Source organism: Pedobacter sp. PACM 27299, assembly GCF_001412655.1.
GTDB lineage: Bacteria > Bacteroidota > Bacteroidia > Sphingobacteriales > Sphingobacteriaceae > Pedobacter.
Genome location: NZ_CP012996.1, coordinates 4,383,032 through 4,498,374 on the forward strand (window position 1 = coordinate 4,383,032; position 115,343 = coordinate 4,498,374).

Sequence of the window (115,343 nt, forward strand, 5' to 3'; positions counted from 1 at the left end):
CACATTTAGCTCTGCAAGCCCCAGGGTATTCACGGTAAAAGCGAGCATAAAACCCATTAAACCACCCATAATTAAGCTGGGGGCAAAGATTCCACCGTTTCCTCCAGCACTTAAAGTGATGAGCGTTGCTGCAGATTTAGCAAAAAGTGTGGCTAAAGTAAAGATCAGCACCAGCCATGGCAGATGTCTATATTCAGAAAAAATGCTGTTGTTGATTACGGTAGAATAGTTTCCACCCAATAGATTTTTGATCGTGATGTAGCCCTCTCCATACAAAGTAGGGAATAGAAACACCAATAAACCTAACATTAATCCGCCTACCAGAACTTTCTTATAAGGATGCTTAATCTTATAAAAAGAACCCTTTATATAGGCACTGACTTTGGTAAAATAGATCGAAAAGAAACCGATAAATACGGCAAGAATCACATAATAAATCAAGGCCTCTATTTTCCAGCCTTCGGTGACTAAAAAGAACAGCTGTTCATTGTAAAATAGCCTGGCCACTACCGCTGCTGTGGCTGAAGCCAGCAGCAAAGGAATAAAGGCGGGAATGCTGAATTCTGGGAGCAGGATTTCTACCGCGAACACAATCCCTGCAATCGGGCTATTAAAGGCACCTGCAATACCCGCAGCGGCTCCACAAGCCAAAAGCATGGTCGTTTCCTTATAGGACAAGCCCAGAAAACGGCCTACTACAGATCCGATTCCAGCGCCACTGGTTACAATGGGTGCCTCTAGCCCCGTAGAACCACCAAAGCCTACCGTTAAGGCGGCTGTGATGATCTGGGAATAAATATTATGGGGTTCTACCTTACTGGATTTTCTGGAAATCGTGTATAGCAAAGGGGTCAATCCGGTTTCAAATTTCCCTTTTCTAATAAAACGCCGGACATACATGACCGACAACAAGATTCCGATAAATGGAAAAAAAAAGAAGAGGTAATACTTGTACTCCCAATGAAAGCCTGTTTGCAGGAAATCCTCAATGTGGTGTGTAATGGTTTTCAGCAAGGAAGCAGCAAGTCCGGCAAGGACCCCAACGATCAATGCCGCAATTACCAAAAAGTTCCTGTTTGAGATTTTAGTCTTCCGGTACTGGTTAATTCTGTCTACATAATTTACCATCCGTACATACATATCTTACCGTTTAAGCGTCAAATTTATCAAGTAGTTTTATCAGTGTTGCAAAATCCTTAGGATATGGTGCATCAATTACGATATCAGCGCCGTCTAATCCTTTAAATACCAAATGTCTGGCATGTAAAGCAAAACGTTTCATAATCGGAAGTTCTTCATCATCTTTTGCAATGCGGTAACCTTTTTTCATGGTCGATAAGAATACCGGCTTTCCACGATACATATCATCACCAGCAATTGCTGCGCGCTGTGTCGCCAGGTGAATCCTGATCTGGTGCATACGACCGGTAATCGGCTTACATTCTACCAGGGTATAATGACGGTAATGTTTTATGGAATTAAAAATGGTTTCTGCACGTTTACCCTCTTTTCTGTCGATGGTAACGCTCTTATTCCCGTCATTAAGGATGGGAAGGTCGATAAACAGCTCGTTAAAAGTAAACTGTCCGTCTACCACTGCGTGGTATACTTTGTTTACTCTACGCTTTTCAAATTGTATCGCAACGTTGCGATAGGCATCAGGAGTTTTCGCAATGATAATCGCGCCTGAAGTTTCTTTGTCTAAACGATGACATACCTGTGCATCAGCAGAATACTGCTTTGCCAAACGTAATATATTGACCTCGCCTGATCCGCCGCGCTCATCCAGCGAGGCTACAAAAGGAGGTTTATTTACGACGATATAATCATCGTTTTCGAATAGGATAAGATCTTTAAAAGAAGGATATTTCAATACAGTGGATTTAATACTGCACAAAAATACTAAGAAAGTTCGAATTTATAGCCTACACCCTTCACTGTTGCTACATAAGTCTCGCCTAATTTCTCACGAAGCTTGCGGATATGCACATCAATTGTACGGTTGGTGACCACTACAGAATCTTCCCAAATATTTTTAAGAATAGATTCTCTGGTGTATACTTTTCCTGGTTTAGAGGCTAATAAGTACAATAATTCGAATTCTTTTTTGGCTAATACTACCTTTTGTCCGCCTTGAAATACCAGGTAAGCTTCCCTGTCAATGACCAAATCTCCGATTTCTACTTTATTATCAGAAACCTCATCAGCACTTGAATTTCTTCTTAATATGGCATTAATTCTACTCACCAATGCACGAGGTTTAATCGGTTTGGCGATATAATCATCTGCACCTACATTAAAACCAGCAATTTCTGAGTACTCTTCACTCCTGGCGGTTAGGAACACCATGAACGTATTTTTAAACTCTGGAATGGCACGCATTAACCTGCAAGCCTCAATTCCATCCATTTTAGGCATCATGATGTCCAGGATGATCAAATCAGGATGAACCTTCTTGGCTACCGTAATTCCTTCCTGGCCATTACTAGCCAAAAAAACCTGATATCCTTCTTTTTTCAAGTTGTACTCGATCAATTCAAGGATATCAGGTTCATCATCAACAATCAGTATCTTTTGTTTTACGGTGCTCATAGCTTTAAATATTTGTTACGAAATTAGGTAATCAATTATAATATACCGTTAAACCCAAGTTAACAAATTGTTAAGTAACTCCAGTGTGTTAACACGGATTTAGGATTATTTTAAAGTTTTATTTAAGAAAGTATCCAGCTCTTCACCACGTAGGTTCTTTGCAATAATCTTTCCGTTAGGGTCTAATAGAAAGGAACTTGGGATCGCTTCGATCTCATATTGCCTCACTACAGGGCCATCAAAATCTTTCAATTCGCCAGCATGCGTCCATGTTAAATGATCTGCAGCAATTGCGTTTTTCCATGCGCTAGCGTCTTTATCTAATGAGATTCCAAGGATGGTAAAGTTCTTGTCTTTGAAAGTATTGTAAGCTTTTACCAGGTTTGGATTTTCCTGACGACAAGGCATACACCAGGATGCCCAGAAGTCGATCAGCACATATTTGCCTTTAAAATCTGACAATTTAACTGGTTTACCATCTAAACCTGCAATCGTAAATTCTGGTGCCTGAGAGCCTACAGATAAAGATTTCAGCTTAGACATTTTAGTTAAAAACTCTGTCACCGAAGGATTGTCGTTGAAACTACTTTTGATTTTATCTGAGTATTCTACCATTTCTTTTTCATATTCAGCAGGGTTTAGTAAGTTGATCGCATAGAAACCAGCTAAAGAACTGCTGTTGTCTTGTGCAAATTTCAATACGGCTTTGTTCAAGCCATCGATCTCTTTCGTGTACTCTGGTCTGAATTGCTCCATGATCGCCTCTCTTTTATCAGGTTGAGCAGCTACTGCTTCTTCAAACTTCGCTTGAATTGCACCAAGTTTGGCCATGTATTGGTTTTTGACCGTGTTCAATTCCTGTAGTTTATCGGCTTCCATTGCACCAGAAACTGTATAACCTAAGTTTTTATCCGTTAAATCGGCAGCGATTTTAATGTCATCACCATTCTTGGCGATGATCATATATTCATTATGTCCGGCAGAGATTCTAAAGAAATCTACGCCTGGTGTACTGTGTGAAAATTTAAACTCTCCTTTTTCAGAAAGCACTGTAGAATCCAAAGGAAGCACATTTTCTTTTTGTAGACCAAATAAGTAAACTTTACTTTGAGGCGTTGCGTTTTTAAATTCACCACTAATGGTAAACTTACTTGTGTCCTTACATGCAGTAAATGCAAAACAGATCAATAACAGATATCCGAGTTTTTTCATTTGTATATATTTGTCTTTTAACGGTTATGAAGCTATCAACAGCATTTTCATAAAGTTTGGTAAGCAGTATGCTGTTGATGGTTTCATGTGTATTCTTTTTACTTTAATTTATCTTGTAACAATTCGTTTATTTTCTGGGCATCTGCTTTTCCTTTGGCCAGTTTCATCACCTCGCCGACAAACAGACCGAGCACTCCTTTTTTTCCTTTTTTATAGGCTTGTACCTGTGCATCAAATTTCGCGAGTACCTCATCTACAAAGCCGGACAATTCATCGCTGTTCTCTACAATCAATAGATTTAAAGATGCAGCTATCGCCATCGCTTCCGCTTTAGGATCTTTTACCAGCTCTGGAAGTAATTGCTGTAACGCAATCTGCTGGGTAACCTTTTTATCGTCAACAAGGTTGATCAGTTCGGCCAGCTGTACAGGCTGCAGTTTAAAATCAGCAATGCTGATCTCCTGCTCACTCAGCAATGCTCTAATCGAGCCCGTAAGCCAGTTTACCAGACTTTTCTTATTTCCTACAATGGGTAAAGCGTCATTAAAATAGCTCAGCAAATCACGGTCTTCAGAAAGCATAGCCGCCTCAGAAGCATTAACGCCAAAGTCGGCAACTAATTGCTTGGAGATTTCTGCTGGTAATGCTGGCATATCGAACTTAATCTGCGCCAGCCATTCGGCAGAGACATGAATCGGTGCAAGGTCAGGATCAGGGAAATAGCGGTAATCATTGGCTTCTTCTTTGGTTCGCATCGGGGCAGTTGTTCCCTGGTCTGCGTCGAAGTTTAAGGTGCTCTGGATGATCTTCCCTCCCTCAGAAATTACTTCCTGCTGACGGTTGAATTCAAATTCCATCGCTCTTCGGACATTGCGGATAGAATTCAGGTTTTTCACTTCGCATCGTGTACCGAACTCACTGGTTCCGAATTTACGGATCGAGATGTTCGCATCGCAGCGTAAGCTACCTTCTTCCATATTCCCATCGCTCACATCCAGGTGGCGTACCAGTTTCCTGATTTCTAATAATAATGCCGAAGCCTCTTCCGCAGAACGGATATCCGGCTCGGTCACAATTTCTATTAATGGAACTCCGGCCCGGTTGAGGTCTACAAAAGAGAAGCGATCATCCTGATCGTGTAAGCTCTTCCCTGCATCTTCTTCCAGGTGGATTCTGTTGATTCCTATTCTTTTTTCCTCGCCATTTGGCAAAGTCACATTCAGGAAACCATTCTGACAGATCGGCTTATTGTCTTGCGTAATCTGGTATCCTTTCGGCAGATCTGCATAGAAATAATTTTTGCGGTCAAAATAATTGATTTCATTAATCGTGCAATTTAGTGCCAAACCCATTCTAACGGCTTTTGCCACCACCTCTTTATTGAGTTTTGGCAACGCACCGGGCAAGGCAAGAGATACCGCAGAAATATGTTCATTGGGTTTAGCCCCGAAAGAAGCACTGTCTGAGGAGAAAATTTTTGATTTTGTATTTAGCTGTACGTGGATTTCTAAACCAGATACCAATTCAAATTCTGATGGAGAAACTGCTGTATTCGTACTCATTTATAGGCAATGATTAAAACTTGATTTTCGATATATTTTATAGACAAATATAACGGAATTGAGCATTAACAGGGCAGTTTCCATCCATAATTATACAGTACATCAAACTTTGATCGTTTAAATGCCTAAAAACACGAGGTTTCGCTGAGGACTACCCGGCACATCACCTATAGTTGACAGTACTGCTGATTCAGGATTCCTGGCCAAAACTCACCTCGCTGGGCAAGATTCCAAAATACCGCTTAAAGGCATCTGTCAGGTGACTCTGGTGGTTAAAACCTACTGCTGCAGCCACCTGGCCTATGCTCATCCTTTCTTCCAGAATCAGTCTTTTCGCCTCTTCCATCCGCAAGCGCGTCACATAACCGTAAATAGTGATTCCGAAATACTCTTTAAAGCCACGCTTCAGTTTGAACTCATTTAAAGCGGTGATTTTCGACAATTCTATGATCGTAGGGGGATAGCGATAGCCTGCATCCAACACCTCACGTGCATGTTCTATTTTCTTCAGGTCATCAGGTTTGATCTGGTATTTTTCGACCTCCACACCAGATTGCATTTGTTCCAGCTGCAGCATCAGCAGTTCCAGAATCTTAGATTCTGTATGCATTCTTTTCAAATCTCCTGCCCGCTTACACTCGCAAATATCGTTGATAACCCTGCGCATTTCCGGAGTTACGGAAAGATCTTTGGCTACAAAAGAAGTGAATTTTCCTTTGAGAATTTCCTTTACGAAATCGGTATGCAGCAGGGAATGCTGATCAATCAAATGAAAATAATAGGCTTTAGAGAGTACCAGCAGAAAGTATTTATATTCTACACCAGGAACCATAGGGTATTTTCCTTTTAAAGAAGGAATATACCGGATATTGTGCCTGCTCCCCATCCTCCTGCTATTCTTTGAAGCACCTTTTTCGCTGGTCGGACTTGTTCCATAAAAGATAAACTGAGAAGTAATTGTCTCCCCCTCCACTTCCGAAAGCACTTTAACATTTTCATTGAACTGCATGGTGGAATGAACCAGAAATAAGCCACCAGAACTCAGCTGATAGTTGATCAGTTTATTTACAGCAGGCATTTTTATATTGATATTCTTTTCTGAAAGCGGCGTATTGGCCACATACATTTCAGGAATCTCTTCGATGAACAACCAGTCTTCCGCTCCTTCTATCTTTGATTTAATTTTCATTAGTTTTCTTTTTGGGGATTACATCTTGAAGATATATTCCCTGGATTTCGCTTATTTTATTTACTCATCAGCTGATACACCTCATTCATATAAATCGATTCGTCAATGGCGAGTTTAAAACTTTCAAATTCCTCATAACAAAAGGCAAAGCAAATGTCGTCATTAGGGGTATGCAGGATGATCCGCTCTTCCTGATCTGGGAATGGCAAGCTATTTTTATGAAAAGGCAGACTAAAAACCACCCCTCTAAATGCTTCAAAGGCATCAATACTGAAATTTAGCAACAAATTATTATGCCACAGATAATACATTTTACATCCCATACAGCTGCTGATTACTGTATCTCCTTTGGCACTTAACACTCTCGTTTTGCACATCTTCTTCTATATTTTATTTCAACTTTAATTTTCTTTTGATCATTCCATTAAACCTAGCCCTGGATTCCATAAAAGTGGTGGATGGAAAGGGAATACTTTGCTGAGTGGCGGCTGACAACGCCAGTTTCGCCAGAGCGCCTCCTGAAGATCTGCCATTAACCAGCGAAAGCGCTGCAGCAACACAAGCCTCTTTCGGATCTGCAAAATCTTTCGATAAATCATCTTGTTCCAGTTGATCAGGGATAAAACCATTGAAATAATCGCCAGTTCCTACTGCATTTTCTATTTTAAAATTGGGCAGATACATCGTATACTGATCGATATTGATCCCAAAAAAACCGACTGGTTTCCCGTAAGTATGACTGCCGATTAATTTCACATTGAGGTATGGTTTCAGACAATTGATGAGCATTTCACTGGCAGAGGCGGTTTGTCCACTGACAATGAAATACACATTTCTGATACTTTCTATACTCCCTTTTTTGGCATAAGCGTAAGTATTTCCGCTGAGACTATAATCGACATTGAACAATGTTGCCCTTTTTCCATTCAGCTCAACCGGGTTTCCCTGTTCATCAAAATATGGCTGGTTTTTCAGATAAGTTGCTTTCCCCTGCTGAAGCATCTCATTGTAACGCTCCACATACATTGTTTTTCCGTTTAAGCCAGAATTGGCGATAAGATTGGCCACATAAGCCGCAGTTTCTACGTATCCACCTTTGTTGTACCTGAGGTCGACAATCATTGTAGATGGCATCGCTGCTGCTAAAACCTCAAAAGCCTGATCTAATAGATATTTTGAACTGGATAGGGTATTAAAATCAGACAGGGCGATGTAGCCAACATGTTCATTTCCGGCAGATAAAGCCGCGGTTTTCAGCACCGGACTGCTTTGATAATTGCTGGTCGATAAAGTAACATTTGCCAGGCTGCCATCTGTTTTTTCCAACTGCAAGTTTATGCTGTTTAACCCAATTGCATTTTGAGCAATAGATAAAGTTGCAGGTTGTCCATTAATAGCTAAAATCCGGCAGGCACGAGTTAAACCCGCATTTGCTGCAGGGGAGCCTGGATTTATATAACTAATCCTCAGCTCAGTACCAAAAGCCGCAATATTTAAACCCAGATCGGCCCCTTTTCCGTTCAAAGAAACTGCAGCCAGCTGATTTAAACTACCCGCAGCAAGGCTTACTGAACGAGATCCTGAGGCCTGTATAAAAGAATACTTAGCTTGGCCTGGCGTAAAAGACCTTTCATAGGCAAGCCCATTTTCAGGATTAATTTTCAATTGGCTCAGGCCAAAAACCAACGCATTAAATGCCTTTAAGTCAGTAGTCCCTTGATACTGCCGCGGATTAAAATCCCCGTAAGCAGGTAAAGCATCATTCCATAAATACGTTTGCGTCGCATAGAGGTAAATAGAATCCAGCGTAAATTCTGTCCGGCTTCCTGTTAACGGCGAAACCGGTAAGTCGCTTGGAGTTACCGAATTTTTCTTACAGCTATAAAACACAGACAGCACTAATAAAAGTGCCAGCCTGAGGGGAATATGAAAGGGATAACTGATGCTCATTAGCGCGCGATTTTAAATGGCCCTTTAATTAGTGTCCGGGAACCTGTAATCATTTTAATATGATAACTGCCCGTATCTATGACACTTACAGCCGGCACCGCAGCATTCAATCTGGCGGTAGTCAGCAGCGCTATCGGATTAATTCTAGTTTCTTTTTTCGATTTGTCGATCAGGTAAACTTTTGTCTTTGAGGTATCTGCCACAAAGTAGCTGCCACTTAAAAGAAAAAGTCCCCCTCTCGTCATCGTCCTTGCCAACTCAAAATCAAATATTGGCTGATTGTTCAACCGTTTCAAATGATAAACTTTAGTATTGCCATCCTGAGCAGTCACCCTATAACTCGTTTTATCAGAATAAGCAACTTTCTTTCCAGAAGCAGGAAGAATGCTGGCACGTTCAGAAACTGTGATTTGAGGGGTAATCGAATCCGGAATATTAATAAATGGAGGCCAGTATAAAATGATGCTATCGCCTTTAATTACGGCATCAATATTACTTTTTTCATCTATGCTGACTTGAAATTGTTCAATGTTATGGTAAGGAAAATCGGTATACTCCTTTTTACAGGCAGAAAAAATAGTTAAAAATAAGGCCAGTACGAATATCGTACAAGACATTATTGTGGTTTTTGTAAACTTATAATCAGGCATTTTCAGTTTAATTTGATAAAATTGATGAGTTGAAAATATAGCGCGTGCCGGAATGCTCCGACAAGCGCTACAGGCAGATGATATTAAAGGATTTCTCCGTATTGAATCACGAATTTACCACGGTTAAGTGTGGCAGTACCCTCTCCAACAATTGCTGTGAATCTTAAAGCATAATCAGGTCTGGTATCGTTTGAGCGTGCGATAATGTAAAAATTAGGCGCTAAAGTATTGCCATTTGGCGCAACATAGCCATACCATCCATTAGCAGCAGTAAGCGCGGTAGTGCTTCTGCCGATAGAGGTCGCAGCAGTTCCAATGGTAAAAGCGTCAATTGTTGCAAATGAAACATTTTGTACATATTCCAAAGTGTAACCATTTACACCCTCTACGAAAGAGTTGTTCGTACCGGTCAACACTACATCGAACCTGCTATTATTTGTAGATGCTGTATCCAGGCTTGCCGACTGGCTAAGGTTCAGGTAAATAGAACCGAAGTTACCGCCTCTTGGATTTGCCCAGTGGCCATAAAGGGTATCTGAAGTTACAGGAGTTACTGCAGCGATGCCACTAGTAGATTTTAAAGACCCTGTAGGTTCGGTTCCTTCACTTTGTTTTTTACAAGAAGTTACAGCTAAAGCAATGGCAGTTACAGCAAATACGGTTTTTATAATAGTTTTCATGTTGATTTTTTTAATGATGATTTAAATTTGTTAAGGATTAATTTGAAGCGTTAATTGGTGAGATAGAAGCGTTAGTGGTCATTTAATTCATTAGCATCAGTTTTTAAGTTTAACATTAGGGATTTATAAAACCTCCTCTGTACACAAGTCGGTCGTATGTCTATTTAGCGGCTACCGTGAGCGATCCTAGTTTGCTCACTGATTTCCAATTTTCAAATTCAAAGGTGAATAAAGCGGTATAATCATAAGTACCTACCGGGAAATTATCCGGCACTTTCAGCGTCATTTCCGTTGCCGTAAAGCCGACGACAGGCAAGTCGTAAGCTGCTGCGTCATTCAGTTTTACCCTGGCAGATTTCAGTCCCAGGAAAATACTGTTGAAAGCCGGGAAGGAAATCGTCGCCCCCTGTTTCACACTCTTGGAAGGCATGAGTAAATCCGGCTGGCGATGGATGATATGCAGGGGCTCTTTCATTGTCATTTCCTGATCATAGTATTTCACTTTTACCTGATAAACACCTGTATCAATAGCTGGATTAAAACTCAAACTTGCGCTCTGTGTTGGAGAAGCCAGTACCCAGGTCACCAGTGCATCATTGATAACCGTTAGCTTTCCTGTCTTTTTATGCAGCAGGTCTATTCGTAAAAGCCCTTGCCCAAAGGCGTTGAAATTCCCTATAAAATTTCCATCAGAATTTGGATAGGCGATCATTTCTCCGTTAACCAGGTTAAACGCTGGCCAGGAAACATCCAGTTTCACCGGGTTCATCACTTTGATTTTTAGGGTATAGGTATTGGTACTTCCGTCTTTACCTTTCACCGTGTACTTTTTTTTCTGATCATAAACATCTACAGGCACCGGAACTTCTGTTAATGTTGCCCCTTCTGAGACTTTAATCTCCGGATCGATCAGCGAAAGGCCATAAACCACTGGCAAGTAAACTGTAATGGTATTATTCAGCTGATTAATGGAGCCATACATCACTGTATCCTTCAAATTGCTGACCTTATATTCTAATATTTTATTTTGTGGAACAGGATCTAAACCAATCGACTTTTTACAGGCAGTAAGACCAATAAATGCAGCGATCAGTAGAAAGTAAGCGTAATGTTGTTTCATATCAATTGAGTGTCGTATTAAATTTTTAATAAGGGTTATTGTATTATTTAACTTCGAATTTGGTGCTGCCTTTCGGAACCAATACGTACTCAAAACTGAAGTACATGTGTGGTGTATTTCTAAACCACAGCTCCGGACTATAGGTGTCTTTATAGCAGCTGATCATTTTGATCTTGGCATAATTCCCTCTGGAGGTACGGACAATCAGCGTTCTTGCCGGCGCTGTATTTCCATTTACCATTTTAATTGGATTACCCAGCGCATAAGCAACGTGCGATTTTTCAAAGCTTTTATCCCCAATGATTCCACCTCCGAAATCATAGATATACCAGCCTATTCCTTCGCCAAAATCACCCAGATTATCTGTTCCGATCGCCCCGGCGCCCGTTTTAAACTCAGAATCTGCAGGAATATCAACCACCTCATTAAAAGGCTTTACAACGATCATTACCCCACCCTTCCCTGGACCTCCGGAGCCGAAATTGGTTGTATTATCTCCGTTATTTCCGGACACAAAACTGTTGTACAAACCACTTAATCCCATGTCCCAGCGATGGGTTTTGGCCATATTCAAAGGCACTTCCTGTTTATCCTCCAGGCTAAAATAAACCGCCTTTTTAGGCACTGTGGGGTTATTATCGTCGGTTTCCGCAGCCAGATTATCTACCCGCTGAATTTTATAAAAGGCTACTGTACCTGGCTCTATAACCGGTTCTGTAGTCCCTGGATCATCATCTTTCGAACAAGCACTGACCATCGTGACCATCAAGCCTATCATCAGCAGGCAGCTATGTTTTTTGAAGTAGTTAAGCATATTCATTTATGTAGCTTTAAAAGGTTAATCTTTGGTGGATAGGTTTCTGCTGCCATCGCTCTGCAGGAAATAGCGGAAAGTAAAATAAGGTGCCGGCCAGCTCAGATCACTCACCACTTTCGGCGCTCCTTTGTACATACTGATCAGTTCCAGCTTTGCAAATTTTCCATCTGCAGTTCGAATCACAAACGTTCTGTTTTTTACGGGAACCGCGATATGCGTGTTCATCTCATAGAAAAACCAGCCGTTGCCATTGCCAACATCGATACCGGTGCTGCTGATTCCATTTGCACTAAACTCCGCATCTGAGGGGGCAGTTTTCAATTGATCATAGGCCTGATTAACAACTATCATCGCTCCTTTACCTGGGCCACCAAAACCCAGACTATTGGCATCAGCACCATTATTGATAGACACATAAGAATTGTATTCTCTGGCAAATGCCAGGTCCCAGGCAACAGTTAATTTTTCAGTGGCAGGTACTTTCGCTCCAGTTTTAATGCTGAAATAAAAAGGCTCGAAAGGCTTCCCGCTGCCTACGGTATTGCCTACATCACCAGGGAGGTCCTTAATTACGGCGCTTTTTCCGTCTTCCAGTTCAGGCTTATTTTCCTTCTTCGTGCAGGAAGCCAGTGTCAGGATGCTGAGCAATACCAGGAATGCCGATTTTAAACTTTTGTTCATGTGGTTATTGTTGATGCGTTTATATATTTTTTCGTTGTTGATGTTAACCTTTAAAAAACCTCCAGCTAATTCCGGCAATAATTGCCCTTCCCTGCTGTGAGGGCATCAGCTGATCCCGGTAATCCATCAGGTTATCGACAGTCAGCTGCAGTTGTAAATGTTTGCGATAAAAACTTTTTTGCAGGGCCGCGTTGAATAAGAAATAACTGGGCACATACGTATCATAAGGATCGATAAACAGGTTGGCACTATTGGCTTCTGTGAAGCCATATTTACTGCGGTAATTGATACGAAAAGAACCCGTAATTCCAGAGGGCACATGCTCATAGCTTGCCCTGATATTGGCCATGTGTCTGGACCTGTTGGCCATCCCAAAATAATCTGATCTTTTAGAGCGTCTCGGTGGATTTACGCCATCATAAACCTGGGCATACAAACCGGTACCATTTTTTATAGCTTCAACAATACCTAGATCGACTGCATATAACAACTGGTAACCGGCGGAGAGACTAAGTTCTTTTGTCGCTTTCCAGCTCATTCCAATTTCCGTTCCGGCGGTATAAGCTTTGGCTACATTGATATAAGAAAATACCTGCTGCTGGTTTGTTTTTATCGCTACCGGCTCGGCACTAATGAAATTCCTCATATCGTTATAGAAAACATTAACATCGAGTTTGATTGAGGAAATCGGTTGATAAGCGAATCCTCCGCTATAAGAAACCGACCTTTCCGGCCTCAGCGTACCGATTTGATTGGCAATAGGGAAAATGCTCATGATCTGTCCGGCTTCCTTTAGCAGTTGGATTTCCCGCCAAAACTCTTCTGCGCCAAACACGGTATAACCGGTTTGCACATTGGTAAACACCATGTACAGTTGCTGGAAACTCGGGGTTTTGAAACCTGTACCTATCGATGCCCTTAGTGTCAGTTTATCAAATGGCTGGTAGCGCAAACCTACACTTGGGTTTAATTTAGAGCCATATTTATCATGGTAATCAAAACGCGCACCAGCAGTCATGTTGAGGCTGGAGGATAAGCTCCAGTCTGCCTGCCCATAAGCAAAGTAATTGCTCATGTTCTTTTTGCCACGGTAATAGGAATTGTCTAAAATTTCAAAGGCTGCACCCAGACCACCGGTTATATTTAGCGTTTCAAAAAACTGATGACTGCCTTGCGTTTCCAACCGGTGCAGAAATTGTTTAAACCGACTTCCCGGAATGAGGGTATTGGTATTTAAATCGGTCACATCCTGCGCAGTTTGATACCTCGTCAGGTAATATTGCGTTCTCCATTTAGTCCCATTTCTGAAGTTATTGTTCAAGGAAAGCGAAGCATTCAAATCATGCTCATCTAAAATATCTTTGCTGGGAGAAACCCCATAAGAAATATCATTCACTGAATGTCTATTGGCATACCGGCCGTTAAAACTCAGGCTGCTGATCTCATTTAAAAGGTAACGCCCACGGCTCTGGAAGGAATAGCTATCAAAAGGAGGTGCCGTTTTGCCCTCTTCCAGGTAAGGATTTGAGTTAAAACCGTCCGTGCGGTAATAATTCCCCGATACGTAAACTGATCCTTTTTTGCCGGCAAAAGGTGTTTCTCCTTCCAGCGTAGCATCCAGCATGTTAAAACTGCCATAGCGGATTGCGGCCAACCCCTGTGGCTGTGTAATATTTTTACGCGTCACGATGTTAACCACCCCTGCCAGGGCTTCACTGCCAAACAAACAGGAAGAAGCACCTTTAATGATTTCGATTCTCTCGATATCCGATACCGTTACTCTGGAAAGATCGAAATTACCACTGTTTCGACCCACCATCGGCTGCCCATCAATCATGATCATCGTGTACCCACTGTCGAAACCCTGCATCTGCAGGCCTACCGCCCTATTTCCAGCACCAATATCACTCACGATCGCCAATCCCGTTTGTTCTTTTAAAACTTCGTCCAGTCTGCGACTTCCCATTTGCTCAATTTCTTTTCTGGTGATCACCGTGCTGGGCATGGTAGTACGGGTCATGTCAATAAAATTATCTGGATTGCCATGTACACCATTCACGCTGACTTCCTTTAGAGATTCGTTTTTGCGAAACAGCCTGATCGTAATCGTGTTCTTTTGGCCTGATAAAACTTCTACTTCCTGCGTGTAAGTTTGAAAACCTATTGCCGAAATACGAAGTGAATAAGTGCCTGGATACAACTGATCCATCTGGAAATTTCCTTTAGCGTCTGTTAAAGCACGTTTCCTATCGGGCTCTAAGGCTACAGTTATTCCGGAAAGCGCCTTATTAGCGTCGTCATAGACGATCCCTGTCAGCCTTCCTTTAATGTCCTTTGCAAAACCAGCATTGGTCAGGAAGATCAGTAACAGTAATAAGTAATTTTTTCCAGCACTAAGAGAGATCATTTATGTTCAGTATTATTTTTAATCAGTCTAAATAAAGTAGGCAAATATGCTTACATTTACCAATATGTTAGCAACGCAAAAGGGATTATTTTTAACCTTTTCGGGATAATATTTACGGAATCGGGATAAATTATAGACAGAATTAACCGGAATAACCTCAAAATGAGAGGTGATGAAAAAGACACAACATACTAAAAATCAATAATTTGGATTACAAACCCACTTTACAACAAGCGCCATCAGGCCTATAAAACTGTAATGAACCCAATACCGACAATCGTAAATTATTTATTTGGAATCAGTATAATTAAGTATTCCTTTGCACCGTAATCAAGCCCATACCCTTTTTAAAAATGACCAAAACACTTCATTCTACACTATTGCTGCTCCTATGTTATGTCTGTTCTTTTGCGACGGCTCCTCAGCGAATCCTCACTTTAAGCGGCGCCATCACAGAAACTGTAGATGCTTTAGGTTTAGGAAATCAAATTGTAGCCGTAGATGTAACGAGCATCTACCCTGCTTATGCAGCCAAATTACCTAGAGTAAGTCAAAACAGGGTTTTATCTGCGGAAGGGATCATTTCCTTTTCCCCAGACCTGGTGATTGCGCCAGAAGGAGACATTTCGAAAGCAATTGCGTATCAGTTAAAATCAGCAGATATTCAGGTGCTCAGCATCAAGCAGGAATTTTCGCCAAACGGCAGCATAAAATTCATCAGAGCAGTTGCAGCAGCAGTCGGACAAAGCCCAAAAGGCGAAGTTTTAGTCAAACAGCTTTCTTCAAATTTACAGCAGACCCTGGCCGACATCAGTAAAAACCCGAAGCATCCAAAAGTACTTTTTGTGTATGCACGTGGTACTGGCGTAATGATGGTAGCCGGTAAAAACACCAATATGGATGCGATGATCAGCCTTGCTGGTGGAAAAAATGCGGCACAGGGCTTTTCTAATTACAAGCCTTATACTACAGAAGCGCTGGTGAACGCGAATCCAGACCTGATTTTGATGTTTGATTTCGGATATAAAAGCCTTGGAGGAATCAACAGTATTTTAAAAATGCCTGGTGTATCGCTCACCAATGCTGGAAAAAACAAAAGAATAGTGCAGATGGACGGGGAATTGTTAACAGGTTTTACGGTAAGATTGCCACAGGCCATCAAAGAATTAAACAGTAAATGGTAATCAGAAAAGCAAGCTTATATATTGCGCTAACTCTTGCCTTGCTGCTTGCCGCCGCCTTTTCATTGGGATTAGGAGCCGTTAAGATCCCGGTAACTGATGTAATGGTTATTCTGGTTAAAAAACTAGGATTTTTCAGCGAATACACAATTTCCATACAGCATGAGGGCGTCATGAATATTGTACGCCTGCCAAGGGTATTGCTGGGAATCCTGGTCGGCGCTGCATTGGGCATCTCCGGTGCCGCTGTACAAGGTATTTTCCGTAATCCACTTGCAGAACCCGGATTGATTGGAATTTCGGCCGGCGCTTCCTTAATGGCAGTGATCGTGATCGTCTTAGAAATGGCGCTATTTGCCGGATTGAGCAATTTACTCGGTTATTATTTACTGGCATTTGGTGCTTTCGTAGGCGCAGGAATTGCGGCAATGGTGGTGTATCAAATTTCCCGTACAGATGGGAAATCAAATGTGGCCACGATGCTGCTGGCAGGCATTGCCATCAATGCTTTAGCCGGTGCATTAACAGGGCTGATTACTTATATGGCAGACGATCAGCAATTGCGAAACATCACCTTTTGGATGCTGGGAAGCCTGGCTGGAGCCACCTGGGAGACTGTAATTGCCATTCTTCCTTTTGTGCTGCTGCCGGTTTTCATCCTTCCTTATATGGGAAAAGCGCTCAATGCTTTTGCTTTAGGAGAGACGCAGGCCAACCAAATTGGATTGCGGGTAAACCGGATTAAGCGTAATGTGGTGATTCTTTCTACCCTCGCCGTTGGCGCCTCAGTAGCCGTATCTGGGATCATTGGATTTGTCGGCTTGCTGGTACCGCATACGATCAGACTCCTGATTGGTGTCGACAATAAATATGTGCTGCCTGCATCTGCATTGATGGGTGCTTTAATGCTGACCTTAGCTGATATGCTTTGCAGGACGATCATTGCCCCCATTGAGTTACCAATCGGTGTCATCACCGCCTTATTAGGTACGCCGCTCTTCCTTTATATATTAATTAAAGATAAAAAGAAACTGATTTTATAAATGTTAATCGCAGACCACATCAGTTACGAAGCAGGAAAAAGAACGCTGGTTAAAGAAATTTCTTTTAGCCTGCGCCCGGGCGAGATGCTCGTGATCCTGGGTGCCAATGGTGCCGGAAAATCGACGCTGCTACGACTGTTGAGTGGAGAAAGAAAACCTTCCAATGGAAGTATCCATTTACATGGAAAATCGATCTCCAGCTACTCATCACCAGAACTCGCCTTAAAAAGAGCCGTACTAAATCAACAAAATATCATAAATATGGCCTTTATGGCACAAGAAATTGTCATGATGGGACGTTATCCTCATTACCAGAACCACCCAAGTCCAAAAGATAAGGAAATCTGTGATGAAGTGATGAAATTAACCGGTATCAGTCAGCTTGCAGAACGTTCTTACCTCAGTCTTTCCGGGGGAGAACAACAAAGAGTACAATTATCCAGAATTCTGGTGCAGATATGGAATGTTCCCAATGCTTTGCTCCTATTGGATGAGCCGGTATCTGGATTAGACCTGCAATACCAGCAGCAAACGCTAGCCATTGCCCAAGCATTAGCCCGTAAAGGTTTTATGGTAATCGGGATTCTCCATGACCTTAACCTGGCGGCACAGTATGCAGACCGGATTCTAATGCTTAAAAACGGCAGAAAATGGTATGATGGCACCGCCTCCGAAGTCTTGAACACTAAGAATATCTATGAGGTATTTGAAATCGATGCCGATGTCTTTACCAATCCAAAAACACTAAAACCCTTTTTTATCCCTAAAAATACAAACGTACAAATCAATTCATTTTAACCCAACACCCTTTATGATCACCGCAACCAAGCCCCTTAAAGAAAAATACGAAGCCTACAAAATAGCCAACCCTAAGAAACGTATCAGAGAAGCCGCACAGGAGTTAGCCGTATCCGAAGCAGAATTATTAATGACCGGTCTGGGTACTACGGTTACTTTTTTACAACCTGATTTCGAGAAAATCCTGGAATCTGTGACTTCTTTAGGCTACGTAATGGCCTTAACCCGCAATGAATATTGCGTAAACGAAAGAAAAGGCGTTTATGAAGACATTTCCTTCACACCGCATGCGGGCCTGGTTTTAGGTGCCGATATCGATCTTCGCTTGTTCCTGCGCGTCTGGAAATACGCTTTCGCAGTAGCTGAAAATGACCGTCAGAGTTTACAGTTTTTTGATGCCAATGGTAACGCCATACACAAGATTTACCTGACTGACCGCAGCAATATGGACGCTTATGAAGCTTTAGTCGCGCAATTCCTGAACGCTGAACAAGAAGCTGTCCTGATTGAACCTGCGCCAGTAGCTGCACCAATCACAGAAATTCCAGATTCAGAAATCGATGTCGCTGGTTTCCAGGAAGCCTGGAACAAAATGGGCGACAGCCATGAGTTTTTCATGTTGCTGAGAAAATTCAAGGTAACCAGAACTCAGGCCTTACGTCTTGCACCAGCAGGAAGAGCAAAAGAAACTACTGTTGAAGGGTTTAGAAAAGCAATGACTGCCTGCTCAGAAAAACAGGTTCCAGTAATGGTTTTCACCGCAAATGCAGGTTGTATCCAGATTCACAGTGGAAATATTACAAAATTGGTAGACATGGGTCCCTGGTTTAATGTTTTAGATCCAGAATTTAATTTGCACCTTCGTGAAGATGAAGTTCACAGCGTATGGCAGGTGGTTAAACCTTCTACCGATGGCGATGTCAACTCCATCGAATTGTTTGACAAAAACGGAGAAATGATTGTTCAATTTTTTGGTAAACGTAAGCCTGGAATTCCTGAATTAGAGAGCTGGCGTGAAGTCCTGAAAGAATCGCTTTAAATATGACAAATACACCCACATCAGAAAAAAAAGCCACCATTATTAAATGGATAAAGAAATTTGGTTTCTGGGGATTTCTATTCTTCCTCATCAAAGGCCTGCTCTGGCTGGCACTTGGTTACTGGGTTATCAAATAAGCTAATTTTAATAAGAAGGGGTATTTCGTTGAGGTCTGAACCTGAACAAAATACCCCTTTATTATTTTGAAAACCGTTGATTTAAGTCAATATCTTGTCTTGATCTTCTTTCCTATTTCGAACTCAGCTTTTCAATCTGATGGATCACTTCATTAATTCCTCTTAATTTTCCAGCAGGAATTAACATCCCATTAGCCAAAAAGATAACGGTAACCTTACTCGCAGGAAACTTTCTATATGCCGTAGCCACTCCTCCTGAAAAGCCATAAGATATTTTTCCATCTGTTTTGATCAAGTCCAGGCCATAGGTAAAATCTCTTTCCTGTTGATAACGGTAAGGTTTCAGCAACTGCTGCTTTGTACTTTCTTTAATCAACAAACCATCATCAAACTGTTTATTCCAATTGATAAAATCGTTTAGACTGAGGTTTAAAGCAGCGGTACCATACATATATTCCGGAAAAAACCAGTTGCGTTTCAGCATCGTCTGCTCATTTTCATACACATAACCATAGCTTAGATTTTTGACTACCCTTAAGTTATTTCCTTCAAAAACAGCAGTGTTTTTGAAACTGGAAAACTGATTTTCGATGATGTATTGGGCTAAAGTCTTACCAGTCATTTTTTGAATGATACGGTTTAAAAGCCAGAAGTTCGTCTGGTTGTAATCGAACTGATGTCCCGGTTGAAACTTGATCGCATCTTTGTAGACTTTTGCTTTTGCAACAGCTTCCTCTCTTTCCGTTTCATAATCTACAATATCAGGTAAACCAGAAGAGTGTGTGAGCAGGTTTTCTATTTTTACCGCTTTCCAGGTATCCGGAAGATCGGTGATAAATTCTGCTATTTTGCTGTCTAATGAAAATTTCTTTCGCTGGATCAACTGAAAAGCCGCTACCACAGAAAACACTTTCGTGGTAGAAAACAAAGGAAAGATCACCTGGTCATTTAATGGAATTTGATACTCCATGTTCGAGAGCCCGTAGCTATTTTTATGAATTACTTTTCCATCTTTTATCACGGCTAAAGCGAGGCCAGGAATATGGTACTGCTGCTGAATTTCTCCGATATATTCATCAAGATCTTTATTCAGCTTCGTGTTTGAAGCTGCGATCTGGGCACTGGATGCTCCAGTGCTGGCGATCACAAGAAACAATGCAATCATCAAGCGCAATGGGTTTTTCATGAATGAGGCGGTTTGGTTTATTTGATTGCAAATATATAATTATACGCCGCAGCTGCTGAATTACCTCTCAATAATCTGAAAAATAAAGCATTATACTATTCAAACTATCAATTTAAAACAGAGATATGCGGAAGTAAGTATACGAATAACACACTTGCTCATTAATGATCAAATTGAAAGGCATAAATATGCCTTCAAACGACAAATACAGTCTATAAATTGAGTTATTCTTTAACATTTAGTATCTTTTTGATCAGCGCAATCTGTCCAAGATGGTAATGGGTATGTTTAATAATTCCATGAACGTTCCTAAAATAGTTTCCATACTTCGGATCTGTGAAATCTTCAAAAAGCTGCTCCTCCTTTAACCGCTCTATTTGCAGCGCAAAGCACTCCGCTTCCATCAAAGCTTTGTCTACTAATTTTTGCCAATCTCCTTCAGAGTTTATCGCAGGCGCATTAAAACTCAATTGATCACTAGCCTCCAAAGCCTCTCCTTCTAATACCTTTAATACCGCACTAACATAATAATTCGTAAGACTATAAAGATACCACAGCGCAATAAGCCTGTTATTTGTTAGCATTAAAATAAATACATAATATTAATTAACAATAAACGATAATATTCTATATCAGATTAACACGATTTAACTAAAATTTTTTTTCTGTATGAAGTTTAACAAATCTAAAATCATGTTTCAAAGCTCTGTGTCGAATTTTTGCACATTAAAACACCAATGTTAAATAATGAGAAAATCGATTAATTACTTAATGTTTTATTAATATTAAACCTTTTATTTTGCACCACAAATCAAATTTATGAGAATAAAACACTTACTTATTTACAGTTCACTGGTTATCTTTAGTTTAGCTGGTTGTTCTAAACAAATCACCTCTGACGCAATTGAAGCCCCAATAGAAAAGCTTCCCGAAAATTATAAAATCACAGAAGATTTTGAGAATGTTACTAAAGCTGCCTACGCTGCTGCCGACATTAATATCTCCACCGGATCCTGGAATTTTGACGACGCCTTAGTTGGAAATCTAGCAGCAGATCTTAAAAATGGACAAAAAAGTGTCCGTTTGAGAACTGGAAAAATCACCATGAATTTCGACGTGGCAGGACTAAAAACTTTATATATCAGTCACGGTAAATACGGAAAAGACGCGGATTTCACCTGGCAGCTATTGATGTCTGAAGATGGGGGAACAACCTTCACACCACTTGGCGCAGAGATCCAGGAAAAGAACACCACATTGGTGACCGATTCATTTAAAATTGATGCTAAAGGTAAAGTGCGTTTCCAAATCAAAAAAGCCAGCGCAACAGTTCGTCTTAATATTGATGACATCATTTTCAAAGGAACCGGAGAATCCGGCATTATCGTAGGTACTCCTGATACCGACCCAGGTGAAGACCCTTCTACACCTCCAACTTCTGACCCTTCAAGAGATCTTGTTATAGGTGCGGATGCACAACCTGCTACTGGTGATGATAGCAATGCACTTTTTGGAAACCCATCTGCAGCCAGTGGACTAACTCCGGATAACTACTTGCTGGATATGAGCTATTATGTTCAGTCTTACAGCAGCAGCCGCGGTACACCAAACTGGGTAAGCTGGCATTTAGATCCAAAAACCATTACACAAGTCACTAAGCGATTAGACAATTTCGCAGGTTACTCAGGTTTACCAAGCAATTTTTACCAGGTATCTAATACCAGTTATTATAATTCAGGTTTTGATAGAGGTCACAATTGTCCATCGGCAGACCGTACCAGCTCAACAGCAGCAAATGGTGCAACTTTCCTAATGACCAATATGATCCCGCAAGCACCAAATAACAATCAAAAACCATGGGCAGACTTTGAAAATTACCTAAGATCTCAAGTAGTTTCAGGTAATGAAGTTTACATTATTATGGGAAGTTATGGAACTGGTGGTATCGGTAAGTCAGGAGCATTAACCACTACAATCGATAATGGAAAAGTAACCGTTCCAAGTAATGTATGGAAAGTAGCATTGATTATGCCAAATGGTAACGGAGATGCTTCCAGAGTGAGCACTTCTACCAGGGTAATTGCTTTGAATACACCAAATGTGAATACCATCGATACAGATTGGAAAAAATACATTGTTACCGTTAGAGATATTGAAAAAGCTACCGGTTATAATTTGCTTTCTGCATTGCCTCAAGGAGTGCAGGATGTGATTGAAACCAGGAAAGACGCTGGTAACTAATAAATCTAAATTCCCATTTATAAAGCAGCCTTCGTATCAATAGATGCGAAGGCTGCTTTAGGATTAATCACATTCCAGCGGCTCTATTACTTTTTGCTCAACCAGATTCGATTTAGTCTCCTCATCAGGACGAGGTTAATCATCATCGTTAATTAAGCCACCAAACTTCAAATTAGCCCTTATGTTATCGTCGCCCAAATCAACGGCTTTAAGTATTGAGATCACAGCATCAATATCTTTTCCCCTTACCGCTTCATAATACTTGTCTATTAATCCACTTAAGTAGAGGCGTTCATTAACAGTCATTCCTGAATATTTACTTTTGCCATCCATAGTTAAAATGCGGGATTTACAGTTGATATTTTAATTGGTTTTAAATTTTTCAGATAGATAATATATATTAAGATCGTAACATTTCTTCATAATAATCTGCGTCATTTTTAATGATTAATATTCCGATCAGAACGTCAACCTCTAAGATTTTCTTACCAGGAAGAATCCTTTATCGTAACCCTGTACACTATTATCAATGTTTATTTGCTGCTCACCGACTACGTATGAGGCAAATTCAGTTTTGATCTCGTAGTTATCAAAATGCGCAAGAAAATTCTTTTCATTAAAAAACCACGAAGGATACTTTGCTTCGTAAATCTCTGGAGATACAATTTGCAAAGTCAATCTATCAGGGTTGTTATCGCAAATGAAAGCCGTTCTATCTATCAAAATGTATTTAAAGTCGAATTTTTTCAATTCATTTAGAAATTCGTGAGGCCTTTCCAAATACTGTACGACACCTGAGAGCAATAATATATCCGCTTTCTTAGTGCTCATGCTATCAGCAATTGTCGGATGGAACTTTAGAATATCATCCTCAAACATTGTTTTCCCACAATTCACATAGTCTTTTTGCTCCACTACACTCCAATGCACATCTAGTCCCGATGGAATAAAATCCCGAACCTGATAATAGGTGCTTCCTAGTGAGCCTCCAAAATCAATCACATTTAAACTATTATTGCAATTAATAGCAGCGTATAGAAGAGCGGTTATTACGGAATATGGATATATCTTTTCATCAAATAGTACAGAATCCCGTTCATAAACTGCCTCACCATTTTTTATCTTCAATAATGAATCGCGTGTTTTATTTAAAATTAAATCTGACTCATATCCCCCAGAAAGCGCTACAAGTTCGCTCCAATCTTTATAATCACCAAACCATCCATATCTATTGTTTTCAGCTTTCTTTTTTCTATTAAAAAATGACATATACAGTCTATAATTTGTTTGGTGAAATATAGAAATTTACTTTGACAGATAGTAGTTTTTAATCTAATGAAACCTATGTTTATTATAGAACTGCAACAATAAAAATGGGTGTTAAGTTAGGCTGCAATATTTTTTCTTTCCTCCAGAGTTATATCAACGAACGTTTGATATCTAATTCTATAGCTAGGGCCGTCCAATCACTGTAGGTAATATTTAGGTTCAATTTTCTGGCTCTCTTTCTATCACTGCGTTAAAAATCCTGTGTTATCTCAGCCTAGATTAAAAAATTTCAAAACATCCATAATTTCGCGATATTTTGTGTTCTAAGTTGTTAGTTAAAATTCACCAATAAGTGGCATTTTATTTGATTTCCCAAGTGCACTTAACGCAAAAGCGTTCATGAATTGAACCCTTATTGATCGCATAATGAATTGAAAATGCTGAAATACCACCACAAAACCCTATTTTGTCCTTCCAAACCAGTAGATCTTAAAAAGCCACAACAAATATATATATATCCATGAAAACTACGCTTCTCTCGTTGACCTTACTTTTTACCCTTAGCTTTACAAAAAGCCATGCCCAGAATGATCTTTCCGCCAAGCAGATCATAGAAAAAAACATTGATGCCACTGGCGGAAAAACCTACCTACAATCAATCAAAACCCTATATAGCAATATGGCTACCGAAATGGAAGGTCGCAAGGTCAACTGGATCACGAGAGAAATGCTGCCTAACAAAGGTTCTTTCCAGATCATTTATCAAGGCAGAACCGTGTTCCATACCTTCTATGATGGAAAAAAAGGCTACGAACTTTCTGAGGGCAAGAAACAGCTCGCTGACCAAGCGGAATTCAGCGACAAAAAATTCCGCAGAAATATTTTCAACGAACTGGACTATCTTGATCCCTCCCTATACACCTTAGAACTAGCAGGTAGCGACAAAGTAGAGGCACAGGATTGCTTTAAAGTAAAAGCTTCCTGTACCAATGGAACAATAAGAATGCTTTACTACAGTAAAAAAACATTCCTGCAACTGCGTGAAGACAAATCCACTACAGAAAAAGGCGGCTTCGACACCACCTATTTCTCTGGCTTCAAAAAATACGGAAAATTGACCTACTATACCGACATAGTTTTTGGAGACGGAGATAAGAAACAAACGGCAAAAATGATCGATCTGCTAGTCAACGAAAATGTCAGCGAGGATGATTTTCATTAAAAACTGACTACAATACATTAACCACCTTCGAAAAGGATGACAAGCATGACTGCGCGCAGGTATTATTGAGCATAATGCCCTTGCCGATACCCATCCAACTTTCGAATGTAGTTTTTATCAACAGCTGCATCTAATCATGTAAGTCAACCACCTACTATTGACCCCAGTACCACATGCAGGCCTAAAAAACTATCCAAAATTATAACTCTCTTATCCATTCACCAGTACATTCCAAACTTGAAATCCTAAAACCATTCCCAGCACAAAGCTGAACACCCTGGCTAAGCAAAACATAGCCCAGATGAAATAATTAGGATTAATCTAACAAACTTTTCTTCTGGTTACCAGCTTAGCACCTTTTCCATTTCGATGAGACTAATAGCAAGAACTTTGGGCTCACCGAATCTGCCCTCGATCTCATCGAAGGCAACAGAATTCCCATTTGCTACATAGCCATGTCGCTTGTACCAATCAATCAGTTCGATTCTGGTACTGATCACCGAAATCAAAATCCTGCGGCAGTTATTCAGTTGCTACATTTGAGTAGACACCAAATTAAGGGAATTTGATAACTTAACTGAAATTATCTCCCGAGAGAGAAAGCATAGCTAAAAGAGTTCAAGATAATGATTGTTGAACTTAGTAACACCCACACAGATCTGAGTGCCCTTGCTAAAGAATTAGATATCAGTTATAAGTTGTTATACCGCTGGCGAACAGAGTTTTCGAGTAAATAAGCAGTAGCTTTCCTGGAAATGAAAAGGTTATCCTCAGTGCAGCTGAGCAAGAACTACCTTTATTGAAGAAAGAACAACGTGAAACCCAGATGGAACGAAACATTTTAAAATAGAATTAAAATACCAATTCAATTTTTTACATTTGGGTTATTTAGAACCTCCAGTGCTTTCCATAGAATATTTTCATTAAATAGCGGATTATCACAATTTATAATCAATAATAATTCTAATTAACTATATGAAAATAAATTTCATTATCGCCTTTAGCTTATTAATATTAACGAGCTGCAGAAGTACCAATTCCCAGGTAAAAAACGAAAATCCTGAATTAATAAAACGAATTGATGTTTTCTTTGAAAAGTATAAGAAGAATGCAACTTCAGATGCAATCGATTTTATATTCGATTCTACCAAAGATGTCTCTCCTGGGCAACTCAAAGAACTTAAGGAGAAGTTGTCTTCTATAAATTTAACAATGGGAAAGTTTAATGGATATGAACAAATCACAATTCAAAGCACATCACCTAGCTTTATATATTATAGTTATTTAGTTAAATATGATATAAAACCCGTCCGATTCATATTTATATTCTATAAACCAGATGATCAGTGGAAGCTTTATAAATTTAAATATGACGACAAAATAGATACAGAATTGGAACAGTCTGGAGAAATTTATTTCCTCAAATAATTCACAAACATAAGTGTGGTAGTGTGGCCCCTGCAAAAACTACTTGCAGACTACAAAACAAACCTGAGATCAGATGATTTCAGGCTTGTTTGATTTAAAATAATTAGTACCCTTTGTATTCTTTTAACAATTTTACATCTGTAGTTGTACCAGGCCATATTTCAATCCTATAAAAATCGTCTGCTTCATCTTCATTTTGATATGTGCTTTCTAAATTTGATGAATAAATCCTTACCCTATATAGCCCGGGCTTTATTTCTATTTCGGATACAAGGGTCGAAAGCGGACAATCTAAAATATTTAAAACCCCAGATTTCACTTCTAAACCACCCTCTACCACATGGTCGTAATTTTCTAAAGACGTATTAGAAGGTCCATCAGTGACGATCAATTTAGCTATTATATGCCCGTAGCTTCCTGTATATACACCAACGATCCCATTCGCAATTGCCAATCTTGAAGTATTAGCGGTATCTGTCCAGAATTTTTCTGAATCAATTTCTGCAGCTCCTTTATCAGCTATATAAAATTGATGGTATCCAGTATAAAAATCAAGTTTATTCATATTATTTCTATTTCTGTAATAATTATGACGTCCCCCCTTTAAACCGAACAAGCCAAAGTAGAGTTTCGGGGGGAGGTCACTTCCTAGTGAGCCTCCAAAATCAATCACATTTAAACTATTATTGCAATTAATAGCAGCATATAGAAGAGCGGTTATTACAGAATATGGATATATCTTTTTATCAAACAATACAGAATCCCGTTCATAAACGGCCTCCCCATTTTTTATTTTCAATAATGAATTGCGTGTTTTATTTAAAATTAAATCTGACTCATATCCCCCAGAAAGCGCTACAAGTTCGCCCCAATCTTTATAATCACCAAATCAACCGTATCCATTGTTTTTAGGTTTCTTTTTTCTCTTAAAAAATGACATATATAGCGTATAATTTTCCTGGCGCAATATAGAATTTTACTTTGACAGACAGTAGTCTTCAATCTAATGAAATCTATATTTAATCTGGAATTGCGACAATAAAATAGGCATTAAGTTAAACAACAATTATTCAGGCACAATATCTCCATGGCTTTTTCATCCTGATGAGGTAATTTAAATAAGAACCCAAGTCTGAGACTAATAGTTACTGAATGGTTAAAGTTCCCCTTGTTGCTTTACTCGACACCCCATTTTTATCAATAAAATCCACGAAAAATTCAAAAGATGATCCTGATTTATTACCACCTGCCTGCAACATGGCCGTAGTGATCGTTATTTTAGGACCTGATAATCCAAAAGCTCCCAGGTCATTCCCTAAGGCATACCAATGTACGGTTATATTGGCAGGTACATTGGTCACTGTAAAGGTTTGCGATTCGCTTTTTACGATCTGTGCTGATACAGGGAAAAGATGTGGTTGAATCGGATTTTGCACATACTGACTCTTTTTATTACTATTGATCAGGCCATAGTATCTAATATATTCTATTTCCATAACCGCTGGCATAGCAGTTTTATTGATATTCTTCCCAACAAAATCACCACCAACACTTAGGCAAATATTTAGATCGAAGTAATCATTGAATGGCCATCCATCATATCCTTTACCATTGTTGCTAAAAGTACGCATCAGCACACCATTAAAGTACCATTTGATATAATCAGGAGTCCAGTCCATTCTATATTCATTGAACTGGTTCAGGGTAACTTGAGTGGGCAGCGTAACCATATTTGATGCACCGTATGAATTCGCTGAATGTACATTATAGTTTACTTGACGATCATTTTGTCCTTTAATTTCCACAATATCAAATTCGCCGCAATTGGGCCAACTTTTCAGATCATAGTCTTTGTGACGCTCGCCGAACCCAAAAATTGCCGGCCAAAGTCCAGCGCCTAATGGCATTTTTGCTTTGATAATATATCTGCCGTAACGCTGCTTTTTATTGGAAACAATTTTTCCTGAGGTATAATTGAAACCACTGTATGACTCATTTAAAGCAATAATCTTTAATTTACCATCTTCCACCTTCACATTTTTTGATCTGCCAGTGAAATATTGAAGCTCATGATTACCCCAGCCATAGTATCCATTACCGGTACTCATATTCCATTTCTTTGGATCAGGAGTACCCGTATAGTTAAATTCATCACCCCAGGTTATGGATGGACTGAATTTATATTGGGATCCAATAACAGATGGATCAGGTCTGTTTACTACATCCTCCCAGGCTACTGTCTTTAAACATCCCTGTGATGTTAAAGACTGCTCAGTTGCTAATTGGGTAATTTCTACAGCTGCTATCATTGAATTGCCTTCTATTTTATATACTGTACTATTAATATCGGGAATATACAGTTATTTCCATCTATTCTGCATAAGGGATACAGGCAGATATCTTTTTAATATAACTCAATTCATCATCAACCATCCTTTTTCATCCAATAAACATTTTCATGATCATCGATTATTTATAAAAACAAAAAAGTCGGAAGATTTCTCTTCCGACTATGATTGAATATAGCTTTTTTAATGCTTGATAAAGCTTAAAATTATTGAACTACTTTACCATCTTCTGCGATTTTGATAGAAGCCGCTTCTGCGTCTTTTTTGACGTCAACCTGGTAATACGTAGTTTTATCTGCATTCGTTACCAGGAAAGCGGCTACTGGAGTCCATGCTTTAATTGGTTCACTTTGTAATGTAGTTTTTACTGCTTCTGGAAGATCTTTCAATTCAACCGGAACTTTAGTGGCACTATCTTGTTTCAGGGTAATAGCTACTGGATTTTTTACTTCTGATGCGTTTACTGCTGTGATGGATGCGAATGCTAAAAATGCTGCTGATAAAATGATCTTTTTCATAACTTATATATTAGTGTTAAATATTCTTGTGAATTATACTAACACTAAGGTTCATAATGGTGCCACGAATCACCATCTTTGGCACCCCCCCTGAAAAAGAGACCATTACAAAATCAGGTCCGATTTTAACTGTAGAGATCCGCCACAGTTTGCTGAGTAAAGAAGCAGATCATTGCCAAACATCGAGTTTTTATTCTAACATTATACTTCTTAAAGCTAGAAATAAATCAAATTCTGGAATAGCTTTAGGTTTATTTATCATAGATCAACTCAATACTTTAAAAGCTTCCTTAACTTTACTCTAGCATCAGCGTTGCTAGAGTAAAACCTATAAAAGTTAAGCTATGATTCCTGACAAAAATGTTTTTTACAAAGTAGACATTGTCGTGATTGGGGCAGGACAAGCTGGTTTATCAGCAGCCTACAATTTACAACGAGAAGGCATAAAACCTGGAAAGGGATTTGTTGTTTTAGACTATGAATTTAGTCCGGGTGGCGCCTGGCAGCATCGTTGGGATTCTCTAACGCTAAGCAACGTAAACGGCGTCAATGATTTACCAGGAATGGCCTTTTCCGCTATTGTAAATACTAAGGAAACAGCGTTGCAAGCGAATATTGCAATTCCAAAATACTATGAGCAATATGAGAAAGCCTTTAATCTTCCAGTCATTCGTCCCATAAGAGTAACTGATATTACTGAACAAAACGGGCGGTTTATCATCCGAACAACCGGAATTCAATTTAGTGCTCGCGGATTGATCAATGCTACCGGCACCTGGAAAACCCCACACTGCCCTAAATATCCCGGCTGGGAAAAATTCAAAGGGAGGCAACTGCACACTGCTGAGTATAAAAACGCTAAAGAATTTATCGGAAAACATGTGATAGTTGTGGGTGGTGGTATTTCAGCTATCCAATTACTCGGGGAGATTTCAGCAGTAACCCAAACTACTTGGGTTGCCCGGCGATCTCCTGATTTTAAAGAATATGAATTTTCACCAGAAATAGGTCGTGAAGCTGTAGCTTTAGTAGAGAAAAGAGTAAGAGAAGGCTTGCCACCTGAATCAGTGGTTTCTGTAACAGGCTTACCCATCACTCCTGCTATTAAAGAAATGTTGAGCAAAGGAGTGCTAGATCGAAAACCTATGTTCAAAGAAATCATTGAAACAGGGGTTCGATGGGAAGATGGAACTACATTGGATGCTGAGGTTATTTTTTGGAATACTGGTTTCCGCCATTCATTAAATCACCTTGCTCCCTTAAAGTTAATGAATGATAAAAATGGAATTGAAATGTCTGGAAAGCTGGCCACACAGGTCGTTAAAGACCCACGTATCCACCTCACCGGATATGGTCCATCAGCATCTACTATTGGCGCAAATCGTGCCGGCCGGACTGCAGCTATAGAGCTGATCGAATTTCTTGAATTGTAAACTAGTATATATTACCTTATTTCCACGCTAACTCATCGCCGCCAAATTCGTCTTCATCGATCAGCCTTTTTCCCAATCCTGATCATTTAGATTTTTAGTTTCCATAGTCATTATGATTTAATAAAATAAAATCTACAAACTTTCGTAGCTGTAATTTTGAGCGTTTAACTTTGTATTTAGTGGATTTACCCACTTGACTCAACTAATTTAGCTATTATCTTTAAAATTACCATATTCAGCTAAGTACTCCTCAGCCGTTTAAATTTAGATCTTAATACCTCTTTTCACCTATTTTGAGGTAATTGTCTTTTAGCATTTACTCTTCTTTCTCCTTGGCGCTCATAATGAAGAATTTCTGAAATATTTACAATATGATTATTAGATCACTCATAGGTGATTGATAGGTCCTTACTTAGTCAAACTGACCTATCAAAGCCAATTTAAAGTCCTGGTAATGTTTAATTTAATTAGTCATGAATAACAATTTATACCGAATGGATTCTATAACTTCTCTTTATAAATTATTGAAAAGCTTTAAACTCATCACTGCCGGAACAGATAAAAAATTTTACAATGCAGCCGTTTCTTACAATAAAAAGCAGGCGCTGCCGGGAAGCTATCCAAACATCAGTATGGATTATACAAAAGCACTGCTGAGCATGGGAAACCTTTTAACCGCAGCTAAAACAGGGATTTCCAGCCAGGAAGATGGTATCGAATTCAAATGAGAAGTTCCCGCAGATCTAGCGCAGGAACGTAGAAATGATCGCGCTATGTTATTGATTTATTTTCCAGATGCTGGTACCTCTAGCTATATGCGGAGCGAGAAAACACGAAGGACGAGAAGTGGTTTACATTCCAAAAAACATACTGAAAACCATATAAAGGCCTATATTTCTTTTATGAATGAGGATCATTTCCTCAGCACCTATTTATAATTACACCTGCTTAGCTTCTCCCTCCTGAGCGTTCAATCATTTTACGAACGTTGTTGTTAAGGCTATCCTAGCTGTGATGGTGCCACTCCAAATTCTTTTTTGAAAGCAAAAGAAAAATGAGACAAATTTTCAAAGCCTAGTTCGATATAAATATCAGATGGACGGGATTTACCATGAGTAATCAGATAATGAGCTTGTTTCAACCTCCGCTTTTGCAGCCATGTTCTAGGAGATAGCTGAAATATCTTTTGGAAATCCCGCTTAAAAGTGGCTAAACTACGACCTGTAAGAAAAGCAAAACGCTCCAGCTTCACATTGAAATGGTAGTTCTTTTGCATAAACGCTTCCAGATTTATTTTATGAGGGGCTGATAAATCAAAAAGCACCTGTTTTAGCTGCTTGTCGTAAGCAAATAGCAACTGCAAAGCTTCATGTTGCTTTAATTTTAACAATTCAGGGGCATTGTTTTCTAAGAGCTGGCGATATTGTAATAAAGACTCCATAAAATAACGCAGATGCGGAGCCTGAGACAGCTCGATAAATGATGGCGTTTCTAGTTTCTCCTTTAACACAAAGCCCTCATGAACAATAGCTTCCCGCAGCAATTCATCATCTAATAAAATCGACAGCGATTTGAATTCCTCCTTCTCCAATGGTTTCTTTTCAAACTTTAGCAAGTGGTTTTTCCTGGCCAGATAAACATCTCCTTTTTTGAATGTTCTGCGCAGTGTACCATCATTCAATTCCATTTCACCAGATACGATCATTCCCAGGCTATGCTGAGAAACAAACTGCTCTCCTTCTCTAAAGGAATTGAAATGACAGGAATAATTGATGTATTTAATAGTTTCTGCCATAATCATATCAAATAGTTGTATTCCTTAGTAATTAAATAGAAAGCATCTTGCCTAAAAACTGGCAAGATGCTTAAATATATAAATCTTTATCTTTACTTAAATCAATATGGTTTTAGGCTCCAAATATTCCTCTAAGCCAAAAACACCAAATTCCCTTCCGATACCAGACTGTTTAAAACCACCAAACGGCGCTAAGGGATCGTGCTTGAAACCGTTGATACAAACGCGGCCAGCATCTATCTGTGAAGCTATACGTAATGCCCTGCTTTCATCGGCAGAACTAATATAGGCAGCCAAACCGTAGGTCGTATCATTGGCAATAACGACAGCTTCTGCTTCATTTTCATAGGGAATAATGGAAAGCACCGGTCCGAAGATCTCTTCTTGTGCAATGCGCATATCATTACGGACATCCGTAAATATAGTGGCCTTCACAAAGTTTCCGTCTTCCAGACCATCAGGTTTACCGGTTCCACCAGTCAACAACGTTGCCCCTTCACTTAAACCAAGCGAGATATATTCCTGCACACGCTCGTATTGCTTAACAGAAACCATCGGCCCAACGTTTGTATTTTCATTGGCAGGAAAACCAACTACAACACTTTCGGCAGCAGCTTTGGCAAGCTGGTTCGCAAGTTCTAATTTAGCTTTCGGCACCAGCAAACGCGTAGGTGCAATACAGGCCTGTCCACTATTCATATAGGCTCCAAATACAGCTTGAGAAATAGCTTTTTCAAAATCTGCGTCTTCCAATATGATATTAGGTGATTTCCCGCCAAGTTCCAATGTCACCCTTTTTACAGTATCAGCTGCCATTTGGGCGATTCTTTTTCCAGTTATTGTCGAACCTGTAAAAGATATTTTTGCCACATCGGGATGTGTGACGATTTCAGTACCAACTACCCCCCCTAAACCGTTCACCAAGTTGAATAAACCCTTTGGCAAATTCGCTTCGTGGAAACATTCAAGAAGCAGTGCAGTCTGCAAACCACTCATTTCACTGGGCTTCACGACTACTGTACAACCGGCAGCAACTGCAGCGGCTAGTTTACTACAGATAAAACTATTGCTGGAGTTCCATGGAGTGATCATTCCTACCACACCAACTGCTGTCATCTCTACCAAAGTATTGTTACCGACTTTCCGTTGAAATTTAAAATCTTTCAGGGTAGCGATCATATCGTCGAATGCAGAAATGGCATTTTGTACACTCATGGTACAAAATTGCCTTGTCCCTCCATATTCAAGAATCATCACTTCTATGAGCTCCTGTTTTCTCTTGCTCAGCGCATTTTTTAACCTTTCCAGGATGGCTATTCTTTCTGCAATACTGCTCAACGAAGCAATCTTGAAAGCATTTTTGGCCGCAATAATAGCAAGTTGAGCATCTTTGACCTCACCTAAGGTTAACTCCCCAATTTTTTGATGATTGCTCGGATTGATTAATTCGAAAACTTCAGTCCCTTGTAATGCTACAAATTCACCATTGATATAAGCCTTATTTAATTGTTTCATGTTCTTTTTTTAACAAAGTTCATAGAAAAAACAACGACTTACTTTGTTGTACAGCTCAAAAACACTTTGTTCTGCAGCTCATCCATGCGCATATAAAGTTCCAGTCCCATAAAAGAAAAACAGTGTTGCTTTCGTAAAAACAACACTGTCCATAAAATTTATGCAAAAGCAAAGCACATGGCTTTACTTAGGATATCGGAAGATTCAAATCTAAAATGTTAAAACAACAGACATAGAGTCTGGCTGCAGGTATAAATCTTCTCCACAGTTGCAACGAAGATTTATAAAATCAAAATTATTGGTATTACAAGAAAAACAGAAATCAGGCAGCACGTTTCTTCTGTAGAATTTCAAGGTTTTGATTTTGTTGAATAACAGTTCAACCTCCTCATAAGTAAAAAGACTGTTTTTAAAATCAATCGTATTTTTTACTTCCGAAGGTGTTCTCCCATTGGTTTTAAGGTGTTCAATTAATAATAAACACTGCAAAGGCATGAATACATTCTCTGGTTTTTTACTAAAAGAAAAAGATGTTCCCTGGAACTGTTTTACTCTGGTTTTATAATACGAATGATGTGGATGTGCAGTATGAAGGTCTTCCAGAATATAGATAGCGTCCTCTTTTAAATAGGGCAAGCTCTCAATTAAAGATATTTTTTGATGTAAAGGATCGTGACTTCCATCTTCAATTAAAACATCAATCTGGCTACCTATCGACTTTAAAATAGAATGATAACCAGCAGCATCACTCTGATCAGCCTGGAAATATTTAATATGGTTGTCTTTTGGCCAGGAAGGGATCTCCTCCACAATGTCAAGACCAAAAATATTCGCACTAGGATAACGCTCTCTCCAATATCTGATAGAATCTCCTTTAAAAACTCCAATTTCTAAGACGTTTTTCGCTTCTTTTGGTAGTAATTCTTCATAGAAGTTGATGTATTTATGCCAGAAAATTTTATCCGAGATAGGCGAAGTGTTCATGTATTGATGTTTTATAGGTTTATTTGTTCGGCGAATTTATAAAAAAAACAGGTACGAATATTATTTTTCAAATTAACTTACCAAACCTAAACATTTTACGTCCCTCTTTTCTGAACTTTAAATTCGCTCAAAAAAGAGTGGCTTAGAGCAAAAAAACAGTATTTCATAGATTTCAAGCCTTTCAACACTTCCAACCTGGCCTCTCTCAAGGTGGCTATTAAGTCTATGTTCTGTCAAATTAACAATTAAAACATCTGATGTTTAGACACCTACCATACCTTTGAAACATCAGATGTTTAAATATGAATAAAACGATAAAACTTTCCGACAAGGTCATCATAGAGATCAAGAAAGACATCGCCTCTGGCAAACTCAAAAAAGGAGAAAAGATCCCCGCAGAACCGGAATTAATGGAACATTACGGAGTGGGACGCTCTACCATCCGCGAAGCGATAAAAACATTATCCATTTCAGGTATACTTAGAGTACAGCAGGGATCCGGCACTTTTGTAGTGTCCAAAATAAAAGATGAAACCCTCTCCCAACGATTAAAAAGAGCGGATTTTGAAGAAATCAACAGCGTGCGTGCGCTATTAGAAAAGGAAATTGTAAAACTGGCCAGTCAGCACCGAAGCGATGCAGATTTGACGATGATGGAAAACCTACTCCTGCAACGGAAAAAAGCCATTGACGAGCAGCAGCAAAAGAAATGTGCAGAGGCAGATATTGCTTTCCACATCAGCATTGCTAAAGCTTCCGGCAATCAGGTTCTTTCTGATCTGTATGAAAACTTTACGGTGGTCATGCGTAATTTTTTTGAGCTCAGAGATGCCGCAGACATCAAACATTTTAACAGCAGTCAGCATTCACATGAAGCTTTATTTGAAGCCATCAAAAAACAAGATCCAAATCTGGCAGAACAACTCACTATTGACATTTTAAATAACAACTATTAAGCTTTATGAATATTTTACTTTTCACCCTCGTTCTATTGTTGGGGGCTTACCTGGCCGGACTTGCTGGCTCCTTAACCGGCCTTGGCGGTGGTGTAGTCATCATTCCGCTCCTTACCTTAGGCTTTCATGTCGACATCCGTTATGCCATTGGCGCCGCATTAGTGGCTTCTATTGCCACTTCTTCCGGCTCCGCCAGTGCCTATGTAAAAGAAGGGATCACCAACGTCCGACTGGGGATGTTTCTGGAAATTGCCACCACTGCAGGAGCAGTAATGGGTGCAATTCTTGCCATTTATACACCTGTTAACCTGGTCGCCATCCTGTTTGGCGTCATGCTGATTTTTTCAGCAGCCATGACCCTAAGAAAAAAACATGAGGATGCCTTACAGGAAGGCAGTAAACTTTCCTACAAATTGAAATTAAACGGCAGCTATCCCACTAAAGAGGGCGAGGTTTCTTATAAACTAAAGAATATTGGCGGAGGCTTTTCCATCATGACCATCGCAGGCGTACTTTCTGGGTTATTGGGCATAGGATCAGGCGCTTTAAAAGTGCTGGCTATGGATACGGCGATGCGTGTACCTTTTAGAGTGAGCACCACAACCAGTAATTTTATGGTAGGCGTGACCGCAGCAGCGAGTGCCGTAGTCTACTTACAAAGAGGATATATTGATCCAGGGATTGCTTTTCCAGTGATCATTGGGGTACTTGCTGGTGCTTTTACCGGTTCCAAACTCCTGATGCGCATCAATGTAAAATCGCTGAAAGTGATTTTCTCCATTGCCATTACGCTCATTGCAATCAACATGATTTATAACGGTATCAACCATAAATTCTAATCAGATGGGAAAGAATAAAAAAGTGACCGACTATGATATGGAACAACTGATTGGTCAGGTTTTAAGGTATGGCGTATTAACGTCTGGGATGATCGCCATTATAGGTGGCATCTGGTACCTGATTCAAAGTGGCTCAGGAATCCCAAATTACACTTCGTTTAGTGGAGAACCCGCCGGATACACCAGTTTAACAGGGATCATTAAAGGTCTAGCAGCAGGCAGTGCGAAGGAAATTATACAGTTGGGTGTGGTCATTCTGATTGCTACCCCAATCCTGCGCATTGTTTTTTCTTTAGTCTCTTTTATACTGGAAAAAGATAGGCTTTATGTAGTAATTACCTTAATCGTACTGCTTATTATCATATTCAGTATGTTCGGCGGACTCAAAGTCTAGCCCCTCTTAACACCTGCATATATAGTATTGGTTGTCTGCCTCATCAACAGCAGCAGACAACCAATATTTATATTATTCGTATTTATTCAGGTAATCCTGTAAACCGCCATTCATTCCTGCGCCTACGGCTTCAAATTTCCATTCTCCATTTCTTCGGTAAATTCTGCCAAATTCCACTGCAGTTTCAATAGAGAAGTCTTCTTCTAACTCATACGTCATCAGCTCCATTCCATTCTGATCTACGATGCGAACAAAAGAGTTTCTCACCTGACCAAAATTCTGCTTGCGGGCTCCAGCCTCATGAATCGTCACGACGATACAAAGCTCCGAAACTCTCGGATCAACTTTTGAAAGGTCAACTTTAATGCTTTCATCATCTCCGTCACCTTCTCCGGTTAAGTTGTCACCAGTATGTTCGATTGCGCCATCTGGCGAATTCAGATTGTTATAAAAAACAAAGTAATCATCTGATACCAGTTTTTTGTTTTCTCCAAGCATAAACACCGAAGCATCTAAATCAAAATCATGTCCGGTGGAACTGTTCGTATCCCATCCTAATCCTACTGTAAATTTTGGAGCATTGATGTTCTCCCGCTGTCCTTTTCTTAGGTTAATAGCCATAATCTTTCTGGTTATTTTTACAAATTATTCTAAACGTTTATCGCAATTTACGGTATTCCCTAAAGATTCCCTGCTTTACGTTATATAAAAAATACAAACAATCGATGAAGATGTCACATTTCTAAAACATTGGCACAAAAAACGGAAATGTGGAACGGATATTGCTATTCTTAAGCACAATCTATGTTAAAAAAGCAGGTCAAAGTTGACGATTCTTCCCCTATTGTCAATTTTTCTTCAGGTTTGCATTACGTTACTATTAATAGCGTTAACCTCTAATTACTTGAGGTATTATGGAACGAGAATCAAAATATTAATTAAATATTAATTGGACAAATTTGCGTGTATGACGCTAAATCATTTTAAAGCCAATTAATATGACTAATTTTGGAAATGACAATGAAGCACCTAATAACAAAGGAACAGGAAACTTTTTTAAAAAAGCACAAAATCTCATCCGAACTATTGTTCGATGCCCAAGGAGAGGACATATCAGAAAATTTGCAGAAAAGTATGACTGAAGCTGACAAGGTGATTGCTTGCAACACCGCGCCATGCACGGAGAATGACACCCATACGTTAAGAACGATTGGAGGTTTTTGTCCACAATGCGATACGACTAAAATTGCTGCTGCTTTAAGGGAACTTAAACCAGGTTACATTTACTTCTCAGGGTCCAAAAGAGGAGGATTAATTAAAATCGGTTCAACAAACGAAGGAAAGAGTAAGACACTTACCTTAAATTTAGCTACTGCCAGAGATGGCGGTTATGACGACTGGGAACTTCTTTTCAGTGCAAAAACACCAACACTAGGAAGAGTAGAACGTTTAATCACTGATAAACTTGCAGAATACAAAGCAGCTTATCAAAGTGAAAAAAGCGGTAAACTACAGAACGGCGGCGAATTATACAGATGTTCGTTCCTGAAAGCTAAAGAAGCTTATCTTGCCGTTACTGAAGAAAATCAATTTGATTTCACTCAGGTGAGCGAAAAGAAACACATCACTTCTGAATACCAATTCAAAAATTTGAAAATGACAGCTAGAAAAGCAGTTATCGAAGCATAACTCTTTATCCATGATATTTGACCTTCGGGTCTTGAAAGACCAGTATCAATTAATTCTCTAGGAGTTAGATGACACTGGTCTTTTCTATTGTTTATGGCTTTTTCACGATCAGATCTTCCAGCGCTGGGACATTCGCTTTTAACTGCGCTAATTCCGTTTTATATTTCAACAATTCTGCCTCTTCTTGCTCCGTCAGGCGTTCTTCATTTTTCAATTCATATTTTTGGCCATCTAAAACCAGCATATTGGTATAACAGTCCATCGCCAGGTGGTAAGTGTTGAAATCTGTCAAAGGAAAAGTCATTTCTTTCCAATTGATCACATTAGAATTTTGCTTTACCGTTTCAAAAGAAAAACTGCAGCTCAAAACTTTGGTTTCTTTTGGCGCGAAGGATACTCCTTCAGCCGGTCCTTTTACACAACTCCAGCCATCATTGATGTCCGTTGTGGAACCGTAACCAATTACAGTTTCATAAGTAGTCAATACCTGATCACTTTCATTGGTAAAAGCACATAGGATCACAAACTGTCCTGATATCACATCAACACTTAAAGGTTTCGCTTTTAAAGCACCCAATTTCTGCTTTAACGCGTCAGATTTTTTCTTTTTAGCATCCAATGTTCCCATTTCCTTTTCCAATTTATCAACCTTCCGCTGGTAGTCTTCTTTTACATATTGATTGGCCATTGCATACGCTTCTTCCAGGTTTTTACCATTCAGGCGTTTCCATACCAGCTCATCAAAGTTTTCTTTCTTCAGCGCAGGCTGATGGTCTCTATCGTAAATGGCAGAAAATGCAAGCACTCTTAAAGCAAGCTCCAGTTTTTCTTTTCCGGCGGCATCAAGGCCCGCTGCAATCTTATCTTTTGATGCTTTAAACTTCTCTTTAGATCCTCCCTTGAAACGATCCTGGCTAAAAACCAGGACAGGGAAAATGATCAAAATCAACAACAGGTAACTATTCCATTTCATAATCAACGATTCGATTCTATATAACTTTCTAACCTTATTAACGCGATACTGGGAGAAATACCACAAGATTAAAACGCTTTAAAGGTAAACTATTAAAAAGTTTTTTTGTTAATCACAGACAACCGCTGATATGATTAAAGACAATAAATCCATTTACAGTGCTTTAGCCGCCAATCTTCTCATTGCCATCACCAAATTTATTGCCGGTGGTTTTACCAATAGTTCTTCGATGATCTCTGAAGGTATTCACTCTTTGGTAGACACGATCAATCAGGTACTACTGTTATATGGCCTAAAAAAAAGCAGGAAGGCGCCCGATCAATCAAGACCCTTTGGCTATGGTAAAGAGCTGTATTTCTGGTCTTTTATTGTCGCCATTTTAATCTTCGGCCTTGGTGGTGGTATTTCCATTTACCAGGGTATCCAGCACATCATTAAACCAGAACCAGTGAACAACCCACTGATCAATTATGGGGTGCTGATTTTATGTTTACTTTTTGAAGGCTGGTCTTTGCGCATCGCGATCAGGGAATTTAATCAGCAAAGAAATGGCCTGAGCTGGTGGAAAGCCATTGTCAAAAGTAAAGACCCTTCCAGTTTCCTGGTGCTATTTGAAGATGGAGCGGCAGTCCTCGGTTTACTAATTGTTTTCATTTTCATGCTGGTCGGACATAATTTCGACATGGATTATATGGATGGCTTAGCCTCTGTATTGGTTGGTTTGTTACTGGTATTTGTGTCCGCTATTCTAGCCAGAGAAAGCAGAAGCCTGCTCATGGGAGAAGGTATAGCCCCGGAAACCAGGGAAAAGATCAAATTACTTGTTGAAAAAGATCCATCGGTGATTAGAATTTCCAATATCATTTCTACTTACCAATCTCCTGAAGAGGTTTTACTGGTGATCATTGTCATTTTTCAACCGGATATCGATACAGAAGACATTACGGACGCCATAAGCCGGGTTCGCGAAAACATCAGAAAAGAGTTTAAGTTTATTAAATTCATCATTATTCAACCATCAGAAGATTAATTTTTCCAACGGCAGATGCATTCCTATCTGAATCCATGGGATCAAATGAAGATCCCTTTAATTGATTCTCCTATTCAATTGATTTTCCCATTTAATTCAGGATCCCTTCAGTACTTTGACTGGCTGCAGGAACCGCCTTCCCTCCCATTTCCAATAGCGTCGTTTCAATCATACTGGTCATCGCGTTTAAAGCCAGATCGTTGGGTTCAGTTCCAAAAGGCTCTTCAATTTCATCTGCAATGGCTTCCAGGGCGACAAAAGTATAGGCGATAAAGCTGACAATAAAGGGGGTGAACCAGCTCAGGCTGTCTACAAAACCAAAGGGAAGTAAAAAACAATAAATATAGACGGTGCGGTGTAATAAAATACGGTAAGTATAAGGAATCGGTGTGGAAGCAATTCGTTCACATGCCCCTACAATATCTGATAACTTATCTAAATTCTGATCAAAGGAACTCTGTAGAATAGTATCTATTTTCCCTTCTTCTTTCGCTTTTTGTACCCAAGCCCCCATTTCTTTCATCAGCAGAATTGGCTTATAAATCGCTGGTTTCAGCTTTTCAGTCAATTCCGGACTCAGCCTCTTATCCAGATCGGCACTCGCATCTGTATGCCTCAACTGGTGTTTTAAGGCATAAGTAAAAGCAATCAGGTAATGAATAAAGGCAGCTACTTCTTTGCTTTCCGGTGGATAGCCACTCATGGTGAGTGCTTGTCTGGCTAAAGATCTGGTATCATTTAATAAAGCGCCCCAAACTTTTCTCGCTTCCCAAAAGCGATCATAGCTGGCATTATTTCGAAAACCTAAAAATAAGGCCAGTGCAATGCCAAATAAAGTAAATGGTGCCGGACTTAAAGGAATCTTAAAATCGAATAGTTTCCCTTTTAAATAGACCACACAAACAGAGAGTAAAAACAAGAGCAATAATCTGGGAAGTAACTGCGGTAAAACCGATCCTTTCCATATAAAAAGCATTTTAAACCAATGTTCATTCTTTCTTATGATCATAAATCAAAAATCCGATTTTATTTATAATTCACAGCATTTTTTGGCTTGTAAAATAAGCCATTGAAATAAAAACCAGGATAATTCTAACTTGTTATAGCTATATGGAAAAAGTCATTTATACTGGAACCAGTGGTTTGATACTTCCCGTTCCAAACAAACAACACCTCCCTATCGAATTCCAAGATAAAAGCAGGCTAACCTATTATGCTACCTTATTTAATAGCATAGAAATCAACAGTTCTTTCTATAAGATCCCGATGCCCGCTACGGTAAACAAATGGGCAGAAAGTGTCCCTGAAGACTTTAAATTTACATTTAAACTCTGGCGTGACCTCACACATGCACCTGGACTTGCTTTTAAAAAAGAAGATGTGAATCGTTTTATAGAAACAATCAATCAAGTTGGAGAAAAGAAAGGTAGTTTACTGGTCCAATTTCCACCCAGTATTGTTCAGAAAATCTACATTCCACATGTCATGCGTTTATTGTATACCATTCGGGAAGCCGATCTGGAACAAAATTGGGATCTTGCATTAGAATTCCGCCATGACTCCTGGTATAGGGAAACCACTTACAATTTACTCCATGAATTCAATGCTTCACTGGTTTTTCACGATAAGCCGGGTTCCGCAAGTCCGATGAAAGAAATGAGAGCTGACTTCATTTACCTGCGTTTTCATGGCCCAACAGGTGATTATAAGGGGAGTTATGAGGATAGTTTCTTAGCTGAATACAGTCATTACATCGATGAATGGAGAAAAGAAGGAAAAACGGTGTATGTGTATTTTAACAATACTGCTGGAGATGCCATTCGCAACCTACAGACTTTAAATGCTGAAGTGGATCAATTGGCATTAATTCCTTGATCTGACATAACCCAACCGCTCCAGATCAGTAATATCTTTTACTAAATACAGCTTTTCCTCGGCTAAAACATATAAATCGCTGGCAAGATCTATGACTTCCTTATACATGTGATCAGTGATTAGAAAACCCTTATTCGGCTGTTCTTCCCGGATCAATTTCTTGATGCTGGAGATCATTAATGGACTCAAATGAGAAAATGGTTCGTCTAGCATTACAAATTCAGACTTTGCTTTGATCAATATGTAGGTTTCCACCAAACGCCTTTGTCCGCCGGAAAGCTGTATCATTTTACTTCGATACTGGAGTAGGAATTCCGGAAAGTACTGTTCAAATGGTTCATAATCCAGATTAAAATCTGAGAACACCCGGTCTAAAGTTAAATGAGCAGGAATGAAGTTGTATTGAGGGAGGTACGACAACAGTTCGTGGTGCCGATAGGCATTAGGTACGGATTGCCCATCAAAACGCACCGACTTATTTCCGGGCACCAAACTTCCGAAAATGATGTTCATCAAGCTCGACTTTCCAGTGCCGTTTCTGCCTAGTATACCAGTGATTTTACCGGTTTTAATTTTCAGGTAAATGTCGGATAAGATCTCTCTGGTCCCAAATTGCAAGTTTACACTGTCTACTTCTAATTGATGAACCATACGATCTTAAAGAAAAAGGTTAAAAAAATCTATACTTACTCCCGGGAACTTCCCTGATAAAAGGAAAAGAAATGAAAAGATCAGGAACTCCAATATCATCGTTCCAGACCATAAAAAGGTCTTGGAAATCCCTAGATTCTGGTAATACAAAAACTCTTTATACTTGTATTTACTGATGTAATAAGCAACAATTCCAAGTGTTGCTATTTTAAACCAGATTAGGATGGTTAGTGCCGCCATGCCCAGGTAAGCAAACAGCGCGGCACAGGCAATGGAAGTCAGAAATGTGGCAGCAAAAAAGTTGCCGTAAAAAGTCATTAAGAGGCGAACGGACTTGTAATTCATTCATTTTCAGATTACCAGTAGGTGTATCCCAAATTACAATTATTTAATGAAAAGCCTTCACCCTTTTTAGAAAATCAGTCAAATCCTGAACGAAACGCTTTGGCTGTTCATAATGAATGTTATGGCCGGTATTTTCATAAACCTTATGGATGATAAATTCCGGATGTTGTGCTTGTAAAGCGGCATTTCCCTTTTCAAAAGGCATAAAATCATGGTCACTCACAGGATCCAAGATCAACATCGGCACTTTCAGGTTTCTATAAATAATTTCAGGAGCGAGCATAGACATAGATGCACCAAAGAGCGACACCTTTGTTGACCTTAATATCAGGTCAGACCATTGCTGAGTACTATTCATTTGAAACAATTCCATCACTCCTACATATATGCCCCATTGCTTTTCACCCAATTTCCTGATCCAGGCGAGTGCAGAAAACTGTGTCCCTCCTTCTTCCGGATCATAGAGGTCGTAATAAGCGTCGAAAGCGCTGGCATATACCGTATCTTTTATCGGATGCTCCATCATCATCCTGATAGTTTCCTCCAATTTAGCAGCCTCCATCTTATGGTAATGCGTATTTTGAGCCACCGAGCCACCGTCTTCTAAAATCAGTCCTAACACCTTTTCCGGATAGGCGTCATAGAAAGCTGTACTGACACCACCACCTCTGGACCAGCCGCCAATCAATGCTTTTTTAATTTTCAAGTGCTCCATCAGCTGTTTAATGTCATCGGCAATGTGATACAAGGAAACCGGATGTGCAGGAATAGCAGTCTGCCCATGACCATAATAGTCGATCGCAATCAGGTAATATCCGGCCTTCACCAGATCATCTGCCACTTTTAACAACTCATAACCATTGGTTAAACTGCCATGTGACCAGATTAAAGGAATGCCCGAAGTTTTCCCCCAGCTCAGGTAATGCAGATTCACGTTATTGGTTTGTACAAAACCACCATGCTGTTTTTCAAACTCAGCAAACTCTTTTTGAGCCTGCTGATATAGATTTTGAGCGGTTGAAATATTGGGTTTAACAGCCGCCTCCTGGGCTTTTAAACAAAATGGACTGAATAAAAGGGCAAGGAAGTAAAGGCTGATTCGGCCAATGCCTATTCCATCCGCAATTGTACTAAGGTGCAACATTGCCTAATAGCTGTTTAAAACCAGGACCTGGTGTGATTTTTAGTTTCGAAAGTTTTGTTTTCAAGGCCTCCGCCTCCTCTTTTTCTCCTGCAGCCTGATAACTCCTGATTAATTCTGAATACGCAGGAAACTGGTAGGGATTTGCTGCAATTGCTTTTTCATAAGCTATGGTCACACTGGCCTGATCTTTACTTGTACCTGCCAGAAGCTTACCTTGGGTATAGTAATAATCAGATTGGTAAAAGGGATTACCTCTAGGGGAAACCGTTTTAAACAGCGTTGCAGCCTCCTCCAAATGACCGGTTTTGATCAGCAAAAGACTATACCTGAGCTGATCTGCAGTCCACACTGTCTGATCTCCTTTTATAAATGGCAGAAGGTAGGTTTCCGCTTTTTCCTGATCGCCTTTTGTGGCGTAAAAATCTGCAATCCTCAGGTTATAATCCGTGCGTGCATTACCGGAAGCAGTTAAAATACGTTGTGCTTCTTTCAAAGTGACTATGGCTGCATCGTATTGCTGATTCATGGCCAAAGCATCCGCATATTTGTTTCTGTATTCAAAATTCTGCGGTTTCTGCTCCACCAAGCCTTTCAGGATGGCCACAGGTTCATCTGCATAACCCAATCCGGATTTCAAGACTGCAGCATACGCTATGGCATCGTCCCTGCGATCTCTGAGATAGGTGGAAACGGTTGCCCCTGTTTTGCCATATTCAGCAGCAGTGGCGATGGCTTCTGCGATCATTCCGTTTTTCTTATACATCTCCGCCAATGATAAGTTGATGCCCGCCAGTTCCTGATAATCGTCTTCCAGGCGGAATGCTTTATTCAGGTAAGCTGCTTGTTTTGAAATCCCTGTCTCCTGATCAATTTCGCCAGCAGCAAACTTTGCGGCATACAAATCCGCATAAGCCCTATAGATTGGCGCATATTTAACGTTCACCATTTCGGCCTTTCTAATCCAGTCTTCTGCGCCTTCAAATTCTCTGTTTTCTGTTTTCACTTGCGCGTAATATAGATAGACAGGCAGATAAAAAGGATCATAGGCCAAGGCTGTATCGAGGTAATTCGTTGTCAGCTGCAGATTGCTCCTTCTACTGTCCTTACTCTTATTCAGGTAAACTTCTGCCCAGTTACTGGCCATAGCTTTCCGATCACCAGCCAGATAGGCACGTTCTTTTTTGACCAATTGATCCAGAAAAGCATACATTTCCGGATCTTTAGTTTTCAGATCTGAAGTCGTATTCATAGATTTAAAATCCAGGGGATGCACTTTGATCGGCTCAAAATAAGCAGGATAAGTTTGTGCAAAATACTCACTTTCATTGTTCTGCGAATAATAATCCAGGGTTCTTTTTTCTTTCATAGCCTGATAATACAAGGTTCTGATTTTACGGCATTCCGCATCAGTGAGCACCCGTCCATGAAACAAATGAACATATTCATGAAGGATCACATTTCTTTCCAGAAAAGCACCCCGTTCTACATATTCTATTGCCGCAGCACCACTTCCTACCCCACGAATGTCCATCCATTGCCGGTTATCGAAAGTAGTCATATAGCGAAAATATGGTGCATCCATCGTCACCGCAAGGTCCTTGTGTAATGGTGGAATCCGGAAGGACTCGCCCTGCTTGGAGAGAAAAGGAAAATAAACGACTGCCGTAAACAACTGGTTCCAGGCCATTGCTTTCACGGTTTCTCCAGGGTAATAATTCACATCCGGGAAGACCTTTTGAAAATTAGCCATATCATTGATATTTTTCGTGTTCAGGGTATTCGAAATCGAGTCGTACACGACCAGGTAAGGGATTCTTTTCGATTTGATGACCGCAGATAAACCGTTATGCGCCGGACCGTAATGCTTTTTCCTAAGCAGGATTTTTCTGAATATATTCTCTGCGGAGTCCAATCTGGATTTACGATCCATATCAAAAGCGATGTAATAGATAGAGGCCCTGTGCATGCCTGGAATTACGGATGTCGGGTATTGTTTTTCTACCAGTCTGGTCGTTGCAATTGCATTTGCGACCCGCCCCTGACTTACCTCGTCATCCGCTTTTTTCAAAGCTTTTCGAATGACATCATCATCTTTCTCCGCATAATCGGCATAAGTTAAATTGGTATGTCCATTTCCCCAATGCCAGTTCGTTTGAAAATGAAGTGGATTAATGGCAAGTGCCAATTCCCATTGTGCCGCCATTGCATTCAGCTGGGTAGCATCAATTCGTCTCCAGATGGCGTAGCCATAGCTAAATCGTGCATCGGCATTATAGGGATCTAAAATAAGTGACTTTTTTAAAGCTGCCTCTGCAAGGTCCGGCTGCTGGTTCCAGAAATAAACATCCGCTTCCAGCAGGTATGCTCCTGCACTATTAGGGTTTTGCAGCAAGACCCTTTTAGCGATTGCAAGCCCTTCAATATAGTTTTTTTGAAGCAATCTTGTTCTTCCCAGCATCAGCAGCAGCTTTTCAGAGGGCCGAACAGGCTGAGAAAGCTTTTGCGCTACTTTGCCCTGATTTTTCAAAGCCTGATCTTTCAACGCTTTTTCGCATAGCGCTGCTGCTGCTGGCAATCTCCAGGCCTGAATCTCCAGAAAAGCTTTTAACAGCACCGCTTTTTCATTTTCCGGCTGTGTCTTTCTCAATTCATCTACCAGGACTTCCGCCTGCTGGAATTCATTATTTAAGATCAGGTAATCTGCAGTCAGTAGTTGATAGGCGGTGGAAGGTTTTTTATTGGCCGAGATAGCCTGTTTAGCTTCTTTCCATAAACCCAGACTCAGCATTTTCTCAATACTTTTTACCTTATTTTTAGTACTGGAAAAGTGTTTTAAAACCTCCTGCTTTTCTTTTGACAGTTGCTGCAGTGCTAGACCGGCACTATCTGGAGCAATAGTTTGCGCAGAAAGACAAAATGCCTGAAGGCAGATTAAAGAGGTCAGATAGAGGCTCAGCGTTTTCATGATTTCAAAATACTATTAAAAACAATAGGTTAGCTCCTTTATTAAAAATTCATTAGCAATCAAAAAAGCTCCCAATGGGAGCTTAAAGACCTTGACGATCAAAATCTAGTTGTTGATGTTAAATTTCATTTGATCCTCATGATATTGCTGATAACGGGTTGCAGCACCTATTTTTATGATTTCGGCGTTTATACCTCCCAATTGAGCAAATACTTCAATAAAACTATTTGAAGTTTCATTAGTTAAGACATTGAGCTTTGTTTCAATTTTATTGAATCTCTCATCCATCCTATCAAACCGCTCATCCATCTTATCGAGCCTGCCATCCATTTTATCAAGCCTGCCGTCCATTTTATCAAGCCTGCCTTCCATCTTATCGAGCCGCTCATCAATCCTATCAAACCGTTCATCCATCTTATCAAGCTGCTCATTAATTTTAATGAATCGTTTTTCAACATTATCGAATCTTTCATCAATCTTAAAAAAGTTCTCATCTGCTCTTCTTGCAATTCCACCCAGCATTGTGCGTGTAATTTCCCCATGATCCAGAATACGTAATACATTTTCCTCCAGTCCAACCAACATTTCGTTAATAGCTTCCATATTTTCCTTTTAATTAGGCTAACTTCTGTAATAAAATTTAACTAACCTGATGAATTGGTTAATATTTATTTTCTAATCAAAGCGGCTAAGATAGCATAGCGCACTCTTAGTGGCAGCAACAAAGAAAGGTCAAAAAAAAAGCAACCCTCCTGCTCTCCGCCGAAGTGTTGCTTAATCAGGAAATTTTACGCTGTTTAGAACCGCCTATTCAGCTACTAAATCTAAAGCTGCTGCTTTAGCTGCAGTCGTCAGATCATCTACTTCTGCATCATGCGTATGGCTGCGTACTGCTGCAATACTGCGTTCCATATCCAACCAGTACTCATAGTAACCACTGCGGGCAAGCACCTGATTGTCTGCGTCCTTTAATATAAAGAAAGATCCCTGCTCGTCCGTTTGTCTACTGAAACGCTGTGCAAATTGTGAATTGGCTCTTACCAATTCTACTTGCTTTTCGCAGGAAATCTTCGCGGCAGTTTTATCTGCACTATGCAACACGATATCGCCTGATTTTAGCTTTAGGTTAAAATGGAACTTGTTGTCAAGGTCTTTTATAATCTGAAATTTCGCCATCACTCTTGTTAAGTTTACGGCTACAAATTTAAGCTCATGAATTAGAAAAAACACACATCCTTGTCAATCGAAAAACTGATAATTATCAATTTAAATTGAAGTTATTACCGCAACATGACCTTTCATTACACTCGATTGCAGAAAAATTAGCAGTAACTTTGTCGCATCAAAAAGGATTCAATTCAAAGAGTAGAGAACGAGCATTATGAGCCTAGCCGGTATTTTCCCAATTGATCAATGGAATTTCAAATCCCAATCTATCCTGAAAAGCATTCCCGAAGAAGACCAGAATCGTCTTTATGCGAATATGACGATCGAGAGCTATAACAAAGGGGATGTAATTTTCAAAGAGGGTGCAGTTCCTTCCGGGATATTTTTCATCCAGAAAGGAATTGTGAAAAAGTATAAAGTGGATCGGGATGGCCGGGAGCAGATCATGTATGTTGCGGGTACTGATGAGCTGATTGGTTACCATGCCATTCTTTCTGAGCAGCGGTATCCCGATTCGGCATCTGCTATTGAAGACTGTGTAATTGCCTTTATTCCTAAAGAAGATTTCCTGGAAGTGCTCCACAACTCGGCGATTTTATCTCAGCGTTTACTGAAAAATATGAGCCATGAGTATGCCGTGCTGACCAATAATATCTCTGTATTTACACAGCGTACGGCAAGGGAAAGAGTGGCGATCACGCTGATTGTGCTGAGAGAAAAATACAAGAATGAGGAATCCAATGAGGAGGCCATCAACATTTCCCGCAGCGACTTGTCGAACATGGCAGGCATTGCCAAAGAAAACCTGGTGAGAATCCTGAAAGAGTTCAAAAATCTGGGTCTTTTGGTTTCTGAAGGCCGTAAAATCACGATTACCAATATCAAAATGCTGGTAGAAATCTCTAGTTACAGCAATAAAACCCTTAAACTTCGCTAAAAGCACGTAGGTATTTGTCGATGTACAAGGCCTTTTCCTTAGACTTATACTGCATGATATACCTGGGATGTTCCAGCGCGACAATCTTTTTGAAAAACTGATGGGCTTCGTTCACTTTTCTAAAGAAAGCCTCGTTTTTGCCTGTTCCAAAACAAAAACAGACCTCAGTTTCAAAGCCCATTTCAATTTGTTTTCGGATGTTCTCTACAATAAAAGGATAAACCGATTTCAATAAAGCCGGACTATCGTAATAATTGTAATTGGTTTCTTTGCCGTTCTCTCCTATTTTAGTAAAGCCTAATGGGCAGATGGAATGGATGTAGAACTGCTGATAAAACTGTTCTTCCCCTCCAAAAGCGGCAATCATCTCATAAATATAGGCCGAGGAAGGTTCATGCGTCATTGGCCCGGGAAAATCAATATGGCAATTGGCCACTAATCGCTTCGGATCTGTGAAAGAGATTCCGGTTTGTCCGGAACCAAAACGACCGGGATTGATGCCCAGAATCAGATGACGTGGCTGGCTATCGTGATAATATTTCTGATAAAATTCGGAAGAAGCGGCCAGGGCAAGCGGGCTTTCCTGAAAAGGATTCATGATCCTGATGCCTTCGGGCAAAGTCCCTTTATATGTCAGGCTCTTATTAAAGGCAATGATTCGTGCTGCAAAAGTTCTCATTCCTAAAGGTAAATATTTTGTACACAAAAAAGCCGGGAATGAAAGTCTATAAAGATTTCTATTCCCGGCTTTTAATATATGTTGGAATGCCTTAGCTCATTTTCAGTTTTTTCTCAATGTCATTCACATAAGCTCTGAAAGTCTTATCTGTTTGAATCAGATCTTCTACCGTCTGACAAGCGTAAATCACTGTAGAGTGATCTCTGCCACCAAAGAAGGCGCCGATAGTTTTCAAAGAAGACTTAGTCATCCCTTTTGATAAATACATAGAAATCTGACGGGCCTGAACGATTTCCCTTTTACGGGTTGGCGCTTTTAATAAATGTACCGGAACTTCAAAATAATCACAAACCAGCTTCTGGATATAATCCATTGAAACTTCTTTTGTAGTGTTTTTGATAAAGTTCTTTAACATTGATTTAGCCAGCTGCAAATCAATTTCTTTTTTATTCATGGTGGATTGTGCCAATAGCGAAACCATTGCGCCTTCCAGCTCACGAACGTTGTTGTCGATGTTATGTGCCACGTATTCTACCACTTCATCAGGAAGATCAATTCCATCTGCATACATCTTCTTTCTTAAGATCGCAATTCTGGTTTCCAGTTCAGGGATCTGAAGATCTGCTGAAAGGCCCCATTTGAAACGACTCAATAAGCGTTCCTCTAAACCGGTCAGGTCTTTTGGAGACTTATCAGAAGTGATGATGATCTGCTTGCCAGATTGGTGTAAATGGTTGAAGATGTGAAAGAAGATATCCTGAGTTTTTTCTTTTCCGGCGAAGTTGTGAATATCATCCATGATGATCACATCCATTGCCTGATAGAAATTCACGAAATCATTAATGGTATTGTTTTTCAATGATTCTACGAACTGCTGGCAGAATTTTTCACATGATAAGTAGATCACTAACTTATCAGGAAGGTTTTGTCTGATTTCATTTCCAATCGCCTGTGCCAGGTGGGTTTTTCCCAAACCTGAAGCACCATAGATCATTAATGGGTTAAATGAAGTTGCACCAGGTTTTGCAGCTACTGCATGTCCTGCCGAACGGGCAAGGCGGTTACAATCCCCTTCCACAAAAGTATCAAACGTATAGTTTGAATTCAGCTGTGGATCTACATTCATCTTTTTCAATCCAGGAATCACAAATGGATTCTTAATGTCTCTGTTCACATTTACAGGAACCGGCATAGATTGTTTTCTGTTGGTAGAAGACATGCTTCCGTTTGATGGCATATTAGTCGTATAAGGCAGTGCTCCATTTGTAGATTTATCTACCACTATATTATACTCTAAACGTCCTTCCGCGCCAAGTTGTTGTTTAACCGTTTTACGTAATAATGCCACGTAATGCTCTTCCAGCCACTCGTAGAAGAACAAACTAGGTACTTGTACAGTTAAAACGCTGCCTTCTAGCTTAAGGGCTGATATCGGTTCGAACCAGGTCTTGAAGCTCTGGGCCGGGATATTATCCTTTATGATTTGGAGACAGTTATTCCATACTTGGGTACAAGTGTTTTGCATAGGTTCTCTTTAATTTTACGGTTTTAAACTTTAAAACAGCGAATGGATCCGTTGTTTTGGGAGTGCGAAGATCATAAATTTTACTAACATTGAAGCGGAAAATTTCACCTTTTTCGTAACTCGCTCATTAGTAATTTTATACGGAGGGGATAACTTTGTCTGGCTGTGGATAACTACGAGATATCCACAAATAAAGATTTCCACATTTGAGCGTCAGGCTGAATTTTTCTCTAAATTACATTATTAAAATGAGATACGTTCCATCAAATTTATAAAGAATAAAAAGAACAATGGACCATTTCAAAACTGCGCTCCTAATTGGCATGATCGTCTTACTTTCTGGCTGTGGATTGTTTTTACGCAATAGGAAAACCACGCATGCAGGACTGGAGAGGTACGATTATGACTTACCAGTGATACTTTATCCAAGCAGTGTACCGGAGTCTGGCAAGCTGATCTTTGTCCTTTCCGGTGATGGTGGCTGGCTGGACTTTGAAGATGAGCTCGCCCAGGAGTTTTCCAAAAACGGTTTCCACACCATTGGTTTCAATACGCGGAATTATTTCTGGGAACAGCGGAGTCCAGAAGAACTTTCTAAACACTTGTTGTTGCTGTTGAGAACCTACCGCAGGAAGTACCATGCGACTGAAATCTACCTCTGCGGTTATTCCTTCGGCGCAGACATCATTCCCTTTGCTTACAACCTGCTCCCTGCCCCTGCAAAAAGAAGGATCGCTGCCATCCAGCTTTGCTCGCCTTTTGCCACCAGCGACTTTAAAGTACGTACTGTTGATTTACTCAATCTTGGTGGTGATGACAAACCCTACAAGGTAATTCCAGAGGTTGAAAAGATCAGCATTCCCATCCTCTGCTATTATGGGGAGGGAGAAGAACCGAAAGCATTAAAAGACATTTCCCTTAAAAATTTCAAACTGATGCTCTTGCCTGGCAGCCACAGCTACGAATTCCCTGCTACTCAAAAGATTGTATCCGGGCTATTGAAAAAGACGCATTGATATCTAGATATAATGATTTCTAAAACATGGATTCATTGCCTTTAATCCATGTGATTTACGAAAAATAGGCTAAATTTGCAGACATGAGTACTGTGGATTCCGCCAATGAAATTTTTGACAATGTCATCTCCTTTATAGAATATACCAACCAAAGCATTTTCCTGACCGGGAAAGCCGGAACCGGGAAAACGACTTTACTGAGGAAAATAAAAGAGACGACAGCGAAAAAAACGGTGATTGTTGCACCAACCGGTGTAGCAGCCATGAATGCCAAAGGCGTAACCATCAATTCCCTGTTTCAATTGCCTCCGGGATCTTTCTTTCCTGGAGATGTGAACCTGGCCAGTTTAAGAGCCGGCGTTGTATCCATCAAAAGCCTCCTTACAGAACTCAACTATTCGAAAGAAAGAAAAACATTATTGATGGAGCTGGAGCTCATGATCATTGATGAGGTATCTATGGTGCGCTGTGATGTCATTGATGCGGTGGATGCGATACTTAAGATGGTCAGAAAAAATGACGCACCCTTTGGCGGCGTACAGCTCTTATTGATCGGAGATCTTTTCCAATTGCCTCCGGTCACCAAAAGAGAAGACTGGGAATTGCTGAGCAGAATCTATCCCTCCCCTTATTTCTTTGAGGCGACTATCGTGAAGCAAAACCCACTATTGCAAGTGGAGCTGAAAAAGGTGTTCCGCCAAACAGAACCTGAATTCGTGGATATCCTAAACGACATCAGGAACAACCAGATCGGAGAAGAAAGACTGGCGATCTTAAACCAGCGTTTTGATCCTTTGTTTAAACAGGCAGCAGGCTCTAACCATATTATCATTACTTCTCATAATGCAGAAGCCAATACCATCAACAATGAAAAAGCAGATGAGCTGGAAGGTGAAGATTTTGTTTTCGAAGGTCAGGTGGAAGGTACTTTTAGCAACCAGGTATTGCCGGTAGAACAGTCTTTACGCCTCAAAATTGGCGCGCAGGTAATGTTCATTAAAAATGACACTGGCGACGACCGCAAATTCTACAATGGTAAAATTGGAAAAGTAAAATCAATCATAGGAGAAGAAATTTACATCTCTTTTCCAGATGAGGAAGAACCTTTATTACTGGAAAGATCGTCATGGCAGTCATTTGAATACAAAGCGAATGAAAACAATGCCATTGTCCAGCAGCAGGTCGGTGAATTTTTCCAATTCCCGATCAAATTGGCATGGGCGGTAACCATCCATAAGAGTCAGGGCTTAACTTTCGATAGTGCCATTATTGATGCAGGGAACTCCTTTGTATCCGGGCAGGTATACGTGGCTTTGAGTAGAGTGAGGACCTTAAATGGTTTGATTCTCCGTTCAAAAATCAACAAAGAAAGCCTGCGTTCCAATATCGAAGTACTCAACTACATGAAACTGGGGAATGTAGATTCCTTAACGGATTTCCTGGCCGCAGCTCAGGAAAGATATATTATTCATTTGTTCAGCAGTGCTTTCTCTTTTAATGAACTCACAGATTCATTTGAGAAGTTAAGTGCAGACCATGAGGTCATGAAGTCTACAGATCCGGAATTCAGATCGATGATTGGCAACCTGAGCAGGTCTATTGAAGCCTTACAGCAGGTCTCCATTCGTTTTCAATCTCAGCTCAGACAGCTTCAAAAAGAGAGTGGTTTGAAAGATCCATCTGCCATTCATACCAGGATGGATGCGGCTTATAATTATTTTGCGAAAGAACTCAGCCTGCAAGTCATCAATCTTTTAAACAAGCATATCCGTACCAAACCGAAAAACAAGTCAGATCAAAAACTGGTGTCGCTGTTTACACAGCATCGTTTAGTAGCAGACCATAAGATTTATAAGATACGGGCTGCGACAGAGATCGCGGCAAAGCCGGAACATTGGGAAAATCAGCATGAACTGATGAAAAAGATTCAGGACTTATTGAAAAAGAAAATGAACTCGCCTGGGGCGGCACAAAATGCCACCACCATGCAATTGTTCTAATGCGATTAGTTTTTTAAGCTTGTCCTTTCTTTTTCACCATCACGTTTACCCGATACACGAAGAAACCACAGATTATAATCAGTACAGAAACTACGATGCCTAAGGTATCGTAATGCTGCAGCGGACTGCTTTTTGTTTCCTGCGTCACAATTAATCCGGCACAAAGGGCAGCTATACCGCCTGCTAACTGCTGTAAAGAGGCGTTCACACTCATGAATGCTCCCCTATCTTGCTGATCTGGAATACTCATCGTTAAGGTAGTTGCAGGAATCATCCGGCTCATAATTCCCATAAACAGGACCGTATTCAAGAGCACCACCTGCCACAAGGGGACTGGTGTCATATTGGTATAAATCAGGATCATGACCACTGCGAGCAAAGAGCCTGCGCAAAAGATCATAAATTTATCCAGCTTATCACTCAATTTACCAATCAACGGCATCATGATGATGGAACCAAGACCGGTAAACATAAATACCATCGGTAATTCCTCCTGACTGATATTGATATTATTGATTAAATAAGCACTTCCAAAAGGCATCAGCATGAATCCTCCGACGCTTAAAAAAGCTGTGGCGAGGAATCCGGTTTGATAGGATGGATTGGTAACCGCATGCCAAAGGTGTAAAAAGGCATTTTTATCCGATTGAATGGCCAGGTGTTTATCGATGGGTTTCACCTTAAACAGCACTGTTAATGCGATTCCAATGGCCAATAGTACAATCATGTAAAAAGCGGCATGCCAACCCCAGATATTCGCCAGGTAAAGGCCGATAGGAATTCCTAAAATCTGACTGGCAGCAAAAGCCATTTGTACAAATCCCATCACCCTGCCGCGTTGATGAACCGCAAAAAGATCGGTAACGATGGTCATAGAAATCGCGCCAATTACACCGCCAAACAGGCCAGTTATAATTCTAGCACCTAATAACATCTCATAAGTGGTAGACATGGCGCAGCACAAAGTACCGACGATAAATCCAGTATAGAAAAATAGCAATAGCTTTTTACGGTCAAATTTGTCGGCAAAACCGGCGGCTAAAATCCCGGAAGCTCCCGCACTAAAAGCGTAAGAAGAAACCACGAGGCCGAAACCTTTTGGCGTAATCGACAAAGATTTCATCAGGAAATCACCCAATGGGGCAAGCACCATAAAATCCAGTACGATGGTAAATTGCAGCAAGGCCAGTAAGACAATGACTAGTTTTTGATAACCAGAGAACGGCGGCGCAATCTGGCTGGCTATATTTTGTTCCATTTTTAAATTAATTCTTCGCAGTGGTAACCATGTTGGCTAACCAATGCAATCACATCGTTTAGCTGCAGCTCATTTGAAACAATTCTGAGTACGCAATCCACATCTTCCTGATCTACGCTCCATTGGTTAATTTCATTTTGCTGCATCAGCTGTATCATAAATTGTTTGTCACTTTCTGTGCGGATATTCGTTTTGAATAACAACACGTTTAATCCATTAATTTCCATGTTGGTGGTTTATTTTTTAAAAGCTTTCAATACTAACTCAAAAGAAGACCAAAGGATTTCATCAGTCAGGATGAAGGGCCTCCCGCCAATGCTTCGTCCTTCGTTATGAAAACGAACCAAGGCATATAGGGGACCGAAAGCAACCGACCAGTAGGTTTCCATAGGCATGGCATCAACCTCTCCTTTGGCCACTGCCCGCTCCATAAATACACCCAGGGTTTGCCTGAATGTTTCTGTCATGGTTTCGAAAATCTTTTCCTGATAGGTAGAAGTTCGGAGCTGTTCAATCATCTGACAGGTCAAGGGGTTTTCCAGCATCGCCTTTGCGCGGTTTTTCCATTGATGTCTCAACCCGTCGGCAAAAGAAAACTCAGGGTCAAAGCCCTCCAGCATCATACTGCTGATCTTTTTAGTCTCTTCAAGACCTATCTGGAGGATCAGGTCATCCTTATCCTTATAATAAATGTATAAAGTGGCCACAGAAATGCTACAGGATTTTGCCAGTTTAGCCATGGTAAAGCCTTCAAAACCGACTTTCACCAACAGCGCCACAGCCTTCTCCTTAACCAGCTCAATTTTATTTACATCTCTGATTCTCATTCTTTTGTTATTGGGTAACAAATATAAATGAATATTCATTTAGTTATGAAAAGAATTAAAAATAATTTTTTGTCCATAAAAAAACCCGGCCTATATAGGCCGGGCTGATGTTTTTTAGATACAGTAATTGTATCTTTTTTTATTTCTTATCCCTCAATGGCATCAGCCAGGCTGGAACCATCCTTGGTCAGTACTTGAAAATGATTGTCTTTTGATAACTTTAATAATTGATGGATAAAGGCAGTTGCATTAGGATAAACGGTCTTGTCGAACTTTAAAATAGTTTCAATTTTGTTTACTGCATTTACATACTCGTCGGTTATTTCTTTTTGATTCATAACAGTTTTAAATTTAAGGTGAGATTTGATTAAAGAGGTGCAAAATTCAGGCCATCTCCTATATTTTATGTATCAAATTATTGTTACTCAACATTTTCCCGTTTTTCAAAAACCTTCATCACTTTTTATTGTTGTTGAAAGATATTCCTGATGGTGTCTTGGCCAAAAGATTCAATTTATGATTCAACAACAAGGTAAATCAATTCACAAAAAAGTGAATCATTCCATGGAGCCAAAAAACGCTATCGGTTTTTTCACCCGATTCAACTCTAAAATCGGCATCCTTCTCCTGAATTCATTATCCAGGCTTCCTTTTCCTTTGCTTTATTTGTTTTCAGACTTCCTATACCTTGTCATTTACAAAGCTGCTGGCTATAGAAAATCAGTGGTTCGGAAAAACCTGCGCAATGCCTATCCTGACAAAAGCGCTGCAGCATTAAAAACCATAGAAATTGCTAATTATAGATACCTGTCTAGAATCATGGTGGAGATCTTCAAAATGCGTACGCTCTCTGAAAAAGAGCTGAGCCGCCGTGTAAGATTCAAAAACATAACACTGGTTGCCAAACATCTGGATCAGGGCCAAAGTATTCTGATCTGCTCCCCACATTACGGAAATTGGGAATGGTCTGTACTGGCTATGGCTTTACACGTTAAAGCGCACATTTACACCATTTACAAACCACTAAGTAACCCGCTGTTCGACAAATGGTTTTACCAGACCCGGAACCGGTATGGCAATACCATGGTTCCCATGCGCCATACTTTGAGGGCGATCAAAGACAGTGAAAATGAAACCTCCATATTCTGTTTCGCCAATGATCAGGCGCCACCAAAGGAAGAATCTCACCATTGGGTGGATTTCCTGAATCAGCCCACGGCCTTCCACCTTGGCGTAGAGAAGATTGCACAAAGAACAAAACGTCCGGTTTTTTACGCAGCAATGAAAACGATTAAAAAGGGATTTTATGAGATTGACTTTGCAGCGATCTCCTTAAGTCCGGAACAGACCAAACCTTTAGAAATCACAAAAACTTACGCGAGAAAATTAGAAGAAACACTAAATGAAGCTCCTCCTTATTGGCTTTGGACTCACAAACGATGGAAACATCAGCCGGAAGCCAATCAAACAGAAAACATACAGATGGAAAGAATTTTAAATATAAACGACTCAACATCCCAGTTTGTATAAACCTATACAGCGGGATGTTGAGTCGTTTATTTATAATTTGCCAGAAGAACTCTAGCCTTGTGCTTTTAACTCTACATTGGCTTTTAAGAAGTCAAAATATTTGTCTTCTTCACCATAGAAGATACCGTCTGGTTCTAGTAAATAAGCTTTTAAAAGATAGTCTTTCGTTTTTTCTTTATCGCCTTGCTCCAAGTAACATTCTCCTAAACGCAGCATGATAAAAGGGTTGCCATTTACATCTTCTTTGGTATTGCTTTTCGCAATTTCGAAAAAGCGCAATGCTTTTTTGAAATCATCCTGAAGAAAATAAGCATCTCCTATAGAAGCATTCAACCAAACACTTTGGATATATTCATTTTGAGGCTCAGGAATTAAAGCCAATGCTTCTTCCCATGCGCCGATAGCACTATCAAAATCATCCTCATCAATATATTCATTTCCAATTTCTGAAAGCTTTAGGATCTCATCCGCTACCTCGGTAGAAAGCTCTGGGGTTGCACCATTTACTGCTTCACTCATAATCTTATCTTTAAATTTTCAGGCATCATAGCATGCCCGTTACAAATACAATATTCGGCTTTTTTTTGGGGAATCCCATTCTCCAGCCGATTTTCTCTCTTGAATTTCCCCCATCTACACTTAAATACATCCAATTTACCGATATGTTTTTAAGCCATAAAGAATTACCTTTGCCGCTTAATACCTTAATATACACACAAGTTTGAAAAAAGTTCTTAAAATTACGGGGATCACCCTCTCCGCTATCGTATTGCTCTTATTTATTGTCCCTTACCTGATGCCCAAAACCATTTCCAAAACCGTGGAAAAATGGGTGAATGGGAATATAAAAGGAGAAGTCCATTTTGAAGACAGTAGTTTATCCTTCTTCAGGCACTTCCCTTCCTTAACTTTAAGTCTGCAGAATTTCACCTTAAAAGGCTCAGCACCATTTCAACAGGATACCTTGTTGCACACTAAGGAACTTGCCTTCAGAGTGGATCTGAGTACGGTATTTTCAGATCAGATTAAAATTGATCAGGTTTTTATTAATGAAGCCGATATCCATGTGAAAGTAGATGAAAAAGGAAATGCCAATTACAATGTGTATGAAAGCAAGCCGGATAGCACGCAAAAAGCACCGGAAAATAGCAATACCGCCATTAAAATCGAGGGGATCTTTATCAAAAAAAGTAACCTGACTTATAATGACCAATCGGTACCCATGCTGATCAGCGCCAAAGGTTTAAACTATTCCGGACAAGGCGATTTTAGCAAGGCGATCTTTGACCTGAAAAGTCAGGCCAATATAGACAGCCTGGATGTGGTATATGCGGGTTCTCCTTACCTACTGGGTAAAAAAATCAATGCCAAATTGCTGACTAAGATCAACACCAATTCACTGGATTTGATGTTTGATGAAAATGATTTACAAATCAACTCTTTACCTATTCATTTTGTTGGCCGTTTCTCTTTTATTAAAGATGGCTACGACATCAATTTCAAAACGAAAGCAAAAGAAACGGATCTGCACAATATCTTTTCGGCCTTGCCTCCAGAGGTAGCCAGCCGGGTAGAAAAAACAAACATCAAGGGTTATGCAGAAATTGAAGCTTCTTTAATCGGTAAGTACCTGGCGAAAAGCAACACTATGCCTACGGCAACTTTCAATATGAAAATCCGAGACGGTGAAATTTCTAACCCTAAAGCTCCGGAATCCATCAGTAAATTATACCTGAATCTGCAGACGAAGTTACCAAGTTTAAACATGGACAGCCTCAGCATCAATATGGACAGCCTGTATTTTAATATGGGTAAAGACCATTTGAGTTCTGTGGTCAAGTTAAACGGCCTGGTAAGCCCTGAGATCTACATTAAAACCCGCGCCTCCATTGATCTTGAAAAATGGGGCAAGATTTTCAGTGTAGACCTGATCAGAGGTCATTATGATATCGATTTACATGCAGATGGAAAATACAGCAAAAAAGTAGTAAGAAGTGGTATCAGAAAAGTAGATACTGTAATTGCCAGCATCCCTAAATTTCGCCTGTTTTCTAAAGTAACCAACGGCTATTTTAAATTCGCTTCTTTACCCGCAGCAATCGATAAGATTAATTTCAGTATCAATGGCCAGAATCCTGACGGAAACTACAAAAATACGAAGATTGAAATCAGTAATATCGACATTCAGGCTTTGAGCAGCTATATTCGTGGATCGGCAAAACTGCAAACCGCAGAAAACATGCCGGTGGATGTGCAGCTCCAATCTATGGTCAATTTTGCAGAAATCAAGAATTTCTACCCTTTAAAAGATTTAGAATTGAACGGAGAACTTCATGTAGATCTGCAAAGTAAAGGAGGCTACAATAAGCTTAAAAAACTATTCCCGGTCACTACTGCTTCGATTCAACTGGCTAACGGGAGGATTAAAACTGCGCATTTGGATCAGCCTTTAGAGAAAATCGTAATTGATGCCGCATTGGTCAATAAGGATGGTAAACTAAAAGGCACTCAATTAAATATCAAACCGATTTCATTTCAAATGGCTGGACAGCCCTTCATGCTGAAAGCAGATGTGAAGAATTTTGAAAATGTGGCTTACCATATCAGCTCAAAGGGAACCATTGACATCGGGAAAATGTACCAGTTATTTGCTGTAAAAGGATACCAGATAAAAGGTTCTATTTTCAGCAATGTTTCTTTTAACGGATTACAAAGTGACGCCATGAACGGACGTTACCATAAATTGAATAACCATGGGCGTGTGGTGATCAAATCCTTAAACCTGGAATCCGATCTGTTTCCAAAAACGTTCCTGATCCGAAATGGTGTCTTCTCTTTTGCGCAGGATAAGATGAAGTTTGAAAACTTTCAGGCCAGTTATGGTCGATCCAATATCAGCATGAAAGGCCATCTGGGCAATATCATCAATTATGTATTGTCTGATAAAGCAAAACTAACCGGAAACTTTAGCATGGATACGAAGGCTTTATATGCCGACGAGTTTATGGCCTATAATGGCGTTCCGGTGGAGGCATCAGGCAAAGCTATGCCGAGTAACGGGGTGATCATCATCCCTGGCAATCTGGATGTGGAGCTCCTTGCAAATGCAGGTACCGTTTATTACAACGACCTTAAAATTAAAGATGCAAAAGGCACATTGGCGCTCAATAACGGTGTGATGTCATTAAAACAGGCCAGCTTCAACCTGATTGATGCGCCGGTAGTGATGGATGCGACTTATAAAAGCTTAAGTCCAAAATCGGCAACATTCGATTATCACCTGACGGCCAAAGAATTCGATATTGCGAAAGCTTATAAAGAGATCAAATTATTCCGGGAAATGGCTACTTCTGCCGGGAAAATGAAAGGAGTGATTGGCCTGGACTACCAGCTTTCGGGTAAACTGAATCAGGACATGTTCCCTGTCTTCCCTTCTTTAAAAGGCGCAGGTCTCCTCTCGGTAAAGAAAATCAGCATGAGTGGATTTAAGCTGATGAATGCGATAGGAAAAGCGACCAAAAGGGATAGTTTGAGCAATCCGGATCTTTCTGAGATCAATATCAAAAGCACTATTAACAACAACATCATTACCATTGAGAGGTTTAAGATGCGTGTTGCGGGCTTCAGACCACGTTTTGAGGGCCAGGTGAGCTTTGATGGGCGCTTAAACTTAAGCGGCAGGCTCGGTCTTCCTCCTTTCGGATTGATCGGCATTCCATTGAGCATTACCGGAACTCAGGATAAACCTAAAGTTGCACTCAAAAGAAACAAAGACGCAAAACTCGAAGAAACGGAAGACGATACCGAATAAAAAAATAGCAGTAATCTTTTAAAAAAACACCCTGCAGCCTAAAGGTTGCAGGGTGTTTTTATTGGAGACCTTTAATTAAGGATTCATCAATTTAATCATGCGTTTTGTAATTGCATAATCCGGCGCCACAATACTATTGGTGATGTAAGGAATGTCGCGGTCTATCGCGTAAGAGAATACCCCTCCTTTTATACCTTGTGAAGGCTGCCAGGCTGCATATTTATAACACCGGCTTTGGAAAGTAGGATCCGGAAAAACTACGTCTCCCCAATTTGAACCATTCTCCTCGTAGAAAGAAAAGCCTGGAAGGAACTTATCAGGAGTTATGTAAGCAGCATACAAATTGAAAGTACTCGTTAAGTTTGCTGTACTCCTGCCATAAGCTTGTAAAAACGTATAGTCAAAACATTTATAGCTCTGTGTAAAGAAGCTGGTCGGGTTTTGATTGGTATCATAAATGAACTTTTTACCGGTTCCGGATTTTGGTCCGAAATACTTAGATAGCGCTTTCGTTGCCGCCACCTTTTTGGTTAACGTTGTCCCTGTAGGGTTACTTTCAACGTCAATATCTATCCCATCCAGGTTGTATTCTACCACCCATTTATCATTTATTGATTTTGCCCATAAGGCATAACCTGTAGAATCCTGTGCGCCCGTAGTGGTTGCACTTCCTAAATCCCCAATGGTAATGATTACTTTGGTGCCTTTGTTGTGTAAATAAGGGACATAATTAGTTTTCAATACGTTCCAGTAAGCATTTTCAGGCGGTGTATAATCAGGAAAAACCATGACCATGTCCAGACTATCTGGCAATCGGCGCATACTGGTCGTATTTCCTGTTGCCGTCACGCTATCGCGCCAGGTTCGGTAATAGCCAACTGACAGCTGATGCGAACTATTTTTGTAATCGATTAAACTTCCTGTTGCCAGGATCCCTCTTGACTCGCCCGACTTCTTACAAGCCACACCGAAGCAAGCTCCGGCCACAACAATTAAACACATTTTCAAATTTTTCATTACCATTGGTTTAATAGGGTTAAATTATAGGTTAGTTACATTGCATTTTATTTTAAGGTGATCGATTTAGGACGGTCTGCTGGGTTTACACCCCAGGTACTGGATGGTTTGCTGCCCATATATAGGATCAACGTACCACCTGCAACCAGGTCCTTGTGTAATAGATATGACTTCTTATAAGGTTTGCCATTTAACATGGCCTTTTGGATATACTTGTTTGTCTTGCTGTTGTTCACCGTTTTCATTTGAAACTTCTTGTTTCCTGGCAAAGTAATGACCGCCTCGTTTACTGTCGGAGAACCGAATACATACATTCCATTTGCTGGATTAACCGGATAGAAGCCCATTGCAGAAAACACATACCAGGCAGACATCTGACCTAAATCTTCATTGCCGCAAAGACCATCAGGCTTATTGGTATACAAAGAATCAGTGATCTGACGCACACGGTCGGCAGTTTTCCATGGCTGACCAACAAAAGCATATAGATAAGGGATATGGTGATTCGGTTCATTTCCTTGTGCATATTGACCGATTAATCCGGTAATATCAGGTGAACTTCCCTCCCCCATCTCTGAGCTCATGCTAAATAAAGTATCTAATTTTTTAGAAAAAGGTTTGTCGCCACCAAATAAAGCGATCAGTCCTTCAGGATCCTGAGGAACCAACCAGGTATATTGCCAGCCGTTTCCTTCGGTATAATCATCCTCACGGTGTTTCGAAGAAACCGGATTAAACGGTGTACGCCATTGTCCGTTTTCTAGTTTACCACGCATAAAATTAGTCTTGGTATCGAAGTACTTGCTGTACAATTTTGCGCGCTCAGAGAAGTATTTGTAATCTGCCTCTTTACCCATTGCTTTTGCCATCTGGGCAATACACCAATCGTCGATTGCATATTCCAATCCTTTAGCCACAGATTCAATCACCCGGTCTGAAGGAATATACTCCAGTTTTGCAGGGTACTCAATCCCTTCCACTTTCTGCATCGCAGAATGCTTGATCGCTTCATAAGCCAGGTTCACATCAAAGCCTTTAAAACCTTTTAAGTAAGCGTCCACAATAATTGGAACCGCATGGTAACCGATCATTGTATTGGTTTCATTTCCCATCAGGTGCCATACCGGAAGTTTTCCTTGCTGCTGGTAAATTGCCAGAAATGAATTCACTACATCGGATACTTTATCCTGATGTAATATGGTAAATAAAGGATGGTAAGCACGGTAAGTATCCCACAATGAAAAAGTGGTATAGTTGGTGAATCCAGGTTTATGGTACACCTTTTTATCGGTTCCTCTATAATCGCCATTCACATCATCGAAGATGGATGGTGCGATCATCGTATGATATAATGCGGTATAGAAAGTCTTTTTAGTTTCTTCATCGGCATTGATCTTCAATTTAGAAAGTTCATTTTCCCATTTGTGATCGGCTTGCTGATGTATCTTGTCAAAATCCCAGCCTGGAATTTCGGCAGTGATATTGGCCAGCGCATTTTCGTAACTCACTGGAGAAAGTCCGACTTTAAGTTTCAATACCGCCTGGTTAATGGCACTGAAATGTAATACCGCTTTTACTCCTTTACCTTTCAATTCTTTGTCATTTTTTGACATGCTGCTGCTATCAGACAGCGCTAAGCGGCTCAGTGGCTGAGAGATTTTTACGGCAAAATACAGGCGTTGGTCATTGGCCCATCCTTTAGAAAAACGGTAACCTACCAGCGTTGTGGCATCTAATTGTTTGACATAAGTTTCTACTGGAACATCCCATCCTACACCTGCTTTCAGGTCGATCATCACATGTGGCTGATCCTGAACCTTGTCAAAGGTATATTGGTGAAAGCCTACCCTTTCAGAACTGGTCAATTCAGCTTTAATTTTGTATTTATCCAGCATGACACTGTAATATCCTGCTTTAGCCTCCTCATGATCATGAGAGAAAGTGGACACATAATTTTGTTGTGATGGACCTGTTGCCGGCATTACCAGAATATCATTCAGGTCGCCGATTCCAGTACCACTTAAATGGGTATGAGAGAATCCAATAATGGTATTACTGGCATAATTGTAACCACTGCACCAGTCCCAGCCGCCGAAAACATTAGTCGGCCCCAGCTGAACAGCCCCAAAAGGGACGTTAGCGCCAACGAATACGTGGCCATGAGCCGCAGAGCCAATATGTGGATCTACGTATTTGGTGAGTCCGTTTTGAGCAAAACCCTGCCCCACAGAAAGCAGGATGCCCAGAAATAAAAGGTATTTACGCTTCATCAATTCTTAGTATATAGTGAATATTGGCGCCGAAGTTACAAATATTTGTCCTGCAGCAGCAGCTGAGACCGTTTATACAGATCAGATATTGCTGCTGCAAGACAAAAAACTTAGTTTTTCTTATCCCACCATAGCTTTGTACCGCCGTTATCAGGGCCACCAAGCAATGAAATGGCTTTAGTTACTTCTTCTGTGTTGTTTTTATACTCATCATCAGAGAAAGGCAACCTGCGGATTTGTTTGTCGGTATCGATCGTTCCACCACTCTGGTTATTCAGTACAGGGAAGATTTTTGGATATCCTGTACGTCTGTATTCCGACCATGCCTCCATTCCATCAGGAAAAATAGCGATCCATTTCTGCGTGATGATGCGTTCTAACTTCTGCTCTGCACTTGCAGCTTCATCCCATTTCACAGTAGTTTTGCTCAATAAAGGAGAATTAGCAGGTATGTTATTCGCAGCATTAATTGGGTCAGTATATGGGGCTTGAGTGCCTGTATTATTAGCCAGGTAAACATCCAGTCCACTCGCATTTACCTGCTCGAAGGAAAGCTTCACCCCTTCTGCATAGAAAGACTGCGCGGTACCGCCCATGTTCCATCCTTTTAATGCACCTTCAGCACGAAGGAAAGATACCTCCGCAGCGCACATATATTGAACCGGGGTACTTTCTTTTAAACTGGAGGAAGATGAATTCACGTAACCATCTGGTTTACCACTAAAAGAAATACCGTTACGAACCCCTTTATAATCACCTGGAACAACGGTAGAAAGGTTAAAATATTTACTCAATCGAGGGTCTGAAAAACCTTTTAAGATAGATTCAGCAGAGGCATTCATACGCGTATCTTTATAAGAGATATCATCCACCCACAGTCCATTTCTGGTAGGCACACCTTTACCGGCAATCACCAGGGCATTATCGGCATTGGTTAACAGCAGACCATTGGGATTATTCACTGCTTCTTCTGCCTTAGTTCTCGCTAAAGCTGGATCTGCATACGAGATGCGAATTGCCAGACGTAGTTTCAGCGAGTTCGCAAATTTGAGCCATTGTTTAATATTTCCATCATATACCAGGTCAAAGCGAGCTAAGGAGTTATCTGTTGGATTTTTAACCATAAAATCAGAAAGCACTTTAATCGCAGCATCCAATTCCGCAAAAAAAGCGGTGTATACGGTTTTCTGATCATCATAAGGGGTACTCAACACCCCTGTTCCAAATTTGGTATAAGGGATTGGGCCATAAACATCTGTGACACGGTGCATCCCCTCTACTCTTAGAATATCAGCAATGGCAATATATTGAGGATTGGCGGTCGCACGTTTATGAACTTCTCTCCAGCTGTTCATAATGCCACTGTAACCGACTTTGAATGGCCAAAGGTTCCATCCTGTTTTTAAGGCATAGGTAGAGTTATTTGGCCCACCGAAATCACCCGGAGGGGCAAAGTAACCAGAGAAAATATCGGCATTTAAGTTTTGCTGAAGCTGATAAATGTAATCGTCATTGGTTTTACAATAGAAAACATTCACTTGCATTTCAGGAAGGAATATACCCGCCGAAATATTGTCTTTCTGCAAATCTTCTTCTGTTAATCCGTTTGGATTGGTATTGTATACATCATAGTCTTTTGTACAAGAGCTTTGAGTCATGACAAGCGATAACGCAACTAAGGCGCCAAGCCCGGTTTTTTTGATTAAGGTTTTCATATATATAATGAATCTTGGTGCTTAAAATGTGAAATTAACGTTGAAACCAATGCTTCTTAAACTTGGCATTGCGAAATCATCAAAGCCTTGGTAAGCGTTTCCGGTTAGGGTGATGACATCCGGATCAAACGGTGCTTTCTTGTAAATCATCCATAGGTTTCTTCCGATCACAGACAGCTGAATCTTTTGTATTTTATTGTTAAATACTTGTGCAGGGAAAGTATAGCCGAAAGAAAGCTCACGCAGACGAACGTTTGTTGCACTATATACGTAAGGCGTCAGTTCTGAAGAAATTCTGCCATAATAATCCTGAGTTGCATTTACGCCATTGGCCATGATCCCACCCGCATCACGGCTATCCGCAGTTCTTTGAGACATTCCGAATTTATCCAGTGTTTTCTCTGTGTTAGAGATTACTTGCCCGCCAATTCTGCTGTCGACTAAGAAATTCAGATTAAAGTTTTTATACTTAAAACCGTTGTTCATACTCAACATATATCTAGGGTTTACATTACCCGCAGTAATTAAGTTATTGGAATATTGAGGTAAACCCTTATCATCCAGCACTAGTGCACCATTTGCATCTTTCAGGAAGTCTTTTACTTGAATTTCCCCATAGGCACCGCCTTTTCTGATCACTGAAGAACCACCCAACTGGATCTGTTTGACATCGATAAACTGACCGGTTGCCGGGTCATTATAGCTGTATAGATCAATAATTTTGTTCCTATTGAAAGAGAAGTTAATATTTGGTGTCCAGCTCAGTTCCCCAAATTGGGCACGATAGCCTAAACTCATTTCTAAACCTTGATTCTGTACATCACCAGCATTCAGATCGTAAGTTTTATAACCTACCGTTTCAGAAACGGTAACTCTGAAAAACTGGTTCACCGTATGAGTTTTATAATATGTTGCATTCAGACTCAACTTATTGTCCATAAAGCGCAAATCTGTTCCAATCTCAAAAGATTTACTACGTTCTGGTTTCAGGGTACTGAATGGTTTTCCAGTGAAAGGAACGATGGCACCACCTGTGATGGGGTAAGTAGGATTTGTTGCATAGGCATAGGCCTGAGGAATGGCATTTCCTACTTCTGCATAAGATAACCTTAGCTTTGCAAAAGAGATAAATTCAGGCAGACTGGCCATCTCACTAACCACTGCACTTAAACCTACTGAAGGATAAAAGAAAGGTTTTGGCAAAGTGGAGTTCCAGTCGTTACGCCCGGTTAAATCCAAAAACAGGTAATTTTTATACCCTAAAGTAGCGGTCAGAAATGCTGCTTGATTTTGCTCGCGATAAGCATTCGGCACAGGCTTTAGGTTCGCCTGAGTTACATTTAGCAAACTAAAAAAGTTAGGTACTTTATAAGGATCCAATGGACCGCCTATGGTTAAGCCTTTAACAGTTAGGTTCTGTAAACTGGCACCCGCGGTCGCATTCAAGCTGAATTCACCGAAAGTCTTGTTGAAGTTCAAGAGTAAATCCGCATAAGTCTGACTGTTTAAATTGTCCAGGCTAGTGTAATTACCATTTGGGCTATTTCCTGATAAATTAGCTAAGGTAGTGGCATAGATTTTAGTTTCTCCCTGATCTGTACTTCTATCCATTCTCACACGGCCTTGTAAATTCAGGTAGTCTGTAAAGTTATATTTAGCCGTAAAGGAACCTACCACTCTGGCCCTTTGCACCTGGAATAGGTTGCGGTTGCTAATCCAATAAGGGTTTTGCAAATTGATACCTGCATCGCCATAAGCCCAATTTTGAGTATCAATCTTACGGATAGGATCGAATACTTCATAATTTTTCACGTTATCGAAATTTTCCGAAGCACCAGGAAACAGATAAACGGAGGTCAAAGGATTATAATATTGTCCTTGTCCTGGCATGTTCTGCGTTTTCTGGTAGATGTATTCTGCTCTGGCATCCAGGTTCAGCTTATTGTCAAAATAAGAAGAGGTATTTCTAAAGGAGAAGTTGTAACGATCCAGTTTATTATTTGGGATAATACCTTCCGCATTGGTGGAAGCAGCCGAGAATAAACTCTGGTTTTTCTCCGTACCTCCGGAAATGGAAAGCGCATTGGTAAAAGTTTTACCAGTTTGGAAGAAATCGTTTGGACTATAACTTCCTGGCGTTGCAGCTTTAGCACCCCATCCATTATATGGTGTTGTTTTACTTTCCCCTACAGGTGCCGGTGCGCCATAGGTATTTTGTGTTTTAGGCAAAATAAAGGGATTATCAAAAGTCGTGCTGGAATTGAAATTCACTACCGTTTTACCTGCTTTACCTTTTTTGGTAGTGATCAGAATCACCCCATTTGAAGCTTGTCCACCGTAAAGTGCAGAAGCTGAAGCCCCACTCAATACACTCACTTCTTCGATATCTTCCGGGTTTAAATTAGAGATCCCATCGCCGGCATCACTGATTTGAAAACCATCAGTCGTCCCTGTTCCACTTAAATTTGGCAAGGGTACTCCATCAACCACATACAGCGCATTGTTATTTCCGCTGATCGATTTATTTCCACGGAGCACTGCTTTGGTTGATCCTCCAGGTGCGGAAGAGTGGGTTAAAGTTAACCCGGACACTTTACCCGTTAAACTGTTCACAAAACTTGGATCTTTAACCTCATTTACATCTTTAGAGTTTAAAGTCTGTACATTATAAGTTAAGGATTTCGTAGATTTCTTGATCCCTAAAGCGGTCACAACTACTCCTTCCAGATTTTGAGCATCTTCAACCAGGACCATATCAACGGTACCTTGCGAGGAAACAGATACTTCTTTACTCTGGTAGCCTATATAAGAAAACACGAGCACATCACCAGCTTTAGCAGTAATACTGTATTGTCCGCTGGCATTAGTTTGAGTCGTCTGCCCAGAACTTTTCACTTTGACAGACACACCAGGTAGCGTCCCACCTTTGTCATCTTTTACAGTTCCTTTGATAGTTTCCAGAAAATAAGGTTTGCTGAGCCCTAAAGAAAGGGGTCTGAGGGCAGGAATTGCCCCAAATTTGTCGGTCTTTACAGCTGCAAATAGATTTGCAGAAGCGTAAAGTAATAAACACGTCAGTTGTAATGGTTTTCTCATTTCCATTGATACGGTTAAGTTTTTTATTTGGTTAGCTATACCGTTTTATCATTATGATGATAAAGTCGATATGGGTAAAGACCCATTTCATTTATAAATTGCCTACAAGGGATTCATTTTTTTTTAAGATTCTTTTTAATCCCTATCTTGCAGGCTTAAATCCAGCTAACCAAAAACCCTTGAAAATCGTAAAGCCTGACTTATCCGGTCTGTGGACAAAGATTTGTACCGAAGATGACATCACATCTTTCGAGGCTTTATACCATTTACTTGGCAGCAGGTTACTTCGGTTCTCCATCTATTATGTTTCGAGCAAGGAGGTGGCAGAAGAAATCGTTTCTGAGGTATTTGTGAAATGCTGGGAAAACAGGAAGGTCAATCTTCATGTGCTCAATCCTGAAACGTATTTGTTTGTGGCAATCAGAAACCAGAGTTTAAAATACCTCAGAAAGCACCAGCAAATTCAGCTGGTAGAAATAGAAGATCATCATGAGCAGTTATATGTAGCTGACAATAATCCCCAAAAGGAGTTGGAAAGAAAAGAATTACAACTGAAATTAGATCAGGCTATTGATACGCTGCCACCACAGGCCAGATTGATTTTTAAGCTGATCAAGGAGAATGGAATGAAATATAAGGAAGTTGCTGAAATCCTGGAAATTTCTCCGAGAACAGTGCAGACTCAGCTTTTTAGGGCAACTGCAAAACTTAGGGTGGTGCTTAGCGCATACCGGGAGATCGATCGCCAAAGCAATCTTTCAGATCATGCGTTCGGTTTGATGATGATTTTAGGACTAACAAACTATATTTTAATCTTTTGTAGGCAATTTTAAGAAATATGGGAACCTTATTAATAACACGCTAAAAGAAAATGAACGATCAAAGATTTACAGAATTGCTGAGTAAGAAGCTCTCGGATGAAATTTCCATGGAGGAACATAAAGAATTTGTGTCCATGATGGAAAATAATGCCGCTTATCAGCAGGAATATAAATCATTAAACCATTATTTTGAAGCTGAAGAGGCAATTGTCCAACCAGAAATGGCTCGTCTTTTTGAAAAGATCAAAGGAAAAATAGAAATACCTGAACCTGTATCATACGGAAAAACAGCGCAGCTGCCCCTGCTGAAAACAGGAACCTGGTATCGCATTGCAGCGATTTTAGTCATCGGTATTTGTTCCTTTGCTGCTTATCAGTTTTTTACCAAAAGCAAACCTGATACGGCTTTGCTGGCGCTGGATTGGAAAACATTAAACACTCCCAGCCGTCTGACAGAAAAACTCGTACTTGCTGACGGCACTACGGTTACTTTAAACGCTGAAAGTCAACTCAAATACCCTGCGAAATTTACCGGAACCAGCAGAGAAGTATACCTGAGTGGTGAAGCATTTTTTGAAGTAAAGAAAGATGCGCAACATCCTTTTGTGATTCATACCGACAAAATGAGCATTAAGGTACTTGGTACTTCTTTTGATATTAAAGCTTATAAAAACGATCGTGAGTACAGCACCAGCCTCATTACTGGCGCTGTTCAAATTCAATTAAAAGACAAAAAAGGGCAGATCCTTCTGAAGCCATCAGAAAAGTTTAATCTTCATAATAAGCGCAGTGCTGAAGCAGATACGCTTGCCTATCATATCAGTGCTTTAAATTTACTGGAAGCCGGAGAAAATCCAGCTACCGCTTTTATGGAAACCTCCTGGTTGAGCCATAAGTTAATCTTTCAGGAAGAACCTTTCGAAGTACTGGCCAATACCCTATCCAGATGGTATGGCATGAACATCATCTTCAAAAATGAAAAGCTGAAGGATGTTAAATTTACTGGCCTTTTTGAAAAAGAAACCTTAAATGAAGCTTTGAAAGCATTGCAATTGATTGAATTCTTTCAATATAAAATAGCAGACAAAACTGTTTATATTTACTAATTTGGCCACCGGGGTATCGTCTGGCCATCCGCTAAATCAATGGCGCTAATGATTTACGAATAAGGTCGGGATCAAAAAAAATATAAATTGAGCATGAAATTATTAGGGTGGTTTGTCTTTGTTCTGCCATTGGCTATCGCTATTAATGGCCATGCACAAGACGCCCCTGCTCAGGTCAGTTTAGAGCTAAAATCCGTAAACTTCAAAAAAGTGGTCACTGCAATTGAGCAGCAGACAACCTATCATTTTGTATTTAGTGAGCGTAAAATACCGCTCAAGAAAATCAGCATTAGTGTTAAAAACGCTCCTATTTTAAAGGTACTCGATCAAATTTTAGCACAATCCAATTACACCTATCAATTACTGCCAAATCAACTGATCGTGATCCGCAGAAACGAAGCGGAAAACCAACTTAGAATGCTTACTGGAGAAGTTCGCAATGAGTCAGGACAAGCTCTGGCTGGCACTGCAGTAAAGGTATTAGGCACCAATTATGCAGCCATGACCAATAACAAAGGGCAATTTACCATCCCGGTCTTTAAAAAATCTATTCTTCAAGTTTCTCAGGTAGGGTACCAAAAAACAGCAGTCCCGGTAAAAGAAAATCCTGAGCTCCTGATCACTTTGTCGCCAAAAATAAATGAACTGGAAGAAGTCGTGGTTACTGCGCTGGACATCAAAAAAGAAGAAAGAAAGATCGGTTATTCTATTTCCATTATTTCCGGTGAGTCCATCAGTAAAGCCAGAACTTCTAACGCCATATTGGCACTGGAAGGACAGGTATCAGGGCTCAATATTAATGGTGTATTTGGAGGAGCCTCATCCTCTGCTAAAATCCTGCTTCGTGGAGCAGCCAGTATGAATGCTGGAAGCCCATTATTTGTAGTCAACGGTGTACCGATAGACAATACCCAGCGAGGTAGTGCGACTGAATATGGCGGTGCAGATTATGGTGACGGCATCAGTAATATCAATCCAGATGACATAGAAACTATTACGGTATTAAAAGGTTCTGCCGCTTCGGCATTGTATGGTGCACGTGCCGCGAATGGCGTGATCATCATTACCATCAAAAGGGGATCAAAAAATGATACTGAAATTGAATACAACACGAATCTTTCTTTTGATAGTCCGATCAACAATACAGACTTTCAATATGTGTACGGACAAGGCACACAAAACCGTCGGCCAAGCAATCTATCTTCGGCCATTGCTTCAGGTGCTTCCAGTTGGGGGGAGCGAATAGATGGCCTTCCTTTCCTCCAATTCGATGGAAAAACGTATCCTTACAGTCCTGTAAAAGACAATATCCAGGCTTTTTACCGAAAAGCAGCTGCCTTTACCAATACCCTCTCTTTCAGCAGAGGAAATGAAAAGAGCATGTATAGACTTTCCGCCTCTAATCTGGACCATCAGGCACTTTTGAAAAATGGGAAACTCAATCGGAAAACCCTCAACCTATATACGGCTTACGAAATAAATAAGCAGCTCAGTCTCACACTTAATGCGAACTATATCTATGAGCAAAACAAAAACCGATCATACCTGAGTGATGGGACATTGAACCCAAATTATGGCATTGCCAGCCTTGCTAGCACCGTAAACGAAGCCGCCCTTTCTCCTGGTTTTGATCCCATTACCGGAAGAGAAACCAGCTGGAACAATGATGAATACAAGACGAATCCTTATTTTATGCTCAATAAACAGGAAGATTTGAGCACAAGGCACCGCTTGATCAGTTCCAGTTCTATCAAATATAAATTTACCGATTGGCTCTATCTTCAAGGAAGATTTGGCTATGACATCAGTAAAGACAGGATCATTAGCATCATCCCTTATGGGGCCGGTTTCTCTATCAATGGGCAAGGTGGACTTAACGCTTATAAACGAACGCAAATCTCGGAGCTGAACAGCGACCTTTTGCTGGCTGCCAACAGAGATATTTTGAAAGACCTTAATCTGGATATTTCCATTGGGGCCAATTACCGCAATAGAAAAGGAGAACTTTCCGATGCCCGGGGAAACCAATTCATTATCCCCTATCTTTATACGCCAGAGAATCTGGTGACTAAAGAAGATAGCTATTCGAAGGCAAAAATAGTGACTCAATCTGCCTATTACACCTTAGACCTGAACTACAGGAAACTATTTAACCTCTCTACTACCGGTAGATATGATGTCTACTCGACCCTTCCCAGTAACAACAGAGGTATTTTTGTTCCAGGCATTTCCGGGAGTTTTATCTTCTCCGACCTCCTGCATGCCAAATCTCTGAATTATGGAAAAATCAGGGCCAGCTTTGCCAAAACTAGTGGAGAGCCGGCACAGCCTTACATTACCCAAACTTATTACAATACAGACAACATCATCAATGGAATACCTGTCGGCAATTACCTCAGAGCACTGCCAAATTACAGTTTAAAGCCTTTTACTTTAGATGAATTTGAAACAGGATTAAACCTTCGATTCTTTAACAACAGATTAGATTTAGACCTTACCTGGTTTCACAGAACTACCCATAATGAGATTGTCAGCGCGGCACAATCGGTCACTACCGGCTGGACTTCAGCTTATGTAAACCTAGGGAAAACACAAAATATTGGTACAGAAATAAATATTCAAGGTGTGCCCATCCAATCGGAACATTTTAACTGGAGAGCCGCTTTCAATTTTAGTCATATTTACAATATGCTGATTTCTATAGACGGCAGCAGCCAATATTCTTTAACTGGTACCTACCGTCCACTGAATGCAAATACGGCAATGGTAGTTGGGAAATCGATTACTCAAATCATGGCTTACGACTATCAACGAACACCTGAGGGAACAATCATCATAGGTACTGACGGCATCCCCAAACGTGGGGAATTAAAACCTATGGGCAGTACCCTACCCAACATTTATGGCGGCTTTACCAACAGTTTTTCCTATAGAAACTTCATCCTATCTTTCCTGGTAGACTTTAAATTCGGTCAAAAGATCTTATCCGCTACAGAAAACTATTCTTATGTGAATGGCTTTAATAAAGCGACCCTGACTGGGAGAGAAAACGGGGTGATTGCAGCTGGTGTCCAGGAAGATGGCGACATCAATACGATTAACGTACCCGCCTACAACTATTACCCACAGCTTGCGACTAACATCTCAGCGCTTTCCGTGTTAAACGGGAGTTTCATCAAGTTCAGACAGTTGATACTGGGTTATAGCCTCCCTCAGCGCAGCATTAAAAATACGCCTTTTCGAAACATCAGTATTGACTTTATCGGCAGAAACCTGTGGACTTTACTCAAATACACGAAAAACATAGACCCAGAATCGGAATTCTCCTCCAGTCTGAACTACGCAGGGATTGAAGGCGCTTCCTTACCCGCAACCAGAACTTTTGGCATCAACCTCAATTTTAAACTAAAATAAGAAATGAAAAAGCAATATATCCTTTCGCTCGCTTTTTTAATCAGCATTCATTTTAGCTGCAGCAAGGCAGAATTGGACAAAATCAATACGGACCCTACCAAATCCACGGCTGAAGACTTCGACCCCAACTCCCTGCTTTCCGGTGCACAACTTCGGTTTGCAAATAAAGGATATTATCAATTGCTTTATCCCAGCACCATGATGCAGCTCCTGGCCTCTACTTATTATTATTACAATAATGGAGATAAGTACATCAATGTAGCCAACTTCACTGATTATCAGGGACGAGTTTTTGAGGAAGGTTACGCCGAAGCCTCCAGTATTCGGGAAATGCAAAGACTCGCTAATGAAAAGGATCCCGTTCAACATACTAATCTAGTGGCTATCGGCGACCTTATGTTTGTGCTGATCTTGCAAAGAATTACAGATATGTATGGTGATGTCCCCTATAAGGATGCAGGAAAAGGACGTCTGGGCCTAAAATATCCGATTTATGACCGCCAGGAAGACATATACAGCGCTATGTTAACTGATATTGAGCTTGCCATCAAACAGCTCAATCCTGACCTCCCTAAGCCTACTGCTGATATATTTTACAAAGGAGACTTAATCAAATGGCGTAAATTCGGATACAGTTTAATGCTTCGTGCAGCGATGAGACTCAGTAAAGTTGATCCGGAAAAAGCCAGATTATGGACAGAAAAAGCCGCTGCAGGCGGTACTTTTACGGACATCAGCGACAATGCTTTCCTCCCTATGGATGCTTCCAGTTATAACAGTCAGAATGGGATTTCCCTTGCCTTGCGCACCCTCTCCGATTACCGGGAAGTACGCTGGAGCAAAACCCTGATTGATCAGCTTAAAAAAACAAATGACCCCCGTTTAGGTGTGATTGCAGAGATCCCTACTGAAGGATTTGCCAATAACAACAACCAAAATCTTGCTGGAAATAATAGTCCAGTACTACAAAATGGGATGCCCAACGGATATGACCTCAATGGTGGAACAACCGACATACAGCATGCTTCAGGCTATCCTGGAGGTACAGGGAAAGAAAACGATTTTGCTCCTTTGGGAAAATATTCAAGGCCTAGAACATCCGTTTACCTGAAACTTGGCGGCCCTATATTTATCATGACTTATGCAGAAACAGAATTACTCCTTTCAGAAGCCGCATTAAGAGGTTGGGCAGTAAATGGAACTGCCGCTGCTCATTACCAGAACGGGTTAAAAGGTGCTTTACTAGCTACGGCACAAATTGACACTCAGGCAACTATCCCTTCGGGGATATTGATGCTTATTTAAAGGCACAACCATTGGATGAATCAACAAAAGAGAAAGCACTGGAAATGATCAATACTCAATATTGGATCAGTACAGGTACAATGTTTAACTTCATAGAATCCTGGTTCAACTGGAAAAGGTCCGGTTATCCGCTTCTTAGCCCGATCAATTACCCGGGTAATGTGACCAATGGCAGCATTCCCAGAAGAATGATTTACCTGTCTACTGAAATCTTAAACAATACTGACCATTACAAAGCCGCTGTTTCCCGTTTATCCGGGGGTGATGTGCTGAGCTCAAGAGTGTGGTGGGACAAGTAAAATACTGATTGGATAATGATCTGATAACTGATCTGTCATCGCATCTTTTACAATAATGGGTTTCGTTGCATTTTTCTGTAAATCGGAAGAGATAAAAATATAATCGATTCTTTCTTTTGAAGCATCTGGAACCGGCCCAAAAACCAAGGTAGGGTAACTAAAATTGAAGCCTTTAGTTTTCATAGACCAGGTATCTATAAATCCTTTCTGAATAAGGTAGGCAGGGACCTCATAGTCGAGCTTACCATTAATGGCATTGCTCAGATTACTGCTGCTGTCACTTTTCAGCATTGGTGTTAAACGGTCATGGCGGTTATAGGACATGCTATCCGATGCCGAAAGGCTATTCATATCCCCCATAATCAGGATCTTTTTACTGATAGCCCAACGTTGCAGACTATCTGAAATTAGCGCCACTTCTTCCCTTCTTTTCTCATGTTTAAAAGGCGATAAATGAACAACCACAAAATTTAGGTCTTCAATTTTTGCCGTCATAAAGCCGTGATGCATCCCTTCAATCACTCTTTTCACTTCAGTAATCGGGTATTTGGAAGAAATCCCTACAGAATATCCCTTTTCCTTGGCCAATGCCGTATAAGGATGTCCTATGGCTTCCCCCAAGCTTTTTAATTCTCCTGCAGTTATGTTCAGCAACTCCTGGTAGGCAATCACATCTGCCTGCTGAGCTTTTGCCCAGGTCACAAAACGTGCTTTACGGGCTGCCTCACTTTCAAAATAGTTGTACACGTTATAAGAAATGATTTTTAGTGCAGTTTGAGCCTGCAGGAGCTGTATAGCCAGCATAAAAAAAAGGAAAAGGGTAATTCGCTTCATATCGCCTAAATTAGGAGAATATATAGAGAATCACCCTTTTCCTTTAAAATTTTACCCAAACAGGTCGCTGCTTAAGTAACGGTCACCTCTATCGCAGGCAATAAAAACGATCAATCCTGAGCTCAGCTCTTCTGCTAACCTTAGGGAACAGGCCAAAGCACCACCGCTGCTCATTCCAGCAAATATCCCTTCTACTTTCGCCATTTTTCTGGTCATTTCTGTGGCTTCTGCCTGAGATACATCCATTACACGATCTACCCGGGAAGCATCAAATATAGCTGGTAAATAAGCTGCCGGCCACCTGCGAATTCCAGGGATAGAAGATTCTTCTGTTGGCTGACAACCAACAATTTGTATCTCCGGGTTTTGCTCTTTTAAGAACATTGAATTTCCCATAATACTGCCTGTAGTTCCCATTGAACTTACAAAATGAGTGATCTGCTGGTTGGTATCCCTCCAGATTTCCGGACCTGTAGTTTTATAATGCGCCAGATAATTGTCTGGATTAGCAAATTGATTCAACAAATAGTAGCCTTCTTGTGCCCCCTTTTCTTCGGCATAATCCCTGCAAACCTCTATAGATTCTAACAAAGTTACTTTTGCACCATAGGCTTCCATAGTGAGCGTACGTTCCCTGGTGGAGTTTGATGGCATCACTAATTCAATTTCTACGTCAAAGATACTGGCAATCATAGCCAATGCGATTCCAGTATTTCCGCTCGTGGCTTCAATCAATTTAGTTCCTTTTTTGATGTCTCCACGTTCCATTGCAGAACGAATCATGTTCAAAGCGGCCCTATCCTTTACACTTCCTCCTGGATTATTTCCTTCTAATTTGGCAAAAATCTTCACATTCGGGTTGGAATGCAGTTTCTGAATCTCTACTAGCGGGGTATTTCCTACAAATTCTATAATGTTTCCCATAATGTTTAGTCTTTTTGTCTAGTCTCTATTACTTTTATGGAGGATTGATGGTAAACTGTGGAGTGCGAAGGCACGCTTTTAGTTAACCATACATTTCCACCGATGATGGAATTATCGCCGATAATGGTTTCTCCACCTAAAATCGTTGCCCCAGAATAAATGATCACATCATCTTCAATGGTAGGGTGACGTTTGGTGTTTGCCATATATTTTTCAACGCTCAATGCGCCCAGGGTAACGCCCTGGTATAACTTCACATGGTTGCCAATCACCGTAGTTTCTCCGATTACAATTCCGGTTCCGTGGTCAATATATAAGTATTCCCCTATTTTAGCCCCAGGATGAATGTCAATTCCTGTTTGAGAATGCGCATATTCGGTCAGTATTCTTGGAATTAAAGGCACATCAGATAGCTGTAAAGCATGTGCTATGCGGTACATGGAAATCGCCAGAAAGCCCGGATAACTTCGAATGATTTCAAATTCACTTTTTGCTGCAGGATCTCCGCTTAAAATCGCCGAGATATCGGTATTCATTTTTCTGTATAATTCTGGGAGTTCCTTGAAGAAACTTTTAGAAATCAGTTCATTATTACAGTCTTTACAAGCTTTCGTGGAGTTTAACAATACAGTTAGCGCTAACTCCAGGGAGGCAAATTGATGCTGAATCTCTTGCAGGGTATATTTTGGCGCAGTAGAACGCTCCGGGTACACCATATTCATCAGATTGGTAGCCCATGCGGCAATGACTTCATTCGAAGGCACCACTTCTACGCGGTTTTGTTTATTAAAAATATGAAGATAAAATTCTTCGCTCATCTTAGATTTTATTACTGTTTTGTTTGAAATTGTAAAGGAATGAAAATTATTACAAATAAAAAGAGGAGATAACTGATTTTAAGAGAGAACCTGTCCTTATGACTTTAGGGTTAACAATATTTAAAGCTATATTCGCGTAGAATCTATTCACATTAAAGCTATTTCCCTGAAATATGTCCGAAGCATTTGAAATACTATATTTCTTCAATACCCCTTTCAATTCCCTAGTCGAGATTAAACGACGCAATTTTGATTCAGAAAGTGACCCTTCCAAGGTATTTTTCTGGATTCTTTACGAAAAAAAGACCCACAGAATCTATCCTTTACAATTTATTTCCATGAAGGATGAACATTTAGCCCAGGAACGCGTTTTTAAACAAGGAACTTTTTCTTTCAATGAGGAGGAAGGCACTTTATTAAACAGCAGTGATAAAGCAAAAATGATCCTGAAAAGGATGCCAAATGCGACCATGACCAGATTATTGAAAATCAGGATTGAAGAGTTTTTGCTGACACTGGATAAACAAACAGAAAAACAATTAGAAAAACTACTGTAGTATGAGAAAATGGCTCTTGATATTATTCCTTCTTCCTGTTGTATTTATAGCTTGTAACAGAAAAAAAATAGTTAAAATAGAAAGAGACATTAGTATTACCCCTACTAACTCCGTGACCAGACTAGCAGTCGACAGTCTGCAGATGGAGCATTATATTACCGAGCAAAAGTTAACCGATAGCGCGGCACAGTATCTAAGAAACTTTTACAACAGCAGGAACTTCCAGTTTGCCTGGCTGGGTGAAAAAGGATTAACGGAACAGGCCCGTGTATTTTATCAATTGAATAAAGACTATGTAGATAATTTCCGCGACAGTTCCCTGCTGGATGTCAATCTGGACAAGAAGATGGAACTGTTGATGAAAGAGGATACTACTTTCAAAAAGGCGGATAGCAGTCTGGCTCATCTGGACTTACAGCTGACCAGCCATTTCTTCAATTATGTGGCTACAGCTTATGAGGGGAAAGTCAACCCAGAGGTGATACAATGGCATATTCCGAGGAAAAAGCTGAGCACTGTGGCTTTGCTGGATTCTTTGATGACCAATAAAAACCTTAAAACTGACGACTGGGAACCTGTAAATCAGCAGTATAAAGCATTAAAAAAAGAACTTCAACGGTATTACAGTCTTCAAAAAGAAGGCAATTGGAAAACTATTCCAATAGGCAGCAGAAAAAAATACCAGCTGGGTGATAGCGGTCTGACGGTAAGCTTGGTCAAGCAACGTTTGATTGCAATGGGCGATACACTGGCGAAAGACAGCTTACCTGTATTTGACCAGGCGCTAAAAACCGCAGTAAAAAAACTACAGCCATTATATGGACTTCGCAGTACGGGAACAATCGACCCTGCTTTACTAAAAGAATTGAATGTTCCCATTGAAAAACGTATTGAACAAATACTCATTAATCTGGAACGTATGCGCTGGATGCCGGTCATGCCTTCAGGAAAAATGATTCTGGTTAACATTCCTGAGTACCAGCTTCATGTTTTTGAAGACCATAAACAGGTATTGAACATGGGCATTGTAGTTGGTAAAGCAGCTAATAAAACGGTAATCTTCAGCAATAAACTGAGAAATATTGTGTTCAGTCCATATTGGAATATTCCTGCGAGCATTGTTCGTGCAGAAATTCTTCCGGCAATGAAACGCAACCGCAATTATCTGGCGAGTAAAAATATGGAACAAACTGGAACCAGTAATGGCCTGCCTACGGTTCGCCAAAAGCCTGGCGACAACAATTCACTGGGGCGTGTAAAATTCCTTTTCCCTAACAGTTACGACATTTATTTCCATGATACTCCGGCAAAATCCCTGTTTGCGGAAGAAAAAAGAGCTTTTAGTCATGGCTGCATCCGACTGGCACAACCGGTGAAGCTTGCAGACTATCTATTGGCTGATCAGCCGGATTGGACACCGGAAAGGATAGCGAAAGCGATGAAAAGCACAAAAGAAATCTGGGTAGCCTTAAAGAAACCTGTCCCTGTGTTTATTACCTATTTCACTTCCTGGGTAGATCAGGATGGCCGATTGAATTTCAGAGATGACATTTATGGTCATGATCAGAAGATGGCAGAACAGCTGTTCCTTACTGCTAGATAAGCTATTTAATCCTGCTCTTTTTTACTTAGTTAGCCCTGTAAAAAAAACAGGGCAAAAAAAAACTGCCCTTGAGGGGCAGTTTTCACAATTTATATTGAGGAAATTTAAATCACCTTAACATTTACTGCATTAAGACCTTTACGACCTTCTTCAACATCATAAGAAACTTTATCGTTCTCACGGATGTCGGCTAATAAGCCAGTTGAATGAACAAAGATTTCACTTTCGCCCGAGTTTGGAACGATGAATCCGAAACCTTTAGTTTCATTAAAAAATTTTACTACTCCTTCTTGCATTGTATTTTTTATTATAATTAATAGGACAAATGTAAGTATAAATAATTGCAATACAGTTATTTCATCAAATATAATTTTACTAATACCTGAATTTCATGGTAATATAAGGGTAATATCCCTCTTTGGAATGGGCAATCTGTGCCTGTACGACGGTTAAAATGGCGGGTGCATAATACAATCCACCGCCATAGCTATAATGCCATACATCGGAGTCATCTTGCTTCGTCCACACCCTCCCAGTATCAAAGAAGGCTGTTATTCCAAATTGTCCGGGTAAAATATATCCCCCAACATTGGCGAGTTTCGTCCGTAATTCCAGGTTATTGTATAAGCTATGCTGCCCACCAAAACGGAAAGAGCGAAATCCTAATAAATTTCCTTGTCCACCGATATAATTCGACTGATAAAACGCCTGATTGCCAAAAGTCAACCCTCCTCCCGTTCGGTTTGCCAGCACAAAGCGCTTGGAATTCCCTATTCTTTGGTAAAATGTATAGCTGGCCAACAACTGCACAGAAGATGCTGCCGCCGCATTTAAGCCGGTGTAAAACCGCAGCTTTGCATCGATCAGGTTCCCCGAAGAAGGTAATACTTCATTATTCCTAGTATTGCGGATAAAAGCAACCTTCAAACCAGTGTACCATTTATCCTCACTAATCGTGGCGCTATCTGGCGAATGCAGTTGATCTGAATTGCTGATAAAGCGATCATTGTTGTCCTCCCTGTTGAAACGATAATACTGAAAGGTAGGCCCGACAGTCCAGGTATTTTTATGGTCGCGCCACCTTAAAGCAGGATCAAAATCATACAAACTAAACCTGGCCCTATAGTATACGACATAGTCTCCGGTTTTGGAATAAGGTGTTTCATTACCCAGACCGAAGAAATTCTGAGAATTTTCAGGCGCAAAAGCACTCGCTTGCAGCACAATATCAGCCTTTCCAAGAGCATGAAACCATTCACTGGAATAGTTAAAGCTGAAAGCTTTGGTTTTAAAAGAGTGTAAAAAAGAAAAGGAATGTATATTTCCGAAGGGCAGTTTCCGAAAACCGGGACTCATTATTTTATAGGATAAGCCCATAGAAAGGCCATCATCTGCATTAAAGCCGGCATTGAGCAAGGTCATATTCCTCGAATACAGATCTGTAGGTACGTAATGTGTATTGTTGGTATCATTAGCGAGGTGTTTGATTAGCCTGGAGGAAGCGCCTGAATAAGTAATCCCTTCTTCCATTCCATAAAAAGGCACCTTGCGCCTGGCTGCCACTACATCATAATGCTTCTTGCCTTCCCCATTAACCATTCGGATCCGAATATTAGAGTTTTTATTGTTGAGCAGTATACTATCATTTCCATCCCTTACATATAAACGGATTTCTTTAGTCACCGAAGGATCGTAATTTCTTGTAAACAAGGTTTCCCCAGCTTTACCATTCTTGTCCAGTTTTTTTAAATTCAGGGTTAAACCTGCGGCACCATGATCGCTGATCTGAACCAGTTCATTCTTATTGCTGCCCTGAACGTCAACAATCCGATTCATAAAATGATAATAGGTCTTCATTGTTTCCGCTAAGCTTTTTCTTCTTTCCTTTAGCTGAGCAAGTAATTGATCATGACGAAGGGAATAGCTGGGTTCTGGTAATTTCTTCAGTGCGTGTTCAAAAAGCTTATCCGTCATTGCTGCAGAAAACTCCTGAATGATCCGATCCCATTCTTCTGCTCCTATCGTTCCCAGGATGCGTCCGTACATACTTCTGCCTTCCCAAAAAAACCAATTGATATTTTGAACATTTCGCTCATAGCCCTGAATCATAGGAAGCAGCCAGGAAACCTGGGCGAATCTTGGAATCAGGCCTTGTGAAAGGTAATATACCATATCGCGATCCCTCGGAACCACCACATAACGAGTGCCCTGCGCAGTTTTCTCTGGAACCCAGCGCCATTGATCCTCATGCCTGTCCCAATCTCCCAATAAATAATCCAGCGCTTTAGCTTTCAGCATTAATGTTGCATCTACTGAATTGTTATGGTTTTCATTTAACTTTCTCAGCATCTTGTCGGTATTATCCGTATCCCCTTCAGGTTCTCTTTCTTCCAGCAAACAAAGACTATTTTCGAAAACCGGGGCAAACTCTCCAAGTGCGGTATCAGTAACTACCCAGCCGATCATAGGATTGCTATGTGGAATCCCTATTGCATCTGCAAAAACAGGGACCACCAAGGCAGAAAAAGGATGCTGTGCCGACATATTGTCTTTCACGATATCTTTCGCAAAAGTAGCTTGTAATTCTAAAGGGAGTAATACTTCAGGATATTTCTCTACAGATCGCAATACCCATTCCTTCCCTTGTTTATCTTCCATTCTTAGGGAATGGGTTTGATTCCCTCCTCCTCTTTTAATGGGTGTTAGTCCTCCTTTAATCTGAGACAGGCGAATCACAGGTACCTTGGTACTGTCTGCATATTCCTTCCGATAGTTCTCGCCAAAAAGAAAACGGTGGAACTTCCCTACATGGTCGTATTTTGGATAGATACTCACCTTTAAAGAATCCTGTGCATGGGCACAAAAACCCGCAAATATCAATGTAGAAAAAAGTAACTGTTTTACCATATCTGCTTTATATCTGTAGCGTTTTAATCATTACATCTTTTTGAAATGCCTTGAAATCCAAATCGCAATCATCCATCTCATCATTTTTTCTTCCTTTTATATGCCTTGTTAAGATAGATAAAGGTATTCCTAAAAATACTCAACTACTCTTGATCTGTGTTAAGAAATGAATAATAATGAACAAAAAAAACAAAGAGCAGTTCAGCTAATCTGCCGATATTGAATCAGATAGAAAACCAAATATCAATTGAATTGTTTTAGGGAAAATTACCTTGACTACTTAGAATTCATAGGCATTTCAGCACTATCCGATTTACCATACCTACAGCAAATGCCCATGGAAAAGATTCAATTACCCCTAGAATTATTATATCCAAGTTGCCCAACCATGGATCCGCAGTTGGTAGAGGTGCTGACAGATCTATGTTTTCAGAAAGAAGAACAGCTGGTATCAGACTTATTATTTGTTTTCGGTTCCAATATAAAACACAAAGAAATTGCAGGAATAATTGCTGAGCTAATGGACAACAACCAAGTGGATCGGGTATTAATTACCGGCGGCGTTGCCAGTTTCGGAAATTCATTTCCCCAAAACAGACCGGAGTCTGAAGCCATCTTTGCATTACTTCCAGAAAGACATAAACAGCAGCCAATAATTTTGGAAACACGTTCCAGAAATATGCTCGAAAACATTATCGAAGCACAAAAAATGCTTGCTGCTGAAAAGATAAAGACGATCAGCTTTATTTGCCATGCTTATGCCAGCAAAAGAGCGGCCCTGACCTTAAAAAGCTTTTTTCCAAATGCGAGCATTCATTGTATCTCAATTGCACTCCCATCATACCAAGCGGAACATCCAATCACCGCAGCCTATTGGTCAAAAACCAAATATGGACAAAGCCTGATCCTGGGAGAATACCTGCGACTGATCACTTATGGAAATCGGGGAGATTTCCCATTAACCGCAATACAGCCTTATATAGATCTGGTAGAACGCTTACTATTAAACAAATAAGTTCAAAATCCCCTCTTAAAAAGCTCTGCTGCTGCTCCTATAACAATCCAATTCTCTGAAATGAATTTCAAAATTCTGATAAGAATGCAATTCTTATTTGAGCAATTGAGGAAATCTTTGCACCTTCGTAACACAAAAAACTGAGCATTATGTATCGTAGTATTGAAGATTTCCTGACTGAACGTAAAGAAGAAGAGTCAAATACCGTCAAACTATTTTCCAACCTTACCGAGGAAAGCAAATCAGTAAAAATTCATGAAAATGTACGTTCTCTGGAACGCCTGGCATGGCACATCACCCAGACACTGACAGAGATGGGCAAAAATGCAGGTTTATTTGAAAACGACCTTTTACATGAGCTTCCAATTCCAGCAACAATTGCAGAACTGATCGAAACTTATGTCGACTATAACACCTTATTGATGCGTACAGTGAGGTTAAAATGGACGGATTCAAATCTGGACGACCTGGTGAATATGTATGGTGAACAATGGAAAAAAGGAAAAGTTCTTTCTGTTTTAATCGCGCATGAAAGCCACCACAGAAGTCAGATGACCGTCATCATGAGAATGCTGGGACTTAACGTACCCGGAATATATGGCCCTTCGAAAGAAGAATGGGAAAGCATGGGCATGCCTCCAATGGAATAATCCAGGCCTAAATAATAAGGAAGTCTCACATGGAATATCCTTATCAGCTATTCGCTACTCAAAACTAAGTAGTTACTTTAAAAAAACAAGCGCCTAAGTAAAAGAAATTACACTTTGTGTGTTTATCTACTTGAACAGCTTGTAATTCATAAAATAACCCATAATAATATATAAATAACTGACCGACAACCGGAATCATCAATCTATCACCTGCTTTAAAAATGTTTCTGCTATTTTCCCATAATCTTTATTAAAATGATGATCTCCTGGAATGGTCACCACTTTTAATCCATTATTCAGAAAAACACCTCGGATTTTAGCACCTTCTCCTGTTCCAAAAATGGACACTGGAACCATTGGCATTAAACTTTTCATTTCAGGGATCACCTTATAACCATCTTTACTGCTGCTAAAATTCAACAGGTCGACCAGGTGGATTTCAAAATCGGCCGTCACATCCGGAGAAAGTGAAATCACCCCTTTCAGTTCAGTTTTCAAATGAGCAGGCAATCTATTTGCGATAAAGGGAACAATCGAGGCCCCAAAGGAATAACCAGCTAAAATGAAGCTTTCTTTACCCAATTCTGAGAGGTAATGCTCCAGTGCCAGGCTCACTTCTCTGGTGGCTTGATCCGGGGTTTTCGCATTCCAGAAGTACTTTTGTGCATCCATTCCAAGTACAGAAAGGCCTTTTGAAGCCAATTCTTCTGCCAGAGACTGATCAAAACTAGTCCAGCCACCATCACCTGAAATCATAAACACCATCGGTAATTTATTCTGCTGATTACTTCGGATTAGCGTTAATGGTAGATCCCCTCTATAAGGCTGTACGGCCGGTTGATTACTTGCGGTTTTATGTTCTGCAGCTTTTCGTTCTGTAAAACCGGGTGCATTTAGGATCATCTTAAAGCCATCATTCAGGGCCGTTTTCCAATCTTCTATATTTAAAAAACCATGTCCGGCATTGGGTAAAGCAATCAGCTCAGTCATCGGCATTCCTTTCAAAAATGTTTCCGTTGCTGGAAAAGGGCATGCCAGATCTTTCTTCCCGTTGATGACGAGCAGCGGGGCAGTCAGGTTGTTTGTACGTCCTAACAAGTACGACACTCCTTTTTTTATAGGTTTTTGATTTAACCCATTTCCCTGACATAAAGGTTTTTTGATATTGATATCAGGGGAGAAACCAATCGCAATTCCTCCTTTAAACGTATTTGCTGGTGCCTGCACCAAAATGCCGTAAATCAAGGTCGCTCCATAAGAATAACCCATTAATACAGGCTTCAGGTAATTCGGCAGTTTATATTTCTTTTGAATGGATAGGCTCAATTCTTCAAAATCTGCCGCAGGGTATAAACAGGCCGTAGCCATTTTAGACAGATAATACTCATAATGACGCGCATCTATTCCAAGAACCAATGCGCCATCGTCGGCCATATTTTTGGCCATATTGACCACTACATCTTTCCAGCCCCCATCCCCGGAAACAAATAAAATAACGGCAACAGGCGCATGCTGGGGCTGATAAACGGTAATATCTCCAAATTTACCATAAGAAATCTGATCGATCTCCAGGGCAGAAACCGGTTTACTACTAAATAACAACAACAAGATAATTACCAATATCGGTTTCATAGGCTTAGGGTTTGATGACTTTCGTTAACACTGTAGGCACTTGCAATAAATCGTAATCATGGTCGTAAATCAGGTACCTGTTTTGCCATTCCGGGGCAAACTTTTCTTTTGATGCACGCAGCCCTTTATAATGTGAAAATGACCTGATCTTTTCATAAGCAAACTTCATGGAACGCTCTGGGAAATTATGCGGGTCAATTAAGCCCGACATGGGTGCAAAGCCAAGGTTTACTTTCGTACAGCCTTTTGCTTTCAAATGCTCAAAAAGAGCAACCATGATGAAGTCAATAATGCCATTTGGCGCGTCACTGGTTTTTCGGATCAAATCGTAAGTACCTTCTCCCGCTGCATAATCGGGAATCACATTCATAAAAGCGACAATCTTCTCTTCCACATTTTCAACGGTAATGATGGTTTGCCCCTTTAATTCTTCCCAGTTGAACATGCCTTGTGAAAAGACCAGCTCCTCCCGGTCCATATCTTCCAGCCAGCCATCTGAAACGGATTTTATTTTTTGCAGCAAGCCATCTTTTATTGGTGGCTCGTAGATTTTAGTATGGTAGCCCTGATCGGCTACCTTTTTCAAGGCATTGCGAATAGATTTCTTACTTCCTCCTTCCAGAGAAAAGCTGGTCAAGTCTACCAGTCCCTCCTGCCCTAAAAACAAGCGTTTTTTTCCTAAGGCAAGAAAATCTTCCAGACTTTCTTCCGGAACTCTGTAATACAGGCTTTTCATTCCATTTTCAAAGCAATACCGATCAAAATCTTTGATAAAAGCCCTTCTGTTTTCAATTGCCGTCACCGGACATTCCAGGACTACCGCAAAATTTCCCGCAATTCTATAGGCCACAAAGCCTTCCATTGACTCTGAAAAATAGATCAGTTTATCCTGATAAGTCTTAAAATAATCGATTCCTGAATTCCCATACTTTTCCAAAAGCTGATTCGCACGCTCAAATTCTGCTGCTGCTGTTTCATCGCTGGAAATATATGGCCTGATGAGCGTATAGATTAAGAATCCAATCGATAAAAAGCCAGAGATATTGATGGAATACAGAAATCCACGGGCAAAGTGATCCATTGGCTGTAGGTCATCACTTCCGATCAGGATAAAGTTTTCCAAGGTATAACGAATAGATTGCAGCCAGCTGAAATCAATATTAAAATGCTTTTTATCGAGAAAATAAAAGCCAATTGTACCATAAATCATGATGCCGAGAATACTGAGCAAGGTAGTCTGGATACCAAAAGACCTGAGCTTCGCATTGTTTCGAATGTAATATTCTTTTCTGGAGGTCATCAGTATAATCATCACCAGCACAGAAAAGCCTGCTTCTTCATAGTCGATGGCCTTACTGAGGTGTCCTACTAAAGAGAGTAAACAAAGCGCCATGGCGAAATACCAGGCCATCCGCAAACCTTTCAGCATGAAAGCCGCAGTGACCAGTAGAAATAAACCGGCTACCAGCACAAAGTAGTTAGAGGCCGTAATCGCTTCCATAGGGATAAAATCCTTGACAAAACGCAATCGCGAATGGATCGCAGGAGTCAGTACAGACACCACATTGATCACCCCCAGCAAAAGTAAAAATAGTGCCGGAACAACCCTCATCAGCAGTTTGTTGATCCGAAAAAGGAAACTCATTGCTCCGATAAACATCGGAATCCAGAATTCCATGAAACGGTAAAGAAAAGTTATAGATACTGCTTGCGGGGCAGAATAACCCAGGCGAATCAAGATGAAAGTCATCGATGCTTCCACCGCTCCCAGCCCCCTTAAAAATGGAGAGATGATTAGGAAAACAACGGCAACAATATAACTGATCACCGCAATCATCCAAGAAGCAGGCAGATCTAAAGCCAGCATAGCGATGTAAATGTGAACAATCCCCACCAATTCAATCAGGCTGCTGTATAAAAACGTAGCAATAAAATGCTTGCGCTCAATCTGGTTATTTCTAAATTCTGCTGCATACACCTCAATCACAGGAATGTATTTGATGATAAAGCGGTATAGTGGGCCTCTTTGAATCACCGAACGGTACAGAAAGTAAATGCCCAGCATTAATAATATAGCGGCGATTAGCCCAAACCATTCACCATAGCCGATACTTCCTTCCAGTATCGCGTAAATAAATACGGGTATGGCAATCACCAATACTGATAAAATCCCTACAAATCCATAAATTGAAGAAGCAAAATTGATCTGAGATTTACTGACTCCTTTCTGCTCTATGGGACTGCTAAAAAAAGCAAGTGAAGAGACTCCTCCGGCAGGTAAAAATACACTGATAAAGTTACGTTTCAGAAAAAGTAAAGTGCCATCTCCAATAGAAATCTTACTGGAAACTGCCGCAAAAGAAGATCGGTACATCATCCCATGGATAAATACATACACGATGCTGAGCGCAATGCCGATCGTCATCCATACCCATTTGGCAGTACTGAGCAGATGCTCTACCTGCCTGATTTCCCCACGTTCCTGCTTTATAAACCAGATAGCCAGCCCAATAAAGAACAGACTAAATACATAACTGGATATAATTTTACCATTCTCCCGTAAAAAGGGCACAAAGAATTTCAGTCGCTTCATTATTTTAATTGGATAATCCGTATCGGTCTTACCTAAATATACGGCTTATCTGGAAAATTAATATGAAGAAATCTTCATACTAGGAAATTAAAAAGGCTGACCTTCCAAAAATTCAATCACCTCTCCATTTGGACTATAAACTAAAGCATTTCGGACATTTACCGGAGGCTGCCCCAGTGACAGGCTCATTGGAGCAATATAAGGACTTGCCCCCGCAAGCAAACAACGCTCATAAGCATCTGCCGCATCCACCACGCTCATCGCCAGATGTAACAAAGCGCCGGTTTTAACCGCTTCCCCAACTTTTACGGCCTCACCTTCCATGGGTACTTCCGCAGCCCCATCAAAGATTTCAATAAAAGTCTGGCCGTTCCAGGATTTTATCATTACCGCCTGTTTGATGTTAAACTCCGGCAAAGTCCAGGTATGAACTACAGAAAAATCTAATGCATTTATATAGAATTCCAGTGTTTTATCGAAATCCCGGGCGCGAATAGCCAGGTGGTGTAAACCTTTAATTTTACTGCGTTCTGTCATAGTTCCTATTATTTTTATCCAAATTTACAGCTGAAAAGACCTAGAAAACGACACTTACAAAATTGTAAGCCCATGAGGAAAAGCAGTTCAACAAATTACGAAAACGAGCAGGTCTTACATGATTTTTGCGATGCTGCATTTGCCCTGTCGGTATTGAGCGGCAGGTGGAAACTGACGATTCTTGTGAAGTTAATGAAACAGGATTTGAGGTTTGGGGAAATAAAATTGATGATTCCGGAAATCACAGAAAGGATATTGGCCTTACAATTGAAGAATCTGGAGCAAGACCAGCTGATCTTCAAAATACAGCATACATCCGACAAAAAGGCACCTATTTACCGATTAAGTTTAAAAGGAAAAAGTCTGGAGCCTGTCATCAATAGCCTGGCAAAATGGGGAGAAAAGTATAAGCAATGCCCGCCGGAGCGGGTCATTACCTAAACCTAATCTTCTTATTTTATAGTTTCTTTAACTTCTCCGCAAGTCAGCATAGATTCACCATAATATGGATTCTTAATGTCTTTCTGATTGCTCAGCCAGGAAGCGCCTTTATCATTCATTGCCATTGGGCAGTATTCTACATAAATCTCACCTCCTGTTACTCCAGAAGCTTTTGCTCTTTGGATAAAATCGTCACTCAAAGCCGCATACGCAACTCTTTGCACCTCAATATCAGTCGCATCGCCAATTTTGGCAGTCAATGCCAATAGCCCTGCTGGGTTCGATAATTCTTTTGCCCCCAGTTCAATCGCCTGAGCAGCAACTTTTGCTTCTGCTACATCACCATTCGTTAAGGCGGTAGTCAAATGAATATAATGAGGATACACTGCATTCAGTTTATCGTCTTTTAGGCTCACCTGGCTGGTCGTAACAGCTACAGCTGTCTTTCCTTCTGCCGTATGATCATGACCTTCATGAGATTCTTCTGCAGGTTTCTGCGTATTTCCACAAGCCGAAAGTAAAGTGGCTGCAGCAATGGTAATGGCTAAACTTGTGATTGTTTTCATGTTATTGTTAATTTAATTTTAAACCTTCTATTGGATTCTTTCCTTTTTTCAAAATATATTCACTGTACAGTAGGTAAGCACCTGTAACTACCACCTGTTCTCCTCCGGATAAACCGGCGGTGATCTCTACCTGATTGTCGTTCTCCTGACCGGTAGTCACGCGTTTTGGCTCAAAGCTGTCTTTTCCACTTTTCAGCCAAACATGCATGCCTTTACCATCTCTGATTACCGCATCTACCGGCAAAGTCAGCGCGCTGGACTTCTGATTTCCCGTAGGGACAAAAACATTGGCCTGAGCACCCGGCTGCCATTGCTGGTTTGGGTTAGGAATACTGCCCCTGATCTGCGTCAGCTGAGTACCTGAAAGTAAGGAAGGCGTAATAAAATCAATGGTCATTAGCTGAGGCTGATCTTCCCAGCCAGGAATCACCACTTTCACTTTCTGTCCTTCTTTGATACTGCCTGCTTCATTTGGATAAACATCTGCTTCTACCCATAATTCCCCGTAGCCTTCCAGCCTCATAATTGGACCGCCTTCTGATACATATTGCCCTGGTGTAACTGAAATCTCCGCTACCAAGCCTCCTTGCGGGGCAAAGAAAGTCACATAAGGATTTTTCTTCTGACTCGTCAATAACGCTTGTAATTGACCTGGCGACTGTCCATACAGCAATAGTTTCTGCTTCGCAGATTCCACCAGCTGCTGTTCAATTTTATCCCCTGGAAATTGCTTTTGCTGTGCTACAGCCATCAGGTATTCCTGCTGTAAAGCCGCTAACTGCTCTGAATACAATTGGTATAATGGCTGTCCTTTTTTTACGCGGACACCTGTTTCCCGAACATACAGCTGCTCTATTCTGCCTGCGATGCGACTTGATATGTAACTGCTTTGCGCAGGGTCAATCGTCAGTCTGCCATTCAACTGCTTATTTCCTCCCAGATGGTTTGAACCAATCATAACCGTAGTAATATTGGCCAGGAGCTGTCTTTTCTCATCGACTTTTAAAGCCTTATCATTGCTATTCTTTTCAAAAGGCACTAAGTCCATCCCACAAATCGGGCAAGTTCCCATCTCTTCCTTGATCACCTGAGGGTGCATTGGACAAGTATAAGTCTGTTTTTTTGCGGTAACTCCAGCCTTCGTTTCTTTTACTTCGCTTTTACAAGCGGCAACGAATATGGATGGAACCAGGGCAATCATGGCAAACCGTTTTATAAATAATTTCCGTTCCATATTTTAATGCTCCTTATTTTGTGTCATTTTAATAAAGCTCTCGCTGTCTACCAGATAAGCGGCATTTTTACTGATATTCCAGCTACTGATGTCCTCTTTAACCTGTACTTTTCCAGCAATGCTGATGCCTGCATCTACCAATTTTGGGATAAACACATTTCCTTCTTTTTTAAAGACTACGCGTTTATTTCCTACGGAAACTACTGCCTCTTCGGGCAGCCACCAGGATGCCGATAATTGCACCGGAATCCTTGCTGTTACCAGCTGACCGACCTTAATCTTTGGATTGTTCAAATAAGCCCGGGCGATCGTGAAGTTTTCCCCGTTCCTGAAAGTCGGCTGAATCAAACCTATTCTGGCGGTCTGGCTTCCTGATTTGTCTGACGTTTTATAAAAGACAAACTTACTGCCGACCTTCAAATGGGCGGCTAATGCTGCTTTCAATGAAAACTCTGCCACCAATTGATCCGAGCTATATACTGTAAAAAGAGATGCACCTGCACTTACATATTGTCCTTCTCTTAATAAAACCGGCGAATTAACTGGTGCTGCAGGACTGGTTGGCGTTGAGGCAGTTGCCGCATCACCACTCATACTGCCCATACCATCGCCACCTGCAGGAGCAGAGGAAGAAGCCGATGGACTTGCAATTGCGGTGGCAGCCGATTTCTCCAGAATATATCCGGAAACATTGCTGTATACAGGAATGCGGTAACTTGGTGTACCGCGTTTTAACAAAGCAGTAATTCCGGAAGAAGTCATGCCCAATAACATCAGGCGCTGTTTTCCTTTCTCCAACATCACCGGATCATTTCCAGTACGGTAAATGAAGAGCAATTCCTGCTGTGCAGCAGCCAGATCCGGCGAATAAATCTCCATGATCAACTGCCCTTTTTTCACCGGCTGGTAATTGTATTTAATCCATAGCCGCTCTATTCTTCCCCCGATTTTACTCGAAATGATATGTTGATTTCTAGTATCATAATTGACAATCCCCTGCACCTCTTCCGTAAAGATCCTGCTGCCATATTCCGCTTTAATCAGGGGAAGTGAAGACACCACCTGCTCATTTGAAGGCTTCAATAGGTGAAAAAGATTGCTGTCTAAATTTACCGTTGCAGGGTCATGATGACTATCTAATTTCTTTTTCTCTTTACAAGCGCTCAACCAAAGCATACTGATCGCCGCCAATCCCATAAAAACACGTTTGTTTATGCCGGGTTTAACGATATAATTCTTTCTCATAATCTACGATCATTAAATAAAGTTTCAATTTCTCATCCAATACATTGGCTTGCATCATCGTTAAAGCCTCCCAGGTACCGATCACTTCCGGCAATTCCATCTTATTTTCACGGTAGCTCAGCATACTCACATCCATGGTTTTTTTTAAGGTTGGAATAATTGTTTTTTCCATCGCATCGATCCGTTTTTCCATAGACTGAATCTCATACTGCATCCCATACAGCATGCCCTGTGTTTCCTGAAGCATGGCTGCTTTTTCCTTTTCCATTGCCAGCACTTCATATCCCATGCCCTTTACTTCTGATTTATACATTTTAGAAGACCAAGGGGCGATTGGAATACTCACCATTCCCATGATACTATAGGCTTTAGGCATCATTTTCGTTAAGGGCGACATGTGGTCAAAACGCAGTTTGAAATCTGGATTGGCCTGTTTCTGCATGGCTTCAATGTTCAGTTTCATCGACTGAATGCTGAAATCCATTTTCTCAATATCTTTCCTCACCATGGCCAGACTACCCGTATCAATTGCCGCAGCAGGCACATAAGTAGGCTGATAAGTGGAATCAATTGCAAAGTCCATATTGCCTGGGTTGTTCATCAAGCTGTTCAACCAGGCTTTAGATTTCGCCATATCCCCTTCCATCATCCGGATCATATTTCTATTCTCCTCTATTTTTGCGGTAGCGCGATACACGCTGCTCAATTTCGACTGATTAAAAGGGTACCTGATCTCTTCCACCTTTTTCATGGTTTGCATGATCTTTTCATTTTCTTTCAATACGGCAATTCTTTGCATAGCAACCAGCCAGCCAAAATACAGGCGTTTGGCCTGTGCTTTGTATTCATTGAGTGTCACCCCTCTGGTCGCATTTTCAACCTTCCCTTTCGATTCAATGAATTTCTTGTTGGCTTTTAGCTTTGCGGGATTAGGAATATCCTGCTCCAGCTGTACCATAATCGATCCTTTATCGCCTTCGTCCATGATCATCTGACCAGGATATGGCGTCATAAAGGTTCCTACACCAACCATTGGCGCCATCCATGCTGTGGCCGCATTAGCCGTATGCTTAAAGCTTTCTGCCCTTAATCCATAAGACTGCAGCAGCAAGTTGTTACTGTCAATTCTTTTCAAAATAATATCCAGGGAAAGCACGGGCTTCTCCTGCATCATTTTTTCTTGAAGCAGCACAGATTTTTCTGCGGAACCCCTCGGCTTCAGTTGCGAAACCATCGACTGTACTTGCGGACACTCCTTTTTCGCTTCATTTTTCAGCTTCGAAACCGCTGGTTTTTCCTGTGCTAACGCAGCAAAAGGCAACATACATACCAATGCTGTTATTCTTTTAATGGTGTACATCGTGAACCTCCAGTTTTCCATATTTTCTCAATTCATATTCTTTTGACATCAAAAAGATCAGTGGTGTCACCAGCAAAATGTGCGTAGAAGAAGTCAATACGCCACCAATCATCGGCAAGACAATCGGCTGCATCACATCCACTCCAACTCCTGTTGCCCATAATACCGGTACCAGGCCAAACAACGACACGCAAACCGTCATCAGTTTTGGTCTTAATCTTCTGGCTGCACCAAAAATCACATATTCTCTCAGGTCTTCTTTTGTGATCGTCTCACTGGAATTTCCTTTCAATTTGATCAGCTGAGCCATGGCATCATTCAGGTAAATCACCATTACAATCCCTGTTTCTACCGCAATCCCGAATAAGGCAATAAAGCCCACAGCTACCCCCACAGAAAGGTTTACTCCCCAGAAATAGATCATATAAGCCCCACCAATTAAAGCGAAAGGCACGGTAATCAAACTCAGGAAAGCCTCGCGGATCGATTTAAAAGCGAAGTATAAAGAGAAGAAAATGATCAGCAATACTACTGGTGCAATCCACATCAGCGTTTGTTTACCACGGATCAGGTTTTCATATTGACCGCTCCATTCCAGGAAATAACCTTCAGGAAGCATCCCTTTCTCTTTATTCAATTTCTCCATAGCTTCCTGAACAGTACTTCCTAAATCGCGATCTCTTACGTTAAACATGACTGCTCCACGAAGAATCGCATTATCAGAACTGATCATCGGCGGACCGTCTTCAAACTTAATGTCGGCAACAGTCGATAAAGGCACCTCACCAAATCCTTTCGACTGAACTGGAATCCGCTTGATCTGCTCTACACTATTTCTATATTCCTGAGCCAGACGCACACTGATCGAAAAGCGCTGACGCCCTTCAATGGTATTCCCAATGGTTGCCCCGCCCAATGCGGTTTCTACAATCTGGTTTACATCATCTACATTCAAACCATAACGGGCCAATTCCTCGCGTTTCACGTCTATAGAGAGGTATTTACCTCCTGTAATCGGCTCCACAAAAAGATCGCTGACTCCTGCTGTCCCCTCCAAAGCTGCTTTTACGCGTTCTGAAACGGAAGCAATCGTATCTAGGTTTTGTCCAAAAACCTTAATTCCCACATCGGTACGGATCCCCGTAGCCAGCATATTGATTCTGTTGATGATGGGTTGAGTCCAGCCATTCACCACTCCTGGAATCTGCAGTTTTGCATCCAGTTCCGTAATGATGTCTTTCTTCGTAATCCCTTTCCTCCACTCAGTTTTCGGTTTCAGCGTAATGATCGTTTCGATCATACTGATCGGTGAATTATCAGTTGCCGTATTGGCCCTGCCTGCTTTCCCCAGCACCTTATCTACTTCTGGTACCGATTTAATAATCTTGTCCTGCACCTGTAAAATCCTTTTCGCCTCTGCGTTGGAAACATCTGGCAAAGTCACCGGCATAAACAGAATACTCTGCTCATCCAATGGTGGAATAAACTCCGTTCCCAGGTTTTTCAACAAAGGAATGGTGATCAGTAAAGCAATGATATTGATCGCTAAAGTTGTTTTTCTCCAGTTCAACACGGTTCTGATCAGGGGCTCATAAAACCGCTCCAATACCCGGTTTACCGGATTGGCGCTGTCTGGTCTGAATTTTCCTTTCATAAAGAAAGAGATCAATACCGGCGCTAATGTGACCACCAGCAAGGCATCAACGATCATAATGAACGTCTTGGTGAAAGCCAGTGGATGAAACAGTTTTCCCTCCTGGCCGGTCAGCATAAATACTGGCAGGAAAGAAGTAATAATGATCACTGTAGCGAAGAAGACACCTCTCGATACCTGCTTACTGGATTTAGTAATGATCGCCAGGCGCTCCTCTTCCGTAATCCAATCCGGGGATTTACGGAATCTATTTTTTAACCACTTGATCATGATTGTGTATTTTTTGATTGTTCCTGCTCCCAGACCTGATAGCGTTCTGAGAGGTGTTTATAAGCATTTTCACTCATGATGATCCCATTGTCTACAATCACGCCGATGGCCAGGGCAATCCCGGTAAGCGACATAATATTGGAAGAAATATCAAAAGCATTGAGTAGAATAAAACTGGCTGCAATGGTAATAGGAATCTGAATGATGATACTCACCGCACTGCGCCAATGGAAAAGGAAAATGATGACAATAATTGAAACCACAATCATCTCCTCAATCAGGGTATGTGTAATGGAATCCACGGATTCTTTGATCAACTCCCCACGGTCGTACACGATATCGAATTTGACACCTTTAGGCAGACCTTTGGAAACTTCTTTCATCTTTGCTTTTACCTTATCAATTACTTCCGCAGCATTTTCTCCATAGCGCATCACGACAATTCCTCCGGCACGTTCTCCTTCACCATCTTGGTCAAAAATCCCCAGCCGTGTTTCTCCGGTCATCTGTACCGTTGCCAGATCAGAAATCCGGATCGGCGTCCCATTTTGGTTCTTGACCGGAATATCTGCAATCTCTTTAATGGATTTCAAATAGCCTGAAGTCTTAATGATATACCCCATATCACTCATTTCAAACTTCCTGCCGCCGGATTCGTTATTGTTGCTACGCACCGCCGCAATCACCTCCGGGGCAGTTAGTTTATAATAAAGCAATTTATTGGGATCTATGGAAATCTGATATTGTTTCTGAAAACCTCCAAAAGAAGCAATCTCACTCACGCCTGGTACGGTTTGCAGGGCGAACTTCACATACCAGTCCTGAATGGCTCGCTGCTCACCCAAATCCATATCCGGAGCATCCAGCGTATACCATAATACATGGCCCACCCCTGTTCCGTCAGGACCTAACTGGGGCGCTACCCCATCGGGCAAAGTTTTTGAAATCGTACTGATTCTTTCCAGCACACGTTCCCTTGCCCAATATACATCCACATCATCCTCAAAAATGACATAGATAAAGCTCATTCCGAACATGGATGATCCACGAACATATTTAATCTTAGGGATTCCCTGCAAATTGGTAACCAGCGGATAGGTAACCTGATCTTCGATCAGCTGCGGTGAGCGGCCCATCCACTCTGTAAACACGATTACCTGGTTTTCGGACAAGTCCGGTATCGCATCAATTGGATTTTTCTTGACGGCATAAATCCCCCAAACGAACAATCCTAAAGACAATACCAGCACAATAAACCGGTTGCGCATGGACCATTCTATAATTTTATGTACCATTTTATATTATAAATTATGATGTACCAATGAAAAAAATCAGATCAGTCAGGAAGAACATCTGTAAATACAACTGCCCCCTCAGACATTGCATTTACAGATTTTCCTGATCAATAATTAGTGTTTCTTAGGTGCTTTTGGCAATTTATCGCCAGCTTCACGATCGTACTGGCAGCAGCCATGCAGCGCATCGTAAACTTCATTCTTCGCTTTGTATTTAGGCGTATCATAACCTACTGCGGCTACTTTTTTCTGTACTTCATCATTGCTGATCTTTGTACTGTCGTAGCTTACTTTCAGCATTTTCGTTTCTGTATTCCAATTTGCAGCAGTCACTCCTGAAACCTTTAATGAGGTTTCAATCGTTTTTTTGCACATCGAACAGTTACCTAATACTTTAATACTTTCAGTTTTTGATTGTGCGAATACAGCACCACCAAGGAAGGTCAATCCGACCACCATAGCAAATCTTAATGATTTCATGATAATTATATAAATAGTAAAAAAATGGTTTAATAAAAATGGGCTACAGCAAAGCCATAACCAGGACACGAATGTGTCTTAATCAGAAAAGAAGGGCATTATATTCTGTAGGTACAGTTTTTCAGGAAGACAGGCACTTTCAGCCCATCAGGAGGTGCATTACTTAATGCTTCTCTGGTGATTTTTACTGGAACTTCTACGGCATAATCCAGGAAAAAAACAACTGGAATAATCGCCTGAAATGGTGGATGAAACTGGAAAACATGTTGACTGGCCGTTTGGCTCTGGTCTAGTTTTGTTTCCTGCTGCTGATCCTGACAGCAGGATTTGCCTTTCGATTGGGTCTTAGGCATTCCGCAAAGCTCACAAAGCTCGCTACTTTGTTTCTCCAAACCCCAGCTTACCAGCTCTCCCATGCAATAATGGAAGTGCAGCGTTGATCCACTGGAAATTCCCAGGTAGAACATTGCAATAATGGTAAGGAGTGTTTTCTTCATTAGTTCAAAGTTGATAAATTTAACCGGCTTAATTTTATATAATTCTGAAATTATTTTATACAATTAAACCGGTTAAGGCTCAAAAGCGCCTGATGTTCGCTTAAAGCTAACTAATTTCTGATTTTGTCCAGGGCGTTTCTTAATGATTTACCTTCCGCTTTATACTTGCTCGGTGCAATTCCTGTGATGGTCTTAAATTGGGAAGAAAGGTGTGCATTGCTGCTGTAACCCATTTTCATCGAAATCTCATTCAGGTTCAACTCCCCATATTCTATCAATTCTTTTACCTTTTCAATTTTCTGGTGAATGATAAACTTTTCAATTGTCAATCCTTCCGAATCTGAAAACAGGCGACTTAAAAAAGTATAATCACGGTTAACGCGCATGGCGATAATACTGATCAGACTCTGGTTTAAATTTGCCAGGTCGGAATAATGAACAATTTCAATGATCACCGTTTTGATCCGCTCTACCAATTGATCTTTTTCTTTATCCATCAGCTCAAATCCAAGAATTTTCAGGGAGGAAGCAATATTTTGTAATTGACGGTCTTCCGGATCAGGATGAATTTGCACCGTTCCTAAAGTAATATCAGAGACCAAGAAATTCAGGTTTTCCATTTGATGGCGAACAGCAGTAATGCAGCGTTCGCACACCATATTTTTTATATATAACAACATGAGTATTCAAGCTAAATTAAGTTAAAACTGCAATGGATTTCCATTGCGCAATAAAATTTAAAGTTAATGGAGGAAATGATCCTCCGCCTGATCAAATGATGAGGACCCTGTTGGAAAGGTATATAGGTGTTTTCTTAAAAGCCGGACTGCTGGTATGCGCGGTCCATCTCCCGATATTGGCAGCACTTTCTGTTCTGATGAGGTAAGCATAGACCTGCTGACTCACTGCCGACCATACATATCTGGTCTTTAACCCGGCAGTAGCCGAAGTTTTGGCGTTTTCTTTTACAGCATATTCCCCATGGTGCTCACAGCAATCACAGTCTTTGTCTAAAACTACTGTTCCGGAAACCACTTCTGGTTCCTGATGAGCAGCTGTACTTTCAGGAGAAAAACTGGAAGCCATCGCGCAATGGAGCAAGCACACAAATAACCCTGTGGTTAACATCAGGTAGAATGCAGCAAAACTTAAGGCTCCGATTTTCTTCATTGGGTATAGCAAAAGCGGAAACCTTTTAATGGTTTCCGCCTGCAAATATACGATTTAAGGTAGGAAAGCAAATAAATTAAACACGCTCTGCCTGAAATCCTGCTTTCTTCAGCGTCTCTTTAATCAGTTCCTCGTCCAGACCTAAGTCACTTTCAATAGTTAGAATTTTGTCTGGGTTATTCGTATCTACTTCCCATTTTGATACTTCCGTCAGCCCGTCCAGGTGTGGAGTAACTGTAGAAATACATCCGCCGCATTTGATATTCGTTTTAAATTTTAAAGTTTCCATTTGATGTTATGATTAAAATAATTGATATTGAATGATTGATATTGAATGATTGATATTTAGTCAGGTTGTAAATCATTGCGATTACAGTTTAAATTATTACTGTTGCAAATAATCAAGTCCTGTTATTGATTAACTTAATTTGGAGAGCTTCAATCGCAAGCTATTACTCACTACAGAGACCGAACTCAAGGCCATTGCGGCTCCGGCAATCATAGGATTCAATAAAAACCCATTGATCGGATACAGCAATCCAGCGGCAATCGGAATCCCGATCAGGTTATAAATGAAGGCCCAAAACAGATTCTGACGAATCGTACGCACCGTTTGTCTGGAAAGCTTCAATGCTTTTGGTACTTGCTGCAAATCGGAAGAAACCAGGGTAATACTGGCCACATCAATGGCAATATCAGAACCTCTGCCCATGGCGATAGAAACATCTGCCTGAGCCAGTGCCTGACTGTCGTTGATCCCATCACCCACCATCGCCACTACTTTTCCCTGCGACTGCAATTCTTTTACAAATTCGGCTTTATCAGCAGGCAGTACATCTGCGGTATAATGATCGATCCCTGCTTGTTTTGCCACAGATGCCGCAGTATGGGCATTGTCGCCAGTCAGCATATAAACTGCTATCCCTTGTGCTTTCAATGCTGCAACAGCTTTTGCCGATCCTGCTTTTACCTGATCCGCAATCGCTACAATTGCCAATACCTGTGTTTTATTGGCCAGGTAAATGACCGTTTGTGCCTTTTCCTGTAAGCTTAAAACTTTATCCGCCATTGCGGGGGTTACTGGAATATCCTGATCCTTTAAGATCTTATGGCTTCCTGCCCAGTATTTAACGCCATCCACTACACCTTCTACCCCTTTCCCGGTCAGACTTTCAAAATGACTCAGCGCTACGGTTTCCGTACCGGTATTCTTTAAATGACGCACAATCGCTTCTGCCAATGGATGTTCCGAAGCATATTCCAAAGCCATCAGTACCTTGGCTAATTTTTCTATTTCCTCAGGAAGGTCTGTTGCCCATTCTAAAGTAGTGACTTCAGGTTTCCCTTCGGTAATTGTCCCTGTTTTATCGAGGATGACTGCATTTACTTTATAACCCAGCTCTAATGCTTCTGCATTTTTAATGAGGACACCAGCTTCAGCTCCTTTACCAATTCCCACCATAATAGCGGTTGGCGTGGCCAATCCTAAAGCACATGGACAAGCAATCACCAATACGGTGACCATGGCCAATAAGCCATGGGTAAAAGCATGTTCTCCACCCAATAACAACCATGCGCCAAGTGTTAAAACTGCGATGAGCATTACCACCGGCACGAAAATACCGGCAATCTTATCCACCAGTTTTTGTACTGGTGCCTTTGATCCCTGTGCATCCTGAACCAATTTAATGATCTGTGCCAGCATGGTTTCTCCGCCTACTTTTTCTGCTTTAAAACGGAAGGTTCCTTTTTGATTGATCGTTCCGGCAAACACTTGATCACCTTCCATTTTGGCTACTGCCACAGGCTCGCCTGTAATCATGCTTTCATCGACATAAGAATTCCCCTGATACACGACACCATCCACGGGAATTTTCTCTCCAGAACGCACCATTAACTGATCGCCAATGCGTACATCAGCAATAGGAATTTCCTTTTCGCCTTGCTCATTTACCAAAATGACTGTTTTTGGCTGTAAGCCCATTAGTTTTTTAATGGCGGAGGAAGTATTTGATTTCGCTTTTTCTTCCAGCAATTTACCCAGCATGATGAAAACAATGACTACTGCTGCTGCTTCGAAATAAACGTGGGGATGTAAACCCCTCGAATACCAGAATTCCGGATAAAAAGTATTGAAAACACTAAAAATGAAGGCAATTCCTGTACTTAAAGCCACTAATGTGTCCATATTTGCAGCACCATGCTGTGCTTGTTTCCAGGCATTCACAAAGAAGTTCTTTCCAAAAATGAATAGAATTGGCGCCGTTAAAGCCATCATGTAATAATTTCCATTGGGCATATCCATGAAGAACATCCCAATGATCACCACTGGAATTGCCAATATGGATGAGGCAATCATCCTCTTCTTTAATTGCTGATAATTATTTTGCTGTATCGCTTCCTGTTTTTCTTTAGCCCCTTCTTCCTCCAGAATCAAGTCGTAACCAACAGATTGCAATGCTTTCTGCAAATCTGCAGGCTGAATTTTATGCTGATCATAAGTCACCTTTACCGATTGTGTAGCATAATTCACCTCCGCATGAGCTACTCCTTCCTGTGCGCCAACCATGGATTCGACACTGCTGGCACAGGAGGCACAAGTCATCCCTAAGACGGGAAATGTAAGGGTTTCTATATTTTGTTTCATGATGTATCTCTCTATTTCTTTTACAAAGGTACCTCAATACAACAGGAAGAGTTTTATAGGATTTCGGGAAAGATTTATATAATCTCCAATAAAGGTTTTTTTATCGATGATCAATTCATTTCAGGATAAAATACAGGGAAAAATTTACCGGTTAGAGCTCTGGTAATGTACTTCTCTTCCAGGCCACATCCGCTCTTTTAAACATCTAAGAAACCCATCCATCACAATCTCAAAAAACATTGATCTACAGACACATAATTACATTTACATGAAAAACCAGCAAAACATTTCCTCCTTTCAAACGTTCTTCTAATAACTTTACTATTAAAACTCATTTAAGTAAATACCGGGCACTATGGCAAAGATTAATATGTGTTTTGATCACCAGGTTGCAGTAAAAGTCTTTTTTGTTAATAAAGATAAAATCATAAAAAAGCCCATTATCAAATACCTGCGCAGTGATGCGGAAGGAATCCTGGAGATTTCTTTGGATCATATAGCAAAAGGAAGATGGAAAGTCACTTTGGAGTGGAATTATGAGGATAAGGAATACTCACTGGTCAAAGATATTGAAATTCCTTACCTGGAAGCGGCAGGTACTTAAGCTGCGACCTATTTAGCCGCAGCTGTCTTATAAGACTCCTCAAAGGCCATTAAGAAAGTTATTTTTTTAACACTGCAGCCATATCATAACATTTCATGGTGTTTTCCAGGTAATTGATCTGGACATAAAAGTATTTCAGGAACTGAAATCCCAGAATCCCTGATACACCCATTTTTTGGTCGAAATCTGGCATTGCATGTAAGCCCATGCCTATTCCCTGCATATTTAATCCGCCGATCCATAGTTCCTGAAGCTGACCGCGACGCACAGTGGCACCTTTTCCTGAGCCTTCTATCATTTGTACTTCTTTACTTTGCTGCCAGATTTTTCCAATCCTCGGTTCCAGCTGGAGATCTATTACATTGTCTGTTGCGCCCGTATCCATGATAAAACGGTAAGGCTGATCTGCAATCCTGACCTCTACAATTGGAAAATTATTGACCATCACGAAAGGGATATTGATAAGAGCAGGAACACCTTTTAATACAGGATCTGTAATCCCATCCTTACTCAGCACCAACTCCCGACTGGCAAAATTCAGGCTCATTTGATAAGATTTAAAAAAAGCACTGCCGATCAGTCCCAGCACCTTCTCTGAGGTTCCGCTGTTGAGCTGCGACAGCTTTACTGCGGGTAGGAATTGTTTTTCCAGTTTTACATTTTGCCAGAGGAGGCTATGGATTAGCGTCTGCTCCATGGCTACACCTGCGCTCATTCCTTTTAACTGCTGATTGGTTTTTTCCGTTTTGAAATGGTCTGCATTCAACAGAATAAAGCCATTACTGCCAGTATCCACCATTAATAACCCTACTATGCCATCGATCTGCACGGCCACGAACATCAATCCGTTAATAAACTTAAATGGGGAACGGATCTCGGCTGGTAAAATTTCCTCTGTTCTTTCTTTTGACACCAAAACATGGGGTTTATGAAAAAAAATCATATCATTGTGAATCGCAAAAGATCTGAAGATCATTCCGAAAAAGCAGAGCGTAAAAATGACTCCGAGCTTCCATAAAGAGGTATTGAAAATATACATTAGTTGCTGATAATTTGAGGTGTAGGACTAGCGGTCAAAGTTCTCTTCAGGAATTCCTCTGAGCTAATATTTGGATAATTGGGTCTGCTTTTACGGACTTCGTTCAAGGCTATTCCAGCATGATGTAAAGCCTTTTCCTGCTGCCCGTCAAAGCCATAGAGCTTGCATAAGGATTGCTGCAGCACAAAATCCTTTGTACTTCCCCATGGAGATAAAAGTGATAAAGCCAGGCGATTATCTTCCTTATTCGTTCCTTTTCCAGCCACAATTAAGGCAACTTGTGCAGCCTGGGCAGGATTAAATTCTTTTTCATAACGCGTCAGCAATCGCTTTGCTCCCGCATAGGCTTCCTGTTGATCTACCAATTTCCATACCGTCACCGCATGAAAAGCGGCCAGAAATTCAGCAGTTTCCTGGGCATAAAACTGCCCGAAGAATTTCAATAACCCGGGCTCATCTACCTGATAAATTCTCTTTTGATCAGGACCTGCTACTACTTTCAAAGCCCTCGACATCAATTCTGCATCAATTACTTTCTTCAGGTAACGGCTGGCTTTCTCTGCACCCAGTACCTCGGCAAGTTTACTTTCATTCTTCTGCAAAGCCCTGAAATATTTGCTGTCAGTTCCGGTGGTGAGGAACATCCTCATCTGCACACTTTCCAAAGAAAACTTGTCCTTTTGCAGCAGCAGAAACTCATCAGCAACTACGCCTAGTTGCGCATCACCTGCTGCTGCCAGTTTATAAACGTAATTTTTCAAGAATTCCACTGTTCTATCGCCTTCCAGGTACTTCCTTTTATAGGAGAGCAGCTGTTTAGCCGGGTCCAATGCTTCCTTTCCAATTTCAATAAAGTCGGCAGGTTTTAATCCACCCCCACCTGCTTTATGGATCAGTTTCCCTTCCGAATCAAAGAATAAATAACAAGGATAAGAAGTGATTCTATAGGTTTTCTCAAACATTTTCGCATCTGCATAGCGGGCTTTTACAAACGCATCATCTTTTGCAGTCTGGTCCATTTGCAACTTAAAGCTGATAAAATTGGTATTAAAAAAGTCGCCGACTTCCTTTTGAGGAAAAACCTGTTTATCCATTTGCTTGCAAGGGCCGCACCAGGTAGTAAAAGCATCTACAAAGATCGCTTTCTTTTCATTTTTGGCTTTCATCAAGACTTCTTTCCAGCCTGGAAGGTTTTCAAAATTAATACCCTGACCATAGGTTGTTCCTGTGATCATACTGATGATCACTAATAATAGTTTTTTCATGAATCATAATTTATTGATCAGCAATGGCTGATGATTTCATTTTATCGATTGTTTTTAAAATAACCAACCTGAAGCAGGGGGAACTTCTCCAGGCTGATTAGAGGCGTAATTATTTCCAGGCAAAGCCTGTTGAGTTCAGCGAATTATATTTGTATTCTATGTCTCTGATTTTACCAAAAGACTCATATTTAGCGAAAAAGGTGTTCCCGTTAAAAGAGCCTGTAGGATCAACTTTGAAGAAATAAACAGCTCCGCTGTTACCGCTTTTGCTGTTGGCTATTACCAGGAGCTGTGTCCCGTTGGTCATCAGCTGATCAATGGAAATATCTGTTGCCGAGAAGGTATAAACTACCCTGGCGATGTCATTATTAAAATCATAGGCATAGATCCTGTTTTCAGCCGCATAATAAGTCAGCGGATTGTTCGAGGCATTGACATAAGCCGTTGCCGTAGAAAAACCTGGCGCTGTCACTTCTTTTACGCTTTCACAGTAAGTTACCAATGATTTAAAAAAGCCGAATTTATAAACGAAAGTCTGCCCGGTTACCTTGTCTTTACCATAAGCAATCGGCTTTAAACTGGCAAAATTTGTTGCGGTAGGACTGGTACCAGGCTGCATGGTATGGTCAAACAGCAGGCAGGTCTTATTCCCAATATCTTCCACATTAAATTTGTCTTCGACATTTTTGGTGATAGACATCATCTTTCCTGCTGCTTTATTGAACTTCAGGAAGCGATGGTTCAAATCATCATAAACAAAAGCATAGGCACTCATCAGCAAGGACTTAGTGGCTTTATAATTGCCAGAAGCCCGGTAACTAAAGATCAGCGGTGTACTGCTGCCCGTTGTAGCATGCAGGCTTCCATTATTGATCAGGTAATTGTTCATTCCAAAAAGATCCTGATAAATTACGGTTGGTGCATAGGCATCTGGTGCATCAAAAAACCAGGCACGAGGTTCTTGTAAAAATCCAAAACTAGGCAATAAGGTATAGCCCCCATTTTTCCGGAACACATATAAAAGACCATTCGCATTGGCCAGAGATTGTACACTGGACAAGCCCGTTCCATCTTTCAGACGAATGGTATTATTGGCAGAGAAAGCACCATAGAAAACCTCTGGTTTTGTGTTGTCCAGAATGACATCTATGTCCTGAAAACCATCAGCTTTATCATTTAAAACCAGAAAACCCTGGGAAGCCTTAGCACGCACAATTAAGCCATAGGTTCTGCTTCTAACTATGGAGGTTACAGGGTCTGCTACTTCCAGATGGATGCTATATTCCCCAATCGGAACCTTGACCGCATACTTTAATTCCCTTTCTTTAGAAACCGTTTTGATACTGGTATCCCCTGTTTTTGCCTTTGCCGGAATTAGCCTCCAGATATAGGTTAATTTAGTACTGTCGCCGGTAAACTTGACCTCCGGTTTAATTTTCAGGCTGTCCAGCTGCGCCAATGTATAGTTGTCGCTTTTAAAAACCGGCCCCGTCACCGTGATCACATCTACCGGCCTGAGGTCATAATTCCCCTTGTCTTTATAACAGGAAGCAAACAATAGCCCTGTCAGGGAAATGAACAGCATGAGGTTAAATAATCTTTTCATTTTTATCAGTTAAAGAGGTTATGGGAAAATGATAGTTATGCCGTTTTCATCTTTTAAGGGATAAGTAAACGGATCGTTGGCAGCAGGTTTTATCGTTCCTGAGTTCAGGTCGTCCAGCAAAGAGCGCAGTTTCAATTGAAAATAAGCGAATTTAGTACCGCCAAAGATGTATTTAGAAGGGTCTTCTACTGCCAGTGTGGCCGCGTAATTGATCTCTGGAAAACCGAGATGATACAAAATGAAGCGGTGTTTCGTTTTGGAATAAGGACCAAAGAAGCGGGACATTCTCAGCTCCCAATCCACAGGCTTCACCATAAAATTAAAGAAGGCCACCTTACTTTTCAACTGTGTCCCTATGCCTACTTCAAAATGATCATTTGCCACAAGCTTAAACGTCACTATTTTACGAATGGTTTCCAGGTCTTTTGTATTCCTCAGGATCAATGGGAAAACACCTTTAAAGCTGCCTGCTTTAATCACACACTTACCAAAATCAAAGTCTGCCCCAAGCGTAGCATTAGAGCCGGAGGCCTCAAATGCTACTTTAAATTCGCGGTCTACTGAGGCTGTTCTTCCAGTCAGGTCCACCGGAATAAATACCGTATCTGCCAGCAGGTCTCCTTTGGCAGCAAAAGAGAAATCCGCACTATCTACATATCTGGCCGCAGTTCCTGTGCCTAACTTTGAGAACTGAATCCGGTCTTTTCCATCATAAAATTTCACTTCTTCCTTTGTGCAGGAAGTGATGGCCAATACTAAAGCCATGGCCAGCCAGCTTATATTATTCATTAACATATTATTCTTTTTCATGACTATCTTCCTCCATAAAGTTTCTCATCTTCCGGTAGCGGGAAGACATACATCTTTGCCTGCATTTCCGTAACCGGACTGTCTTCAATACGCGCAGCATTCAAGCGTTTGTAATAGAAGAAAGTCTGTCCTTCGGTAAAAAATTCTTTGCGGTATTCCTTTCTGATTTCGTTCTGCAAATCGGCAGTGTTCACAATTGCCGACAAACCTCTGCTTGCCAGTACCTTATTCAGATAACCCAGAGCAGCAACCTGGTCTGGAGCAGTTTCTGCTGCGATATAAAACAGCTCAGAGATCCGCATCATCGGGATATAATTTCTGAGCAGCGGTGTCGTTACATTGACACCTGCCAGGTCTTCATAAAGGTATTTATGAGGAATCAGGAAGCCTTTAACCCCCAGCATCATGGGTGCTTTAAAGCGTATGTCCGTGGCCTGATTGCCAAATATATTGCCACTCAGCTTGGACTCCAGCGTATAGTAATAAGGTGCCGAAGTGGTCAGACCGGTGGTAGGCAGAAAATTAGATTCCGCGAGTTTCTCAAACTTATCGCTAAACAAAGCAAACAGATGTTCTGAATGGAAAGTACGATCAATACTGACCTCCACCCCTGGCGCACGTAACCTGATTTTATTGGCATCAATCACCTCTTTAGCCTTATTAAAAGCCATTGTTTTATTGCCCATATACAGGTAAATCCTTGCCTGAAGGCCTTTTACGGCATAGATATTCATCCTGATCTGACGATCTGGACTGCCGGCAGCACCCAAAGCATCTGCAACCATTAGCGCTTCTGCCTGATTCAGGTCTGCCAATGCCTGATTGGTCACTTCTTCTACCGTAGAAAATGTTGTATTTTCCTTACCATACTGCTTCACGTAAGGTATATATTTCCCATCGCCGCGGTTTAAATAAGACGGACCGAATAAGCGCAGCAAGTCAAAATGGACATAAGCCCTTAAAGCCAGTGCTTCTCCTTTGATCAGTTCATAGTTCTGGCCTGAGAACAGCGCTTTCTTCGCATCAATGTTTTCGAGTATGGCGTTTACCTGCGCAATCGTATTGTATTGCTGCAGCCAAACCTTATCAATCATCCCACGGAATTGCCGTACCTCATAATTGAAATTCTCCACTGGTTTTAAATAAGTAACAGCCACTTCTGAGGAACTGCTCACGGAATAATCGGCTGCCATCACGCTCAGCATACCGTAAGTTAATTCCCTTCCGTAGCCCGCTTCTTTGGTCATGGTCACATAGGCGCCTACCATCGCCTCATTGAAGCCCTGCTGACTGGAAAAAAGTTCATCTTGCTTCATTTCTGTTTTCGGCTGTACATCCAGCCACTTTTTGCAGGAGCTTAGCATCAATACCCCCAACAATACGATCGGCAGAAAGCCGTATTTTAATTGTTTCATTTTGTTAAAATATCTTTTGAGTAACCGGACCATTATAAAGTAACATTTGCGCCAAAGGAGATCCGCTGTGCAAAAGGGTATTGCGTACCGCGCTCTATTCTGATCGTTGAAAAACGGACAATATCATTCATGCTGAGGTTCAACCGAAGGTTTTGAATTTTCAGGCGCTTGATCAATGGGGTATTGTTGAAGGTATAACCCAGGGTGATGGCAGAGATCGTCAGGTAATTGTTTTTCTGCACGAATCTAGAGGTTGCACCTACCCTGTTGCCCCCAATTGAACTGGAATAACCACTGTATTTGGCTTCATCCCCAGGACGGGTCCATTTCGCATCATAAGCTCTTTCATCCACGTTGTGATTCATCACATCAATATCTTCTACTTTAGAAACCAGGGTGGAATTGTACAGGTAACCACCATAAGAATAACCTCCAGCAACTACTGCATCCCAGCCTTTATACCCGAAATTAAGCCCCAAACCACCTGAAACCGTTGGACGCTCGTCCCCGATCACTACTTGTTCGGCTGCTCTCCATTCTGTTCCAATACTTCCATCTCTGTACTGATAAATTTCATTTCCGGTAGCCGGATCGATTCCCAGAGAACGAATCGCGTAGATCGCAGATCTTGAAGCACCTTCCACAAAAATGTTTGGCGGCAAAGTAGATACTTTATCAAAATCTCTATCGTAACTATACTGCAAATCATCCAGGATAAGCTGGTTACGCTGTTTCATTGCATCCGATATTTTGGAAATCTTGTTCTTATTGGCCCCAATATTACCCCAGATCCCCAGACGTGCTTTATTTGGCCCACCTTGTAATACCCTGACATTGACGCGGATGTCGAAGCCATTATTTTGTAAAGAGCCAATATTGTCGGTAAAACTGGCAAAACCTGTAGAGGGTGCCAGGGTTACACTCTGCAGCAGGTTGGAAGTACTTTTCCAATAGTATTCTGAATTGATATTCAACAGCCCCGAGAACAGTCCAAAATCCAGGGCTACTTTCTTCTGTCTTGTCGTTTGCCATTTCAGGTTGGCATTCCCCAATCCCTGGATAATGGCCCCAAAATCTTGTCCGTAGATATTGTCGGTATTGTATTTATACTTGGTCATGGCCTGATAAGGCGCAAAATTCTGACTGGCAGTTTCGGCAATTGCAGCGGTTAACCTTAAGTTGCTAAACACATTCAGTTTCTGAATAAAAGACTCGCGGTGTAAATTCCAGCCCAATCCAGCCGACCAAACCGGAGCATACTTTTCATTTGATCCGAATTGTGAAGAACCATCCAGTTTAAAGGAAAGGTCTATAAAATACCTGCTGTCGTAAGCATAGTTAAAAGTAGCCAGGAAACCTGCCAGGCGACTGGTATTGTCTAAGCCTTCAGGTCTGGAATTTGCTTTATACTGCTTGGCAAAAGCCAGGTCGTCCATTTTTGGATTCGGAAAACCTTCTGCTGAAACCCGCATCACGCTGGAATTTGACTCCTTTGCATTAAAACCTGACAACAGGTAAAAGCTATGCTTTTCATTGATCAGCTTGCTGAAAGTGGCAAACAAGGAAGCTTCATAACCAAAAGATTTGCTGTTAGAAATGTCCAGATCACCACGTAAAGCATAAGCTGCCATATCAGGGCTGATCCCCGCAAATGCTGTATGTTCTGCAGACCTGAAATCTTTGGAATCGGACAGTCTTTTATTGATTCCCAAAGTTGCCCTTAAGCGGAAATCATCGTTAATTTTCCATTCCGAAGACAGGTTATTGACGATCTCGGTATACTGACTGATGCTTTGGGTATTCAGCGTTCCATTATACAAAGGGTTCAGAATGTAATTGTTTCTTATGCCATTGGCGAAAGTCTCGTATAAAAATGGAGAACCAGCGCCTCCATCCCCCGGAATCGGGAAATATGGTTTTGCATTTACGAAGTCCTGGAAGCTGCCATAAGGGGAAGCGGTTCCTTTTGTATTCACAATTTGAAGGTCATTCCTAAACAGGAAATTACCAGTATTGTAATTAAAAAGCATATTTCCCTGGTAATTATCACGGGAAGAGCCTTTCATGACGCCTGGATTGAAGGCTGCAGAAAACCCAATGCTGTATCTAAATGCCTGATCTCCTCCATCGAGTGTTAAGGAATGACGCTGTTCCACTGCCGTTTTGAGCGGTTGTGATAGCCAATAAGTATTTGTTCCTGCTTTTAGTAAGGCCAGTCGGTCGTTGTACAATTCCTGTTTCTGAATTTGCTCCGAAGGGTTTGTCGAACTGTACAATCCGGTTCGTTTTTCAAATTCCAGTAAACGGGTTGCATCCAGCATATTATAATCTCTAAGGTCAGGAATCACCATATTGGAACTCAGTGCATAGGTTGCCCTCAGCTTTCCTGCTGCCGGCGATTTGGTTACAATAACCACTACTCCATTGGCAGACCTGGTTCCATAAATTGCTGCTGCAGATCCATCTTTCAATAGGGTGACAGATTCGATTCTGTTCATATCCAAATCTACAATGCGCTCTAAAGACGTTTCAAAGCCATCCAGGATGAACAATGGAAGGTTTGGGTTGCCATAAAATGTTCCCCTGAGATCGCCATTCGCATAATTCTCCGTTAAGCTATTTCCCCCACGAATCTCAATATTCGGCAAGGCATTCGGATCTGAACCCGCAAGGTTATTGTCGATGATCCTGAAGGAAGGATCCACTAAACCCAGTCCCTGGAGGATATTTCCTGAGCTGAGTTTCATCAGTTCCTTGCCGGTAAAGGTGGTAGAACTTCCGGTATAAGTTTCTCTTTGCGATCTGAAATACCGGTCACCACTACCTGATTAAGTTCTGACACTTCTTCTTTAAGTATGGTGACGATGGTACTGCTTTTTCCTACAGGCACTTCTGTACGTACAAAACCAATATAAGAAAGGATCAATACTTCCTTTTCTGCTACAGAGATCTTGTATTTTCCATTCGTATCTGAAAGAGTGGATCTCGAAGGACTTCCTTTAACGCGGACAGAAACACCCGGTAATGGCTTTTTCAAATGATCAATTACGGTTCCTTCAATCAGCTGAAGATTAACGCCGCCAGTGGCCTGCTCAATCTCAGCAACCTTTGCTTTTACCGCGATCATTGACCCATCCTGTTTAAATTTCAGGAATACTTTTAATTCCAGTTCGAAGAGCACATCCTGAATAGCACGTGGCTTTTTTGAAAAGCTGATGCGTTCCTGTGGGTTGAGTTTGATGGTACTATAATAGAATTTCACCTGGTAGAGCTGTTCTATCTGGCGAAAAGCTTCTTCTATTGTTTTATTTTTAAAGCTCAGGTTTTTCTTTTCTTGTGCCGCTGCTGGCGACTGAAAAACAAGGAATAATACCGCAGTGCAGCCCATACCGATCCTGCAGCAGGATTTAAGCCCATGCCGCAGCATAGCGACTAGATTTTCTTTCATAATTTGGGAAGTGGTGGTTGTAGGTTTGTTGGTTGAATTGGATTAGTTGAATCGGAGAATGACCTTCTCTTTTTCTATCTTGAAATTACAGTCGGTCGCAAAACAGAACATGTTGAGGACCCGTTCTAAAGATTCATTTTCATAAGTTCCGGAGAATTTACCCGCAGATTTCTGCTCGCCCTGAATCTCAATTGGCACTCCATACCAATCTTCTAAAGCAGTAACGACCGCTCTAAAGCTGGTATCTTTGAATTTAAGCTGGCCTTTGACCCAGGCTTGCCGCTGCTGAATGTCGAAAGTTTCCTTTTCCATCAGGTCTACCGATCTGTTCAGCATCACCATATCTCCGGGGAGGAGAATTTCCGGCTGATTGTCGAGGGTAGATTTATACGCTTTCTGGACTTTTAGCTTTCCACTGAGAAGTTCCACCTGCTGTCCGGATTCATGCGGATAGGCACGCATGTAAAAACTCGTACCCAATACCGTGGCTTTCATATCAGCGGATTCCAGGCTGAAAGGCAATTCGGCATTCGGGCTGATGTCAAAATAAGCGGCACCCAATAAGACTACTTTCCG

General features: G+C 40.8%; 104 protein-coding genes (2 of these 104 running past the window's edge). 32 read left to right on the forward strand and 72 right to left on the reverse strand.

Translation table 11 applies throughout. The features are described 5' to 3' along the window. The 14 genes from AQ505_RS18480 to AQ505_RS18545 form a co-directional block, all read right to left on the reverse strand. Positions 1–1,140, reverse strand: partial view of a chloride channel protein gene (locus tag AQ505_RS18480; protein ID WP_062549535.1) — the 5' portion only. The gene continues 654 nt to the left of window position 1, outside the view; the window shows 1,140 of its 1,794 coding nt (coding positions 1–1,140); its start codon is at positions 1,138–1,140; its stop codon lies off the left edge, out of view. Positions 1,141–1,150: 10 nt separating this feature from the next. Then, positions 1,151–1,873, reverse strand: a complete 723-nt coding sequence (locus AQ505_RS18485; RefSeq protein WP_062549536.1) for an RluA family pseudouridine synthase — start codon at positions 1,871–1,873, stop codon at positions 1,151–1,153. A 29-nt stretch (positions 1,874–1,902) separates the two neighbouring features. After that, positions 1,903–2,592 (reverse strand): response regulator transcription factor, encoded by a 690-nt coding sequence (locus AQ505_RS18490; RefSeq protein WP_062549537.1) that lies wholly within the window; start codon positions 2,590–2,592, stop codon positions 1,903–1,905. 105 nt (positions 2,593–2,697) lie between these two features. Continuing rightward, entirely contained in the window at positions 2,698–3,804 is a 1,107-nt protein-coding gene (locus tag AQ505_RS18495) for an AhpC/TSA family protein (RefSeq protein ID WP_062549538.1), read from the reverse strand. 98 nt (positions 3,805–3,902) lie between these two features. Next, entirely contained in the window at positions 3,903–5,366 is a 1,464-nt protein-coding gene (gene gatB, locus AQ505_RS18500; RefSeq protein WP_062549539.1) for an Asp-tRNA(Asn)/Glu-tRNA(Gln) amidotransferase subunit GatB, read from the reverse strand. Between the two features lie 190 nt (positions 5,367–5,556). After that, entirely contained in the window at positions 5,557–6,555 is a 999-nt protein-coding gene (locus AQ505_RS18505; RefSeq protein WP_062549540.1) for a helix-turn-helix transcriptional regulator, read from the reverse strand. 56 nt (positions 6,556–6,611) lie between these two features. Beyond that, positions 6,612–6,932: a DUF6686 family protein gene (locus tag AQ505_RS18510; protein ID WP_231634930.1), complete on the reverse strand. Its 321-nt coding sequence runs from the start codon at positions 6,930–6,932 to the stop codon at positions 6,612–6,614. Between the two features lie 13 nt (positions 6,933–6,945). Continuing rightward, a complete protein-coding gene (locus AQ505_RS18515; protein ID WP_062549541.1) occupies positions 6,946–8,505 on the reverse strand; it encodes a S41 family peptidase in 1,560 nt (519 codons plus the stop codon). Then, complete coding sequence (locus tag AQ505_RS18520) at positions 8,505–9,122, reverse strand: hypothetical protein (RefSeq protein ID WP_157262475.1); 618 nt, start codon at positions 9,120–9,122, stop codon at positions 8,505–8,507. Before AQ505_RS18520 ends, AQ505_RS18515 begins: the two co-directional genes overlap by 1 nt. A gap of 116 nt (positions 9,123–9,238) precedes the next feature. Further along, positions 9,239–9,835 (reverse strand): hypothetical protein, encoded by a 597-nt coding sequence (locus AQ505_RS18525; protein ID WP_062549543.1) that lies wholly within the window; start codon positions 9,833–9,835, stop codon positions 9,239–9,241. A gap of 160 nt (positions 9,836–9,995) precedes the next feature. Then, positions 9,996–10,955: a hypothetical protein gene (locus AQ505_RS18530; RefSeq protein WP_062549544.1), complete on the reverse strand. Its 960-nt coding sequence runs from the start codon at positions 10,953–10,955 to the stop codon at positions 9,996–9,998. Between the two features lie 43 nt (positions 10,956–10,998). Beyond that, positions 10,999–11,775 (reverse strand): HmuY family protein, encoded by a 777-nt coding sequence (locus tag AQ505_RS18535; protein ID WP_062549545.1) that lies wholly within the window; start codon positions 11,773–11,775, stop codon positions 10,999–11,001. A gap of 18 nt (positions 11,776–11,793) precedes the next feature. Beyond that, positions 11,794–12,453 carry an HmuY family protein gene (locus tag AQ505_RS18540; RefSeq protein ID WP_062549546.1) on the reverse strand — a complete coding sequence of 220 codons (660 nt, stop codon included), beginning with the start codon at positions 12,451–12,453 and terminating at the stop codon, positions 11,794–11,796. A gap of 43 nt (positions 12,454–12,496) precedes the next feature. Continuing rightward, positions 12,497–14,860: a TonB-dependent receptor gene (locus AQ505_RS18545; protein WP_062549547.1), complete on the reverse strand. Its 2,364-nt coding sequence runs from the start codon at positions 14,858–14,860 to the stop codon at positions 12,497–12,499. Between the two features lie 353 nt (positions 14,861–15,213). Here AQ505_RS18545 and AQ505_RS18550 point away from each other — a divergent pair, with 353 nt between their 5' ends. From AQ505_RS18550 to AQ505_RS18565, 4 genes are read left to right on the forward strand one after another with little or no spacing between them, the layout of a single operon-like run. After that, positions 15,214–16,044: a heme/hemin ABC transporter substrate-binding protein gene (locus AQ505_RS18550; protein ID WP_062549548.1), complete on the forward strand. Its 831-nt coding sequence runs from the start codon at positions 15,214–15,216 to the stop codon at positions 16,042–16,044. Next, positions 16,038–17,084, forward strand: a complete 1,047-nt coding sequence (locus tag AQ505_RS18555) for a FecCD family ABC transporter permease (RefSeq protein WP_197286225.1) — start codon at positions 16,038–16,040, stop codon at positions 17,082–17,084. Before AQ505_RS18550 ends, AQ505_RS18555 begins: the two co-directional genes overlap by 7 nt. After that, positions 17,085–17,882 carry a heme ABC transporter ATP-binding protein gene (locus AQ505_RS18560; RefSeq protein ID WP_062549549.1) on the forward strand — a complete coding sequence of 266 codons (798 nt, stop codon included), beginning with the start codon at positions 17,085–17,087 and terminating at the stop codon, positions 17,880–17,882. Positions 17,883–17,895: 13 nt separating this feature from the next. Next, on the forward strand, positions 17,896–18,921 hold the full coding sequence (locus AQ505_RS18565) for a hemin-degrading factor (RefSeq protein WP_062549550.1): 1,026 nt from the start codon (positions 17,896–17,898) through the stop codon (positions 18,919–18,921). Positions 18,922–19,170: 249 nt separating this feature from the next. Here AQ505_RS18565 and AQ505_RS18575 read toward each other — a convergent pair whose 3' ends face one another. Further along, entirely contained in the window at positions 19,171–20,244 is a 1,074-nt protein-coding gene (locus tag AQ505_RS18575; protein ID WP_062549552.1) for a serine hydrolase domain-containing protein, read from the reverse strand. Between the two features lie 224 nt (positions 20,245–20,468). Further along, on the reverse strand, positions 20,469–20,828 hold the full coding sequence (locus AQ505_RS18580) for a hypothetical protein (protein WP_062549553.1): 360 nt from the start codon (positions 20,826–20,828) through the stop codon (positions 20,469–20,471). A gap of 235 nt (positions 20,829–21,063) precedes the next feature. On the opposite strand from AQ505_RS18580, the gene AQ505_RS18585 reads away from it, so the two are divergent. Next, on the forward strand, positions 21,064–22,485 hold the full coding sequence (locus AQ505_RS18585; protein WP_082461623.1) for a DNA/RNA non-specific endonuclease: 1,422 nt from the start codon (positions 21,064–21,066) through the stop codon (positions 22,483–22,485). Between the two features lie 135 nt (positions 22,486–22,620). Here the strand turns inward: AQ505_RS18585 and AQ505_RS18590 are convergent, their stop codons facing one another. Together AQ505_RS18590 and AQ505_RS18595 are read right to left on the reverse strand one after the other, a co-directional pair. Then, positions 22,621–22,818 (reverse strand): hypothetical protein, encoded by a 198-nt coding sequence (locus tag AQ505_RS18590; RefSeq protein ID WP_062549554.1) that lies wholly within the window; start codon positions 22,816–22,818, stop codon positions 22,621–22,623. A 141-nt stretch (positions 22,819–22,959) separates the two neighbouring features. Continuing rightward, complete coding sequence (locus AQ505_RS18595; RefSeq protein ID WP_062549555.1) at positions 22,960–23,754, reverse strand: methyltransferase, TIGR04325 family; 795 nt, start codon at positions 23,752–23,754, stop codon at positions 22,960–22,962. Positions 23,755–24,274: 520 nt separating this feature from the next. Between AQ505_RS18595 and AQ505_RS18600 the strand changes: the two genes are divergently transcribed. The 3 genes from AQ505_RS18600 (at position 24,275) to AQ505_RS18605 (ending at position 26,404) form a co-directional block, all read left to right on the forward strand. Continuing rightward, positions 24,275–24,976: a hypothetical protein gene (locus AQ505_RS18600; protein ID WP_062549556.1), complete on the forward strand. Its 702-nt coding sequence runs from the start codon at positions 24,275–24,277 to the stop codon at positions 24,974–24,976. A 626-nt stretch (positions 24,977–25,602) separates the two neighbouring features. Beyond that, a complete protein-coding gene (locus tag AQ505_RS27385; protein WP_082461624.1) occupies positions 25,603–25,713 on the forward strand; it encodes a transposase in 111 nt (36 codons plus the stop codon). A 238-nt stretch (positions 25,714–25,951) separates the two neighbouring features. After that, complete coding sequence (locus tag AQ505_RS18605; RefSeq protein ID WP_062549557.1) at positions 25,952–26,404, forward strand: hypothetical protein; 453 nt, start codon at positions 25,952–25,954, stop codon at positions 26,402–26,404. A 103-nt stretch (positions 26,405–26,507) separates the two neighbouring features. Here the strand turns inward: AQ505_RS18605 and AQ505_RS26715 are convergent, their stop codons facing one another. The 3 genes from AQ505_RS26715 to AQ505_RS18620 all read right to left on the reverse strand — a co-directional run bounded on the left by AQ505_RS26715 (position 26,508) and on the right by AQ505_RS18620 (position 29,270). Next, the gene (locus AQ505_RS26715; RefSeq protein ID WP_062549558.1) at positions 26,508–27,203 is read right to left on the reverse strand and encodes a hypothetical protein; all 696 of its coding nucleotides are present in this window, start codon (positions 27,201–27,203) and stop codon (positions 26,508–26,510) included. A 346-nt stretch (positions 27,204–27,549) separates the two neighbouring features. Then, entirely contained in the window at positions 27,550–28,713 is a 1,164-nt protein-coding gene (locus tag AQ505_RS18615) for a glycoside hydrolase family 16 protein (RefSeq protein WP_062549559.1), read from the reverse strand. 245 nt (positions 28,714–28,958) lie between these two features. Then, positions 28,959–29,270, reverse strand: coding sequence for a hypothetical protein (locus AQ505_RS18620; protein ID WP_062549560.1), 312 nt, complete (start codon positions 29,268–29,270; stop codon positions 28,959–28,961). Between the two features lie 344 nt (positions 29,271–29,614). Between AQ505_RS18620 and AQ505_RS18630 the strand changes: the two genes are divergently transcribed. Both AQ505_RS18630 and AQ505_RS18635 read left to right on the forward strand, forming a co-directional pair. Further along, entirely contained in the window at positions 29,615–30,703 is a 1,089-nt protein-coding gene (locus AQ505_RS18630) for an NAD(P)-binding domain-containing protein (protein ID WP_062549562.1), read from the forward strand. Between the two features lie 473 nt (positions 30,704–31,176). Next, the gene (locus tag AQ505_RS18635) at positions 31,177–31,431 is read left to right on the forward strand and encodes a DUF6266 family protein (protein WP_062549563.1); all 255 of its coding nucleotides are present in this window, start codon (positions 31,177–31,179) and stop codon (positions 31,429–31,431) included. Between the two features lie 272 nt (positions 31,432–31,703). Here the strand turns inward: AQ505_RS18635 and AQ505_RS18640 are convergent, their stop codons facing one another. The 3 genes from AQ505_RS18640 to AQ505_RS18650 all read right to left on the reverse strand — a co-directional run bounded on the left by AQ505_RS18640 (position 31,704) and on the right by AQ505_RS18650 (position 34,997). Continuing rightward, positions 31,704–32,498 carry a helix-turn-helix domain-containing protein gene (locus AQ505_RS18640; RefSeq protein WP_062551113.1) on the reverse strand — a complete coding sequence of 265 codons (795 nt, stop codon included), beginning with the start codon at positions 32,496–32,498 and terminating at the stop codon, positions 31,704–31,706. A 96-nt stretch (positions 32,499–32,594) separates the two neighbouring features. Next, positions 32,595–34,013, reverse strand: a complete 1,419-nt coding sequence (locus tag AQ505_RS18645; RefSeq protein ID WP_062549564.1) for an aldehyde dehydrogenase family protein — start codon at positions 34,011–34,013, stop codon at positions 32,595–32,597. A 210-nt stretch (positions 34,014–34,223) separates the two neighbouring features. Beyond that, a complete protein-coding gene (locus tag AQ505_RS18650) occupies positions 34,224–34,997 on the reverse strand; it encodes a class I SAM-dependent methyltransferase (RefSeq protein WP_062549565.1) in 774 nt (257 codons plus the stop codon). A 302-nt stretch (positions 34,998–35,299) separates the two neighbouring features. Here AQ505_RS18650 and AQ505_RS18655 point away from each other — a divergent pair, with 302 nt between their 5' ends. Genes AQ505_RS18655 through AQ505_RS18665 form a run of 3 tightly spaced genes read left to right on the forward strand, consistent with a single transcriptional unit; the run spans position 35,300 to position 37,186 of the window. Further along, complete coding sequence (locus AQ505_RS18655; RefSeq protein WP_062549566.1) at positions 35,300–35,953, forward strand: FadR/GntR family transcriptional regulator; 654 nt, start codon at positions 35,300–35,302, stop codon at positions 35,951–35,953. 5 nt (positions 35,954–35,958) lie between these two features. Then, entirely contained in the window at positions 35,959–36,792 is an 834-nt protein-coding gene (locus tag AQ505_RS18660; RefSeq protein WP_062549567.1) for a sulfite exporter TauE/SafE family protein, read from the forward strand. Positions 36,793–36,796: 4 nt separating this feature from the next. Beyond that, positions 36,797–37,186: a DUF1634 domain-containing protein gene (locus AQ505_RS18665; RefSeq protein ID WP_062549568.1), complete on the forward strand. Its 390-nt coding sequence runs from the start codon at positions 36,797–36,799 to the stop codon at positions 37,184–37,186. Between the two features lie 72 nt (positions 37,187–37,258). Here the strand turns inward: AQ505_RS18665 and AQ505_RS18670 are convergent, their stop codons facing one another. Then, the gene (locus AQ505_RS18670; protein WP_062549569.1) at positions 37,259–37,807 is read right to left on the reverse strand and encodes a TerD family protein; all 549 of its coding nucleotides are present in this window, start codon (positions 37,805–37,807) and stop codon (positions 37,259–37,261) included. 393 nt (positions 37,808–38,200) lie between these two features. Here AQ505_RS18670 and AQ505_RS18675 point away from each other — a divergent pair, with 393 nt between their 5' ends. Beyond that, the gene (locus AQ505_RS18675; RefSeq protein ID WP_335338007.1) at positions 38,201–38,875 is read left to right on the forward strand and encodes a GIY-YIG nuclease family protein; all 675 of its coding nucleotides are present in this window, start codon (positions 38,201–38,203) and stop codon (positions 38,873–38,875) included. A 91-nt stretch (positions 38,876–38,966) separates the two neighbouring features. Here AQ505_RS18675 and AQ505_RS18680 read toward each other — a convergent pair whose 3' ends face one another. After that, positions 38,967–39,848, reverse strand: a complete 882-nt coding sequence (locus AQ505_RS18680) for a hypothetical protein (RefSeq protein ID WP_062549571.1) — start codon at positions 39,846–39,848, stop codon at positions 38,967–38,969. A 130-nt stretch (positions 39,849–39,978) separates the two neighbouring features. Here AQ505_RS18680 and AQ505_RS18685 point away from each other — a divergent pair, with 130 nt between their 5' ends. Beyond that, on the forward strand, positions 39,979–40,878 hold the full coding sequence (locus AQ505_RS18685; RefSeq protein ID WP_062549572.1) for a cation diffusion facilitator family transporter: 900 nt from the start codon (positions 39,979–39,981) through the stop codon (positions 40,876–40,878). A gap of 91 nt (positions 40,879–40,969) precedes the next feature. Here the strand turns inward: AQ505_RS18685 and AQ505_RS18690 are convergent, their stop codons facing one another. Then, positions 40,970–41,887: a bestrophin family protein gene (locus AQ505_RS18690; RefSeq protein ID WP_062549573.1), complete on the reverse strand. Its 918-nt coding sequence runs from the start codon at positions 41,885–41,887 to the stop codon at positions 40,970–40,972. Between the two features lie 101 nt (positions 41,888–41,988). On the opposite strand from AQ505_RS18690, the gene AQ505_RS18695 reads away from it, so the two are divergent. Further along, a complete protein-coding gene (locus tag AQ505_RS18695; RefSeq protein ID WP_062549574.1) occupies positions 41,989–42,753 on the forward strand; it encodes a DUF72 domain-containing protein in 765 nt (254 codons plus the stop codon). Here the strand turns inward: AQ505_RS18695 and AQ505_RS18700 are convergent. From AQ505_RS18700 to AQ505_RS18725, 6 genes are all read right to left on the reverse strand, one after another. Continuing rightward, the gene (locus AQ505_RS18700; protein ID WP_062549575.1) at positions 42,742–43,404 is read right to left on the reverse strand and encodes an ATP-binding cassette domain-containing protein; all 663 of its coding nucleotides are present in this window, start codon (positions 43,402–43,404) and stop codon (positions 42,742–42,744) included. The genes AQ505_RS18695 and AQ505_RS18700 overlap by 12 nt on opposite strands. A 6-nt stretch (positions 43,405–43,410) precedes the next feature. Further along, the gene (locus AQ505_RS18705; RefSeq protein ID WP_157262479.1) at positions 43,411–43,749 is read right to left on the reverse strand and encodes a hypothetical protein; all 339 of its coding nucleotides are present in this window, start codon (positions 43,747–43,749) and stop codon (positions 43,411–43,413) included. A 43-nt stretch (positions 43,750–43,792) separates the two neighbouring features. Continuing rightward, positions 43,793–44,893 (reverse strand): alpha/beta fold hydrolase, encoded by a 1,101-nt coding sequence (locus AQ505_RS18710; RefSeq protein WP_062549577.1) that lies wholly within the window; start codon positions 44,891–44,893, stop codon positions 43,793–43,795. Further along, complete coding sequence (locus tag AQ505_RS26720; RefSeq protein ID WP_062549578.1) at positions 44,880–47,858, reverse strand: tetratricopeptide repeat protein; 2,979 nt, start codon at positions 47,856–47,858, stop codon at positions 44,880–44,882. Before AQ505_RS26720 ends, AQ505_RS18710 begins: the two co-directional genes overlap by 14 nt. 105 nt (positions 47,859–47,963) lie before the next feature. Beyond that, positions 47,964–48,461, reverse strand: coding sequence for a coiled-coil domain-containing protein (locus tag AQ505_RS18720; protein WP_062549579.1), 498 nt, complete (start codon positions 48,459–48,461; stop codon positions 47,964–47,966). Positions 48,462–48,665: 204 nt separating this feature from the next. Beyond that, positions 48,666–49,034, reverse strand: coding sequence for a DUF1508 domain-containing protein (locus AQ505_RS18725; RefSeq protein WP_062549580.1), 369 nt, complete (start codon positions 49,032–49,034; stop codon positions 48,666–48,668). Between the two features lie 205 nt (positions 49,035–49,239). Between AQ505_RS18725 and AQ505_RS18730 the strand changes: the two genes are divergently transcribed. Continuing rightward, positions 49,240–49,962 carry a Crp/Fnr family transcriptional regulator gene (locus tag AQ505_RS18730; RefSeq protein WP_062549581.1) on the forward strand — a complete coding sequence of 241 codons (723 nt, stop codon included), beginning with the start codon at positions 49,240–49,242 and terminating at the stop codon, positions 49,960–49,962. Here the strand turns inward: AQ505_RS18730 and AQ505_RS18735 are convergent. Next, the gene (locus AQ505_RS18735) at positions 49,949–50,641 is read right to left on the reverse strand and encodes a uracil-DNA glycosylase family protein (RefSeq protein WP_062549582.1); all 693 of its coding nucleotides are present in this window, start codon (positions 50,639–50,641) and stop codon (positions 49,949–49,951) included. The genes AQ505_RS18730 and AQ505_RS18735 overlap by 14 nt on opposite strands. 91 nt (positions 50,642–50,732) lie before the next feature. Further along, complete coding sequence (gene dnaA / locus AQ505_RS18740) at positions 50,733–52,166, reverse strand: chromosomal replication initiator protein DnaA (protein ID WP_062549583.1); 1,434 nt, start codon at positions 52,164–52,166, stop codon at positions 50,733–50,735. A gap of 290 nt (positions 52,167–52,456) precedes the next feature. Here dnaA and AQ505_RS18745 point away from each other — a divergent pair, with 290 nt between their 5' ends. Together AQ505_RS18745 and AQ505_RS18750 are read left to right on the forward strand one after the other, a co-directional pair. Further along, positions 52,457–53,182, forward strand: coding sequence for an AcvB/VirJ family lysyl-phosphatidylglycerol hydrolase (locus AQ505_RS18745; RefSeq protein WP_062549584.1), 726 nt, complete (start codon positions 52,457–52,459; stop codon positions 53,180–53,182). An 83-nt stretch (positions 53,183–53,265) separates the two neighbouring features. Next, positions 53,266–55,182 carry an ATP-dependent DNA helicase gene (locus AQ505_RS18750; protein WP_062549585.1) on the forward strand — a complete coding sequence of 639 codons (1,917 nt, stop codon included), beginning with the start codon at positions 53,266–53,268 and terminating at the stop codon, positions 55,180–55,182. A gap of 13 nt (positions 55,183–55,195) precedes the next feature. Here AQ505_RS18750 and AQ505_RS18755 read toward each other — a convergent pair whose 3' ends face one another. The 4 genes from AQ505_RS18755 to AQ505_RS18770 form a co-directional block, all read right to left on the reverse strand. After that, positions 55,196–56,440, reverse strand: a complete 1,245-nt coding sequence (locus AQ505_RS18755) for an MFS transporter (protein ID WP_062549586.1) — start codon at positions 56,438–56,440, stop codon at positions 55,196–55,198. 2 nt (positions 56,441–56,442) lie between these two features. After that, positions 56,443–56,667: a hypothetical protein gene (locus tag AQ505_RS18760; RefSeq protein WP_062549587.1), complete on the reverse strand. Its 225-nt coding sequence runs from the start codon at positions 56,665–56,667 to the stop codon at positions 56,443–56,445. A 9-nt stretch (positions 56,668–56,676) separates the two neighbouring features. Further along, complete coding sequence (locus tag AQ505_RS18765; RefSeq protein ID WP_062551114.1) at positions 56,677–57,267, reverse strand: TetR/AcrR family transcriptional regulator; 591 nt, start codon at positions 57,265–57,267, stop codon at positions 56,677–56,679. A gap of 146 nt (positions 57,268–57,413) precedes the next feature. After that, positions 57,414–57,605: a hypothetical protein gene (locus AQ505_RS18770; RefSeq protein ID WP_062549588.1), complete on the reverse strand. Its 192-nt coding sequence runs from the start codon at positions 57,603–57,605 to the stop codon at positions 57,414–57,416. Positions 57,606–57,783: 178 nt separating this feature from the next. Here AQ505_RS18770 and AQ505_RS18775 point away from each other — a divergent pair, with 178 nt between their 5' ends. Then, the gene (locus tag AQ505_RS18775; RefSeq protein WP_082461625.1) at positions 57,784–58,797 is read left to right on the forward strand and encodes a lysophospholipid acyltransferase family protein; all 1,014 of its coding nucleotides are present in this window, start codon (positions 57,784–57,786) and stop codon (positions 58,795–58,797) included. Between the two features lie 51 nt (positions 58,798–58,848). Here the strand turns inward: AQ505_RS18775 and AQ505_RS18780 are convergent, their stop codons facing one another. Then, a complete protein-coding gene (locus AQ505_RS18780; protein WP_062549589.1) occupies positions 58,849–59,316 on the reverse strand; it encodes a tetratricopeptide repeat protein in 468 nt (155 codons plus the stop codon). 202 nt (positions 59,317–59,518) lie between these two features. On the opposite strand from AQ505_RS18780, the gene AQ505_RS18785 reads away from it, so the two are divergent. Continuing rightward, on the forward strand, positions 59,519–62,608 hold the full coding sequence (locus AQ505_RS18785) for an AsmA family protein (protein ID WP_062549590.1): 3,090 nt from the start codon (positions 59,519–59,521) through the stop codon (positions 62,606–62,608). Between the two features lie 75 nt (positions 62,609–62,683). Here AQ505_RS18785 and AQ505_RS18790 read toward each other — a convergent pair whose 3' ends face one another. The 4 genes from AQ505_RS18790 to AQ505_RS18805 all read right to left on the reverse strand — a co-directional run bounded on the left by AQ505_RS18790 (position 62,684) and on the right by AQ505_RS18805 (position 70,712). After that, a complete protein-coding gene (locus tag AQ505_RS18790; RefSeq protein ID WP_062549591.1) occupies positions 62,684–63,625 on the reverse strand; it encodes an EndoS/ChiA family endoglycosidase in 942 nt (313 codons plus the stop codon). Positions 63,626–63,672: 47 nt separating this feature from the next. Then, positions 63,673–65,895, reverse strand: coding sequence for a GH92 family glycosyl hydrolase (locus AQ505_RS18795; protein ID WP_082461873.1), 2,223 nt, complete (start codon positions 65,893–65,895; stop codon positions 63,673–63,675). A 110-nt stretch (positions 65,896–66,005) separates the two neighbouring features. Then, positions 66,006–67,610, reverse strand: a complete 1,605-nt coding sequence (locus AQ505_RS18800; RefSeq protein ID WP_082461627.1) for a RagB/SusD family nutrient uptake outer membrane protein — start codon at positions 67,608–67,610, stop codon at positions 66,006–66,008. Between the two features lie 21 nt (positions 67,611–67,631). Then, entirely contained in the window at positions 67,632–70,712 is a 3,081-nt protein-coding gene (locus AQ505_RS18805) for a SusC/RagA family TonB-linked outer membrane protein (protein ID WP_062549592.1), read from the reverse strand. 173 nt (positions 70,713–70,885) lie between these two features. Between AQ505_RS18805 and AQ505_RS18810 the strand changes: the two genes are divergently transcribed. The 5 genes from AQ505_RS18810 (at position 70,886) to AQ505_RS27105 (ending at position 77,651) form a co-directional block, all read left to right on the forward strand. Beyond that, positions 70,886–71,539, forward strand: coding sequence for an RNA polymerase sigma-70 factor (locus AQ505_RS18810; protein ID WP_197286226.1), 654 nt, complete (start codon positions 70,886–70,888; stop codon positions 71,537–71,539). A gap of 38 nt (positions 71,540–71,577) precedes the next feature. Next, on the forward strand, positions 71,578–72,633 hold the full coding sequence (locus AQ505_RS18815; RefSeq protein WP_062549594.1) for a FecR family protein: 1,056 nt from the start codon (positions 71,578–71,580) through the stop codon (positions 72,631–72,633). Between the two features lie 93 nt (positions 72,634–72,726). Next, the gene (locus AQ505_RS18820) at positions 72,727–76,047 is read left to right on the forward strand and encodes a SusC/RagA family TonB-linked outer membrane protein (protein ID WP_062549595.1); all 3,321 of its coding nucleotides are present in this window, start codon (positions 72,727–72,729) and stop codon (positions 76,045–76,047) included. A gap of 3 nt (positions 76,048–76,050) precedes the next feature. Further along, positions 76,051–77,352, forward strand: a complete 1,302-nt coding sequence (locus AQ505_RS18825; RefSeq protein ID WP_197286227.1) for a SusD/RagB family nutrient-binding outer membrane lipoprotein — start codon at positions 76,051–76,053, stop codon at positions 77,350–77,352. Positions 77,353–77,363: 11 nt separating this feature from the next. Next, entirely contained in the window at positions 77,364–77,651 is a 288-nt protein-coding gene (locus AQ505_RS27105) for a SusD/RagB family nutrient-binding outer membrane lipoprotein (protein ID WP_197286228.1), read from the forward strand. Here the strand turns inward: AQ505_RS27105 and AQ505_RS18830 are convergent. Genes AQ505_RS18830 through epsC form a run of 3 tightly spaced genes read right to left on the reverse strand, consistent with a single transcriptional unit; the run spans position 77,628 to position 80,227 of the window. Continuing rightward, on the reverse strand, positions 77,628–78,485 hold the full coding sequence (locus AQ505_RS18830) for an endonuclease/exonuclease/phosphatase family protein (RefSeq protein ID WP_082461628.1): 858 nt from the start codon (positions 78,483–78,485) through the stop codon (positions 77,628–77,630). The genes AQ505_RS27105 and AQ505_RS18830 overlap by 24 nt on opposite strands. Before the next feature lie 51 nt (positions 78,486–78,536). Next, positions 78,537–79,409 carry a cysteine synthase CysM gene (gene cysM / locus AQ505_RS18835; RefSeq protein ID WP_062549597.1) on the reverse strand — a complete coding sequence of 291 codons (873 nt, stop codon included), beginning with the start codon at positions 79,407–79,409 and terminating at the stop codon, positions 78,537–78,539. Between the two features lie 5 nt (positions 79,410–79,414). Next, positions 79,415–80,227: a serine O-acetyltransferase EpsC gene (epsC, locus tag AQ505_RS18840; RefSeq protein ID WP_062549598.1), complete on the reverse strand. Its 813-nt coding sequence runs from the start codon at positions 80,225–80,227 to the stop codon at positions 79,415–79,417. Positions 80,228–80,400: 173 nt separating this feature from the next. On the opposite strand from epsC, the gene AQ505_RS18845 reads away from it, so the two are divergent. Together AQ505_RS18845 and AQ505_RS18850 are read left to right on the forward strand one after the other, a co-directional pair. Next, positions 80,401–80,784: a hypothetical protein gene (locus AQ505_RS18845; RefSeq protein ID WP_062549599.1), complete on the forward strand. Its 384-nt coding sequence runs from the start codon at positions 80,401–80,403 to the stop codon at positions 80,782–80,784. A gap of 1 nt (position 80,785) precedes the next feature. Further along, on the forward strand, positions 80,786–82,387 hold the full coding sequence (locus tag AQ505_RS18850; protein ID WP_062549600.1) for a L,D-transpeptidase family protein: 1,602 nt from the start codon (positions 80,786–80,788) through the stop codon (positions 82,385–82,387). A 104-nt stretch (positions 82,388–82,491) separates the two neighbouring features. Here the strand turns inward: AQ505_RS18850 and AQ505_RS18855 are convergent, their stop codons facing one another. Continuing rightward, complete coding sequence (locus tag AQ505_RS18855; protein WP_062549601.1) at positions 82,492–82,683, reverse strand: cold-shock protein; 192 nt, start codon at positions 82,681–82,683, stop codon at positions 82,492–82,494. A 79-nt stretch (positions 82,684–82,762) separates the two neighbouring features. After that, on the reverse strand, positions 82,763–85,294 hold the full coding sequence (locus tag AQ505_RS18860; protein ID WP_062549602.1) for a BamA/TamA family outer membrane protein: 2,532 nt from the start codon (positions 85,292–85,294) through the stop codon (positions 82,763–82,765). A 337-nt stretch (positions 85,295–85,631) separates the two neighbouring features. Between AQ505_RS18860 and AQ505_RS18865 the strand changes: the two genes are divergently transcribed. Further along, on the forward strand, positions 85,632–86,309 hold the full coding sequence (locus tag AQ505_RS18865) for a YdcF family protein (RefSeq protein WP_197286229.1): 678 nt from the start codon (positions 85,632–85,634) through the stop codon (positions 86,307–86,309). Between the two features lie 149 nt (positions 86,310–86,458). Continuing rightward, a complete protein-coding gene (locus tag AQ505_RS18870; RefSeq protein WP_062549604.1) occupies positions 86,459–86,959 on the forward strand; it encodes a DinB family protein in 501 nt (166 codons plus the stop codon). Between the two features lie 198 nt (positions 86,960–87,157). Here AQ505_RS18870 and AQ505_RS18875 read toward each other — a convergent pair whose 3' ends face one another. The 3 genes from AQ505_RS18875 to AQ505_RS18885 all read right to left on the reverse strand — a co-directional run bounded on the left by AQ505_RS18875 (position 87,158) and on the right by AQ505_RS18885 (position 91,721). Beyond that, positions 87,158–88,591 (reverse strand): AcvB/VirJ family lysyl-phosphatidylglycerol hydrolase, encoded by a 1,434-nt coding sequence (locus AQ505_RS18875; RefSeq protein ID WP_062549605.1) that lies wholly within the window; start codon positions 88,589–88,591, stop codon positions 87,158–87,160. 4 nt (positions 88,592–88,595) lie between these two features. Next, entirely contained in the window at positions 88,596–91,184 is a 2,589-nt protein-coding gene (locus AQ505_RS18880) for a phosphatidylglycerol lysyltransferase domain-containing protein (RefSeq protein WP_062549606.1), read from the reverse strand. 87 nt (positions 91,185–91,271) lie between these two features. After that, positions 91,272–91,721 (reverse strand): VOC family protein, encoded by a 450-nt coding sequence (locus tag AQ505_RS18885; RefSeq protein WP_062549607.1) that lies wholly within the window; start codon positions 91,719–91,721, stop codon positions 91,272–91,274. Positions 91,722–91,793: 72 nt separating this feature from the next. Here AQ505_RS18885 and AQ505_RS18890 point away from each other — a divergent pair, with 72 nt between their 5' ends. Next, the gene (locus tag AQ505_RS18890) at positions 91,794–92,162 is read left to right on the forward strand and encodes a winged helix-turn-helix transcriptional regulator (RefSeq protein ID WP_062549608.1); all 369 of its coding nucleotides are present in this window, start codon (positions 91,794–91,796) and stop codon (positions 92,160–92,162) included. Positions 92,163–92,173: 11 nt separating this feature from the next. Here AQ505_RS18890 and AQ505_RS18895 read toward each other — a convergent pair whose 3' ends face one another. The 12 genes from AQ505_RS18895 to AQ505_RS18950 form a co-directional block, all read right to left on the reverse strand. Next, positions 92,174–92,728 carry a DUF3347 domain-containing protein gene (locus AQ505_RS18895; RefSeq protein WP_062549609.1) on the reverse strand — a complete coding sequence of 185 codons (555 nt, stop codon included), beginning with the start codon at positions 92,726–92,728 and terminating at the stop codon, positions 92,174–92,176. Between the two features lie 7 nt (positions 92,729–92,735). Continuing rightward, positions 92,736–93,962: an efflux RND transporter periplasmic adaptor subunit gene (locus AQ505_RS18900; protein ID WP_062549610.1), complete on the reverse strand. Its 1,227-nt coding sequence runs from the start codon at positions 93,960–93,962 to the stop codon at positions 92,736–92,738. Between the two features lie 3 nt (positions 93,963–93,965). After that, entirely contained in the window at positions 93,966–95,207 is a 1,242-nt protein-coding gene (locus AQ505_RS18905; protein WP_062549611.1) for an efflux RND transporter periplasmic adaptor subunit, read from the reverse strand. Next, positions 95,185–96,588 (reverse strand): TolC family protein, encoded by a 1,404-nt coding sequence (locus AQ505_RS18910; RefSeq protein WP_231634931.1) that lies wholly within the window; start codon positions 96,586–96,588, stop codon positions 95,185–95,187. Before AQ505_RS18910 ends, AQ505_RS18905 begins: the two co-directional genes overlap by 23 nt. Beyond that, complete coding sequence (locus AQ505_RS18915; protein ID WP_062549612.1) at positions 96,554–98,491, reverse strand: efflux RND transporter permease subunit; 1,938 nt, start codon at positions 98,489–98,491, stop codon at positions 96,554–96,556. Before AQ505_RS18915 ends, AQ505_RS18910 begins: the two co-directional genes overlap by 35 nt. Further along, entirely contained in the window at positions 98,488–99,786 is a 1,299-nt protein-coding gene (locus tag AQ505_RS18920; RefSeq protein ID WP_062549613.1) for an efflux RND transporter permease subunit, read from the reverse strand. Before AQ505_RS18920 ends, AQ505_RS18915 begins: the two co-directional genes overlap by 4 nt. Before the next feature lie 114 nt (positions 99,787–99,900). Continuing rightward, positions 99,901–100,266 (reverse strand): heavy-metal-associated domain-containing protein, encoded by a 366-nt coding sequence (locus AQ505_RS18925; protein ID WP_062549614.1) that lies wholly within the window; start codon positions 100,264–100,266, stop codon positions 99,901–99,903. A 98-nt stretch (positions 100,267–100,364) separates the two neighbouring features. Beyond that, the gene (locus AQ505_RS18930; protein WP_062549615.1) at positions 100,365–100,763 is read right to left on the reverse strand and encodes an HYC_CC_PP family protein; all 399 of its coding nucleotides are present in this window, start codon (positions 100,761–100,763) and stop codon (positions 100,365–100,367) included. A gap of 110 nt (positions 100,764–100,873) precedes the next feature. Beyond that, positions 100,874–101,443 (reverse strand): helix-turn-helix domain-containing protein, encoded by a 570-nt coding sequence (locus AQ505_RS18935; RefSeq protein ID WP_062549616.1) that lies wholly within the window; start codon positions 101,441–101,443, stop codon positions 100,874–100,876. Between the two features lie 91 nt (positions 101,444–101,534). Next, positions 101,535–101,933, reverse strand: coding sequence for a hypothetical protein (locus AQ505_RS18940; protein ID WP_157262481.1), 399 nt, complete (start codon positions 101,931–101,933; stop codon positions 101,535–101,537). A gap of 76 nt (positions 101,934–102,009) precedes the next feature. Continuing rightward, on the reverse strand, positions 102,010–102,222 hold the full coding sequence (locus AQ505_RS18945; protein WP_062549618.1) for a heavy-metal-associated domain-containing protein: 213 nt from the start codon (positions 102,220–102,222) through the stop codon (positions 102,010–102,012). A 129-nt stretch (positions 102,223–102,351) separates the two neighbouring features. Beyond that, positions 102,352–104,580, reverse strand: a complete 2,229-nt coding sequence (locus tag AQ505_RS18950) for a heavy metal translocating P-type ATPase (protein ID WP_062549619.1) — start codon at positions 104,578–104,580, stop codon at positions 102,352–102,354. 355 nt (positions 104,581–104,935) lie between these two features. Between AQ505_RS18950 and AQ505_RS18955 the strand changes: the two genes are divergently transcribed. Next, entirely contained in the window at positions 104,936–105,184 is a 249-nt protein-coding gene (locus tag AQ505_RS18955) for a hypothetical protein (protein ID WP_062549620.1), read from the forward strand. A gap of 58 nt (positions 105,185–105,242) precedes the next feature. Here the strand turns inward: AQ505_RS18955 and AQ505_RS18960 are convergent, their stop codons facing one another. The 8 genes from AQ505_RS18960 to AQ505_RS18995 all read right to left on the reverse strand — a co-directional run. After that, positions 105,243–106,097 carry a retropepsin-like aspartic protease gene (locus AQ505_RS18960; RefSeq protein ID WP_197286230.1) on the reverse strand — a complete coding sequence of 285 codons (855 nt, stop codon included), beginning with the start codon at positions 106,095–106,097 and terminating at the stop codon, positions 105,243–105,245. Between the two features lie 125 nt (positions 106,098–106,222). Beyond that, positions 106,223–107,488, reverse strand: a complete 1,266-nt coding sequence (locus AQ505_RS18965) for a thioredoxin family protein (RefSeq protein WP_062549622.1) — start codon at positions 107,486–107,488, stop codon at positions 106,223–106,225. A gap of 109 nt (positions 107,489–107,597) precedes the next feature. Further along, positions 107,598–109,094, reverse strand: a complete 1,497-nt coding sequence (locus tag AQ505_RS18970) for a PKD-like family lipoprotein (protein ID WP_062549623.1) — start codon at positions 109,092–109,094, stop codon at positions 107,598–107,600. Positions 109,095–109,112: 18 nt separating this feature from the next. After that, positions 109,113–109,883: a DUF4843 domain-containing protein gene (locus AQ505_RS18975; protein WP_197286231.1), complete on the reverse strand. Its 771-nt coding sequence runs from the start codon at positions 109,881–109,883 to the stop codon at positions 109,113–109,115. Between the two features lie 23 nt (positions 109,884–109,906). Beyond that, positions 109,907–111,319 (reverse strand): RagB/SusD family nutrient uptake outer membrane protein, encoded by a 1,413-nt coding sequence (locus tag AQ505_RS18980; RefSeq protein ID WP_197286232.1) that lies wholly within the window; start codon positions 111,317–111,319, stop codon positions 109,907–109,909. A gap of 32 nt (positions 111,320–111,351) precedes the next feature. Next, positions 111,352–114,066 carry a SusC/RagA family TonB-linked outer membrane protein gene (locus AQ505_RS18985; protein ID WP_062549626.1) on the reverse strand — a complete coding sequence of 905 codons (2,715 nt, stop codon included), beginning with the start codon at positions 114,064–114,066 and terminating at the stop codon, positions 111,352–111,354. Further along, positions 114,066–114,767, reverse strand: coding sequence for a DUF4974 domain-containing protein (locus AQ505_RS18990; RefSeq protein WP_082461630.1), 702 nt, complete (start codon positions 114,765–114,767; stop codon positions 114,066–114,068). The genes AQ505_RS18985 and AQ505_RS18990 overlap by 1 nt, the downstream gene beginning before the upstream one ends. Before the next feature lie 42 nt (positions 114,768–114,809). Next, a protein-coding gene (locus AQ505_RS18995; RefSeq protein ID WP_062549628.1) for a FecR family protein crosses the window boundary here: on the reverse strand, positions 114,810–115,343 show its 3' portion. Its footprint extends 567 nt past the window's final position; only the last 534 of its 1,101 coding nucleotides appear in the window; its start codon lies beyond the right edge, outside the window; it ends in the stop codon at positions 114,810–114,812.

Bases quoted from the DNA above. Each gene is read 5' to 3' on its own strand.
- AQ505_RS18765 (WP_062551114.1), bottom strand. From the start codon at position 57,267: ATGAGAATCAGAGATGTAAATAAAATTGAGCTGGTTAAGGAGAAGGCT.
- AQ505_RS27385 (WP_082461624.1), top strand. From the start codon at position 25,603: ATGATTGTTGAACTTAGTAACACCCACACAGATCTGAGTGCCCTTGCT.
- AQ505_RS18980 (WP_197286232.1), bottom strand. From the start codon at position 111,319: ATGAAACAATTAAAATACGGCTTTCTGCCGATCGTATTGTTGGGGGTA.
- AQ505_RS18800 (WP_082461627.1), bottom strand. From the start codon at position 67,610: ATGAAAACCTTAATCAAAAAAACCGGGCTTGGCGCCTTAGTTGCGTTA.
- AQ505_RS18875 (WP_062549605.1), bottom strand. From the start codon at position 88,591: ATGAAACCGATATTGGTAATTATCTTGTTGTTGTTATTTAGTAGTAAA.
- AQ505_RS18665 (WP_062549568.1), top strand. From the start codon at position 36,797: ATGGGAAAGAATAAAAAAGTGACCGACTATGATATGGAACAACTGATT.
- AQ505_RS18930 (WP_062549615.1), bottom strand. From the start codon at position 100,763: ATGAAGAAAACACTCCTTACCATTATTGCAATGTTCTACCTGGGAATT.
- AQ505_RS18965 (WP_062549622.1), bottom strand. From the start codon at position 107,488: ATGAAAAAACTATTATTAGTGATCATCAGTATGATCACAGGAACAACC.
- AQ505_RS18735 (WP_062549582.1), bottom strand. From the start codon at position 50,641: ATGAGAACTTTTGCAGCACGAATCATTGCCTTTAATAAGAGCCTGACA.
- AQ505_RS18870 (WP_062549604.1), top strand. From the start codon at position 86,459: ATGTATCGTAGTATTGAAGATTTCCTGACTGAACGTAAAGAAGAAGAG.
- AQ505_RS18920 (WP_062549613.1), bottom strand. From the start codon at position 99,786: ATGGTACATAAAATTATAGAATGGTCCATGCGCAACCGGTTTATTGTG.
- AQ505_RS18590 (WP_062549554.1), bottom strand. From the start codon at position 22,818: ATGGATGGCAAAAGTAAATATTCAGGAATGACTGTTAATGAACGCCTC.
- AQ505_RS18775 (WP_082461625.1), top strand. From the start codon at position 57,784: ATGATTCAACAACAAGGTAAATCAATTCACAAAAAAGTGAATCATTCC.
- AQ505_RS18530 (WP_062549544.1), bottom strand. From the start codon at position 10,955: ATGAAACAACATTACGCTTACTTTCTACTGATCGCTGCATTTATTGGT.
- AQ505_RS18525 (WP_062549543.1), bottom strand. From the start codon at position 9,835: ATGAAAACTATTATAAAAACCGTATTTGCTGTAACTGCCATTGCTTTA.
- AQ505_RS18510 (WP_231634930.1), bottom strand. From the start codon at position 6,932: ATGTGCAAAACGAGAGTGTTAAGTGCCAAAGGAGATACAGTAATCAGC.
- dnaA (WP_062549583.1), bottom strand. From the start codon at position 52,166: ATGCAAAACACTTGTACCCAAGTATGGAATAACTGTCTCCAAATCATA.
- AQ505_RS18825 (WP_197286227.1), top strand. From the start codon at position 76,051: ATGAAAAAGCAATATATCCTTTCGCTCGCTTTTTTAATCAGCATTCAT.
- AQ505_RS18905 (WP_062549611.1), bottom strand. From the start codon at position 95,207: ATGAGAAAGAATTATATCGTTAAACCCGGCATAAACAAACGTGTTTTT.
- AQ505_RS18885 (WP_062549607.1), bottom strand. From the start codon at position 91,721: ATGACAGAACGCAGTAAAATTAAAGGTTTACACCACCTGGCTATTCGC.
- AQ505_RS26720 (WP_062549578.1), bottom strand. From the start codon at position 47,858: ATGAAAACGCTGAGCCTCTATCTGACCTCTTTAATCTGCCTTCAGGCA.
- AQ505_RS18895 (WP_062549609.1), bottom strand. From the start codon at position 92,728: ATGAAAACAATCACAAGTTTAGCCATTACCATTGCTGCAGCCACTTTA.
- AQ505_RS18670 (WP_062549569.1), bottom strand. From the start codon at position 37,807: ATGGCTATTAACCTAAGAAAAGGACAGCGGGAGAACATCAATGCTCCA.
- AQ505_RS18630 (WP_062549562.1), top strand. From the start codon at position 29,615: ATGATTCCTGACAAAAATGTTTTTTACAAAGTAGACATTGTCGTGATT.
- AQ505_RS18650 (WP_062549565.1), bottom strand. From the start codon at position 34,997: ATGAACACTTCGCCTATCTCGGATAAAATTTTCTGGCATAAATACATC.
- AQ505_RS18815 (WP_062549594.1), top strand. From the start codon at position 71,578: ATGAACGATCAAAGATTTACAGAATTGCTGAGTAAGAAGCTCTCGGAT.
- AQ505_RS18690 (WP_062549573.1), bottom strand. From the start codon at position 41,887: ATGATCATAAGAAAGAATGAACATTGGTTTAAAATGCTTTTTATATGG.
- AQ505_RS18540 (WP_062549546.1), bottom strand. From the start codon at position 12,453: ATGAACAAAAGTTTAAAATCGGCATTCCTGGTATTGCTCAGCATCCTG.
- AQ505_RS18720 (WP_062549579.1), bottom strand. From the start codon at position 48,461: ATGGAAGCTATTAACGAAATGTTGGTTGGACTGGAGGAAAATGTATTA.
- AQ505_RS18725 (WP_062549580.1), bottom strand. From the start codon at position 49,034: ATGGCGAAATTTCAGATTATAAAAGACCTTGACAACAAGTTCCATTTT.
- AQ505_RS18600 (WP_062549556.1), top strand. From the start codon at position 24,275: ATGAAAACTACGCTTCTCTCGTTGACCTTACTTTTTACCCTTAGCTTT.
- AQ505_RS18745 (WP_062549584.1), top strand. From the start codon at position 52,457: ATGGACCATTTCAAAACTGCGCTCCTAATTGGCATGATCGTCTTACTT.
- AQ505_RS18780 (WP_062549589.1), bottom strand. From the start codon at position 59,316: ATGAGTGAAGCAGTAAATGGTGCAACCCCAGAGCTTTCTACCGAGGTA.
- epsC (WP_062549598.1), bottom strand. From the start codon at position 80,227: ATGAGCGAAGAATTTTATCTTCATATTTTTAATAAACAAAACCGCGTA.
- AQ505_RS18955 (WP_062549620.1), top strand. From the start codon at position 104,936: ATGGCAAAGATTAATATGTGTTTTGATCACCAGGTTGCAGTAAAAGTC.
- AQ505_RS18645 (WP_062549564.1), bottom strand. From the start codon at position 34,013: ATGAAACAATTAAATAAGGCTTATATCAATGGTGAATTTGTAGCATTA.
- AQ505_RS18560 (WP_062549549.1), top strand. From the start codon at position 17,085: ATGTTAATCGCAGACCACATCAGTTACGAAGCAGGAAAAAGAACGCTG.
- AQ505_RS18675 (WP_335338007.1), top strand. From the start codon at position 38,201: ATGACAATGAAGCACCTAATAACAAAGGAACAGGAAACTTTTTTAAAA.
- AQ505_RS18950 (WP_062549619.1), bottom strand. From the start codon at position 104,580: ATGAAACAAAATATAGAAACCCTTACATTTCCCGTCTTAGGGATGACT.
- AQ505_RS18655 (WP_062549566.1), top strand. From the start codon at position 35,300: ATGAATAAAACGATAAAACTTTCCGACAAGGTCATCATAGAGATCAAG.
- AQ505_RS18585 (WP_082461623.1), top strand. From the start codon at position 21,064: ATGAGAATAAAACACTTACTTATTTACAGTTCACTGGTTATCTTTAGT.
- AQ505_RS18865 (WP_197286229.1), top strand. From the start codon at position 85,632: ATGGAAAAGATTCAATTACCCCTAGAATTATTATATCCAAGTTGCCCA.
- AQ505_RS18545 (WP_062549547.1), bottom strand. From the start codon at position 14,860: ATGATCTCTCTTAGTGCTGGAAAAAATTACTTATTACTGTTACTGATC.
- AQ505_RS18755 (WP_062549586.1), bottom strand. From the start codon at position 56,440: ATGGAACAAAATATAGCCAGCCAGATTGCGCCGCCGTTCTCTGGTTAT.
- AQ505_RS18855 (WP_062549601.1), bottom strand. From the start codon at position 82,683: ATGCAAGAAGGAGTAGTAAAATTTTTTAATGAAACTAAAGGTTTCGGA.
- AQ505_RS18550 (WP_062549548.1), top strand. From the start codon at position 15,214: ATGACCAAAACACTTCATTCTACACTATTGCTGCTCCTATGTTATGTC.
- AQ505_RS18985 (WP_062549626.1), bottom strand. From the start codon at position 114,066: ATGAAACTCAGCTCAGGAAATATCCTCCAGGGACTGGGTTTAGTGGAT.
- AQ505_RS18845 (WP_062549599.1), top strand. From the start codon at position 80,401: ATGTCCGAAGCATTTGAAATACTATATTTCTTCAATACCCCTTTCAAT.
- AQ505_RS18880 (WP_062549606.1), bottom strand. From the start codon at position 91,184: ATGAAGCGACTGAAATTCTTTGTGCCCTTTTTACGGGAGAATGGTAAA.
- AQ505_RS18495 (WP_062549538.1), bottom strand. From the start codon at position 3,804: ATGAAAAAACTCGGATATCTGTTATTGATCTGTTTTGCATTTACTGCA.
- AQ505_RS18700 (WP_062549575.1), bottom strand. From the start codon at position 43,404: ATGGTTCATCAATTAGAAGTAGACAGTGTAAACTTGCAATTTGGGACC.
- AQ505_RS18945 (WP_062549618.1), bottom strand. From the start codon at position 102,222: ATGGAAACTTTAAAATTTAAAACGAATATCAAATGCGGCGGATGTATT.
- AQ505_RS18680 (WP_062549571.1), bottom strand. From the start codon at position 39,848: ATGAAATGGAATAGTTACCTGTTGTTGATTTTGATCATTTTCCCTGTC.
- AQ505_RS18925 (WP_062549614.1), bottom strand. From the start codon at position 100,266: ATGAAATCATTAAGATTTGCTATGGTGGTCGGATTGACCTTCCTTGGT.
- AQ505_RS18565 (WP_062549550.1), top strand. From the start codon at position 17,896: ATGATCACCGCAACCAAGCCCCTTAAAGAAAAATACGAAGCCTACAAA.
- AQ505_RS18940 (WP_157262481.1), bottom strand. From the start codon at position 101,933: ATGAAGAAAATCGGAGCCTTAAGTTTTGCTGCATTCTACCTGATGTTA.
- AQ505_RS18760 (WP_062549587.1), bottom strand. From the start codon at position 56,667: ATGGAAATTAATGGATTAAACGTGTTGTTATTCAAAACGAATATCCGC.
- AQ505_RS18795 (WP_082461873.1), bottom strand. From the start codon at position 65,895: ATGAAGCGTAAATACCTTTTATTTCTGGGCATCCTGCTTTCTGTGGGG.
- AQ505_RS18595 (WP_062549555.1), bottom strand. From the start codon at position 23,754: ATGTCATTTTTTAATAGAAAAAAGAAAGCTGAAAACAATAGATATGGA.
- AQ505_RS18730 (WP_062549581.1), top strand. From the start codon at position 49,240: ATGAGCCTAGCCGGTATTTTCCCAATTGATCAATGGAATTTCAAATCC.
- AQ505_RS18705 (WP_157262479.1), bottom strand. From the start codon at position 43,749: ATGAATTACAAGTCCGTTCGCCTCTTAATGACTTTTTACGGCAACTTT.
- AQ505_RS18915 (WP_062549612.1), bottom strand. From the start codon at position 98,491: ATGATCAAGTGGTTAAAAAATAGATTCCGTAAATCCCCGGATTGGATT.
- AQ505_RS18640 (WP_062551113.1), bottom strand. From the start codon at position 32,498: ATGGCAGAAACTATTAAATACATCAATTATTCCTGTCATTTCAATTCC.
- AQ505_RS18900 (WP_062549610.1), bottom strand. From the start codon at position 93,962: ATGGAACGGAAATTATTTATAAAACGGTTTGCCATGATTGCCCTGGTT.
- AQ505_RS18970 (WP_062549623.1), bottom strand. From the start codon at position 109,094: ATGAAAAGATTATTTAACCTCATGCTGTTCATTTCCCTGACAGGGCTA.
- AQ505_RS18890 (WP_062549608.1), top strand. From the start codon at position 91,794: ATGAGGAAAAGCAGTTCAACAAATTACGAAAACGAGCAGGTCTTACAT.
- AQ505_RS18990 (WP_082461630.1), bottom strand. From the start codon at position 114,767: ATGAAAGAAAATCTAGTCGCTATGCTGCGGCATGGGCTTAAATCCTGC.
- AQ505_RS18515 (WP_062549541.1), bottom strand. From the start codon at position 8,505: ATGAGCATCAGTTATCCCTTTCATATTCCCCTCAGGCTGGCACTTTTA.
- cysM (WP_062549597.1), bottom strand. From the start codon at position 79,409: ATGGGAAACATTATAGAATTTGTAGGAAATACCCCGCTAGTAGAGATT.
- AQ505_RS18830 (WP_082461628.1), bottom strand. From the start codon at position 78,485: ATGAAGCGAATTACCCTTTTCCTTTTTTTTATGCTGGCTATACAGCTC.
- AQ505_RS18820 (WP_062549595.1), top strand. From the start codon at position 72,727: ATGAAATTATTAGGGTGGTTTGTCTTTGTTCTGCCATTGGCTATCGCT.
- AQ505_RS18790 (WP_062549591.1), bottom strand. From the start codon at position 63,625: ATGAAAAATTTGAAAATGTGTTTAATTGTTGTGGCCGGAGCTTGCTTC.
- AQ505_RS18710 (WP_062549577.1), bottom strand. From the start codon at position 44,893: ATGTTGCACCTTAGTACAATTGCGGATGGAATAGGCATTGGCCGAATC.
- AQ505_RS18555 (WP_197286225.1), top strand. From the start codon at position 16,038: ATGGTAATCAGAAAAGCAAGCTTATATATTGCGCTAACTCTTGCCTTG.
- AQ505_RS18580 (WP_062549553.1), bottom strand. From the start codon at position 20,828: ATGCTAACAAATAACAGGCTTATTGCGCTGTGGTATCTTTATAGTCTT.
- AQ505_RS18490 (WP_062549537.1), bottom strand. From the start codon at position 2,592: ATGAGCACCGTAAAACAAAAGATACTGATTGTTGATGATGAACCTGAT.
- AQ505_RS18520 (WP_157262475.1), bottom strand. From the start codon at position 9,122: ATGTCTTGTACGATATTCGTACTGGCCTTATTTTTAACTATTTTTTCT.
- AQ505_RS18695 (WP_062549574.1), top strand. From the start codon at position 41,989: ATGGAAAAAGTCATTTATACTGGAACCAGTGGTTTGATACTTCCCGTT.
- AQ505_RS18935 (WP_062549616.1), bottom strand. From the start codon at position 101,443: ATGTTGTTATATATAAAAAATATGGTGTGCGAACGCTGCATTACTGCT.
- AQ505_RS18975 (WP_197286231.1), bottom strand. From the start codon at position 109,883: ATGAATAATATAAGCTGGCTGGCCATGGCTTTAGTATTGGCCATCACT.
- AQ505_RS18660 (WP_062549567.1), top strand. From the start codon at position 35,959: ATGAATATTTTACTTTTCACCCTCGTTCTATTGTTGGGGGCTTACCTG.
- AQ505_RS18605 (WP_062549557.1), top strand. From the start codon at position 25,952: ATGAAAATAAATTTCATTATCGCCTTTAGCTTATTAATATTAACGAGC.
- AQ505_RS18620 (WP_062549560.1), bottom strand. From the start codon at position 29,270: ATGAAAAAGATCATTTTATCAGCAGCATTTTTAGCATTCGCATCCATC.
- AQ505_RS18685 (WP_062549572.1), top strand. From the start codon at position 39,979: ATGATTAAAGACAATAAATCCATTTACAGTGCTTTAGCCGCCAATCTT.
- AQ505_RS18750 (WP_062549585.1), top strand. From the start codon at position 53,266: ATGAGTACTGTGGATTCCGCCAATGAAATTTTTGACAATGTCATCTCC.
- AQ505_RS18860 (WP_062549602.1), bottom strand. From the start codon at position 85,294: ATGGTAAAACAGTTACTTTTTTCTACATTGATATTTGCGGGTTTTTGT.
- AQ505_RS18635 (WP_062549563.1), top strand. From the start codon at position 31,177: ATGAATAACAATTTATACCGAATGGATTCTATAACTTCTCTTTATAAA.
- AQ505_RS18805 (WP_062549592.1), bottom strand. From the start codon at position 70,712: ATGGAAATGAGAAAACCATTACAACTGACGTGTTTATTACTTTACGCT.
- AQ505_RS18910 (WP_231634931.1), bottom strand. From the start codon at position 96,588: ATGGAAAACTGGAGGTTCACGATGTACACCATTAAAAGAATAACAGCA.
- AQ505_RS18770 (WP_062549588.1), bottom strand. From the start codon at position 57,605: ATGAATCAAAAAGAAATAACCGACGAGTATGTAAATGCAGTAAACAAA.
- AQ505_RS18505 (WP_062549540.1), bottom strand. From the start codon at position 6,555: ATGAAAATTAAATCAAAGATAGAAGGAGCGGAAGACTGGTTGTTCATC.
- AQ505_RS18850 (WP_062549600.1), top strand. From the start codon at position 80,786: ATGAGAAAATGGCTCTTGATATTATTCCTTCTTCCTGTTGTATTTATA.
- AQ505_RS18535 (WP_062549545.1), bottom strand. From the start codon at position 11,775: ATGAATATGCTTAACTACTTCAAAAAACATAGCTGCCTGCTGATGATA.
- AQ505_RS18615 (WP_062549559.1), bottom strand. From the start codon at position 28,713: ATGATAGCAGCTGTAGAAATTACCCAATTAGCAACTGAGCAGTCTTTA.
- AQ505_RS18575 (WP_062549552.1), bottom strand. From the start codon at position 20,244: ATGAAAAACCCATTGCGCTTGATGATTGCATTGTTTCTTGTGATCGCC.
- gatB (WP_062549539.1), bottom strand. From the start codon at position 5,366: ATGAGTACGAATACAGCAGTTTCTCCATCAGAATTTGAATTGGTATCT.